The organism is Paenibacillus xylanexedens, from assembly GCF_007676705.1.
Lineage (GTDB): Bacteria > Bacillota > Bacilli > Paenibacillales > Paenibacillaceae > Paenibacillus > Paenibacillus xylanexedens_C.
This window is the reverse complement of record NZ_VEBF01000001.1, coordinates 461,371-576,713: the sequence shown is the minus strand read 5'-3', so window position 1 is coordinate 576,713 and position 115,343 is coordinate 461,371. Positions and strand designations below refer to the sequence as shown.

The 115,343-nt window shown below is 47.1% G+C and carries 102 protein-coding genes (2 of these 102 only partly in view); 82 read left to right on the top strand and 20 right to left on the bottom strand.

Translation table 11 applies throughout. The features are described from left to right. The 11 genes from FS628_RS02320 to FS628_RS02270 all read left to right on the top strand — a co-directional run. A protein-coding gene (locus FS628_RS02320; protein WP_145318438.1) for a response regulator transcription factor crosses the window boundary here: on the top strand, positions 1-628 show its 3' portion. Its footprint begins 224 nt before the window's first position; only the last 628 of its 852 coding nucleotides appear in the window; the start codon falls outside the window, past its left edge; the stop codon is at positions 626-628. 168 nt (positions 629-796) lie between these two features. Then, a complete protein-coding gene (locus tag FS628_RS02315; RefSeq protein ID WP_145318435.1) occupies positions 797-2,113 on the top strand; it encodes an ABC transporter substrate-binding protein in 1,317 nt (438 codons plus the stop codon). Positions 2,114-2,328: 215 nt separating this feature from the next. After that, complete coding sequence (locus tag FS628_RS02310) at positions 2,329-3,210, top strand: carbohydrate ABC transporter permease (protein WP_145318432.1); 882 nt, start codon at positions 2,329-2,331, stop codon at positions 3,208-3,210. A gap of 77 nt (positions 3,211-3,287) precedes the next feature. Beyond that, positions 3,288-4,118: a carbohydrate ABC transporter permease gene (locus FS628_RS02305; RefSeq protein WP_076249967.1), complete on the top strand. Its 831-nt coding sequence runs from the start codon at positions 3,288-3,290 to the stop codon at positions 4,116-4,118. Positions 4,119-4,241: 123 nt separating this feature from the next. Continuing rightward, positions 4,242-4,721: a GyrI-like domain-containing protein gene (locus tag FS628_RS02300; protein ID WP_145318430.1), complete on the top strand. Its 480-nt coding sequence runs from the start codon at positions 4,242-4,244 to the stop codon at positions 4,719-4,721. A gap of 102 nt (positions 4,722-4,823) precedes the next feature. Then, positions 4,824-5,372: a glutathione peroxidase gene (locus tag FS628_RS02295; RefSeq protein WP_145318427.1), complete on the top strand. Its 549-nt coding sequence runs from the start codon at positions 4,824-4,826 to the stop codon at positions 5,370-5,372. Between the two features lie 80 nt (positions 5,373-5,452). Continuing rightward, on the top strand, positions 5,453-6,301 hold the full coding sequence (locus tag FS628_RS02290; protein ID WP_260870974.1) for an AraC family transcriptional regulator: 849 nt from the start codon (positions 5,453-5,455) through the stop codon (positions 6,299-6,301). A gap of 136 nt (positions 6,302-6,437) precedes the next feature. Then, entirely contained in the window at positions 6,438-6,692 is a 255-nt protein-coding gene (locus tag FS628_RS02285; protein WP_145318421.1) for a hypothetical protein, read from the top strand. 150 nt (positions 6,693-6,842) lie between these two features. Then, complete coding sequence (locus FS628_RS02280; protein WP_076330783.1) at positions 6,843-7,442, top strand: nitroreductase family protein; 600 nt, start codon at positions 6,843-6,845, stop codon at positions 7,440-7,442. Positions 7,443-7,596: 154 nt separating this feature from the next. Continuing rightward, complete coding sequence (locus tag FS628_RS02275; protein WP_260870907.1) at positions 7,597-9,168, top strand: S-layer homology domain-containing protein; 1,572 nt, start codon at positions 7,597-7,599, stop codon at positions 9,166-9,168. Between the two features lie 351 nt (positions 9,169-9,519). Then, positions 9,520-10,437 (top strand): NAD(P)/FAD-dependent oxidoreductase, encoded by a 918-nt coding sequence (locus FS628_RS02270; protein WP_145318418.1) that lies wholly within the window; start codon positions 9,520-9,522, stop codon positions 10,435-10,437. A gap of 117 nt (positions 10,438-10,554) precedes the next feature. Here FS628_RS02270 and FS628_RS02265 read toward each other — a convergent pair whose 3' ends face one another. Beyond that, positions 10,555-10,764: a hypothetical protein gene (locus FS628_RS02265; RefSeq protein WP_145318416.1), complete on the bottom strand. Its 210-nt coding sequence runs from the start codon at positions 10,762-10,764 to the stop codon at positions 10,555-10,557. Between the two features lie 242 nt (positions 10,765-11,006). On the opposite strand from FS628_RS02265, the gene FS628_RS02260 reads away from it, so the two are divergent. The 5 genes from FS628_RS02260 to FS628_RS02240 all read left to right on the top strand — a co-directional run bounded on the left by FS628_RS02260 (position 11,007) and on the right by FS628_RS02240 (position 14,144). Beyond that, positions 11,007-11,360 carry a DUF3243 domain-containing protein gene (locus tag FS628_RS02260; protein WP_145318413.1) on the top strand — a complete coding sequence of 118 codons (354 nt, stop codon included), beginning with the start codon at positions 11,007-11,009 and terminating at the stop codon, positions 11,358-11,360. A 289-nt stretch (positions 11,361-11,649) separates the two neighbouring features. Further along, the gene (locus FS628_RS02255) at positions 11,650-12,216 is read left to right on the top strand and encodes a hypothetical protein (protein ID WP_145318410.1); all 567 of its coding nucleotides are present in this window, start codon (positions 11,650-11,652) and stop codon (positions 12,214-12,216) included. Positions 12,217-12,374: 158 nt separating this feature from the next. Next, complete coding sequence (cyoE, locus tag FS628_RS02250; RefSeq protein WP_145318407.1) at positions 12,375-13,232, top strand: heme o synthase; 858 nt, start codon at positions 12,375-12,377, stop codon at positions 13,230-13,232. 195 nt (positions 13,233-13,427) lie between these two features. Then, positions 13,428-13,910 carry a tetratricopeptide repeat protein gene (locus FS628_RS02245; RefSeq protein ID WP_145318404.1) on the top strand — a complete coding sequence of 161 codons (483 nt, stop codon included), beginning with the start codon at positions 13,428-13,430 and terminating at the stop codon, positions 13,908-13,910. Positions 13,911-13,940: 30 nt separating this feature from the next. After that, on the top strand, positions 13,941-14,144 hold the full coding sequence (locus FS628_RS02240; protein ID WP_145318383.1) for a hypothetical protein: 204 nt from the start codon (positions 13,941-13,943) through the stop codon (positions 14,142-14,144). Positions 14,145-14,187: 43 nt separating this feature from the next. Here FS628_RS02240 and FS628_RS02235 read toward each other — a convergent pair whose 3' ends face one another. Next, positions 14,188-15,063, bottom strand: a complete 876-nt coding sequence (locus tag FS628_RS02235) for a LysR family transcriptional regulator (RefSeq protein ID WP_145318380.1) — start codon at positions 15,061-15,063, stop codon at positions 14,188-14,190. A gap of 165 nt (positions 15,064-15,228) precedes the next feature. On the opposite strand from FS628_RS02235, the gene FS628_RS02230 reads away from it, so the two are divergent. The 9 genes from FS628_RS02230 (at position 15,229) to FS628_RS02190 (ending at position 26,570) form a co-directional block, all read left to right on the top strand. Continuing rightward, positions 15,229-16,176 (top strand): DMT family transporter, encoded by a 948-nt coding sequence (locus tag FS628_RS02230; RefSeq protein WP_145318377.1) that lies wholly within the window; start codon positions 15,229-15,231, stop codon positions 16,174-16,176. Between the two features lie 186 nt (positions 16,177-16,362). Further along, complete coding sequence (locus FS628_RS02225) at positions 16,363-17,394, top strand: LacI family DNA-binding transcriptional regulator (RefSeq protein WP_145318374.1); 1,032 nt, start codon at positions 16,363-16,365, stop codon at positions 17,392-17,394. Positions 17,395-17,651: 257 nt separating this feature from the next. Then, positions 17,652-20,198 (top strand): beta-mannosidase, encoded by a 2,547-nt coding sequence (locus FS628_RS02220; RefSeq protein WP_145318372.1) that lies wholly within the window; start codon positions 17,652-17,654, stop codon positions 20,196-20,198. Positions 20,199-20,410: 212 nt separating this feature from the next. Further along, positions 20,411-22,321, top strand: a complete 1,911-nt coding sequence (locus tag FS628_RS02215) for an AraC family transcriptional regulator (protein WP_186327693.1) — start codon at positions 20,411-20,413, stop codon at positions 22,319-22,321. A gap of 220 nt (positions 22,322-22,541) precedes the next feature. Continuing rightward, positions 22,542-23,219: an SOS response-associated peptidase gene (locus FS628_RS02210; protein WP_145318366.1), complete on the top strand. Its 678-nt coding sequence runs from the start codon at positions 22,542-22,544 to the stop codon at positions 23,217-23,219. 187 nt (positions 23,220-23,406) lie between these two features. Next, on the top strand, positions 23,407-24,537 hold the full coding sequence (locus tag FS628_RS02205) for an NADH-dependent flavin oxidoreductase (RefSeq protein WP_145318362.1): 1,131 nt from the start codon (positions 23,407-23,409) through the stop codon (positions 24,535-24,537). Positions 24,538-24,675: 138 nt separating this feature from the next. Next, the gene (locus FS628_RS02200; protein WP_145318359.1) at positions 24,676-25,443 is read left to right on the top strand and encodes a DeoR/GlpR family DNA-binding transcription regulator; all 768 of its coding nucleotides are present in this window, start codon (positions 24,676-24,678) and stop codon (positions 25,441-25,443) included. A gap of 19 nt (positions 25,444-25,462) precedes the next feature. Continuing rightward, positions 25,463-25,921, top strand: coding sequence for an OsmC family protein (locus FS628_RS02195; RefSeq protein ID WP_145318356.1), 459 nt, complete (start codon positions 25,463-25,465; stop codon positions 25,919-25,921). Positions 25,922-25,979: 58 nt separating this feature from the next. Then, positions 25,980-26,570, top strand: coding sequence for a DUF2062 domain-containing protein (locus FS628_RS02190; RefSeq protein WP_145318353.1), 591 nt, complete (start codon positions 25,980-25,982; stop codon positions 26,568-26,570). On the opposite strand, the gene FS628_RS02185 is transcribed toward FS628_RS02190, so the two are convergent. After that, the gene (locus FS628_RS02185; RefSeq protein WP_145318349.1) at positions 26,548-27,477 is read right to left on the bottom strand and encodes an AEC family transporter; all 930 of its coding nucleotides are present in this window, start codon (positions 27,475-27,477) and stop codon (positions 26,548-26,550) included. The genes FS628_RS02190 and FS628_RS02185 overlap by 23 nt on opposite strands. A 215-nt stretch (positions 27,478-27,692) precedes the next feature. Between FS628_RS02185 and FS628_RS02180 the strand changes: the two genes are divergently transcribed. From FS628_RS02180 to FS628_RS02120, 13 genes are all read left to right on the top strand, one after another. Then, positions 27,693-28,775 (top strand): lactonase family protein, encoded by a 1,083-nt coding sequence (locus tag FS628_RS02180; RefSeq protein ID WP_145318347.1) that lies wholly within the window; start codon positions 27,693-27,695, stop codon positions 28,773-28,775. A 368-nt stretch (positions 28,776-29,143) separates the two neighbouring features. Then, a complete protein-coding gene (gene hxlA / locus FS628_RS02175; protein WP_145318344.1) occupies positions 29,144-29,776 on the top strand; it encodes a 3-hexulose-6-phosphate synthase in 633 nt (210 codons plus the stop codon). 4 nt (positions 29,777-29,780) lie between these two features. Continuing rightward, positions 29,781-30,344 carry a 6-phospho-3-hexuloisomerase gene (hxlB, locus tag FS628_RS02170; protein ID WP_145318341.1) on the top strand — a complete coding sequence of 188 codons (564 nt, stop codon included), beginning with the start codon at positions 29,781-29,783 and terminating at the stop codon, positions 30,342-30,344. A 267-nt stretch (positions 30,345-30,611) separates the two neighbouring features. Further along, positions 30,612-30,971, top strand: a complete 360-nt coding sequence (locus FS628_RS02165) for a winged helix-turn-helix transcriptional regulator (protein ID WP_036608849.1) — start codon at positions 30,612-30,614, stop codon at positions 30,969-30,971. A 367-nt stretch (positions 30,972-31,338) separates the two neighbouring features. After that, positions 31,339-33,141, top strand: a complete 1,803-nt coding sequence (gene pepF / locus FS628_RS02160; RefSeq protein WP_145318337.1) for an oligoendopeptidase F — start codon at positions 31,339-31,341, stop codon at positions 33,139-33,141. Between the two features lie 110 nt (positions 33,142-33,251). Further along, positions 33,252-33,767, top strand: coding sequence for a DUF2500 domain-containing protein (locus FS628_RS02155; protein ID WP_260870906.1), 516 nt, complete (start codon positions 33,252-33,254; stop codon positions 33,765-33,767). A 235-nt stretch (positions 33,768-34,002) separates the two neighbouring features. Next, a complete protein-coding gene (locus tag FS628_RS02150) occupies positions 34,003-35,496 on the top strand; it encodes a rhamnulokinase (RefSeq protein WP_145318334.1) in 1,494 nt (497 codons plus the stop codon). 1 nt (position 35,497) lies between these two features. Beyond that, on the top strand, positions 35,498-36,259 hold the full coding sequence (locus tag FS628_RS02145) for a DeoR/GlpR family DNA-binding transcription regulator (protein ID WP_145318330.1): 762 nt from the start codon (positions 35,498-35,500) through the stop codon (positions 36,257-36,259). An 88-nt stretch (positions 36,260-36,347) separates the two neighbouring features. After that, positions 36,348-37,076, top strand: coding sequence for a (Fe-S)-binding protein (locus FS628_RS02140; RefSeq protein WP_145318327.1), 729 nt, complete (start codon positions 36,348-36,350; stop codon positions 37,074-37,076). Then, entirely contained in the window at positions 37,073-38,590 is a 1,518-nt protein-coding gene (locus tag FS628_RS02135) for a LutB/LldF family L-lactate oxidation iron-sulfur protein (protein WP_145318324.1), read from the top strand. Before FS628_RS02140 ends, FS628_RS02135 begins: the two co-directional genes overlap by 4 nt. After that, positions 38,580-39,305, top strand: a complete 726-nt coding sequence (locus tag FS628_RS02130; protein WP_145318322.1) for a LutC/YkgG family protein — start codon at positions 38,580-38,582, stop codon at positions 39,303-39,305. Before FS628_RS02135 ends, FS628_RS02130 begins: the two co-directional genes overlap by 11 nt. A gap of 214 nt (positions 39,306-39,519) precedes the next feature. Beyond that, positions 39,520-40,074, top strand: a complete 555-nt coding sequence (locus FS628_RS02125) for a glutathione peroxidase (RefSeq protein WP_145318319.1) — start codon at positions 39,520-39,522, stop codon at positions 40,072-40,074. A gap of 300 nt (positions 40,075-40,374) precedes the next feature. Continuing rightward, on the top strand, positions 40,375-43,548 hold the full coding sequence (locus tag FS628_RS02120; RefSeq protein WP_145318317.1) for a bifunctional cytochrome P450/NADPH--P450 reductase: 3,174 nt from the start codon (positions 40,375-40,377) through the stop codon (positions 43,546-43,548). Between the two features lie 200 nt (positions 43,549-43,748). Here FS628_RS02120 and FS628_RS02115 read toward each other — a convergent pair whose 3' ends face one another. After that, positions 43,749-44,171, bottom strand: coding sequence for a hypothetical protein (locus tag FS628_RS02115; protein WP_145318314.1), 423 nt, complete (start codon positions 44,169-44,171; stop codon positions 43,749-43,751). A gap of 124 nt (positions 44,172-44,295) precedes the next feature. On the opposite strand from FS628_RS02115, the gene FS628_RS02110 reads away from it, so the two are divergent. Continuing rightward, the gene (locus FS628_RS02110; protein ID WP_145318311.1) at positions 44,296-44,640 is read left to right on the top strand and encodes a hypothetical protein; all 345 of its coding nucleotides are present in this window, start codon (positions 44,296-44,298) and stop codon (positions 44,638-44,640) included. 170 nt (positions 44,641-44,810) lie between these two features. On the opposite strand, the gene FS628_RS02105 is transcribed toward FS628_RS02110, so the two are convergent. After that, on the bottom strand, positions 44,811-46,100 hold the full coding sequence (locus tag FS628_RS02105) for a Gfo/Idh/MocA family oxidoreductase (protein WP_145318308.1): 1,290 nt from the start codon (positions 46,098-46,100) through the stop codon (positions 44,811-44,813). Positions 46,101-46,227: 127 nt separating this feature from the next. Here FS628_RS02105 and FS628_RS02100 point away from each other — a divergent pair, with 127 nt between their 5' ends. From FS628_RS02100 to infC, 18 genes are all read left to right on the top strand, one after another. Continuing rightward, positions 46,228-47,112 carry an AraC family transcriptional regulator gene (locus FS628_RS02100; protein WP_145318305.1) on the top strand — a complete coding sequence of 295 codons (885 nt, stop codon included), beginning with the start codon at positions 46,228-46,230 and terminating at the stop codon, positions 47,110-47,112. Between the two features lie 14 nt (positions 47,113-47,126). After that, positions 47,127-47,573 carry a RidA family protein gene (locus FS628_RS02095; protein ID WP_145318302.1) on the top strand — a complete coding sequence of 149 codons (447 nt, stop codon included), beginning with the start codon at positions 47,127-47,129 and terminating at the stop codon, positions 47,571-47,573. 8 nt (positions 47,574-47,581) lie between these two features. Beyond that, positions 47,582-48,172, top strand: a complete 591-nt coding sequence (locus FS628_RS02090) for a GNAT family N-acetyltransferase (protein WP_145318299.1) — start codon at positions 47,582-47,584, stop codon at positions 48,170-48,172. A gap of 42 nt (positions 48,173-48,214) precedes the next feature. After that, a complete protein-coding gene (locus FS628_RS02085) occupies positions 48,215-49,027 on the top strand; it encodes a phosphotransferase family protein (protein ID WP_145318296.1) in 813 nt (270 codons plus the stop codon). 110 nt (positions 49,028-49,137) lie between these two features. Further along, the gene (locus FS628_RS02080) at positions 49,138-51,330 is read left to right on the top strand and encodes a class I SAM-dependent methyltransferase (protein WP_145318293.1); all 2,193 of its coding nucleotides are present in this window, start codon (positions 49,138-49,140) and stop codon (positions 51,328-51,330) included. Further along, complete coding sequence (locus FS628_RS02075) at positions 51,330-51,905, top strand: histidine phosphatase family protein (RefSeq protein ID WP_145318290.1); 576 nt, start codon at positions 51,330-51,332, stop codon at positions 51,903-51,905. The genes FS628_RS02080 and FS628_RS02075 overlap by 1 nt, the downstream gene beginning before the upstream one ends. 54 nt (positions 51,906-51,959) lie before the next feature. Beyond that, the gene (locus tag FS628_RS02070; protein ID WP_145318287.1) at positions 51,960-52,334 is read left to right on the top strand and encodes a hypothetical protein; all 375 of its coding nucleotides are present in this window, start codon (positions 51,960-51,962) and stop codon (positions 52,332-52,334) included. A 178-nt stretch (positions 52,335-52,512) separates the two neighbouring features. Next, on the top strand, positions 52,513-53,511 hold the full coding sequence (locus tag FS628_RS02065; protein WP_145318284.1) for an ABC transporter substrate-binding protein: 999 nt from the start codon (positions 52,513-52,515) through the stop codon (positions 53,509-53,511). 120 nt (positions 53,512-53,631) lie between these two features. Continuing rightward, positions 53,632-55,281: a helix-turn-helix domain-containing protein gene (locus FS628_RS02060; protein ID WP_260870905.1), complete on the top strand. Its 1,650-nt coding sequence runs from the start codon at positions 53,632-53,634 to the stop codon at positions 55,279-55,281. Between the two features lie 612 nt (positions 55,282-55,893). Then, positions 55,894-56,211 carry a hypothetical protein gene (locus FS628_RS02055; protein ID WP_145318281.1) on the top strand — a complete coding sequence of 106 codons (318 nt, stop codon included), beginning with the start codon at positions 55,894-55,896 and terminating at the stop codon, positions 56,209-56,211. 45 nt (positions 56,212-56,256) lie between these two features. Continuing rightward, positions 56,257-56,940: an amidohydrolase family protein gene (locus FS628_RS02050; protein ID WP_369008892.1), complete on the top strand. Its 684-nt coding sequence runs from the start codon at positions 56,257-56,259 to the stop codon at positions 56,938-56,940. Positions 56,941-57,182: 242 nt separating this feature from the next. After that, complete coding sequence (locus FS628_RS02045; protein WP_186327692.1) at positions 57,183-59,453, top strand: putative PEP-binding protein; 2,271 nt, start codon at positions 57,183-57,185, stop codon at positions 59,451-59,453. A gap of 115 nt (positions 59,454-59,568) precedes the next feature. Next, the gene (locus tag FS628_RS02040) at positions 59,569-61,506 is read left to right on the top strand and encodes an LTA synthase family protein (RefSeq protein ID WP_145318272.1); all 1,938 of its coding nucleotides are present in this window, start codon (positions 59,569-59,571) and stop codon (positions 61,504-61,506) included. A gap of 221 nt (positions 61,507-61,727) precedes the next feature. Continuing rightward, on the top strand, positions 61,728-62,735 hold the full coding sequence (locus FS628_RS02035; protein ID WP_145318269.1) for an LLM class flavin-dependent oxidoreductase: 1,008 nt from the start codon (positions 61,728-61,730) through the stop codon (positions 62,733-62,735). 99 nt (positions 62,736-62,834) lie between these two features. After that, the gene (locus tag FS628_RS02030) at positions 62,835-63,581 is read left to right on the top strand and encodes a metallophosphoesterase family protein (protein ID WP_145318266.1); all 747 of its coding nucleotides are present in this window, start codon (positions 62,835-62,837) and stop codon (positions 63,579-63,581) included. A 101-nt stretch (positions 63,582-63,682) separates the two neighbouring features. Continuing rightward, positions 63,683-64,006, top strand: a complete 324-nt coding sequence (locus FS628_RS02025) for a (2Fe-2S) ferredoxin domain-containing protein (protein ID WP_145318263.1) — start codon at positions 63,683-63,685, stop codon at positions 64,004-64,006. A 168-nt stretch (positions 64,007-64,174) separates the two neighbouring features. After that, the gene (locus FS628_RS02020; RefSeq protein ID WP_145318260.1) at positions 64,175-65,107 is read left to right on the top strand and encodes a manganese-dependent inorganic pyrophosphatase; all 933 of its coding nucleotides are present in this window, start codon (positions 64,175-64,177) and stop codon (positions 65,105-65,107) included. A gap of 119 nt (positions 65,108-65,226) precedes the next feature. Then, a complete protein-coding gene (infC, locus tag FS628_RS02015) occupies positions 65,227-65,718 on the top strand; it encodes a translation initiation factor IF-3 (protein WP_145318257.1) in 492 nt (163 codons plus the stop codon). 130 nt (positions 65,719-65,848) lie between these two features. Here the strand turns inward: infC and FS628_RS02010 are convergent, their stop codons facing one another. Further along, positions 65,849-66,673 carry a protein-glutamine gamma-glutamyltransferase gene (locus FS628_RS02010; RefSeq protein WP_145318254.1) on the bottom strand — a complete coding sequence of 275 codons (825 nt, stop codon included), beginning with the start codon at positions 66,671-66,673 and terminating at the stop codon, positions 65,849-65,851. A gap of 274 nt (positions 66,674-66,947) precedes the next feature. Between FS628_RS02010 and FS628_RS02005 the strand changes: the two genes are divergently transcribed. Continuing rightward, the gene (locus tag FS628_RS02005) at positions 66,948-69,695 is read left to right on the top strand and encodes a PAS domain S-box protein (protein ID WP_186327691.1); all 2,748 of its coding nucleotides are present in this window, start codon (positions 66,948-66,950) and stop codon (positions 69,693-69,695) included. Between the two features lie 85 nt (positions 69,696-69,780). Here FS628_RS02005 and FS628_RS02000 read toward each other — a convergent pair whose 3' ends face one another. After that, complete coding sequence (locus FS628_RS02000) at positions 69,781-69,993, bottom strand: hypothetical protein (RefSeq protein WP_062834023.1); 213 nt, start codon at positions 69,991-69,993, stop codon at positions 69,781-69,783. 120 nt (positions 69,994-70,113) lie between these two features. Beyond that, positions 70,114-70,869, bottom strand: coding sequence for a DUF3153 domain-containing protein (locus tag FS628_RS01995; RefSeq protein ID WP_145318249.1), 756 nt, complete (start codon positions 70,867-70,869; stop codon positions 70,114-70,116). Between the two features lie 605 nt (positions 70,870-71,474). Between FS628_RS01995 and FS628_RS01990 the strand changes: the two genes are divergently transcribed. The 15 genes from FS628_RS01990 to FS628_RS01920 all read left to right on the top strand — a co-directional run bounded on the left by FS628_RS01990 (position 71,475) and on the right by FS628_RS01920 (position 92,484). Then, the gene (locus FS628_RS01990; protein ID WP_145318246.1) at positions 71,475-73,169 is read left to right on the top strand and encodes a M3 family oligoendopeptidase; all 1,695 of its coding nucleotides are present in this window, start codon (positions 71,475-71,477) and stop codon (positions 73,167-73,169) included. A 246-nt stretch (positions 73,170-73,415) separates the two neighbouring features. Continuing rightward, positions 73,416-74,567 carry an iron-containing alcohol dehydrogenase gene (locus tag FS628_RS01985; protein ID WP_145318243.1) on the top strand — a complete coding sequence of 384 codons (1,152 nt, stop codon included), beginning with the start codon at positions 73,416-73,418 and terminating at the stop codon, positions 74,565-74,567. Between the two features lie 581 nt (positions 74,568-75,148). Further along, positions 75,149-76,318, top strand: a complete 1,170-nt coding sequence (locus tag FS628_RS01980; RefSeq protein ID WP_076217121.1) for a glucose-1-phosphate adenylyltransferase — start codon at positions 75,149-75,151, stop codon at positions 76,316-76,318. A 26-nt stretch (positions 76,319-76,344) separates the two neighbouring features. Beyond that, positions 76,345-77,448 (top strand): glucose-1-phosphate adenylyltransferase subunit GlgD, encoded by a 1,104-nt coding sequence (gene glgD / locus FS628_RS01975; RefSeq protein WP_145318240.1) that lies wholly within the window; start codon positions 76,345-76,347, stop codon positions 77,446-77,448. A 544-nt stretch (positions 77,449-77,992) separates the two neighbouring features. Then, the gene (locus FS628_RS01970; RefSeq protein ID WP_145318237.1) at positions 77,993-80,425 is read left to right on the top strand and encodes a glycogen/starch/alpha-glucan phosphorylase; all 2,433 of its coding nucleotides are present in this window, start codon (positions 77,993-77,995) and stop codon (positions 80,423-80,425) included. 262 nt (positions 80,426-80,687) lie between these two features. After that, positions 80,688-81,557 carry an effector binding domain-containing protein gene (locus FS628_RS01965; protein WP_145318234.1) on the top strand — a complete coding sequence of 290 codons (870 nt, stop codon included), beginning with the start codon at positions 80,688-80,690 and terminating at the stop codon, positions 81,555-81,557. Between the two features lie 41 nt (positions 81,558-81,598). Continuing rightward, complete coding sequence (locus FS628_RS01960; protein ID WP_145318232.1) at positions 81,599-82,057, top strand: VanZ family protein; 459 nt, start codon at positions 81,599-81,601, stop codon at positions 82,055-82,057. Positions 82,058-82,386: 329 nt separating this feature from the next. Next, positions 82,387-84,078, top strand: a complete 1,692-nt coding sequence (locus FS628_RS01955; protein ID WP_145318229.1) for a glycoside hydrolase family 13 protein — start codon at positions 82,387-82,389, stop codon at positions 84,076-84,078. A 98-nt stretch (positions 84,079-84,176) separates the two neighbouring features. Beyond that, the gene (locus tag FS628_RS01950) at positions 84,177-84,869 is read left to right on the top strand and encodes a metal-dependent hydrolase (protein WP_145318226.1); all 693 of its coding nucleotides are present in this window, start codon (positions 84,177-84,179) and stop codon (positions 84,867-84,869) included. A 239-nt stretch (positions 84,870-85,108) separates the two neighbouring features. Then, positions 85,109-86,464: a C4-dicarboxylate transporter DctA gene (gene dctA, locus FS628_RS01945; protein WP_145318223.1), complete on the top strand. Its 1,356-nt coding sequence runs from the start codon at positions 85,109-85,111 to the stop codon at positions 86,462-86,464. Positions 86,465-86,832: 368 nt separating this feature from the next. Further along, positions 86,833-88,554: an alpha,alpha-phosphotrehalase gene (gene treC, locus FS628_RS01940; RefSeq protein WP_145318221.1), complete on the top strand. Its 1,722-nt coding sequence runs from the start codon at positions 86,833-86,835 to the stop codon at positions 88,552-88,554. A gap of 28 nt (positions 88,555-88,582) precedes the next feature. Further along, a complete protein-coding gene (gene treP, locus FS628_RS01935; RefSeq protein ID WP_145318218.1) occupies positions 88,583-90,604 on the top strand; it encodes a PTS system trehalose-specific EIIBC component in 2,022 nt (673 codons plus the stop codon). Positions 90,605-90,833: 229 nt separating this feature from the next. Beyond that, complete coding sequence (locus tag FS628_RS01930; protein ID WP_145318215.1) at positions 90,834-91,682, top strand: chemotaxis protein; 849 nt, start codon at positions 90,834-90,836, stop codon at positions 91,680-91,682. Between the two features lie 260 nt (positions 91,683-91,942). Next, the gene (locus FS628_RS01925; protein WP_145318212.1) at positions 91,943-92,206 is read left to right on the top strand and encodes a YkgJ family cysteine cluster protein; all 264 of its coding nucleotides are present in this window, start codon (positions 91,943-91,945) and stop codon (positions 92,204-92,206) included. Between the two features lie 74 nt (positions 92,207-92,280). Further along, entirely contained in the window at positions 92,281-92,484 is a 204-nt protein-coding gene (locus FS628_RS01920) for a hypothetical protein (protein ID WP_145318209.1), read from the top strand. Between the two features lie 108 nt (positions 92,485-92,592). On the opposite strand, the gene FS628_RS01915 is transcribed toward FS628_RS01920, so the two are convergent. The 3 genes from FS628_RS01915 to FS628_RS01905 all read right to left on the bottom strand — a co-directional run bounded on the left by FS628_RS01915 (position 92,593) and on the right by FS628_RS01905 (position 95,952). Further along, complete coding sequence (locus FS628_RS01915) at positions 92,593-93,711, bottom strand: AbrB family transcriptional regulator (protein ID WP_260870904.1); 1,119 nt, start codon at positions 93,709-93,711, stop codon at positions 92,593-92,595. Positions 93,712-93,856: 145 nt separating this feature from the next. After that, positions 93,857-95,170, bottom strand: a complete 1,314-nt coding sequence (locus FS628_RS01910) for an MFS transporter (protein ID WP_145318206.1) — start codon at positions 95,168-95,170, stop codon at positions 93,857-93,859. 77 nt (positions 95,171-95,247) lie between these two features. Next, positions 95,248-95,952, bottom strand: a complete 705-nt coding sequence (locus FS628_RS01905; RefSeq protein WP_145318204.1) for an O-methyltransferase — start codon at positions 95,950-95,952, stop codon at positions 95,248-95,250. Positions 95,953-96,091: 139 nt separating this feature from the next. Here FS628_RS01905 and FS628_RS01900 point away from each other — a divergent pair, with 139 nt between their 5' ends. Then, complete coding sequence (locus tag FS628_RS01900) at positions 96,092-96,988, top strand: LysR family transcriptional regulator (protein WP_145318201.1); 897 nt, start codon at positions 96,092-96,094, stop codon at positions 96,986-96,988. Between the two features lie 91 nt (positions 96,989-97,079). On the opposite strand, the gene FS628_RS01895 is transcribed toward FS628_RS01900, so the two are convergent. Both FS628_RS01895 and FS628_RS01890 read right to left on the bottom strand, forming a co-directional pair. After that, the gene (locus FS628_RS01895; RefSeq protein ID WP_186327690.1) at positions 97,080-97,796 is read right to left on the bottom strand and encodes a YoaK family protein; all 717 of its coding nucleotides are present in this window, start codon (positions 97,794-97,796) and stop codon (positions 97,080-97,082) included. Between the two features lie 84 nt (positions 97,797-97,880). Continuing rightward, positions 97,881-98,780: an alpha/beta hydrolase family protein gene (locus FS628_RS01890; RefSeq protein WP_260870903.1), complete on the bottom strand. Its 900-nt coding sequence runs from the start codon at positions 98,778-98,780 to the stop codon at positions 97,881-97,883. 224 nt (positions 98,781-99,004) lie between these two features. Here FS628_RS01890 and FS628_RS01885 point away from each other — a divergent pair, with 224 nt between their 5' ends. Continuing rightward, positions 99,005-99,748 (top strand): GTP pyrophosphokinase, encoded by a 744-nt coding sequence (locus tag FS628_RS01885; RefSeq protein ID WP_062834047.1) that lies wholly within the window; start codon positions 99,005-99,007, stop codon positions 99,746-99,748. A gap of 6 nt (positions 99,749-99,754) precedes the next feature. Then, positions 99,755-100,990, top strand: a complete 1,236-nt coding sequence (locus FS628_RS01880) for a multidrug effflux MFS transporter (protein WP_145318195.1) — start codon at positions 99,755-99,757, stop codon at positions 100,988-100,990. A 133-nt stretch (positions 100,991-101,123) separates the two neighbouring features. Here FS628_RS01880 and FS628_RS01875 read toward each other — a convergent pair whose 3' ends face one another. Continuing rightward, positions 101,124-101,720, bottom strand: coding sequence for a hypothetical protein (locus tag FS628_RS01875; protein WP_222125165.1), 597 nt, complete (start codon positions 101,718-101,720; stop codon positions 101,124-101,126). Positions 101,721-101,990: 270 nt separating this feature from the next. Here FS628_RS01875 and FS628_RS01870 point away from each other — a divergent pair, with 270 nt between their 5' ends. From FS628_RS01870 to FS628_RS01845, 6 genes are all read left to right on the top strand, one after another. Then, complete coding sequence (locus FS628_RS01870) at positions 101,991-102,983, top strand: iron-hydroxamate ABC transporter substrate-binding protein (RefSeq protein WP_145318190.1); 993 nt, start codon at positions 101,991-101,993, stop codon at positions 102,981-102,983. Between the two features lie 161 nt (positions 102,984-103,144). After that, positions 103,145-103,765: a flavin reductase family protein gene (locus FS628_RS01865; protein ID WP_145318187.1), complete on the top strand. Its 621-nt coding sequence runs from the start codon at positions 103,145-103,147 to the stop codon at positions 103,763-103,765. 231 nt (positions 103,766-103,996) lie between these two features. Then, positions 103,997-105,151, top strand: coding sequence for a type III polyketide synthase (locus tag FS628_RS01860; protein ID WP_145318184.1), 1,155 nt, complete (start codon positions 103,997-103,999; stop codon positions 105,149-105,151). 51 nt (positions 105,152-105,202) lie between these two features. Then, positions 105,203-107,428 carry an MMPL family transporter gene (locus tag FS628_RS01855; protein ID WP_145318181.1) on the top strand — a complete coding sequence of 742 codons (2,226 nt, stop codon included), beginning with the start codon at positions 105,203-105,205 and terminating at the stop codon, positions 107,426-107,428. Positions 107,429-107,624: 196 nt separating this feature from the next. Beyond that, complete coding sequence (locus FS628_RS01850; protein ID WP_145318178.1) at positions 107,625-108,644, top strand: dienelactone hydrolase family protein; 1,020 nt, start codon at positions 107,625-107,627, stop codon at positions 108,642-108,644. A 51-nt stretch (positions 108,645-108,695) separates the two neighbouring features. Beyond that, complete coding sequence (locus FS628_RS01845; RefSeq protein WP_145318175.1) at positions 108,696-109,868, top strand: rhamnogalacturonan acetylesterase; 1,173 nt, start codon at positions 108,696-108,698, stop codon at positions 109,866-109,868. A 133-nt stretch (positions 109,869-110,001) separates the two neighbouring features. Here the strand turns inward: FS628_RS01845 and mnhG are convergent, their stop codons facing one another. The 6 genes in view from mnhG to FS628_RS01815 are tightly spaced (at most 6 nt apart) and all read right to left on the bottom strand, a layout consistent with a single transcriptional unit that may run on beyond the window. After that, positions 110,002-110,394: a monovalent cation/H(+) antiporter subunit G gene (gene mnhG, locus FS628_RS01840; RefSeq protein WP_017688856.1), complete on the bottom strand. Its 393-nt coding sequence runs from the start codon at positions 110,392-110,394 to the stop codon at positions 110,002-110,004. After that, positions 110,378-110,662 carry a Na(+)/H(+) antiporter subunit F1 gene (locus FS628_RS01835; RefSeq protein ID WP_017688855.1) on the bottom strand — a complete coding sequence of 95 codons (285 nt, stop codon included), beginning with the start codon at positions 110,660-110,662 and terminating at the stop codon, positions 110,378-110,380. The genes mnhG and FS628_RS01835 overlap by 17 nt, the downstream gene beginning before the upstream one ends. Then, positions 110,662-111,138: a Na+/H+ antiporter subunit E gene (locus FS628_RS01830; protein WP_047842677.1), complete on the bottom strand. Its 477-nt coding sequence runs from the start codon at positions 111,136-111,138 to the stop codon at positions 110,662-110,664. Before FS628_RS01830 ends, FS628_RS01835 begins: the two co-directional genes overlap by 1 nt. Before the next feature lie 6 nt (positions 111,139-111,144). Then, complete coding sequence (locus tag FS628_RS01825; RefSeq protein WP_145318171.1) at positions 111,145-112,623, bottom strand: Na+/H+ antiporter subunit D; 1,479 nt, start codon at positions 112,621-112,623, stop codon at positions 111,145-111,147. Next, positions 112,616-112,954 (bottom strand): Na(+)/H(+) antiporter subunit C, encoded by a 339-nt coding sequence (locus tag FS628_RS01820; protein ID WP_036608715.1) that lies wholly within the window; start codon positions 112,952-112,954, stop codon positions 112,616-112,618. The genes FS628_RS01825 and FS628_RS01820 overlap by 8 nt, the downstream gene beginning before the upstream one ends. 1 nt (position 112,955) lies before the next feature. Next, a protein-coding gene (locus FS628_RS01815) for a Na+/H+ antiporter subunit A (RefSeq protein ID WP_145318168.1) crosses the window boundary here: on the bottom strand, positions 112,956-115,343 show its 3' portion. It continues 567 nt past the right edge of the window; 2,388 of the gene's 2,955 nt are visible here — the last part of the coding sequence; its start codon lies beyond the right edge, outside the window — the gene reads right to left on this strand; its stop codon occupies positions 112,956-112,958.

The following is a 115,343-nucleotide window of genomic DNA, read 5'->3' as shown; positions in this document are numbered from 1 at the left end:
GAAAACCAAGTTTGTCATGCTCACCTGTATGGGGGAGTTCGAATATGTACGTCGTGCGATGGAATATGGAGCTTCAAATTATATTCTGAAGCTGTCGATGAGTGTGAATTCACTGCGTGATACACTTCGTAAAGTAAGTGCGGAACTTGGTGCTTCGGCGGAAGTCCGAACGGAGGCAGACCATCATGAAGTACCATCTCCACCTCCGCTAATCACATCAACGCCGATTTCGGCTACTTCTCTTACGGTCTCTTCCGCGACAGCGTCTGAGACTGATCTTCCGTTCACGCCTGTTCGTGAGCCGGTTGTGAAGCACCCGGAGATTAGCAAAATTATTGAGTACATCGGGCAGCATTACGATCAGGACATTACCGTCAAATCCATGTCACGATATGTGATGATGGGCGAGAATTATGTGAGTGCTCTGTTCAAAAAGAAAACCGGCCATACCCTGATTCATTACCTGCATGGGGTACGGATGGAGAAAGCGGCTGAATACTTGCGTGAGACGGATCTTCCTGTACAGGAGATTGGTTACCGCGTGGGATTCGGAAGTGATAATTATTTCATTAAAATATTCAAGCGTTGGACCGGTTGCACGCCCAGCCAGTATCGCCACCGCTCGTGATTCACTGGATGAGTAGAAGGAATATGTGTACCGAGTGCTCAGGCAAGCACAAGTAAATCCGTATTTTTGTTCAATCCGAATCATGGATATGTATCTTATGAACCCAGCAAGGTCCCTGCTACGATGTAACGGAAGGTACACTTCAATTCAGGGAGGTCATGTGACCAGATGAGAATCAAAAAAGGATTAACGGGGTTAATCGTAGGTGCGCTGATGCTGGGCTTGCTTGCCGGCTGTGTAGGTAAAAATGAGACGAACGGTGGAGATAACGGAGGTGGAGCGGCAGGGGGAAAAGTGAAGCTCACCATGTGGGGCGCGGTGCCGCCTGAGAATGGTCCACAGGAAGTGGTGGATACCTGGAATGCGGAACATCCTGATATTCAGGTGGAATATGTGCGGTTTGTGAATGACGATGATGGCAACCTGAAGCTGGATACGGCGCTGTCCACCGGGCAGAACGTTGACCTGTATGTCAACTATACCCTCACGAATCTGGATAAACGTATCAAGGGCGGTACAGCACTGGATCTGGGCGAGTTCACTGATTACAACATTGATGAGAAAATGGGTGAAGACGCGGCTTCCTGGAAAGTGGACGGCAAATATTACGGGATGCCAACCAAGAAAAACGCTGCCTTTTTCGCACTAAATATGAAAGCGCTTGATCAGGCCGGACTGAGTGTACCAACAGCCTGGACATGGGATGAAGCCCGTGAATATGCACTCAAACTGAAGACGGCTGGCTTCAAGTACGGATTGGTGCAGCATACCGCTTCCTATGTAGACCCGCTCGATTCCGTTCTGGTGAAGAACGGCTATGTTAAGGCAGACGGCACTTCAAACCTCGATGATCCGCTCGTTACCAAATGGCTGGAGACGTTGAACGGGATGATGAAGGAGGATGCAACCACGCCTCCACTTGGCGAGCAGCTGACTTCCAAAATGCCGGTGGAGAACATGTTCCTTGGCGGTGAGTCTGCCATGATCAACATAGGCGAATGGCTGATCCGCACATCAAACAACATGACCGAGTTCCCTCGGGATTGGAAAATCGCCTTTGCCCCTGTACCGAGACTGGCTGCAGAGGAAGCGGATATGGTGAAGAGCGGGGGACTGGGAGACTTTATTGCTATCAATTCCAAGTCGAAAAACAAAGAAGCCGCATGGGAGTTCCTGAAATGGTACGCCGATGGAGGAATGATGCCGATGGCTGCTGGTGGACGTTTGCCTTCCTCCAATGCGGTCGATCAACAGACTGCCATCGATCATTTGCTGGGTGATTATGCCGATTCCTATGACAAGGAGTCTCTGGAATTCGTGTTGTATGGTGATGAGACACCTACGTTTGTCCGCAGCATTGCGCAAGAGGTGGTCGACTTGCGTGCACAGGAGTATGAAAAGTTCTTCCTTGGTAACCAGACTGCCGAAGTTACGGTTCAGAACATGGTCAAACGCCACAATGATTGGCTGAAGCAGAATCAATAGAATGTAATGTAAATGCACCGAGAACAAAGGCCGTCCCCAATGGGGCGGTTTTTTCTATTATAAGCAATAGAACAATTCCATGTTGTTTTCCTCCCGAAAGGCAATGCCGAAATACATATATCTGTGATATCAGGTACAGGGTTATGTTCCTTAAATGTTAGAGGACATCTTGTTATGCTTAATTCCAGAACAGATGTTAAGGAGTGGGGGAGCATATGCATAAATCCTGGATGAAACGGCAGAGCAGGCTCGGGTATCTGTTTATTGGGCCCAATATGATTGGCGTGCTGTTGTTTTTTATTATACCAGCTGTCTATTCGTTCTATCTCATGTTCACCGATTACAAATTCATGAGCCCGGAGACGAATTTCGTAGGGCTGGATAACATTCGCCGAATGATGAATGATGATCTGTTTGGGGTGGCGCTGCGAAATACATTTGTATTTCTGTTAGCGGTTCCGGTATCGATGGGGTTGGCATTTATCGTGGCGGTGGCGCTGAACAAGTCGGTGTACTGTCAAAAAACGCTGCGTGCCCTCTATTTTATGCCCTATATCACCAGCGGCGTTGCCATCGCCTTTGTCTGGATGCTGTTATTCCAGCCAACGTCGGGGCCGATTAACGGTTTCTTGCGCGGGATCGGTATAACGAACCCACCGGGCTGGTTATCGACAACGGAATGGTCCATGTATGCGATTGATATCATCTGGATCTGGTTCATGCTGGGTTACAACATGATTATTTATCTGGCCGCCTTGCAGGAAATCCCGGAGGAATTGGTTGAGGCTGCACGGATTGATGGAGCCCGTCCTTGGCAGACGATACGCCAAGTGATCTGGCCGCTTGTGAGCCCGACTACCTTTTTGCTGCTGATTACCGGGCTGATTATGACCATCAAGAACTTTGGTATCATTCAAGCGATTACCCAGGGTGGGCCGGGGAACAGTACAACCGTCCTGTCGCTGTTTATCTACCAGAATGCCTTCCGCTACTACGAGATGGGATACGCTGCTGCCATTAGCTGGGCGCTCTTTGCCATCATTATGGTCTTCACCGTTCTGCAGTGGCTTGGTCAGAAACGTTGGGTTCACTACTAAGGAGGGGAGGGATCGTTATGGAAAAACGAAATGCCACGACCGCGAAGCCCACAGCTCCACATTCACCTATAGTTCGCATGGAGTCCTTGACCCAGATTCGAAAAATCATATTGACACTTCTGATGTCCGGTTTTGCCTTGCTGATGATTATGCCGTTCATCTGGATGATCAGCACATCGTTCAAATCTCCTGCGGACGTATTCACCTATCCCATCCAGTGGATACCCTCCAGCCTGAACTGGGAGCATCATATTAAGGTCTGGAGCGGAGCGGATACTTTTGCGACATATTATCTGAACTCGTTGAAAATATCACTAATTAGCACGGTCGGAGCTGTATTTCTCTCAGCTTTTGCAGCCTATGGCTTCGCACGGATTCAATTCAAAGGTCGGGAGACGCTGTTCCTGATCTATCTCTCGATGATGATGGTGCCTCCGCAGGTGCTCTTTGTACCGAAGTTTCTGATGTTTGAATGGGTCGGCATATATAATACGCATTGGGCATTGATCCTGCCTGGAATGTTCACGATCTTTGGGGTGTTTATGCTGCGACAATTCTTCCTGTCGGTGCCTTCAGAGATTTCGGAAGCGGCGTTCATCGACGGTGCCGGTCACCTACGCATATTCTTCAGGCTGATTCTGCCCTTGGCGAAGCCAGCGCTGGCTACACTGGCGATCATTGATTTCTCCTGGCATTGGAATGATTATGAGAATGCGCTTGTGTTCCTGATCGACAAAGACTTGTACACCGTGCCGCTCGGACTGCAGAACTTTATTCTGGAGAATAATGTGGATTACAACGGCATGATGGCCGCTGCCACGGCAGGCATTATTCCAATGATCATCGTCTTCCTGGTGGGTCAGCATTATATCATCCAGGGCGTGGCTGGAAGCGCCGTGAAGGGTTAAAATTACTGAGACCACATAATATAACCCTTTTGCTGAACGAAGAGATTTTCGCGGCAGAAGGGTTTTCTGTAAAAAGGGAGAATTAATCCATGATCTGAGTTTTTATCATTGGAGGAGATTCTCATGGAAATGAAAGTTATCACATTGCCCGCTTTTCGCGTTGTAGGATATTCAATCGTAGCTACGGTAGAAGAGTTCGAATCAGGTTTGGGCAAGAGCCACTATCATAAGCTTGTTGAGAGAAAGATGGAAATTCAACATCGAAAAAATGACAACGTCATGTTGATGCAGATGTATCCGATGAACGAGGATTTCAACGCAAAGGTTGATAAGTTCACACATCTACTAGGATATGAAGTGATTAGTTCGGAGAATGTTCCTTCAGAAATGATAAGTCATGAGGTCCCTGACAGTCAGTATGTGACGTGCACGCATCGAGGGATTGAGTCAGAGATTGGTGATACATACGGTTATATATACGGACAGTGTCTTGGTGAGACGGGACATGAACCGAAGTGTTATGATTTTGAAATTTGGGATGAGCGTTATCAACCGGAAAGTCCTAATAATGAAATAGATATATATGTCGCTTTGCAATCATAGTTTATAGCATCTTTCCGCAATACAATAGTTCAAACTTCGTATATAATATAAAATCATATGATTCTGTATGACTACATAACTATCGCGAGGTGCACTAGACTTATGCCAACTATCTACGACTTTACCGTAACCAGAACCAGTGGAGAGCGTTTCCCACTCTATCAATATGAAGGAAAGCCTGTGCTAATCGTAAACACGGCAAGTAAATGTAAGTATACGCATCAGTTCGATGACATGCAGAAGCTGTACGATCAGTACAAGGATCAAGGGCTTCAGGTTATTGGTTTCCCGTGCAACCAGTTTGCGGAGCAGGAGCCTGGAAGCAGTTCGGAAGCGGAGTCCTTCTGTCAGATTAATTATGGTGTGAAATTTCCGATGTTCTCTAAGCTGGATGTGAATGGAGAAGCGGCGCACCCGCTCTACGACTTTTTGAAAAGATCAGGGCCTTTTACTGGCTTTGATGAAACAGATATACAGGCCAAATTATTGAAATTAATGGTGGCTGAGAAGGCACCGGAATGGTTACATGGCGATGCAATCAAATGGAATTTCACAAAATTCCTGATTGATGCAGAGGGTCGTGTGGTCAGACGCTTCGAACCTATCGACTCCATCGACGAGATTCAAGAGAGTATTAAACAGCTTCTATAATTTCACTTTCATAGATCCTACAGGGGCATGACACAAATCGTTTCCCTCTTCCGAACAGGAGGTGCATGAATGTGCCGAGCATGATGCAATTTAGTGCTTCACTGGAGTATAGTTACCGATCCACCAGCACGTATAACCCAGGCAAGTCAGATGGATTCCATTCACATCCACATTATGAGATTTATTATTTTCATGATGGAGAATGTACCTATATCATAGGAGACCGGGTATATAACCTGGAGCCGGGTGATCTGGTGCTGATGCATGGCTTGACTCTTCATCGACCGCATCCGAAACCCGGCAGTGCTTATGAGCGAAGCACATTGCATTTTGATCCGTCTGCCATTCGCAGCAGCCTGCATCCGGATCGCATGGTTGAGGTGCTGAAGCCGTTTGAAGAACTCAGAAATTGCAGGGTCAATCTGACGGGCGATACCCGCTCTGAATTCGAAGCGCTATTACACGATCTTTATCGTCTATCTAAGAGTCAGACCAGTTTCAGGCAGGAGCGCATGAATGTCCGGCTGTGTGACCTGTTGTATTTTGTAGCAGAGATCTGCCAGGGCGATGTCGAAGAACACCTTCCATCATCGGAGAGGGAGCGGCATGTGCAGCACATTATCCGTTATGTCGATACCCACTATATGAAAGACATTGGTCTGGATGATTTGGCACGGGAATTGCATTTGTCCAAACCATATTTGGCAGGTATGTTTAAGGAAATGACAGGTCTGACGATATTCAAATATCTGTATGACCGCCGTATCAATCAGGCGAAGCTTTTGTTTCAGTTCCAGCCTGAGATCACCGTGACAGAAGCAAGTCGATTGTCCGGTTTCAAACGTCTTTCGCATTTTAGTCGGATGTTCAAACAAAGTGTGGGATGTTCGCCTGATCTGTACCGTACCCAATTGCATCGCCAATCATAGAAGCCCTCTGTGAGCTGACCAGCTTGTCTGGTTGGCTTTTTTTGTTGATTTTCGTTTGAGGAGTGCATACCACTGTGTTTAGAGGACACGCAGAACAGGTAAAGAAAGGTAATGAACCCAGAGGAGGCGAATATGAATGAAACAGCGCACACCGGATCAGAATAACAACGATAACCATACAAAACGTTTCCAGGACAATCCCGAGCAGTATCAAACGGAGAAGAAAAGTTTGCTGGACATGCATGAGGAAGAACAGACTGTAGACCCGATTCCAATGGAAGACCTGAACATGGAAGCACAGGAAGAGAAGAATAAGGATCAGACGAAGAGTAACTCGTCTACGGAAGAAAAATACCGGGCTGATTATCGCAAGAAGACGAACGAAGGATAGTCTCATTGCAGTTTTGAACAATAAAGGTTCAAGTGTTTTCGGTGAATGTATATTTAGTGAAAATAAATTAGTTTGTTGACTAATGTATGTTACTATATTATAGTTACTATGTTGGCAAATGAAAAAGACTATTTTGGGAGGCGAATAAGAATGACTACTTTTTTTGATGCGTTGAAAAACAGAAGATCTTATTACGGAATCAGCAAGGAATCTACAATTTCGGATGCTAAAATCCAGGAAATCGTAGAAGAAGCGGTGAAATATACACCAACTTCCTTCAACTCACAAACATCCCGTGCGGTTGTATTGCTCGGTGAACAACATGATAAATTGTGGAATCACACAGAAGAAATTTTGCGTGAAGTGGTAGGCAATGAAGAAGCCTTCAAATCCACAGCAGAGAAAATGACTGGATTCCGCAGCGGATATGGTACGGTTCTCTTCTTCGAAGACAACAATGTGATCGCACAGCTTCAACAGAATTTTGCAGCTTATGCGGATAACTTCCCGATCTGGGCTAACCAATCCAACGGTATGTTGCAATTGGTGATCTGGACTGCTCTGGAACAAGAAGGTCTGGGTGCATCTTTGCAGCACTATAATCCGTTGATTGACGAGAAAGTGAAGCAAGAATGGAACATTCCTGAGAACTGGAGATTGATCGCTCAGATGCCATTTGGTAAACCAACGGCAGCACCGGGTGAGAAAGAATTCCAACCGATTGAAGAGCGCGTAAAAGTACACAAGTAAGCTTCGCATTTCCCAACATTTAACCACATACGGCCTCGCTTCAATTTGATACGATGATAGTTGATCGTAATCCAATGAAGCGAGGCTTTTTGATGTGAATAATAGATTAAAAGACATAACGAACCAACGCATATGGAAAATGGCTTTATGCGGAATGTTAGCACTTGGATCGGTGGTTAGATACAGCAATACCATTCAAGCTGCAACCGTACAGCAACAGTTTCAGGATACTCGTACGAGTTATGCGAAGGATGCCATTACACATCTGGTGGACAAAGGTATTGCTGCCGGTACGTCAGAGACTACCTTTGAACCAAAGAAGGCTGTTACTCGTGCAGAGTTTGCGACGTTTGCGGTGAGATTGTTAGGTTTAAAGCCCGTTAAAAATAACATTAATCCTTATCAGGATATAAGCATGAATGCTTGGTATTACGGCAACGTTGCCGCCATGACGAATCTTTTTATTCTGGAGGGTAAGGGTCAGGGAACGTTCCAGCCTAATGCTTCCATTACGCGCGAAGAAGCGGCTGCCCTTCTTGTTCGCATGTTAAAACAACAACCCGTAGAGACCTCGCTCTTATCTTCAACGTATTTCGACGCAGCGGATATCTCGGACTGGGCACGTCCTTATGTGCAGACGGTATATCAACTTGGACTGATGCGAGGAAGTGGAGGTGTGTTCAGACCGCATGACCAGGTAACGCGGGAAGAAGCAGCCGTCATGCTCGATGCCATTTTACAAAAGAAAACATGGTCTGAACAGTTACAACGTGGGGATGAACTCGGTGTTCAGCTGGGTTGGCAATATAATTCCACCACAGCTGAATTCAAGAAGCAAGTGGAACAGTCTGAAGTGAATACGCTCGTCCCACGCTGGTTTTTCTTGAACAGCAGTATGAAAGTAACAGATCACGCGGACCCGGCATTAATCTCCTGGGCATCCGCTACCAACAGACAACTATGGCCATTGCTTGGCAATCGTTCAGATTCGGCACTTACCCATCAGATGTTATCGAGTTCAGTCAACCGAGCAGCAGTGATTTCACAGGTAGCCGCCTATGTCAAAACCTATAAACTGGACGGCATTAACGTGGACTTCGAGAATGTCGATCCTGTGGATCGTGAAGGGTTAACGGCATTTGTCACCTCTTTGACGGCAACGTTGCACGCACTGGGTGCAGTTGTGTCTGTGGATGTATCGCCAGACCTCGGTACAGATTGGACAGATGCATTTGATTATGCCAAACTGGGCGCTGTATCGGATTATATGGTGCTGATGGGATATGAGGAACACTGGAATGGTGATCCAAAAGCAGGGTCAGTGGCCTCTCTTCCATGGGTGAAAAAGGCTTTGGACACCATGCTCTCCGAAGTAGTACGTGCCAAAACAATTTTGGCCCTTCCATTATATACACGAGACTGGTCCTCACTGAATCCGGCAACCAGTTCTTGGGACATTACACTGGCAGAACAGGGAACGCGTGCGCATGCCACGGGATCTGTAAGACGATGGGATGCGAGTCTGGTTCAATATATTATTGGTTACAGCAGCAACGGTACACCAAGATATATATGGGCAGAGGATAGTCGTTCTTTATCGGCCAAAGTGTTAATGAGTGAGCAGCGGCAAATTGCTGGACTGGCTTACTGGTACATGGGCGGCGAAACAGCTGATGTATGGAACGCCATTTCGAATGCATCGCGATTTGAATCGTATAACTTCTAAGCAATCATGAATCTTATAGGCCCAAACTCACCGTGATTCAGGCGGATGGTTTGGGTCTTTTTATTTTGGTATAAGATAAGGAGGACGAGAAACAGTTTAAGCTTGACTGAACGGTTTAATGTATATAAGGACAAAATATATATATATATTGAGCTAAACATTTACACAATAACGGAGAGGACAGAAAGAGCCTGAAGAAGCGAAGTGTTCGCCTTTATCCCCGGATTTACCCTTTGTAAAAGGTATTAAAAAAATCTGGGGATAACAGCGATCGGAAGGTTGTTCTGTCATCGGAGTGATCAGTGTAAATATTCTTTAGTTCAATGTATATAGTTCAGGAGGAGAAGGAGCATGCGAGAGGTTGATTGCATAATAGTAGGTGGAGGGCTCGCAGGGCTTCAGGCAGCCATTCAGCTTGGGCGTTATTCGGCCCATCAGGTCTTGGTGATTGATGCGGGAGAGGGCAGATCGACATTGTGTCGGACGTATCATAATATTCTCGGTTTCCCCGATGGGGTGTCCGGCGAGGAACTCCGTGCCCGAGGCAGGATGCAGGCAGAGCAGACAGGTGTAGCTTTTGAGAAAGACCGTATCGTTAAAGCAGGACGTCAGGGTGAGAAGATTCAATTATTCGGTACTTCCGGATCTGAATATAGAAGCAAAACGGTGCTTCTGGCAACGGGTCTTACGGATCGAGTGCCGGATATTCCGGGACTAACCCCAACGTTGGGTCGCACAGTCTATGTCTGCCCTGATTGCGATGGCTATGAAATTCAAAATCAGCGGACAGTTCTGTTGGGATCTGGTGAAGCAGGAGCCAATATGGCGATGATTTTAATCCAGCGTACCAACGACTTGTTATACATCAATCATGAGCAGACCGCCATATCTGCAGAGCTTCATCGCAGTATGAAAGAGGCGGGCGTTCGTTATCTGGAAGCAGCTGTCCAGGAAGTGCAACAGATTGAGGATGGCCATATCACCGGTGTTCTGACCGAAGATGGACAGATTTTTGAGTCAGAACGAGGGTTTATCGCTTTTGGAGGAAATAAGGTGCACTATGAATTGGCAGAGCAGCTTGGGGCTGTGATCGCAGATAATAAACATGTAGAAGCCAACCCGCGCAGCTTGCAGGCAGCAACGAATGTGTGGATTGCCGGGGATCTGGGTTTACATGCAGAGCAAGCAACCGTTGCGATGGGTGAAGGTTCCATTGCCGCGATCTGGATTCATAAGGCGTTACAGCAGATGACAAAGGATTCACTTTGAAATGTACCTCCGGATAAGAGGCTGATTATTCAATCATTATCAAAAAGTCCTCCCAAGCCATGCGTATGGCAGGAGGACTTTTTAAGCTAACTTTTGCTATGGAGAAAAGGATCTCGCTTATTTACTCGATGAATCCGTTGACTTGGAAGAAGACGTCTCGTCCTTCGAGTCATGTGAGAAATCTTTGCGAATATTATCCACGATATCGCCTACCACACCTTCAATCATATCGGTTGGCCCAGGATTTTGCTTGTCTGGATGGATCACGGTGTTCACGCCTGGTTCAAGTTCATCGTTTGTTTTCTCATGTTTGGCTTTGTCGCTCATGGGAAATCCCTCCTTTGTTCCGTAAAGTACAGGTGTTTCTTAAGATATCCAAACACCATTACGTATATGTAAACGATTAACCGCTGGAGTTCATTTGAAACGTGATGTTCAAAGATCAATACGCATACAGGATAGAAATTTACTGATTAATCTTGGGCGAGCAGTTTATATTATAGATAACCGGTTAATGTTAAGCATGCTGTATGTTCCAATGAACAACTATTCTCAAGGAGGTTATTCAGATGAATGAACAAAATCACGTAATCCATAAAGATGGCCAAGTTTCTACTGACAAAGTGGACAATGCAATTGAGAAGATTGCACCGGAAGAAAGAGAACAGATTTTACAGAACTTTGACGCATTCAAAGAGTACCTGGGTAAGCGAATTGCGATGGGAGAATCCATTGGACTAAGCGAGGAGCAGATGGCTAAAATCGCTGAGAAAGTAGCGGATTATCTCGCAGCTCGGGAGGAACCTCGCAATCGTGAAGAGAAGTTGCTTCAGGAGCTGTGGAATGTAGGTAAGGAAGATGAACGTCATATGCTGGCTCATATGCTCGTTCGTTTGGCGCAAAGCGCTACAACCAATCATTAAGATGAGCTTCTAAGCATAAGATACATTTACAAGCATAAGAATCGTATATATGTATTGAACCCCTGAATGGCGATGCCTTCAAGGGTTCTTTTGCCGCTTACGAAGACTACAAACTGGAGTGGTGACGCGCATTGTAACTATTTTTAATCTGGCTGATACTTTTATAGTCCCTATTGCAAGTATGATAAGAAAAGAAAGAACGTTGGAATTAATAGTTCAGATGAGCGTTTGAGATGGAAGACTTCCGGTTAAGGAATAATAACGTTCATATTAAGGAGAGATGTTACCTATGAAGAACGCGGCAAAACAATGGAAACTACGAATGATCGGTGCAGTTGTTGCTTTACTTGGCATCATTGTGCTGACTACATATTTACTTACCCCTGCGAATGCTCAAGGTAGTTCGGAGGCTCAACAACCTTCTGCCAAAGAAGCTCAGGTCGCCAACTCTGAGATGTTTACAGCCTATGTGGAAGGTATGCACCAAGAGAATGGCAAGTTGTATATGACAGTGGACAAGATTGGCTGGTACCAAGGTGAAGAAGCTGATGCGATTTTTGCACTGCGCAACCCGGAAGCAGGTATAGATGGTGCTCCAGATGGCTACTATATTGTCAATGACAGCAAAGAGCAGGAACAGGTTGAAGTTAGTGCCAATGCTGAAGTATTGATGCAGTTGTATGATCGGGATGGTACGATGCAGGGCGCAGACATTCAGTGGAATGAACCTGTGACATTATCCAAGTTTGAATCGTTGTATGAGAATACCCGTATTCTCGATCTGTCCGTATTCCCGTATCATCTGACAGTGCAGGACGGAAAAGTTACCAAAATTGTGCAACAATACATCCCATAAAAGTGAGATGGGATTCATCAGTCAAGCATTCCTCCCGTTCAATAGAACGGTGAGGGATGCTTTTTGGTTATGACAAATTCATGAAAGCGATTGTAATTAATGGGAGGTACATGTATCATTATTGGAATGGCGTTTTTACATAGTTCAGGAGGAGCCTCATGCTTAAAGACATGATTGCATTAACCAAACCCGGACTTCTAAGGCTGAATGTGTTTGCGGTGGCGGTAGGATTCTGGGTAGCTTCAAAATGGGATATCCATTGGTTATCTCTGCTCATGGTTGTGATTGGATCAACATTGGTTATTGCTTCAGCTTGTGTAATCAACAATTATTGGGATCGTGAATTGGACCAAAAGATGGAGCGTACCAAAAAAAGGATGGAGTACATTAACCATCTGAAACCAGGTTTTGTTCTTGGCTATGGCATTATCCTTGGTGTTGTGGGACTAGCAGTACTGTATCTCCTGGTGAATCCATTATCGGGCTGGATGGCACTGCTCGGATGGTTCGCGTACATCGTGATCTACACGATGTGGTTGAAGCGCAGTTCGACCTGGAGCACGTCGCTGGGTGGAATTGCAGGAGCGATGCCGCCGGTCATCGGTTATACGGCTGTAACGAATGAAATTGATGCAGGTGCCTGGTTGCTGTTTGCATTATTGTTCTTGTGGCAGCCACCACACTTCTGGTCATTGGGTATTCGCCGGGTGGAGGAGTATCGCGCTGCCGGTTTCCCGTTGTTGCCTGTCGTAAAAGGGGTAAAACGTACCAAGCTTCAGATGATTCCTTACGTTTTCCTACTGCTTCCTGCTGTATTCCTGTTGTATTACTACAACTATGTTGGTCTTGTATTCCTGATTGTATCTGTGATTGGTGGACTAATCTGGTTCGTGCATACACTTAGCGGACTGAAGACACAGGATGATGAGAAGTGGGCAAAAGTGAACTTTCTGATCTCGGTTAACTATCTCATGCTCGTATTTATTGTTATGGTCGCGAACACGACATGGTCTTAATCAAGTGATGAACAGATTACTTTGAGAGAAAAGCACCTTAAGCGAGTTGGCTGCATCGAATGAAAAAGCACACTGCTGAATAGAGTTTGGACAACCTTGTGTTGTTACAACATATTCTCTGGAGTGCTTTTTTGGTATAATAAAACAATTGAATAATATATGTGGAAATTATAATGCAAGATGGGAAGTGACAGCATGAGTAATTTGGAACAGGCCGTGCGGTGGAGACAAGAAGGCAAGGTGCAGGAAGCGATTGAACTTCTGCAAGAGATTACAGGGCAAGAACCCGAGAATGCGCAGGTCTGGTATCAGCTCGCTTGGGCGCATGATTCGCTTGGGGTAGAGCGAGAAGCTGTCCCGCATTATGAGCAGGCACTGGATCTGGGTCTCTCAGGAGAAGACAGGGCAGGCGCAATACTCGGACTGGGCAGTACATATCGAACGCTTGGAGAGTACGAGCAGGCGAAAGCTTGGTTTGAAACGGGGATGAAAGAATTCCCGGCGTACCGGGAATTTGAGGTTTTCTATGCCATGGTGCTCTATAATCTGGGTGAACATGCAGAAGCGATGCAACGACTGCTCGTTCAACTCGCGGATACATCAAGTGACAAGAGAATAAACGACTATAACAGAGCAATTCGTTTCTACGCAGATCAGCTGGATCGGGTGTGGGAATAGACGGAATACGCCAAAAAAGGAGATGGACGAATGAACTCCAATCAAGATCTGAAACAGGTAAATGAAAGGTTGGATGAAATTGAGAAAAAGTTGGATAACCTGGGGGGTAGCCAGCAGAACAAACGCTCACCTGGCGTGCGCTTCCTGATTGGTTTTGGCATCACGATTGCGGTTATATTTGTACTGCTGCTGACCCTCGGTGTTATACAATTTGTGAGTAACGTGAGTAATTGATAGAAAAAGTCGATCATGACGACAGGTAGTGAGTTCTCCAAACTTACATAGCCTGGCCGAGCCACTGTTGCACCTCTTCAATGAAACGCCGCGTAGCTGGCGATAGATTAACCAAAGACGGGCAGGCCATGCCAATCGTACGATAAGGATCTCCAGTTAGTGGCACGAGGGCGAGCGAATCAGTATGATTTTGAAGTACCATTTCCGGCAGCAAACTGATGCCGAGGCCATTACGGACCATCGCCATGATGGCTTGATCTTCTGCAACTTCATAGACGACATTGAGCTTGGCTGCATGCTCCCGAATCAGTCGTTCTATCTCGTTATCTCCGCCCCACTTGGGCAGAATAAAGGGTTGCTCCAGCAGAATATCAAACGAAACAGACTCCTCTGAGGCGAGAGGATGATCCAGAGGCAGGATGCACATCATCCTGTCTTTTTGCAATGGGATCGTCTCAAAAGGTGATGAATCGCCGAGGGACAGAAATCCGAGATCGATGGCGCCTCCAGCCAGCCAGGCCTCAATCTCAGCATAATCGCCTTCCCAGAGCTTGATCTCAATTCCTGGATGACGCAGACGAAATTGTTTCAGTATGCCAGGCAGCCACTGTGTGGATACACTGGCGAAAGTACCGATACGCACAGTTCCAATCTCGGCACCGCGAATCAGGGAGATCTCCTGGTTCATCAGTTCCGTCCAGCGCAGAATCTCACGTGTGTATCCCAGAATACGTTCCCCTTCAGCGGTTACCCGCACACCGGAGCGGCCACGATGGAGAAGTGAAAAACCACATTCCGTCTCCAGACTGGCGATGGCATGACTTACCGCGGATTGGGTGATGTTTAGTGCTTCTGCTGCTTTGGTCAGACTGCCGTATTCCACAACAGTATTCAATATTTCGTACTTGATCAATGACATGAATGGTTCCGTTCCTTCCCATTTTGGATGCATGAGTTTATTTCATATAATCCATTATAAATATTCATTTTTATAATGCAAAGAGATCGTTTATACTTGCCAAGGCGAGTTAGTTTGACGCGCGATCACACAGATCAGAATACATAGAATGAAGGTTGAAGCAAGATGAATGGTGTACAGGTTAATCAAGGTCAGGCAACGAGAAGAGCAGACATACAGATGCTGCTCGCAACGGTCATATGGGGATCATCCTATCTGTTTATGAAATCGGGCCTAGAGTCCATGCAAGAATTGAATCTGGTCGCATTTCGTTTTGGAATTGCCTTTATTGCGGCAGGGCTTCTTTTTCATCGGCGGTTGTTTAAGATGGATCGCAGAACACTTGTGGCAGGCGCTATTATGGGGACAGCTTTATTTGCTGCATTTGTATTCATCACCTATGGTGTGCAACGAACAACGACATCCCAAGCGGGATTCCTGATCAGTTTGGCTGTTATTTTTGTGCCCATTCTGACGACAATCCAGCATCGTCGTATGCCTGATAAACGATTGACTCTAAGTATACTGGTAGCAGTAACCGGGCTGGGTTTGTTAACGCTTCAACATGAACTGAGTCTGCATACGGGAGATATTCTGTGCATCCTTGCAGCGCTAGTGTATGCCATCTACATTATGATAGCTGGCAAGTACACGCCGAAGCATGATCCGCTAACACTGGGGACGGTGCAATTAGGTGTTGCGGCGATGTGGGGAATAGCAGCTACATTCATGCTGGAAACGCCACGTATGCCCGATACGGCTGAATCCTGGGCAGCAATTCTCGGGTTAGGTGTACTGTGTAGCGGATTGGGATATATTCTGCAGACACTCGCACAGCGCCATGCCTCTCCCACAAGAACGAGTCTGATCTTCTCACTCGAACCTCTATTTGCAGCGGCCTTTGCTTTTACCTTTCAAGGGGAGTCATTAACGTTGCAAGGATATGCAGGAGCAGCTTTGATGTTGATGGGTGTGTTGATTACAGAGATCAAACTTCCACAGCCGATCTTCTGGCGCAGAAAACGTCAAGCACTCCAGCCGGAACTCAGCGATCAGGGAGCACCGGGTATATAACCAGAGAACAATGGTCCTTTCGTCATCTTCTATGGAAGGTGGAGAGAGGGCCTTTTTTGTTATGTTGAATATGCCTGTAAAAGACAGAATCCAGCCTAACAAAACGAGTTGAAACATAACTTGTTTTGTTGATTTTTGTTTTTTATGCTACACTGAATGGAAAATCAGGAAAAACGGGTGAATGGCATGACTAAAAGAGTAACAATGCAGCAAATTGCGGATGCTGCGGGGGTGTCCAAATTCGCAGTCTCCCGTGCGCTGACGGGGAAGCCTGGTGTGAGTGAGCATACACGCGAGATGATTGTCAGAACGGCGGGGCAGCTCGGGTACTTTAGAACCGAGCCAAAGCGGTATCCGGTGGACACACAGGCGTCAATAGAGTTGAAGCCAGAAGCGGAGCGCCAAGGCACCATATTAATTTTGTTTCCTAACGTTCGTTCTCAGAATAGATCTTCCTTGTACTGGGGGCCTGTGTTCGATGGCATCTCTGAGAGGCTGAATGAGAAGGGGATGGACATTTTAACGCTGACAGAACCCTCTTCAGATCGAATGTTCTCGGTCCTTAATCCGGAAGCGATCAGCGGAGTCATTACTGTAGGCACCATCTCGACATCGGTATTGCTGGAGATTTACAGGCTCCGTATTCCGCTCGTGATGGTGGACCATGAAGACCCGGCCATATACGCAGATACGGTTTTTACAGACAATATGAAATGTATGAAAGAACTGGTTCTCATGCTCGTCGGGAAAGGATACAGAAGGTTCCAGTTTGCTGGGCAACTGCCTGATGCAACAAGCTTTAGAGAACGTTGGCTTGGATATCGAACGGTGCTGGAAGAGAAACAGCTCGAGGGGGAACAGCAAGCAGACTTGCTGGGACCTGAGTATGAACAGATACGGAGATCCATTGCCGAAATGAAGCTGGAGGATATCCCTGAAGTCATCGTGTGTGCGAATGATCATACAGCTGTCATTGTCATTCAGGCACTCCAAAGTCGAGGCATTCAGGTGCCTGAACGCTGTGCCGTAACCGGGTTTGACAATACGCAGACGGATGAACCCATTCTTGCTTCGGTACATATTAACAAAGGTAATCTGGGCACGAGAGCGGTGGATCAGCTGTTGTGGCGGATCAAACACTTGGATGAACCATATGAACGCAAGCTGATCTATTCGGAATTAATTATTCGCGATGAATATAACGCCAATATAGACTAATGTGGTATGTGTGTGATATGAACTTATTGGATCATTTTAACGACAAAAATGCTGGTAAATGAGCTCGGGTGAGAGACATGGAGAGATTAAGTCTTCATGTCTTTTTGATATGCAGTGATTGTTTAACAAATTAAATTACAAAACAGATTGACTATGAGAAGCATATCATGTTAATTTTGTTTTGTAAGTTATTTATTTTTATACTAACAAAACCTAACAAAAAATGATTACCAACTCTAACAACAATGGAGGCTGTCATGAGCACAATACAATCACATGTTTTTCAGAATTGGACGTTCAAGGCTTGCGAAGATCAAGAGTGGATGCCGGCCCAGGTGCCTGGCTGTGTGCATACAGATTTGCTGAAACTGGGCAAGATTCCAGATCCTTTTTATGGAACGAATGAGAAGGAAGTACAATGGATTGATAAGAAAGATTGGGAATATCAGACTGAATTTGACGTTGCCGAAGCCTTGTTCTCCCAAGAACATCTGGAACTGGTGTTTGATGGTCTGGATACATATGCTGATGTGTATGTGAATGATGTGCATGTGTTATCAGCAGATAATATGTTCCGGGTATGGAAAGCGGATGTGAAGGCCGTATTGAAGGAAAAAGGCAATATTCTCCGAATACGTTTTCGGTCTCCGATTCAGGAAGACCTGCCTAAGCTGGAGAAGCTCGGATATGCATTACCTGCATCCAATGATCAGTCCGATGTTGGCGGACTTGGCGACAAGAGAGTAAGTATTTTTGCACGTAAAGCCCCGTATCACTATGGTTGGGACTGGGGTCCGCGTTTTGTAACCAGTGGGATCTGGCGTGAAGCACGTCTTGAAGGTTGGACACAGGTGCGAATTAATGATGTGTATATCCAGCAAAATGAAGTAAGCGCTACCTCAGCTTCATTAACTGCTGTTGTGGAAGTCGAGACTTCACAATCGGTGGATACGGTCATTCGTATTGGCGCAGATGGTCAGAGATGGGAAAGATCAGTATCGCTGCAACCCGGAACTCAGACTGTGGAGATTCCAATCTCCATTGATGAACCGAAACTGTGGTGGAGCCGCGGGCTTGGTGATCCGCATATGTACACCTTCCTTGCCGAAGTGCTTCAAGGTGAGCGAGCTGTGGCTGAATCTACAGTGAAGACGGGGCTTCGTTCCATTCGGCTGGTACGTGACAAAGATGAAGCGGGAGCATCCTTTTATTTTGAATTAAACGGGGTTGCGGTCTTTGCCAAAGGGGCCAATCACATTCCGAATGATAGCTTCATCACTGAAATTACTCATGAACGTTATCGTCATGAGATCGTATCCGCAGCCGAGTCCAATATGAATATGCTGCGCGTGTGGGGTGGCGGAATCTATGAGCAGGATGTGTTCTACGAACTGTGTGATGAATACGGAATCCTGGTATGGCAAGACTTCATGTTTGCTTGCAGCATGTATCCAGGAGATGAAGCGTTCCTGAACAGTGTAAGACATGAAGCGATTGATAATGTGAAACGTCTGCGTAATCATCCAAGTATTGCACTATGGTGCGGTAACAATGAGATTGATTCGGCTTGGGCTCAATATGTTGAGAATGGTGGCTGGGGTTGGAAGAAAGATTTTACTGCCGAGCAACGTGAACGCATCTGGGCCGATTACGAAGCCATTTTCCATGATCTGCTGCCAGAAGTGGTTGAAGCGTATGCTCCAGGTGTGGATTACTGGCCTTCTTCACCTCTTGTATCACTGACAGGGGATGAGAAGCAGCATGCGCACCCGTCTACATCTGAGGGCGATATTCACTACTGGGGCGTGTGGCACAATGTAGAACCGTTCGAAAACTACAACGTACATGTGGGTCGTTTCATGAGCGAATACGGATTCCAGTCTTTCCCGGAATACAAATCAGTTCGGACTTATGCGGAAGAAGAGGACTTGGCTCTGGAATCGGAAGTGATGCTCGCACATCAGAAGAATGGGGCAGGCAATCGTCTGATCAAACAGTACATGGATATGTACATGCATGAATCGAAGGACTTCCCATCGTTTCTGTATATGAGCCAGGTGCTTCAGGCGGAAGCGATGAAGACAGCCATTGAAGCGCACCGTCGCCGTAAACCATTCTGTATGGGAACACTTTACTGGCAAATGAATGACTGTTGGCCGGTGGCTTCATGGGCAGGCATGGACTACCTTGGGCGTTGGAAAGCATTGCAGTATTACGCGAAACGAAGCTTCAGCGATGTGCTCGTCTCCGTAGACGGGACCAAGGAAGATACTACAGATATTTATGTCATCTCGGATCAGCTTGAGCCAGTGAAGGGTCAACTGCAGATTCGATTGATTGGATTCGATGGCACAGTATATCGTGAAGAAGAGCATGAGGTAACATTGGCATCGAACTCGGGTCAACTGGTGTTGTCTCTGAGTCAGACTGAATGGCTGCAAGGCCGTGATGTTGCAACAACGCTGTTGCGCCTGGATCTGAAGCAGAATGGAGTAGCTGACATTGTGCAGGAGCATTATTTTGCACCATCCAAAGATATTGCATTGCAGCCTGCACAAATTAAAGTAACTGAGGTTACTGAAAATGATGGCAAATATCTTCAACTCGAAAGTGATGTGCTTGCCAAACAGGTATGGATTTCCTCCGAAGCAGAAGGCGTATTCTCTGACAACTTCTTCGATCTCATTCCTGGCATTCCGGTGAAGGTGCAGTTCACTACCAGAGAAGGGCTGCAATCTTCCGATGCGGTCTCCAATACAGGACTCATTGAAGTTCGTTCCATGGCTGACTTTATCAAACTATAATAAGGCTTGCATCAGAACGGTTGAAATCTCTCTATGAGGGATTTCGACCATTTTTATTTTGGGGCACCCAAACAAACTAAGCCAAAACAGAAGTGCACTTCAAAGATAGCTTCATCATTGCTATAATTGATAATCATTGTCAACTATAGGTGGGTTTTAAGTCACAATGCTATGCATTGTGCATGTTTGGACCCTTAGGAAAGGGAGTCTATATGTGGATTCAGAATGATATCAAGCTATGGGACCAGGTTCAGGTTCGTGTGCTTGATGTCCGTCTTATATCACTGGCAACACATGAGTTCATGCGCAATTATGTGTTACCGACCAGTGCATTTGTGTATGTTCAAGGCAGGGGGCAGGTGTGGCTGGATGAAGAGGTATGGTCTACTGGCCAGTTCTTGCTGCTGCACGGGGGAAAAGGAAGACGTCTGACATTTGAAGCGACCGGGGGGATGGAGGTACATCTGATCTTGTACAAATCAACGCTGCCATCCAACGTGCTTGTGGAGTACCGAATGATGCTAAACCAGCGAAATCCGTTTGAAGAGTCTTGGGCAACAGCGCCGGATCATGCCCTTGAACTGCGTGAGCTTGTGCGGAATATACATGAATGCTGGTCAGGACAGGAGCAATTGGGGAAAATTCAGGTCAAAGTGCACTTCTTTCAATTGGTACAGCTTGTATTGTTACAGCGGAGTCGCATGCTTAACGAAGTTCAGCAGCCTTCGCTTACCGATCAGGTATTGCGATATATCAAAGCTCATTTCCGGGAATCGATCTCACTTGATTCACTTGCCCAGTCCTTGAATTATAGCCCGCAGTATTTATCACGCAAATTCAAGGAACAGACGGGATGCACACCGACAGAATATGTGATTCGATTACGAATGGGTGAGGCAAGGAATTTGCTTGCGTCCACGGAAGCTTCATTACAGGAAATTGCTGCATATGTGGGCTACATGGACCCATTCTATTTTAATCGAATTTTCAAAAAAGAGACTGGCATCACACCTGGACAATATCGGTTGAAACAGCAGGAAAACTCAAAAAAAGTTTCAAAAAGTACATTAAATGCAACAAATGACTCCATTGTAACAGCAGGAGAGGAACGTTATCCTTTAATTGATGATGATAATCATTATCAATATACGGGAGATGAGGAAATCAACATGTTTAATCATTTTAAATCAGCGATCATGTCGCTTGCGCTTGTACTCACATTGAGTGCTTGTGGAACAGCCCAGCAGGGGGCAGAAACATCCGAAGTTGCGGCTGAACCTGAACAACCGGCAGTAGTGGAAACCCAAATGGTAAATACGACCTTTGGTGAGGTAGAGATTCCTGCACATCCGGAGCGAGTTGCTGCCATTGATTATCTGGGCACGGTGCTTGCTCTTGGTGTCAAACCGATTGGTGGAGGACAATTTCTGATGAACAGCCCTTATCTGGAAGGTCACTTGGATGGTCTTGAAACAATAGGTGATTCCGTTGAACAATTGATGGAGCTGGAACCTGATCTCATTATTACATTGAATCCGGACAAGGCCGCTTATGAGAAATACAGTAAGATTGCTCCAACTGTTTCGATCGCATCCATCACTTTCCCGACACTGAAGGACGAAGTAAACTATTTCGGTAAAGTTCTTGGCAAAGAAGCGGAAGCAGAGAAGTGGCTGGCTGATTTTGATGAGGAGATTGCCAAAATCAAGCAGGAGGTGCAGAGTGTTGTTCCAGCTGACGCTACATTCTCGGTGATGCAGGAATATGATCGACAAGTCTTCATTTTTGGCAATCAGTCGGGCCGGGGAGGACGTAATATCTACGAATTGCTTGGTTTGCAAGCACCAAAGAACATTCCATCCGAGTTGATGCAAGGCGCCTATCATGAATTCTCCATAGAACTGCTCGCCAAATACGCCGGAGATTACATTGTTCTGACCAGTAACTCTCAGCTGAAGGACCTGCAGGCAGATCCGATCTGGGGTTCATTGCCTGCTATCAAAAATGGAAAAGTGTACATATGGACGGAAGAACAATCCTGGTTCCGTGACCCTATCGCCTTGTTGAAACAGACACAGGATCTGGCTGAATGGATTATTGGACTTAATACACCGTCTAAGTAAGGAACTTCAAAAAACCGTGCCGCCCAGTTTGCTGAGCAGCACGGTTTTCCTGTTTCTATAGGACTGAACAGCTAGAAGGGGATTAGCTGCTGGTTCGACATATCTTAATCTGACCCTAATCGTGTCAAAATAAGTCATTTTTTGTTCGATGTGCATGCATAATTTCCCTAAAGTTACAAACAATACATCCAACTTACACAGGGAAAGGTCGTGCTTGAGCATGTGCAATCGTTTTTCATTGGCAGCCGATTTGGACGAAGTCAGAGATCATTTCAAGATTCAGCGAGTGATGTATTATTACAAAAACCGATACAATATCAGCCCAACCCAGCATACGCCGATTATTTTGCATCAGGATGGTGAGCGTGTATTGGATGAATTCCGTTGGGGGTTCATTCCATTCTGGGGTCGCGATGCCGTTAACGCGAATCTCATGACGGTGCATGAGAATCCTTCCTACTACAAACTGGTAGAAACCAAGCGCTGCGTCATTCCCTGCAACGGATTGTATTACTGGCGGCAAGAGGGCAAGAAAAGTTATGCGGTCCGCGTTGTCATGCCGGATCGCGGTCTGTTCGGCATTGCTGGATTATACGAGGTGTGGAGAGATACACGGAAAGAGCCGCTTCGGACCTGCACAATGCTTATGACTGGCGCGAACATGATTACACGCGAATTTGGCAGTAAAATGCCAGCGATCCTCTCCGAAGAAGAGATCAACACTTGGCTTGACCCGGCTAATACACGGGTGACTCAGTTGCTACCGTTATTGAAATCGTACAACAGTACAGAGATGAATCTGTATCCGGTCACGCCAATGGTCGCCAACGATGAACACGACTGTTACGAATGCGTAGAAGAGATGGACCAGAAGCTGGCCTACGTTCGGAGTTTCTGAGTCCCCTTTGGATCGAACGAAGAAGATGAAGAGGGCTGAGAGTCTGATGACACTCTGCTCTTTTTTTCCTTTCTGAAAATGAAGAGTTGCAATTGCAGTGAAACGTAACTATAATCATTACAGTAAGTGAACGCATATATTCATATATCTATTAAAAGAGATATTCATAACCAGGAGGGAACCACGAATGAACCCAAAGTTTAACCAGATGTTTGAACAAGTTTCACTACCGACTGGCATTACATTGAAAAACCGTATCGTGCTCGCTCCCATGACTCATATGTCCTCGAATGCTGACGGTACCATATCCGACGCTGAACTTGCTTATTATGCACGTCGCACCGGTGGTGCTGGCATGTCGATTACGGCTGTAGGGCATGTAACAGAAAATGGCATTGGTTTCCCTGCTCAGTTCGGCGTATATAATGACAGCTTCATTCCCGGTCTGAAACGATTGGCTGATACGATTAAACAGCAGGGCTCTGTAGCCATATTGCAAATTTTCCATGCAGGCCGTCTGACGCCTGAACAAGCCGTACCCGCGGGTCAAGTGGTGGCTCCTAGTGCGGTTGCGAGTGAGCGTCCGGGATCTCCTGAACCAAGAGAGTTGACTGATGCCGAGATTACTTCCATTATCAAAGACTTTGGTGAAGCGACACGTCGTGCAATCGAAGCTGGATTTGATGGTGTTGAAATTCACGGAGCTAACGGTTATCTGATCCAGCAATTCTTCTCCCCGCATTCCAACCGACGTGAAGATCGTTGGGGCGGAAGTGTAGAGAAACGTCTGGCATTCCCACTTGCTGTAGTGGATGAGATTCAGAAAGTTGTTGCCGAACATACGAAATTGCCATTCATCATTGGTTATCGCTTCTCCCCGGAAGAACCGGAAACACCGGGACTCACGATGGAAGATACGTATGCACTGGTGGATGCACTGAAAGATAAAAACCTGGATTACCTGCACGTGTCCCTGAACGAATTCTGGTCCAAACCAAGACGCGGCGAAGCAGATACACGTTCAAGAATGGAATTCATCCTCGATCGTGTGAACGGTAAATTGCCTGTTATCGGTGTAGGTTCGATTCATACGGCTGATCAGGCCGCTGAGGCGCTCCAAACGGGAGTACCACTGCTTGCCATTGGACGTGAGCTGATTATCGAACCGGATTGGGTTGAGAAAATCGAGAGCGGACGGGAAGAAGATATCGAGACGATTCTGACCAAATCGGATCAGGAGCGTCTGGTTATCCCTGACGGGCTGTGGAATGCAATCATCCATACACCGGGCTGGTTCCCTATGGCAGAAGATAAATAAGATACACTTCAGGACTGGAATGGAGGGGGCGAGAGCTCCCTCTTTTTGCACGTGGTCCAAATTCTCCTGGTGATCGCACTGTGGTATGATGGGATGAACAGGATCAACTGGATAATCAACGGTTTGGAGTGAAGAAATATGCTCGTTGCTGAACGGTATGAAAAAATAGTGGAATGGGTGGATACGCAAGGCAGCATGCGTGTGACCGAACTTAGTGAGCGCTGCGGAGTGACGGAAGAGACGATTCGTCGTGATCTGGACAAGCTCGAACAGGCAGGCAGGCTCAGGCGCTCTCATGGCGGGGCAGTAAGCGTAAAATACAAAGAGGATTCACAGTCGGAGATTCCGTATCCGGAACGAGCTGTAGCCCATGCAGAAGAGAAGCGCAGGATTGCAGGCGAAGCGGTGAAAATGGTGGAATCTGGGGACCGGATCGCCCTGGATGCAAGTACAACGGCGTGGTATATGGCTGCAGGATTGCCAAACATTCCACTGACGGTTTTAACCAACTCGATTAAGGTGGCCGCAGAGCTGAGCAACAAGGAGCAGATTCGCGTGATTGCCACAGGTGGGCAACTGGCTTCGAAATCCCTGTCTTTTGTAGGGCCGCTGGCGGAACGTTCGCTGGATGCTTACCATGTCGATAAAGTATTTCTGTCTTGCAAAGGGGTGCATCTGACCAAAGGCATTAGTGAGTCCAATGAATTACAGGCTTTGGTGAAGCAGAAGATGATCCATATTGCGGATGAGGTCATTTTACTTGCAGATTCCAGCAAGTTTAACATACAGGCTTTTACGAGAGTTGCTGAGATGAGCAGTGTGGGGAAAGTGATTACGGATCAAGGCGTAGACGAAGAGCAAGTAAGTGCACTAACTGAGCAGAATATTACGTGTATACGTGTGTAAATAGAAAGGAATGAATGTCATGAAACATCCTTTTCATCTGAAAGCGGTATGGAATGGTGGACGTAACAGTGAGGGAACCATTGATGCAGGTGGATTAAAAACGGTCATATCGATTCCGCAGGAGATGGGCGGACCTGGTACGGGAACCAACCCCGATGAGATGCTGCTGGGTGCAGCCTCTACCTGTTACTTGATCACGCTGGCAGCAATGCTGGAGCGTTCAGATATTACGCCAGATGAGCTGACGCTGGAGTCGGAAGCAACGGTAGATGTTACGAATAACGTGTTTACGTACGAACGGATCGTACATAGACCCCGGATTGTGCTTAGCACAGATGCTTCTGATGCGGATCTGGTCAAAGCCGAGCGCTTAGCGCACAAGGCTGAATCATCCTGTATGATCTCCCGAGCGGTGGCAGGCAATGTTGCGATCGAAACACAGCCAGTCGTTGTAACTACAGGAGCCAACGCAGTGTGATATACTTAAGAATAGGCGACGCAAGTCGTCATTCGTGTAAAATAAGGAGAAATTCGGCATGAACACACAGAAGCGCAAGATCAACCGATGGGTACGTTTAACACGTGCTATGAAGCTGAATTTTCTCAAATTGTTACGTGCTCCCGGAGGTGCCCATAAAGTATCTACCGGATTTGCCATAGGGTTCGGACTGGAACTAATCGTGATCTCGACCGCATCCCTGATATATCTCATATTCTACCCGATTGTGCGACTCTCTGGGGGTTCGATGCCTGCAGCGATTGTTGGTAACGTGATCGGGAAACTTACGTTTTTGCCTATCATTCTGATGCCACTCGCCAAGCAAATTGGTTCCTGGATTCTGCCTGCTCACAGCATGGGACAGGGATTGGTACACGAGAGTGCATTCATGGAGCTGTTTCGCGGGAACTGGTCGGCAGTGAGCGAATTGTTGCTTGGTGGACTGGATATCCTGGCAGGCATGTCCGTGTTCGGTATCATTCTGGGTGTAATTTCGTACTTTATCGTAAAATTCTTTTACGTCAGAGCTCTCAACCAGCGTTATGAACGCCGGCTGGAGAAGCATCGACAAGCAGATATGGCTTCGATATCGCCTCCGGTGTTAATCAGGAAGCCATCACAATCATAATCGGCAGCATCAACATGGATGCAGCGGTTGTCCACAGAATGCAGCGGGATACGAACTGTGGAGAAGCATTGAACTGTTCAGCCAAAATAACAGCGTTCACTGCGGTCGGCATCGATGCGAGGATCAGCAGCACACTGAACAACGTACCCTCGACCTGAAGCGCGGTCAGAATCAGCCAAGAGAGGATCGGCGCAGCTGCGAGACGGACCACAAGCCCGGTCCAGAAGGCTCGGCGTACATTGGGTAGCCAAGGCGCTGTAGCACCTTTTGGTCTGAGCATCTGTGCTCCCAGAATGGCGAGAACGACAGGGGAGTAGCCCGTAGCCAGCATGGAGATGCCTCCATCCAGCGCGTCAGGCAGGCTCAGATTGGATGCGCGCAGCGCAATGGCGATACCGGCAGCATAGATGGATGGCATGCGGAAAACGGACAGGATGGCATCTTTTACCGTGAATTCAGATCGCGCTGCAAAAAAGATACCTACTGTATTGACAATGATCATCTGTCCAATGACATAGACGGAAGCCTTGTCCAGTCCAAGCTGACCAAAGGCTAGCAGTACAAGCGGGAGCCCGTAATTCACGCAGTTCGTAAACGTGGAGACGAGGGTGAGGCCCGCTTTTTCGCTTGCACCCAGACGAAAAATCCGGCTTAACAACTCGGCAAGTGCCCACAGGGCAATCAGATTAATGATAGAGAACCAGAACGTGCTGGTGACGTCCGTCCAGGTAATCTCTGCGTGCAGCAATGTATTGAAGATGAGCGCAGGGCTCAAAATATAAAGGGAAAAGGTCGAGAGCGACCGGGTATCCCAATTCTTGAAGCGTTTTAACAGAATACCTCCGATCACGGGAAGTGATATCGGCAGGAATACATGGTATAACGTGAGTAAAAATGAGTGAAGCAATGCAATTCAGTCCCTTCTGGATGAAAAACCTATCTTATCATAGCAGAAGATGCACTTCATATGAATGGATTTCAGTATGATTGTGTGTAGTCAGCCCCGTTGTTTAACGGATGATTTCACGGATGTGCAGCGACAGCGGATTGCTATTTTGATATGGCAGATTTATTATAGAAGAGGTGCAACAAGATTACATACACATAGAGGAGGAAACTGTAATGAGTGAATCAAAACGCTTGCTCGTACTGGCCGGCTCATATGCCGAAGCGGAAAATGAGGGCATTTATGCATATGAATTGAATGAGGATACAGGCAGCTTGTCCAAGCTTGACGGCATTGCGGGTGTCAAAAACCCAACGTTTGTCAACGTGGATGCTGAGGGTAACAAACTGTATGCGATTGGTGAAACAGCGTCAGCTGAAGGCAACAAAATGTCTGAAGCGGTAGCTCTGAGCATTGATCCTTCTACAGGAAAATTAACGTTGCTGAACCGGAATAACTCCATTTCAGCTCCACCATGTCATATCCAGCGTGATCCTTCCGGCAAATACTTGATCCTGTCCAGCTACCACGGTGGTCTGGTAGGATTGCAAGCCTTGACGGATAACGGTGAAGTTGGAGCGCTTCTGGACGAGAAGAAACATGAAGGCCAAGGTGCGCATCCTGAACGTCAGGACAAGCCACATGTGCACTCCGCATTCTTCAGTCCAGATGGCAAATACATGATGGTACAGGATCTGGGCGCGGATAACATCGCGATCTATTCCATTGATGCAGACAAAAATGAACTTGTGCTGCACAGTGAAACCAAAACGCATCCGGGAGCTGGCCCGCGTCACTTGGCGTTCCACCCGAATGGTCAATTCGCTTATGTCATCAATGAAGTGGATTCTTCCATTACTTCGTTCCAATATGATGCAGCAGCGGGCACGTTGACTGAATTGTCTACGGTATCGACATTGCCTGATGGTTATGATGGCAAAGAGAATACAACAGCCGAGATCACAGTTTCCAATGATGGACGTTATGTATATGGTTCTAACCGTGGACATGATAGCATCGTTGTATTTGCAGTAGACGCAGACATGGGTCATCTGACACTGGTTGAGCATGTATCTGCTGAAGGGGAGCACCCGCGTCATTTTGCTCTGACACCTAATGGCAAACTGCTGATCGCAGCCAACCGCGATACCAACAACCTCGTGACATTCACGGTGGATCAGGAAAGCGGACGTCTGAAATACACAGGTCATAGCACAGGTGTATCCAAGCCGGTATGCGTGAAACCTGTATATTTGTAAGATTATAAATGCTAAAACCAGCTCTGGCTGGATTGAAAATTAAAAAGGACCCTGCCTATATGGCGGGGTCTATTTATTTGAATATCCAATGAGATGACTAGGAATTTTTAGTATGCAAATTCGATTCAAATGAAGGGTTTCGCCTAAAATAAATTCATATAACAACCAATTGGTTTCATTAGTTTCGCCCAAGTAACTACCCCACTTCAAAGTGCGTACTTCCTGAATGGATAGTCAGGGTCTACAATGAATGAGTAGCCAAAACAAACACTGCATGCATCTGAACAGACCAATTGGTGCAGGCTAAATATCTGATTATTATTTTTACAGGAACGAATCATACTTGAACAACAAAGGAGAAATAAATGATGAAATTGCAATTGGCGCTCGACTTGGTAAATATCCCTGAAGGTATCGCACTGGTTAAAGAGGTTGAACAATATATTGATATCGTTGAGATTGGTACACCGATCGTTATTAATGAAGGTTTGCACGCGGTTAAAGCGATGAAAGAAGCATTCCCTAATCTGCAAGTTCTTGCAGACCTCAAAATTATGGACGCTGGCGGTTATGAAATCATGAAAGCTGCTGAAGCTGGTGCCGATCTGATCACTGTGCTTGGGGCAACCAATGACAGTACGATCAAAGGTGCAGTAGCAGAAGCGAAGAAACAAAACAAACAAGTTCTTGTGGACATGATCAACGTGCCTAACCTTGAACAGCGTGCTCGTGAAATTGATTCGCTTGGCGTAGATTACATCTGTGTACACACAGGTTATGACCTGCAAGCTGAAGGACAAAGCCCATTCGAAGATCTGCAAACGATCAAAGCAGCTGTGAAACACGCTAAAACGGCTGTCGCTGGTGGAATCAAGCTGGAAACATTGCCAGAAGTGATCAAAGCACAACCGGATCTGGTTATTGTAGGCGGCGGTATCACAGGACAAGCAGACAAAGCGGCAGTTGCAGCTGAAATGCAACGTCTCGTTAAACAAGGGTAAGCGAATGACCAAAACACAATACGCAGCTGACATCTTGAAGGAGCTGGAACGCACGTTAAGCCAGATCGATGATGCAGAGATGCAAGCAATGGCTGAACATATTCTGGCTGCAGAACAGATTTTTGTAGCAGGAGCAGGCCGGTCAGGACTTATGGGAAAGGCATTTGCCATGAGACTGATGCAGATGGGGCTTCGTGTATATGTGGTGGGCGAGACCGTAACACCTGGGATCAGCTCGAAGGACTTCCTCTTACTGTGCTCTGGCTCAGGAGAGACAGGCAGTCTGGCGGCCATGGCTCAGAAGGCTAGTCAAGCAGGTGCGCCTGTAGGTCTCATTACAATTAAGCCAGAGTCCACGATTGGCAAATTGGCGACTACGGTAGTGCGTCTCCCGGCTTCAGCCAAAGAGGATACAGCAACTTCCGGAGCAGCAGTAACCATTCAGCCGATGGGCTCGTTGTTCGAACAAGGACTGTTAATCGGCATGGATGCTCTCATCCTTACCATGATGGAAATGAAGGGTATGACCGGGGCGGATATGTTTGGCCGCCACGCAAACCTGGAATAGTGAATAGATGCAAGACCGAAATCCTTTGCTTGTGAAGGGTTTCGGTCTTTTTCTGCGATGCACAGCCTTTCAAGCTTATAGGTTTTATTCGAGGTTGTTAGTTAAACTTTGCATCCCGTGCAGGCTGTAGTAGAATTAATAGAAAGCTGTATCGAATGAATGTACTTATTACATCATGTATGGAGCGGATAGTTAACTTCTTATGGAGTGTCCCCGTAACATGCGTATGATACCGATATAAGATTGAAGATGAGGGGGCTCGGAGCCATGGCATCCGAAGTGAAGGAACGGATTAATCTGAAAGAAATCAACTGTGAGAAGGAATTGACTCTTGCGGTGATCGGGGGAAAGTGGAAACTGATTATTTTGTGGCATTTGGGTCTGGAAGGCACCAAACGATTCAGTGAGCTGAAACGCCTAATCCCTCATATTACCCAGAAGATGCTGACCAACCAGCTACGTGAGCTGGAGGAAGACAAACTGATTGAGCGCAAGGTGTATGCAGAAGTACCTCCTCGGGTGGAATATACGTTAACGGATCACGGCCAGAGCCTGATGCCCGTCCTGCATGCGATGTATAACTGGGGTAAAAACTATGGTGAAAATGTAATCTGGAAAGAAAGCTAAATAAGTTATATTCAATTAATCGCTCGGTGTATGGGGTTTTTCCATCACCGGCGTTTTTTTAGTTACTTTCAAACCATGGTCACATGAGCAAAAGTTTATACGAAACGTAGAGGACAGAAATAGCTTGAAGAAGCGGAGCGTTCGCCTTTATCACCGGATTTTCACCTTTGAAAAAGGGAATCAAAAAATCTGGGGATAACAGCGATCGGAAGGTTGTTCTGTCATCGGAGTGGCAAGTGTGAATAATCTTTAGTCCAATCTATACTCTCCTGAATCAAAAGTCTTATTTTGGCAGATGTCATGTATAGATGAGCGGAATATGATACGATGAGAGATATTGGAAATGCAAGGAGGATGACAACTAAAGATGGAAAAAATACGTACACGCGCTGAGGTAAATCAGGAAGCAACTTGGGATCTGAGAGACTTGTTTGCAACCGATGTGGAGTGGGAGCAGGAGCTTCGATCACTTCCTGAGGCTGCTGCCGAGATTGAAACGTTCAAAGGACGTCTGGGCGAAGGCGCTGGACAATTGCTGGCTTGTCTGGATGCTCGTGAAGCTTTGCAGGAGCGTATCGGCAAGACGGCTTCTTATGCCCGCCTGAAGCAGTCAGAGGACAGCACCAACCCGGTGAATATAGAGAACTCTGCCAAAGCAGGAGATATCCTATCAAATCTGTCGTCGTCCTTGTCTTTTATAAATTCAGAGATCGTCGAACTTCCGGATGGAACTGTAGAGCGTTATATTCAAGAGCTTCCGGATCTGGAACCATATGCGCGCAGTTTGGAGCGTTTGATTCGAGAAAAAGCACATCGGCTCACACCGGAGACCGAGAAGGTACTCGCCTCACTCGGAGAGGTGTTGGATTCACCATACCGTATCTATCTGCGCGGTAAACTGGCAGACATGACGTTTGACGATGCGCTTGATGGAGAGGATAATACTCGTCCACTGTCCTGGTCATTCTACGAAAACAATTATGAGATGTCATCCGATACAAAGCTGCGCCGCTCTGCTTATGCTGCGTTCAGCTCCACATTGAATGAGTACAAAAATACGTTCGCAGAAGGTTATGCAACCGAAGTGAAAAAACAGGTTGTCTTATCCAGACTGCGTGGTTACGACGATGTCACAGATATGCTCCTCAGCCCACAGCAAGTGAGCAAAGAGATGTACAATAACATTCTGGATATTATCCAGCAGGAACTTGCACCTCATATGCGCAGACTGGCCGCTCTCAAGAAACGTGAACTGGGCTTGGACAAGCTGATGTTCTGTGATCTGAAGGCGCCGCTTGATCCTGAATTTAGCCCTGCCATTACATATGATGAGGCATGTACGCTCATTCGCGAGGCACTGGATGTGCTCGGTCCGGAGTATGGCGAGATCGTAGAGCGCGCATTTCGTGATCGCTGGGTGGATTACGCAGATAACGCAGGCAAATCCACAGGGGCATTTTGTTCTTCCATATATGGTTCGCACTCCTATATCCTGATTTCATGGGCGAACAACATGCGCGGAGCCTTTACGCTTGCCCATGAAGTGGGACATGCAGGCCATTTCATGCTCGCGGGTCGTTACCAACGACTCACGAATACACGCCCATCTCTCTATTTCATTGAGGCACCATCGACGATGAATGAAATGCTGCTGGCCGATCATCTATTGAAGCGTTCCGATAATCCGAGAATGCGTCGTTGGGTCATTTTACAACTGTTGAATACGTATTACCATAACTTCGTTACACATCTGCTGGAAGGTGAATTGCAGCGCAGGGTGTATGCACGCGCAACCAATGATGAGCCAATTACGGCGAAGACGCTAAGTCAGCTCAAAGGAGACATCCTCTCCGAATTCTGGGGACCTGATCTGGTTATTGATGAAGGCGCCAAGCTCACGTGGATGAGACAACCTCATTATTATATGGGACTATATCCATATACCTATGCGGCAGGCTTGACGGCTTCCACCGCGGCAGCACAGCAGATTCGGAAAGAAGGACAGCCTGCGGTAGATCGCTGGCTTGATGCACTCAAAGCTGGTGGAAGTCTCACACCACAGGAGTTAATGAAGCTTGCGGGTGTGGATATGTCCGGACCTGAGCCGATTCGCTCTGCGGTTGCTTATGTCGGCAGTCTGGTCGACGAACTTGAACGTCTGTATTCCTGATCTGGTTCATATAGTATACGGACAAGGCAGAACGGGTTGTCTGCATGCACCGCCTTCCTTGCGTGGGGGCGGTGCATCTTATTTTTGCAAGGGGAAAGGAACGATGATGAATGGCGTTAACGAGCGTGTCCTCATCGATGGGCCGATTAAGCGTAGACGGCTTTGGTGTGTTTGACGACATGAATGGAGTACCAGGTTTTGAAGGCAATCAGGGTGGTTTTTTTTCGAGATTCAATGAGTTTGCTACAATGAATGCATTTGCTTCGATTTTCATTGGCGGCATATTTCTCATCATTGCGGGAGTTATTGTTTTTGTTATTATTTCAGGGGTACGCACGTGGTCATCAAATAACGCGGCGGCCTTGTTAACCCTGCACTCAACGGTGGTGGCCAAACGAACGGAAGTCTCAGGCGGAAGCGGCGATAGCAGTGCGACTACCCGATATTATGCTACATTTGAATTCGACAATGGGGAGCGCATTGAACTAATTGTTGGCGGAAACCATTATGGCATGCTGGTGGAAAATGATCGAGGGATGCTGACGTATCAGGGGACACGCTTCAAGCATTTTGAGAGAGATGTACAGCCCCAGTCGGGGGTAAGCAAAGGCCAGTTTTATACGTAAAAAAAGAACTGCGGCTCCTCCCAAGTGGGAGAGAGTCGTTTTTGGTATGCAGAAAAGAAAGAAAAATCGGAGGGTATTCAAACGCTTACAATGGTGATATACTCGTAAAATAAAGTTAAACAGTATTAAACAAAAACAAACAAACAATAAATACAGAATAAAGTGCAGGGTTGCGGACTGAATCAAGAGCTACCGTTTGGAAAATAGGATTGGTTCGAAAGGTTGGTGAAGCGCGGTGAGTGTGCTGGCTTATGATTTGGGCGCTGGGAGCGGGAGAGCGCTACTGGGACATCTGAATGATCGAGGGATCGAAACGAGCGAAATTCACCGGTTCAAAAATGAACCAGTGAAGGTTGGCGAGCGGATGCACTGGGATATTCTGCGATTGCATCATGAATTGTTGCAAGGGCTTACCCTTGTGAAACAGCAGGGGGAACAGCCGGAGAGCCTGGGGATCGATTCCTGGGGCGTTGATTTTGGTCTGCTTGGCAGTAATGGTGAGTTGCTGGGTAACCCGTATCATTACCGTGATACACAGTTTAACGGCATGATGGATCAGGTACGCCAAGAGCTGAGCTCTCAGCGAATCTTCGAACGTACAGGGATTCAGTTTCTTAGCTTTAATACCCTGTATCAATTGGCGACGCTTCAACGCAGTGGTTCCCCGTTACTTCATGAAGCAGAGCGTTTTCTCATGATTCCGGATTTGCTACGTTATTTCCTGACAGGGGAAGCGGCGAATGAGTTCACCAATGCAACCACAACCCAATTATACAATCCATCAGCGGGGCAGTGGGATAGTGAATTGCTGGCGCATATTCGTATTTCGGAGAAACTGTTTGGTGAAGCCGTGCTGCCAGGTACCCGTGTTGGACAATTGCGAAGCAGTATCTGTAACGATCTGGGATTGTCCCCGATTCCCGTGATCGCTGTTGCGGAGCATGATACGGGTTCAGCCGTTGTGGCTGTTCCTGCAACGGAACGTTCTTTTGCTTATCTGAGCTGTGGAACCTGGTCCCTGATGGGTACGGAGATAGATCATCCTGCGATTAGTGCCGAGAGCCTGGCCTTGAATTTCACGAATGAAGGCGGGGCGGGCGGAACATTCCGTCTGCTGAAGAACATTATGGGCCTGTGGATTTTGCAGGAAAGCATGCGGGAGTGGGACCGTCAGGGCCAGGGAATTAGCTACGATGCGTTGTTGGCAAAGGTGGAACAGGCACCTCCATTTGCCAGTGTGTTTGATCCGGATGATGAACTGTTTATGGCAGCCGGAGATATGACGACGCGTATACGGCAGTATTGTCGTGCTACAGGGCAAGTGGTACCAGAAGATCAGGGGGCTATTGCCCGGGCAATTCTGGAGAGTTTGGCATTGAAGTATAGAAGAGTTCTGGAATGGACGGAGCAATTGTCGGGTCAGACGTTCAACGGATTGCATATGGTCGGTGGAGGCATCCAGAACCGCCTGTTATGTCAGTGGACTGCAAATTCCATTGGCAAGCCGGTATGGGCAGGTCCGGCAGAGGGAAGTGCCATCGGAAATATGGCTGTGCAATGGATGGCGAGCGGAGCCTTTAAAGATATCTGGGAGGCACGTAAGGCCATTCGAGATTCATTTCCGGTAACTGCTTATGAGCCGCAGGACAGGTCAATCTGGGAAGAAGCTTACGGCAGATTGCTGCGTGTGACGGCTTCAGCTAATTCGCAAGCGGGGAGTGAGGTGTAACATGCTGGCAGCCGAGCGGTATGACCGGATTGTGGAGATGGTGAATGTAAAAGGTAGTATGCGTGTATCCGAGCTTAGTGAACGCTGCCGGGTGACGGAGGAAACCATCAGGCGGGATCTGGATCGGCTGGAACAGGCAGGACGACTGCGTCGTTCTCACGGTGGTGCAGTGAGTGTGAAGGAAGATCAGCCGGAGATCCCTTACCGGATCAGGGAGACAACCCATGCGGAAGAGAAGAAAAGGATTGCACAAGCGGCTCTGGCGATGATTAATCCGGGTGATCGCATTCTGTTGGATGCGAGCACAACAGCAGGCTATATGGCAGCGAACATGCCGGATTTTCCGCTGACGGTATTAACCAATTCCATTCAAGTAGCTACGGAACTCAGCAGCCGTGACAAGATTGAGGTCATCTCAACAGGGGGCCAACTGGCATCTCGCTCGTTGTCTTTTGTCGGGCCGCTCGCGGAGCGTTCGCTGGAGACGTATCATGTGGATAAATTGTTCTTGTCTTGTAAAGGTGTACATCTCGAAGGCGGCGGAATCAGTGAATCCAATGAACTCCAAGCAAGGCTGAAGCAGAAGATGGTTGGCATAGCCGATCAGGTCATCTTACTTGCAGATGCCAGTAAATTTGGTGTTCGTGCCTTTGCCAGGGTATCCGAGTTAAATGCGGTCCATACAATCGTTACCGATCAGCCATTGGAGGCTGAACAGGCAGACCGTTTGAGCGGATACGACATAGGGATCATCACGGTTTAATCTTTTATATTTTATCTATATAAATTGAACTAAATCAAATATTCTTTATTCAATTCATCTACTAAACAGTTAATAGGAGCGTGTAATTATGAAGGTCTCCTTATTCATTACCTGCCTCAGCGATGCCATCTATCCCCGAGTTGGGGAGGCCATGGTCAGATTGCTCGCCGCTCATGGCGTTCGGCTGGATTTCCCGCGGGTTCAGACCTGCTGCGGTCAGCCTTCCTACAATAGCGGGTACTGGGATGAGACTCGGGTAGCAGCCAAGACGATTCTGGAAGCGTTCGACGACAGTGATTTTGTGGTCTGTCCTTCGGGATCGTGTACGTATATGATTCATCATTATCCCGAACTGTTCGCAGATGAACCGGTATGGTTGGAGAAGGCAAAACGACTGGAAGCCAAAGCCTATGAATTCACTCAATTCCTCGTTCAGGTACTCGGGATTACCGATCTGGGCGCACATTTTCCACACAAAGTAACCTATCATCCATCCTGCCATGGCAGCCGTCTGCTTGGTGTGAAGGATGAGCCGATGGCGCTGCTCTCTCAGGTAAAGGGACTGGAATTGGTTCCACTTCCATTCGCTGAAGATTGCTGCGGGTTCGGGGGTACGTTTGCCATCAAAATGTCCGATATTTCAGGAGCGATGGTTACGGAGAAGGTTGATCATGTCAAAGAGACACAAGCCGAAGTACTGGTTGGGCTGGACATGGCCTGTCTGATGAATATCGCAGGTAATCTGCGTTATCGGAATGAACCTGTGCGTGTGATGCATCTGGCGGAACTACTGTATGAGGGGGTGCGAACAGGATGAGCCAACCGGGAGTAATGGATACGACGGTCAAAGAACGTGCCGGACTGGCCTTGAATGATGATTTTCTGCGTAAAGCGGTCAAATTCACGACAGAACGATTGCGTAACGGGAAGAAGTCTGCCTCAGAAGAACATGGAAACTGGGATGAATGGCGGGAGCGTGGACGTCAGATTCGTCTGCATACCATTGCGTATCTTGATTATTATCTGAATGAGTTTGTAAATAACGCCCGTGCGAATGGGGTTCATATTCATTTTGCAGATACCTCGGTGGAAGCAGCGGCGATTGCACTGGATATTGCGGCGCACAAACAAGCTTCTACGGTGGTGAAATCCAAATCAATGGTATCGGAGGAAGTACATCTGAATCATGTGCTGGAGTCGGCAGGCATTGAAGCCATTGAGACCGATCTGGGTGAGTATATCATTCAGCTGGCAGGTGAAGCTCCTTCTCATATTGTCATTCCAGCGATTCATAAGAACCGATACCAGATCGCAGAACTGTTATCGAAGGAAGCAGGCGAGATTCTGGAACCGGATACAACAGTACTCGCTGGATTTGTACGTAAAAAGCTGCGCGAGAAATTCCTGGAAGCGGATATTGGCATGACGGGTTGTAATTTTGCGATTGCAGAGACTGGTTCTATGGTCTTGTTCGAAAATGAAGGTAATGCCCGTATGGTATCCACTGTTCCGAAAACGCAGATTACACTCATGGGTATGGAGCGGATTATTCCGTCGTGGACGGATCTGGAGGTTATGGCAACCTTATTGCCGCGCTCCGCAACTGGTCAGAAATTAACGATGTATATGTCAGGCATCACAGGTCCTCGCCGCACAGCGGATGGAGATGGGCCGGATGAAATGCACATTATTATCGTGGACAACGGTCGATCCTTACAGCTCGGTGATCCCGAATTCCAAGAATTGCTGAATTGTATCCGCTGCGGTGCCTGTCTGAATGCTTGCCCGGTATATCGTCATATTGGAGGTCATGCCTACGGCGGGACATACAGTGGTCCCATTGGTGCGGTACTGACGCCTGCACTCAATGGCAACATTGATGAATGGAATGACATTGCGGGTGCTTCGAGTCTGTGTGGAGCCTGTTATGAAGCATGTCCTGTTAAAATTCCACTGCATGATATGCTTGTTTATTTACGCAGGCGTAAAGTGGAAGACGGCCATGGAAACAAAATGGAAAGTATGGGCATGAAGGGTTTCGCCGCCGTTGTTTCCAACTCCAAACGCTTCAGTGCAGCCATACGTCTGGGACAGATCGGGCAGAAGGCAGTTGTACGCAACAATGGCATTTCACTCAAGCTGGGTCCACTTAAAGGCTGGAACAATTATCGGGTTGCCCCAAGTCTCGCCAAGAAATCCTTCCGGCAGCAATGGAACAAGCTGGATCAGGAATTGAACCAAGAGCATCAAGCCATGGATTCTTCCGTCCGCAACCGCATGGAGCAGATTATTCGTGAACGAGAGGAAACGGGGGATAAGCATGGTCACTGAACATCAGCAATGGCTTGCGGAATTGGAGAGGAAATCCATTGAGAAACAGGAGCAGTTCATGAATGATATTGCTTCGAAATTGAGAAGACCAAGGCAACGACATGCGCCGACCCAACCCTTTCGGGGAGCACCCGACTTTTGGACTGAACTGGAATGGGATGAAGAGAAACGTTTTCAAGCATTTACCGATAACTTTGTGAGTGTAGGCGCCCACATTGCCCGGGTTCAGAACATGGAAGAAGTGTCCCGATTTATTGCCAACAAATCTCATGAGTTGAGTGCCAAATATATCATTCGCCAAAATGAACAGGCGCTAAAGGATCTCGGTTTGGAAGAGCAGCTTCCGGATGTACAGATCTCAGTCTGGAATAGTCAAGCAGATGAGAACTGGAAGGCGCGTGCAGCCGAGGCTGATATCGGTGTGGTCATGGCGGATTACGCTACAGCATACACTGGATCCGTCACTGTACTTTCTTCACCAGAAAAGGGACGGTCAGTTAGTCTACTGCCTACGGTACTCATCATCATTATTCCATTGGACCGACTGTACACCAGACTGGGTGAGACGCTGGATCGATTTGACGAAGCGGGTAGAGAGAATCTTCCGGCAGGCATCCACTTTATTTCAGGGCCAAGCCGCTCTTCTGATATTGAAAATGATTTAACCATTGGTGTACACGGACCAGGCATTGTATATGGTCTGATTATGGGTTAGATGTGTGTTATGTGTGATTACAAAACCTGATTCTGAGAACTGTCCGAGAAGCCGCTTTTGGCTGCTAAGGGCAGTTTTTTTGTTTGTCTATTATAGGTTAAAGTTATTAAATTAATATTTATTATATATTTCACCTATCAATGATAACGGTGTATAATCCATCTCATCAGAGAATTCATATGTGATTACGAATGAAAAAAAAGGAGGCTTTACGATGAGTAGATTTTCATATCAGGTTCCATTCATGGATGGACACAAGGGTGATTTTTCAGCTTTAAAAGGGAAAGTCCTGCTTATTGTGAATACAGCAAGTCAGTGTAGCTACTCCCGCCAATTCAATGAACTTCAGCAGATGTATGAGAAATATGGTGAGCAGGGGCTGGAGATTCTGGCCTTTCCTTGCAACCAGTTTAACGACAAAGAACCAGGCAGTAGCAATGAAATAGTCGAGTATTGCAGGAAACATTTTCAGATATCCTTTCCGATCCTGGAGAAGGTTGAGGTCGTTGGGCAGTCGATGCATCCGTTGTTCCGTTATCTGATTGAAGAAGCGCCGTTTGAAGGTTATGATCTGAACACGAAGGAAGGACAGTGGATGGACACCTTTGTGAAGGAGAAGCATCCAGAATTGTACCAAGGAGACGGGATCAAATGGAATTTCACCAAATTCCTGATCGACCGCAGTGGGGACGTCCATGGCCGTTATGAAACGACAGTTGCTCCATTAGAGATGGAGTCAGCTATTCACAATCTGTTGAAGAATTCCTAAGTATGCTGCAATTACTGTCCTGAAGTCCTATGACTTTGGGACTGTTGAAGATTGGAACTGGAAATGTTAGGGTAAAAGAAGATAACGAGGTCATCCATTTTTTTTAATCTAAAATGACCAATATACCATTTCGGTCAGTTAGTTCTTTTGTGGATTTTATGGTTATCTGGATGAAATGTGAAAATGTGCAAAAAATAACTTGAATCTGTTGATCTGAAGAGTATGTGTAATCGAGTCTGTAAATCAAGTCATTATTTTTTAGTTGTAGAACTCTTAACTTGGAAAGAAGGAGTGAGCGTCATGCCACCAATTTCAGTGCCTCAACCGAAAACATTTGGCCCACTGGGCAATTTGCCGCAATTGAACTTTGAAGAGCCGGTGCAATCCTTGGTGAAACTGGCTGAGGAATATGGACCGATCTTTCGAATGGAGTACCCTGGGCGAAGTGAATTGTATATTTCGGGTCACGAACTGGTTGCCGAGGTAACGGATGAATCCAAATTCGACAAACGTGTGTGGGCACCCCTTGCGAAGGTTCGTGCATTTGCAGGAGATGGACTATTTACGAGTTGGACCGATGAGCCGAATTGGAAAAAAGCGCATAATGTACTGCTGCCAAGTTTCAGTCAACGTGCCATGCAGGGATACCACAACAAAATGATTGACCTGGCTGTACAGCTGGTGCAGAAATGGTCACGATTGAACCCGGATGAGACAGTTAACGTTCCGGATGATATGACACGTCTTACGCTCGACACGATTGGCCTGTGTGGGTTCAACTACCGGTTTAACAGCTTCTACCGGGAAGAACCACATCCATTCATTACGAGTATGGTTCGTGCGTTGGATGAATCCATGAGTTCATTGCAGCGACTCCGTCTGCAAGACAAGCTGATGATCACCAAAAAGAAACAGTTTGAACAAGATATCCGTTCGATGTTCTCGTTGGTGGATCACATCATTGCCGAGCGCAAAGAGAAACCGCAGGAAGGGGCAGACGATCTGTTGTCCCACATGCTCAGCGGCAAGGACCCGGAGACAGGAGAAACACTGGATGATGAGAACATCCGCTATCAGATTATTACATTCCTGATTGCAGGACATGAGACCACAAGTGGTCTGTTATCCTTCGCCATCTATTATCTGATGAAGAATCCCGATACACTGGCTAAAGCCCAAGCTGAAGTGGATCAGGTTCTGAAAGATCCGGTTCCAACGTACAATCAGGTCCGCAATCTGAAGTACGTTCGCATGGTTTTAAACGAAGCACTACGGTTATGGCCTACAGCTCCGGCCTTTTCTCTGTATGCCAAGGAAGATACGGTACTTTCGGGTCAATATCCTTTGCAAAAAGGTGACAGCGTCAGTGTACTTATTCCCAAGCTTCATCGGGACCGTACAGCGTGGGGAGATGATGTGGAAGCATTCCGACCGGAACGCTTCGAAGACCCGAGCAAAGTGCCGCATGATGCCTACAAGCCTTTCGGTAACGGTCAACGGGCATGTATTGGTCAGCAATTTGCACTTCAGGAAGCAACGCTGGTGCTGGGCATGGTGCTCAAGCATTTTGACTTCATAGATCATGCGGATTATCAGTTAAAGGTCAAAGAAACCCTGACGCTCAAACCGGATAACTTTACGATTCGCGTACGTGCTCGTGGGGGTCAACCGGTCATGGCGGTTCCGGGAGTAGCGGTCGAAGAACCGACTCCAGTTGCCAAAAGAACAGAGCCAGATGCAGCGAATGCCCACCACACACCGATGCTAGTTCTGTACGGTTCCAATCTGGGTACAGCGGAAGGCATTGCGCGTGAAATTGCCGATACCGCCAGATATCAGGGGTTCCGCAGTGAGGTTGCTGCGCTGGATGATCGCGTGGGCAAACTGCCGAAGGATGGTGCCGTTATTATTGTCAGCGCATCTTATAATGGTCAGCCGCCAAGTAATGCCAAGATGTTCGTCGAGTGGATTGAACATGCGGACGCCAATGAATTCAAAGGTGTGCGTTTCGCTGTTCTCGGATGCGGTGACCACAACTGGGCCAGCACCTATCAGCGTATTCCGCGTTTAATAGATGAACAGTTATCTTCCAGAGGAGCAGAGCGGTTATCGCCGCTGGGTGAGTCAGATGCCAGCGGAGATTTCGAGAAACAGGTGGGGGATTGGACGGAGCAACTATGGCCGGATCTCGCACGAACGATGGGGCTGAAACTGAACACAAGCTCCAATAGCGAACGCAGCTCATTATCTGTACAATTCGTCAGCGGACTCGCCGTGACCCCGCTTGCAGATACGTATGATGCACATGTAGCGGAAGTACTGGAGAACAGAGAGCTTCACGACACAGGCAGTGAACGCAGTACACGTCACCTGGAGATCAAACTGCCTGAAGGCATAACCTACAAGGAAGGTGATCATCTGGGTATTCTGCCACAGAATCCACCGGAACTTGTAGAGCGTGTACTTCGTCGATACGGGTTTACCGGAACGGAGCATCTGGTTCTGGATGCATCCGGTCGGAGTGCCGCACATCTACCATTGCATCAACCAGTTAACCTGTATGACCTGCTTAGTCATAGCGTTGAGCTTCAAGAAGCAGCAACTCGTGCACAGCTTAGAGAGATGGCAGCATACACAGTATGTCCACCGCATAAAAAGGAGCTTGAAGCACTGCTTGATGAATCCGTGTATATGGATGAAGTGCGGAATAAACGGATATCCATGCTGGATTATCTGGTGAAATATGAGGCATGTGAATTACCATTCGAGCGGTTCCTCGAATTGTTGCCTTCACTGAAAGCCAGATATTATTCGATCTCCAGTTCACCACGTGTTCAGCCTGATCAAGCGAGTATTACGGTCAGTGTTGTGCGTGCCCCGGCATGGAGTGGGCAGGGAGAATACAAAGGTATTGCGTCGAACTATCTGGCCAATCTGAAGTCGGGCGATGAGATTGTCATGTTCACCCGGACACCAGAGTCCGGGTTCCAATTGCCGGAGGATGCACAGGTTCCCGTTATCATGGTAGGTCCGGGTACAGGTGTGGCCCCATTCCGAGGTTTCTTGCAGGCGAGACATGTATTGAAGCAGCAGGGTCAAGAGCTTGGTGAAGCGCATCTGTACTTTGGGTGCCGGAATCCTGAACATGATTATCTGTACAAAAATGAACTGGAAGCAGCCCAGCAAGAAGGGCTTGTGAAGCTTCATACGGCCTTCTCCCGTGTAGACGGGGAGGAGAAATGTTATGTACAGCATCTGATGAGAGACGATGCACGTCATCTGATTCCTTTGCTTGAAGAGGGTGCGCATCTGTATATCTGCGGTGATGGCAGCAAGATGGCACCCGATGTGGAAGCCACACTCCAGCATGCATACACTGATATTCATGGCAAGTCTGCGAAGGAAGCAGAGGATTGGCTGGGTCAGCTTCAGCAGCAAGGTCGTTATGCCAAGGATGTATGGACAGGCATCTAATGTAAACAAGTGAAGGATCATAGTGATCCCTAACTGACTAAGCGGTGAGACACAGAAGCAGTTCTGTTCTCACCGCTTTTTGACATAAACTGATTCTTCAGCAGATGAGTGGGAGTATGAGTTATAATTATAAATTGGAGGGGAGCACCCGTAGGCAGACATTGGGGAACCCGTGCAACGCTTGTTATTATGAATCAGCTTTACTTCCGGGTACACGGACGTTTCAGGCTCTTTCTTCGGACGGTTGGCCGATAGATCGACTCGACGCTGGAGAGAGGAAATAGAATACGGGAAGGGACTCTGCCTTTTCCCTGAAGTTCAAGATAATCCAGTCCCACGCCCACAAGTCTGATATTGTTAAATGCATTCCAGGAAGGGAACGTCGTGCGGATTCCCACTCGGGTGCCTCGCCGTGTTCGAGGAATATCGAACACCCGAATGGAATTCAGACTGAGAGGGATGAATAATTGACGGTTTACTTTGATAAACTGCCTTGAATAGACACGACGAATGCGTCCCGGTTCCAACCCGGAGAGTGGAGTATTCAGTTCTGCAAGATGCCCCTGGAGTTCTGCCAGACGCTGCTGAAGTGTTTTTCCAGTATGGAGATGCTGCCAGCTCATAAGTATTCCTCCGTTCGCCATTTGTACCTAGTATATGAAGGAACGGGGTCGGAAGGTGTACGTTTGATAGCCCATGTTCGTTACGGCTAACAGGGTTTTATTTGATAATAGGGGAGTGATCCAAATGATCGTAGAAATGTATAAAGACCTCATTCAGGATGAGCGTGGCAATTATTATATGGCGGTGCAGATCGAGGGCAATGAGCTTACGCTCGTTAATGCATTCGTCGAAGCGGCATTCACACCTGACCTGATCTACAATGAAGAGTTTCGTGCCAAGCACAAGGAGATGGAAGGTGGGTTTGTAGGCAAAATAGCGATGGATCTGCTAAGGCACGATGTGGTCATGGGGATGAAGCAAATCGACCGCAAGCTGTTGAACCTGTCGGATGTGGAGCAGCAGTTCACAGTAAATTATATTGATACCATTGAATTTTATCGTCATCCTGCGTGGAAACGGAAGGTATAAAAGGAAAGACATTTCCTCTGTAACCAGAGAGAGGGTTCTTCTCCAATCCAATTGGCCATGATCTTACTTATACCAGCAAAAGAATATATTGAGATGTAAAAGCGCAAGTGCAGGGCAGTAAGCCTTCGCAACTTGCGCTTTTTGGCGTATATGGTAACGACGTGTGAGACCTAGAAGCGAACCAGGGTATTGACATGGACAGGCAAACCTGTGGCAATGGCGCGATTGGCCGCAATACCGGTCAGAATGGATCTGGCACCGTCCACGTGGTTAGCTGCACGATGGAACGGATCTTCTACAGGCTCTCCAAACAGATCATTCAGAAGAACCGGGTCACCTCCGCCATGTCCACCTGCTTTCTCTTCCACTTCAACCTCATATGGCGCATCGAACATCGGGAGAACCCGCAACGTTTTGCCGATCAATGCACCTTCCTTACTTTTGTCACCCAATGAATTGACATAGGATTGTTCCACGATATTCATCTCAATCCGACCTTTGGTGCCATTAATGGCAATTCGGTAACCTTCCCATGGCTGGTAGGCAACGAGGGAGTATGTCAAAATGGCTTTGTTCCGATACTTCACAAGAACCCCCATCGTGTCCTCAATGTTAATGCCATCCCCAAATACGCTCTGATCGCGCTGATAACCATCTTCCGACTCGGCATCCAGATACATGGACTTCAGATGAGCATCCGAATCCAAATGCAGTGCAAAAGGATCTTCCTTCGCGAGCGGGTTGCCGGTTGCCCGATTGTAGAATTGTGTTACACCGCGTTCCTCAGCATTTTCTCTGCCATAATACATGAGATCTCCGAATGCGAACACGGTATCCGGCTGTGAACCAATCCAGAAATTCACCAAGTCGAAGTGATGGGTGGATTTGTGCACGAGCAGTCCGCCGCTATTACGCTTGTCCCGATGCCAACGGCGGAAATAATCTGCCCCGTGGCGGGTATTCAGCAGCCATTCAAAGTGAACGGAAGTGACTTTCCCGATGGTATCATTCAGAATAAGTTCCCGAATTTTAGTGTGGTGCGGCGCGTAACGGTAGTTAAAGGTAACTCTTACGTTCTGTCCGGTCCGCTTGACGGCATCCAGGATGTCCTGACATTTCTCCTCATCGATGGTCATCGGTTTCTCGGTGACAACGTCACAACCAAGTTCCATCGAACGGATGATATACTTGTGATGGGTACGGTCAACGCTCGTTACGATGACATAGTCAGGCTTCTCGTTCTCAATCATCTGATCAAATTGATCTGCAGGATAAGTAGGTACCTCTGGATAGTTGTACTTTTCCTTCAACAGTTGATTCGCGTAATTCATACGGACTTGATTTATATCACAAAAGCCGACAAGCTCGGATGTATCCCTAAAATCCCGTGTCAAAGCACCATAAAAAAATTCAGCACGGCCACCGGTCCCAACTAATACATAACGTTTCTTGTTACTCATGTCTATCGCCTCCTTGAATATAGCTTTAGACTATAACAAGGGAGTACTTCTTTCGCCGCATTTTATGCGTAACCGCTTTCAAATGCCGCATATTTTGCTATAATTTATGGAAAGGAGAGAGGGAGACATGACTGAACCTTTTCGTGCGGATTTTCATGATCCCACAGACCTACTGCACATCGAATATGATCGACGTATCGGATATTTCTCGATGACGGATGACCATCTGCATGATCATTATGAGTTATATTACCTGTTGTCTGGTGAGCGTATTTATTTCATCAAGGACCGAACCTATCGGGTAAAGGCTGGCGATCTGGTGTTTGTAGACCGGAATACGGTTCACAAGACATTGGAGAGCGGCATGCCCGACCATGAGCGGATGGTACTCTATATGAATCCTGAACTTTTTGCAGCCATGGCTATTTCAACAGAGATAGTTGAAGGCTTGAAGGAACCCTTTTGCTGGGAGATTCCAATTGTAAGGTTTCCTTCTCAAGTCACTGAGGTTCTGGAACGGATGGTTAGCGAAATGGTTGATGAAATGCTGCATCCCCAACCTGGAAGCAATCTGTTACTGCGTCACCGAGCTATTGAATTGTTGCTGCATGCCTATCGTAATCAACATCTGGGCCGGTTATACTCCGATGATCGTGAGCCGGTTCTTCATCCCAAGACACAGGCAGTCGTGCGTTACCTGAATGAAAACTATCAGAAACCACTGACATTACCGGAGGTGGCGGACGCATTTCGCATTAGTCCGCATTATCTGAGTCGATTGTTCAAACAAACGACGGGGTTTACCTTCAGTGACTATCTGAATCTGTTACGGGTAAAGGAAGCACAGCGTTTACTCCGGGAAAGTGAGGAGTCCATTACGAGCATCGCCTGGCTTGCCGGATTCAGTAACTTCTCTCATTTTGGCAAGATGTTCAAGCGTACTGTTCAGGCATCACCGAGAGCCTACAGGCAGGAGTACAGGGAAACCGGTTCAATGAGAACCATAAAATAGGAGGAGAACAAACGATGATAGAAGCGAGATTGAATGAACTGGGGATCATTTTGCCGGAGCCAAGCGCCCCCGCAGCGAAATATGCCAATGCCGTTATTGTTAATGGAATCATGTATGTATCCGGGAAAGGACCTGATACCTCCGAACGCGGCAAAGTTGGAGCAGATTTCACAACAGAACAGGGATATGAATTTGCCCGTAACGCCGGACTGGAGGTGCTCGCTGTCGTTCGAGATGTGCTGGGTTCGCTGGATCGGGTGAAGAGAGTGGTTAAAATGCAGGGCTTCATCAATGCATCGGCTTCATATCAGGAGCATCATAAAGTACTGAACGGATTCTCGGATCTGATGATGGAGGTATTCGGGGATCAGGGTATACACGCCCGTTCGGTATTCGGAGCCGTATCTGTGAGGGATAATCTGCCGTTGATCATTGATTCCATATTTCAGGTGGAGGAGTAGATGTATATATGACTGATTCATCTTCATTTAATCCCATAATGCTAACGATTCCCGAGAGCTTCCACACGGAACGCCTCACGATTCGAGCACCGCAGTGGGGGGACGGCGCGGCCGTTAATGAAGCGGTCCGTGAGAGTGCGAAGCAGCTGCGGTTGTGGTTGCCTTTTGCCGAGAAGATCCCTTCATTGGAAGAGTCTGAAGTGACTGTTCGCCAAGCAAGACTGCAATACCTGGAACGTACCGACCTGATGCTACATTTGCGTGACAGACATACGGATGAATTGGTAGGCAGCAGCGGGTTACATCGGATCGACTGGAATGCACGCTGTTTCGAGATCGGTTACTGGATTCGAACATCGCGAGCTGGCGAGGGTTTAATGACGGAAGCGGTGAAAGGGATAGAGCAATTCGCCATTACTCATCTGGAGGCCAATCGGCTGGAGATCCGCTGTGATGCCCGTAATGTGCGGAGTGCCAACGTAGCTAAACGAGCGGGTTATACGCTAGAAGGTATACTACGTAAGATGCGGCGGGACAGTACAGGCACGCTGGTCGATTGTATGGTTTTCTCTAAAGTCAGGGGAAGTGAGTTTGAGTAGTGGGTTAACTACTTTTGGATAAGATGACGATCGGAGGCAGGTATGGAGCAAATCGGTCAAGGAAGAACTGCGGAAATCTATGCGTATTCGAACGACCTCATTATGAAATTATACAGAATTGATTTTCCTCACGAAGCGGTTCAAAATGAATTTAGAATAAGTGAGCTGGCATACAAAAAAGGACTACCCGTCCCGCGGGCAGTATCCTTGATAGAACATACTACATCGCAAGCAGGTATCGTTTTTGAACGAATTGAGGGTACCACGCTGTTGTCACTTATGATTCAGAAATTAGAAGTAGTCGAGCAGCTCTCATTCAAAATGGCTGACTGCCACTACAAACTTCATTGCGAGCGGGATGATGAAGCAACACTTCCCTCTCAGAAGCAGATTTTATCGGGAGCGATCCGCAATGTCCAATTATTGTCGGAGAATGATAAAGCACGAATACTTTCCTACTTAACAACATTGCCTGATCGGCAGCAGATCTGTCATGGCGATTTTCACCCCGATAACGTGATGCTGAGTGAGGCGGGCGAGCAATACTGGGTTATCGATTGGATGACTGGAATGTCTGGGGATCCTGCGGGTGATGTGGCTCGAAGCTGGGTAATATTAATGAGCGGTACAATGTCGGAAGATACTCCGCCTGCTATTCGCACCGGTTTTGAAAAGGCTCGTGAGTTAATTCTCGAACATTATATCCATCACTACATACATCTTTCCGGGATTTCCCGTGAAGCGATTGAATCCTGGATGCTGCCAGTTGCTGCTGCGCGTCTTGATGAAAATCTACCTGATCAAGAGGCGGGGCAGTTGCTCAAGTTTGTTCAGGAACGACTTCGTCTTTTATAAAAGTTAAATTAAAGATGATTTAGACTGACACATGTTAATGAGTAGTTCAACTTCTACAGACGAATCTAATCATTTATATAAAAGGGTAGAGAAAGAGAGGGGACAAATTCATGCTGCATTCATTAAAGGCCATACAATCTTACAAGTCAGGCAACACGCCGGAAGCCCAGCAGCATTGGCTGCAACTGCTGGCAGCAGCGGAGAAACCCCATATTAACCTCGAACGCATTCATTCCATCGCCGAACTTGAGGGCACGAATCCGGTGCTGGATTACACGGAGCGTACACTTCAAGTGCTGGATAAGCTTCAGGTTTCTTTTTGGGTGCGAGAAATTCTGGAGGAAGTATTAATGTGGTCAGAGACGGCGAAGGCCGGATCACGGGAGCAGCGGCGGGCATGGCAAAAGCAAGGCGTTAACCTGTTTGTGCACAATGTGGGGTCCGCTCAGTTGTATGACCTCTATGTGGCGGCAGGCCAACTGGATAACAACATCGATAAGAACAAGGAGACGAGAAATAGTCAACCCAGTTCTATAAGCGAACACACTATACCGATTTCATCCACACCGAGACATGAGGTTATTCGTACCCTTATTGCTACGCATGGACTAATTGGACAGTACATACGCGGGGAAATTCCATTTGCCGAGAATACACCGCTTCACTCCATAATCGGTAAAGGATGGCTGTCTACAGAAGAATTGCACTCCTTACTTATGGTATTGAATGAGTGCATTATTGCAGGCGTTGATCCAGCGCTATGGCAACAGGTTCAGACTGAGGTGGAGCGGATTGTAGGCTGGATTATCACCGGACCGGATCATGAAGACTGGAGCGTGAAAGAACGGTTATCCCGTTTGAGAAGTTCATCCATCCAGCAAGGAGAAGCTATGGACACGGCTTATGCCAAACTTCAAACGGAACTGAATGTGGAATCAATTCTGGCTCCGCTGGCTCATCGTACGCTGTGGTATGTGGAGTCGGCTATGCAGGATTTCTCGTTGCAGGAGATGGTGAAAGTGTTCCTGTTGACGCTTTACAGTGAGAGTATAAATTCTACACTCATGGAAGGTCAGTCCACTATCGTTCGTCACATCAGCTTCGAACCATTGATGAATACGATGTATTACGACTATAAAGGCGTCAAGAAGCTGAATATTTACAAAAAACGAATGATTGAAAAGTATTTGGAACAGTATTCGTGGGAACAGTTAGCTGCAGGAGAGCAGATCGTGTACCCCCATCTAACACATCGAATTGAGCGCCATACAGATTTACCAGATACCCTGTTCGTGACCTTTGAATTTTCCCCGGCTGCAGAGAAGTTGATTGCATTCTGTATTGAAGCGGAAAAGTCTCCATTGTATGAGAAGGCTGTGCTGCTTTTATTCGATCTGTTCGGGTTGCGCCGGGATGCCTATGACCGGTTCCACAACGAAGAGACGTACTTGTCCGACATGAACAGTTCCGGTGATTACAAAAAAGTGCTGCTGGACTACATCGTGGGTAAACGGGTACTTGATATTGGTCCGGGTGGAGGTATTCTACTCGATCTGATTGAGCAGGAAAAACCGGAAGTGGAGCCGATCGGTATCGATATCTCAGCCAATGTGATTGAAGCGCTGGAACGCAAGAAGCAGCGTGAGGGACATCGCTGGCAAGTCATGAAGGGGGATGCCCTGCAACTGGAGCAATATGTGCAACCAGGCACAGTGGATACAGTAATTTTTTCATCCATTTTGCATGAATTGTATTCATATATTGAACTTGACGGCCGAAGATTTAATTCCGACACGGTTGTGGCAGCGCTGAAAAGTTCATTCCATGTGTTGTCACCTGGAGGAAGAATTCTGATTCGGGATGGCATCATGAGTGAACCGGAAACACAGAAACGCCGGATTCGTTTCTTGGAACCGGATGGGATGCGCTCTCTGGAGCGGTACACAGAGGATTTTCAGGGGCGAGCGATTGAATATGAGCGTATCTCAGACAACGAGGTCGTGATGCCGATCAACGATGCGATGGAATTTCTCTACACCTATACGTGGGGCGAAGAGGCATATGTGCATGAGATTCAGGAACAGTTCGGTATATTTACACCGACGGCCTATGACCATTGCATTCGAGAAGCGCTGGGCGAGCAAGCCGAGATCATTACGTTCCGACATTTCCTTCAGGAAGGGTACACGGAAGCACTCGGAGAACGAATGATCTTCATGAACGAAGATGGCGAGCCTGCGCCTTTGCCAGACAGTACCTGCCTGATTGTCATTGAGAAGAAGAATGGGTTGGCGGACAGATGATGAGCGAAGCCAGCACAGTTTTGTATTTTGTTAGACATGCGGAGTCACGGTATGTTGAAGGACAGGAACGCGAGCGTGGGCTAACAGAGCAAGGACATCAAGATGCGGGAACGGTTGCCAATCTGCTCCATGGGGAGCAGATTCAACGGTTCTATTCAAGTCCTTACAGGCGAGCGGTGGATACGATTCGGATTCTGGCAGATCGGTCAGGTGGAATTGTGGTGACAGATGAAGATCTGCGTGAACGTCTGTTGTCGAGTTCGGATGTGAAGCATGAGAGTTTTCGTGAAGCCAAGCAACGATTGTACCGAGATCCCACGTATGCATACCCTGGAGGAGAGTCTGGTGAACAGGCTCGCTTAAGGGCAGTAGCGGTGATCGAGAAGATTCTGAGTAAACATGCTGGTCAGAAGGTAGTCATCGGAACACATGGAGACGTGATGACGCTTATCTTTCAACACTATGATGCTTCCTACGGTTACGATTTCTGGGAGAGTACTACGATGCCGGATATCTATAAGTTGGAGTTTGATGGGACGCACAAGTTGGTGCAGGTAACCCGATTGTGGGAGTGACAAAGTTTTATATGAGAAATGCATTAGCCAGAATGAGAACTGGAGGGGAGGTCAATGAGCAGAACGGATGTGGAGAAGCTGCTGGCTGATCTGAATGAGGGACGGATTCTGACCCAACAGACATTTGAAGAGTTGGATGTGGAAGTTTATTTGGATGAAAGGGATGCCACAGCATTTGCCGACGACTGGATGCAATCTTTTGAACGTTGGGCTCAAGCTTCCAATGTGGCTGAAGAAGAGGTGCTGCGCGCATGCAGGGAACAGGCGTTCAAACAAACCTTAGCATTTACAAGAGAACCTGAGTTGGCGGGGTATGTGAGTGATGATATGGGTTTAATTGGTGCTGCTTTGTTACAGGGTACAGCGAATGATTCCTTTGTGGATCAGCTGTTGGAAAGTTATCGTCAAGGCAGGTTGCCCCTGCGATAAGCGGGGGAGGACCAACAGGGTTGTTTTCGTTTGTATAAAAAAACAGCATCAAATGTACATTGTGGGTCGGCTGAGGCATAAGGTACAATTCACCTAAGCAATCGATGAGAATGATAATCATTATATGTGAAACATTCTCACGGTTACATCAACAGATCACATAGGGGTGAAGGGGAACATGGTAGGTTTAGTTAAAGGTTTCAAAGGGTGGACGATTACATTACTGCTCATGGGTCTAGTTATATCGGGATGTAATTCAAATACCGCTACAAATGCGGAACAGACTCCTGCAACTGAGAGTGCAGCTTCTGGAGAAAATACTTCTGGAACAGAGACAGAGCCTGCGACACGAGTTGTACAGGATGAATTTGGAGATGTGACGATTCCGGTTCAACCGCAGCGGATTGCTGGAATATATGTGGAAGATTATCTGAAGGCGCTCGATATTACACCTGTAGTGCAGTGGTATAACCCGATGTGGGGTGTACAGGATTATTTAGAACTGGATGCTCCACAATTTGATATTACAGGGAGTATTGAGGCTTTGTTGGAATATGATCCGGATCTTATCATTGTAGATGGTGGAGCGGATATGGAGAAATATGAGATGTACTCCAAGGTGGCACCGACGTATCGTCTGCCTGAGAGCGTACTGCAGGATTCCAATCAAATTTTGAAAACCATTGCCGATGTAGTAGGTAAACCGGAGAAGGGTGAAGAAGTTGCTGCGGCATTTGAGACCAAAATTGCAGATGCGAAGACGAAGCTGCAGGAAGCGGTCGGGGACGAGACCGTTGCAGTTGTCCGATTGAATGTTAACGATGATACACTGGCACTGTTCGGTGTGAAAAATCGGTTCACCGGATTTATTTATTCGGAGCTTGGTCTAACACCTCATCCGCTGGTTAGCAAGATGGAAGAATACCAGGAAATTCTGTCTGAAGAGGCCGTGCCGCAACTTGATGCAGATCATCTTATTGTGTTCCCTTCCAATGGTGAATGGTCTTCCCCCGAGAACAAGGAAGCCTTGAAGGTACTTGACAGCACATTGTGGCAATCTCTTCCGGCGGTTAAGAATAATCAAGTTTACATTATGGAGAGATCACATTGGCAATCAGGTGCGATTACAGCAAATTCCATGAAAATTGATGATCTCTTGGAAAAAATGACTCCATAAGTAGAACGCCATAACAAAGAAAGTTCTTCAATCAGGGTTGAAGAGCTTTCTTTTTTCGTATACACTGTTTTAAATGATAACAATTCTCAGTTAAGGACGATGAACATGTGCCACACGATAATGCAACGGATTCCAAAACCCTGGTTATGCGCACTTCAGCATATGGAGTACGTAGATCATCATAAATCTCATATCGATAAACGTTTGCTATACAGAATGTCGTCTTCTCACTCCATATTTGTTGTAACGTCTGGCAAGGGCTCAATGGTGTGCTCAGATCGGGAATCTCATCTGGAAAAAGGAATGATTATGTTTGTTCCGGCTGGAACATCCGTTAAAATAGAAAGTTCTCCTTGGACAGAAAGTCAATTGCAGTACTATAAGCTTGATCTGATGGTGGCTGAGTTAAAAGAAGAGACTTCGAATGCTTTGCATACCAAAGACACACTGGGACAGTGTGCACTTCACAAATGTACAGATTCTTCGACAGTACGACCTCTTATTCAACTGAATTACAGTCCGTGGAGTTCCTGCCTTGAATCTTTGGATCAAATGTTGCGTCAACAGATCACCAGCGATTGGCTGGAGCAATGGGACGTACAGCTTCGTTTCCAGGAGTGGTTCCGTGTCTTGCTTCGCCAGAGTGATCCCGAAACCGAAGCACCAGATGACCGTGCCCGTCTTCAAAGTTCCATTCGTTATATTGGTGATCACTATGATCAGACGATAACCGTTGATGAGCTCGCAGCAGATATTGGTCTAACAAGAGCCAGCTACACTCGGCAATTCAAAAAAATTACGGGCAAGCTTCCACTTGAATATGTAAATGCGGTTCGGCTGGAACGCTCGAAGCAACTCTTGCAGCTGACGGATGATCGGATCCACGAAATTGCTCAGAATGTGGGATTTAGCAGCGAGTATTATTTTGGTCGCCGTTTCAAGCAATATGCTGGTATTTCACCTGGACTATACCGCCGTCATCACCGTCAAGAGGTTCGTGTATTTGCTCCGTATCTGGAGGATTTCGTGTTGGCTCTTGGCGTAAAACCTGTACTGCAATGCTCCCATCATTCTTGGGGGAGACAGCATTATTTGGGATTGGATGATGTACCCGAATTCGATGTAAGCCAGCAGGATGCTCAATTTAATGTGGGCAATATACCGGACTTTATCATGCTGAACAAGGGACATGATCGATGGAATCTGGACCGTTTTGAGCAGGTAGCACCTACATTTTACGTAGATCATTTGGGAGAAGATTGGCGCTCCATTCTGAGATCGACCGCCGATGTATTGGGAAAGGTGAATCGGGTTCAAGATGTAATTGGTGCGTATGAGGACAAGGCAATAGAAGCCAAAGGACGGTTAGCACGATCTTTACGTGGTCAGACAGTGGCTTTTTTGCGTATATCCGCATCGGATATTACTCTTTATGGGGATCAGCAGGGTTACGTTGGGCCTGTAATTTATCAGGATCTTGGATTGACTCCGCATTCCCGTGTGCAGCAATGGACAAGTCGTGAGCGCAGAATCTTCATTGGATTGGAGCAGTTAAGTCAGCTTGAAGCGGATCACTTGTTGATTACATTTGATACTGGGAATTCTGCCAAACCTGGAGATGAGCGCGAACTGCTCGAAAGGGAAGAATGGAAATGCCTGCCTGCGGTGAAGAATGGTAATGTGTATGAAGTAGATTTCATGAGCTGGATGAACTACGGTGTGATTTCTCATGGGAAGAAGATTGAGGATGTACTGAGGTTCATGGCTTGAAGAATTTATAATCTGCTTGTTTATTAGACCAAATAAAGGAATTTTAATTAGATTGAGGAATATCTTATAACAGATAGGATATAACCTAAAGGAGCAGATTAATGATAAAGGATAAAATTCCAATATGGTTCTGGTGTACCTCGATAGTAGTTGCCATTATGTTGGTATTCAACTTGTTTCAAGTAGATTCTCGTATTAGCATGCTTGCACTAGGCATTCTAAATATGGCTAATGCCATTCGGATGTGGAATAAATATCGGAACTCAGCAATTATATTTTTGATAATAGGTGTTCTGTGTACAGTTTTATTTTTCAAATATCTATTTCAATAATTAGCCTGAAGCCTGACCGTCATTTATATGGCGGTCTTTTACGTTTTCAAAATTAAAAAAATGTAGGAATCACAATGAGCGGAACTTTCAGAAAACTAAGGACGCGCTTTTATGTCTCATGGGAAGAAGATTGAGGATATACTGTGGCTTATGGCTTGATGAATGGGAGTTGAAATAACAAACACGCTGGATTCAACTTCAAAGAAAATGAGAAAATATTATAATAATCTATTTTTATGTATGATATAGGAAAAATTGATTTGAAAGAAAGGGATAACTTATGCGGAAAAAAATCGGGATATTACTTTTAGTAGTAGCTGCTATTGGAATAATTCCAGTTACAGCAATATCGACGACTACAGTTGCCGAATCACATGAAATTTCAAGTGAAGATCTTCCTGAAAGCTTAAGATATGATTCTAACCATCCAGATGTAATTTATGTAAAGGATTATGGAGTTATTGAGAAATCGGATACTAGTTTAATAGATTATGTTGAAGAAGAAGTTGTGGTCGCTGATTTACAAAAGGTAACTGATAAAACGAATGTAATTGTTGCTTATGATGCAACTTACATCAAAAAAGGTGAATGGGAATAGCAAATTCATTAAACAAATTAGGAGCGCAGTTATTATGTGAAATTGATGCAAGGGCTCATTCGTTCATCATCTGAACTGATCGTGAAGGAGGCGCTGGCACTTGGTGCCGATCTGGTTGGTGGTGTTGACCCGGCAGGTCTGGATGGGGATATGGAGCGCAGTTTGCAGATGATGTTCGACATCGCTACGGCAGCAGACAAGGGGATCGACCTTCATCTTCATGATGGAGGTGAACCCGGTTTAGCTACCTTACGGCGATTTGCTGAATTGACAATGGAGTCAGGACTTCAACATCGAACAGCAGTTAGTCATGCCTATTGCTTGGGGGAGCAAACTGAATCTGACGTACAGCCAACTCTTGATATGTTAAAACATGCCGGAGTAACACTCGTATCTAGTGTACCTATTGATCGTCCGATGCCGCGGGGAAGCCAGGTTCTCAATACAGGTGTTAACTTTATGCTTGGTTCCGATAACATCCGTGACGCCTGGTCACCATTCGGCAATGGGGACATGTTGCAGCGAGCTTCCCGAATGGCTGAACGCGAAAATTGGGTCAGTGATGATAGGTTGCTAGGCACCTATGCGTGGGTGAGTAATGGCAAGTTAACCCCAAGCATCGGTGATCCGGCTGACTTCATGTTGGTACGGGCATTGAATGCCCAGCACGCCATAGCTTCTGTACCCGCGCGCGCGGCGGTATTCAAAAAGGGAAAACGTATACGTTAAGATAGAAAATATGTACACATATGAAACTACCACCAAAGCCCGTTCGTTGATGAACGGGCTACATGTGTTTCAATTTAGTTAACATTGATTACACTCCGCAATACGTTTTACATTCCGAACACAAATTGCTCAAGCAAATGTCCTTGACTGCCTCATTGCAACATACCATTAACTAAAGGACAATTCGAAAGGTTGGGTTGCCTTTTAAGCATAGCCATGTAATGGCAGATGGGAGCGCTGTAATGACGAAACGGGTAGTTCTGTTGGAAGAAGGTACGGCAGAGATGAAAGGGCTGATTGGTAATAAAGGGGCTGGACTTGCAGTGTTGCTTCAGGCAGGTTGGCCCGTTCCGGCCGGGTTCATTGTAACAAGGGAAGGCTGTCGCGCGTTCTGTACCCGTCTTGGACATCTTTCCACAGAAGGAGTTCAAGAGATTGGCAGCGCAGTTCGGCACTTGGAGGAGCAAACGGGCAAATTTTTCGGCGATTCTTTAGCACCGCTGCTGCTTGCCGTGAGGTCAAGTGAAGCGAGTTCCCATGATATGGAATCTCATGCTTTGCTTCGTGTGGGACTAAATGATGTGACGGTTGAGGGGCTCGCCAGACAAACAAATGATCGACAGTATGCGCTTAATTGTTATCGAATTTTATTGCAGGATTATGGTCAGCTAGTACACGGCATCCCGTATTCCCTATTTGAAGAGAAATTGGGAGACCTCTCGATACTCAATGAATCGAAGCTGGAATTCGCCATCGCAGAATATAAGCAATTAATAGAAGATATAGGGCTTCATCCATTCCCTCAAGATGTTCAATTACAATTAAAAGAGGCGATGTGTGCGGTTTCTAATATACAACGTGCACCTCGGCTCAACTCCCAACAAGAACTTCTTCTCCAATCCACTCCATTCTCAGGGGATCATCAAGGAAATGCTGTTCTTATTCAGGTGATGGTCAATGGTGAGCAAGGTGAGCGCAGCGGTATTGGCACGTTATATTCCCATCATCCAGCTACGGGGGAAAGAGGCATGACGGGCGAGTATATTGCATCTGTTGTTTCCCAATCTCAGGATGAAGAACTGGGTCAGTTGCGGAGAGAAGAACCTGAATTATATGGTCTTCTGTTGGATGCTTGCAGCTATCTGGAGAATTGTATGGGGGAAGTTCAAAAAATCCAATTCATTATCGATTCAGGGGAGCTGTACCTTCTGCATGTCAGTCCAGCGTGCTTGAGTGCTAAGGCCGCCTTGCGGAGTACGATTGATTTCGTGCATGAGGGGGTAATCACCAAAGCGGATGCGCTATTACGTATCGAGCCGTGGCATGTGACGGAGATGTTGAAAGGGTTCTCGAGTTGTACACCGGAGTTAGAGCTTCTGCTCGAATGGGCGGATGAAATAAAGGAATTGATGATACTGTCCAATGTAAATCACCCACAAGACGCGATTACAGCTAGGGCCCTTGGTTCGGAAGGTATCGGTTTGTGCCGTACAGAACACATGTTGTTGTCACCGGCGCGGTTACCTTTTGTACAAAAAATGATTCTGGCTGATAATGAATCCGAACGCAGGCGTGGGTTGGAGCGTCTGTTACCGATGCAGCAGTCTGACTTTGAACAAATATTCGAAGCGATGGATGGGTACCCGGTAACCATTCGCTTGCTGGATTCACCGTTACATGAACTGCTCCCGGATCTGGGAGTATTGGAGAAACGGCGCGAGTGGCTACAAGCAGAGGAGCGGCAGGAAGTAGACCATCAGAATGAACTGGAGGAACTGGAGCGTGTAATTCGTAGAGTCAGTGAATTGCACGAACACAATCCGACACTGGGGCAACAGACTTGCCGTCTGAGTACAGTGTTCCCGGAAATCGTTGATATGCAGCTTGAAGCGATATTCCGCGCAGCGGTGAAAGGCGTTCGTCAAGGTTGGTGGGTACGTCCGGAGATTATGATCCCACAGATCGGTCATGTGCATGAACTTCAGGCGATGAGAGATCTGGTGGATCATGTGGCTGACCAAGTACTTGGGGAGGAGAAGCGGCATTGTCTCTATAGAGTGGGGGCAATGATTGAAGCTCCAAGAGCCGCGCTGACGGCGACTCACATTGCTCGTCAAGCAGACTTTTTCTCGTTTGGCACGGAGGAGCTGACAGAGATGACGTTCGGATATAGTCGCGAACAAGCTGAGATGCGATTCTTTCAGCTGGATAAGGACTCACGTACGGTAACGAATAACCCATTCCATGTGCTGGACGTTGAAGGAGTCGGACAACTGGTGGAGATGGCGGTTGTTCAGGGTCGAATTCGAAAACCTCATCTGAAGACAGGGATATGTGGAGAGAATGCAGTGGATCTGGAGTCCATTACATTCTGTCATCGCATTGGACTGGATTACGTAAGCTGCTTGCCTGAACAGATCCCTTATGCACGAATTGCGGCTGCACAAGCTGCCATTAAGGGGCAGAGAGACAGCGCGAACGTACAGAACGCAGATATATCCACCATTGCGTAACGTGCACCTTGTCCTACACGGAACTTCCATGGAATAGCAACCAGAAAACTGTTATACTGAAATATGCGTTTTGTAAAATGAACGTAAAATTTCAGGGTAAGGGTTGAAAGCGACCATGTATAATTCCAAAAATGAACGGACTTCATCACGGACCTTATTCGCCGTGTTATTCATCCTGATGCTGTTGAAGTTGTCACTTCTGCGGTATTTCTTTTTCCAGGGTCTATCCGGTATCGGTCTGTTAACTGACGCATTGGGTGCGCTAACGGTGGTATGCCTGCTTGATCTGATCGTACCCAAAGCCTGGAAGCGAGCGGTCTACGGAGGATTCAATGTTCTGTTTTCCCTGATTCTGTTCGCCGCTACGCTGTATAATGTTCATTTCAGTTCGGTACCCACCTATACTGTGCTTAGTGAACTGGGGCAAGTTGCTCAAGTGCGGGGCAGTATAGGGCCTCTTGTACGACCGACGCACTTTCTGTTTTTCGTAGACATTATCCTGGCGTTGCCGATATGGCTAATTATGCGCAGACGTTCCGCCGGGCGTAACCGCAACAGTTATCACGATAGCGGGTTGACGTTTGGCAGAATCCGGAGACGTTACTGGGGCAAACTCGGCGTCGCGCTTACCGCCGCATTTTGCATCGTGCTGTCTGGCAGTTTTATTGTCAAAGGTGAAACGATTGATAACGAGTTGGTGCGAGCCGAGAATCTCGGTTTCCTGAACTATCAGGTTTCGTCTGCCATTCTAACGAGTAAAGAAAATGAGGCCATTGCGAATGGCAACATTACCGAAACGATTGCGAAGATCAATGATTTGGTTAGCCAGTATCCGTATCAGGATAAACCAAGTGACGGTACAGCCGTGAAAGCCAAATACTTTGGTCAGGCCAAAGGTAGTAATCTGATTGTACTGCAACTGGAGTCCTTTCAGAATTTCCCGATTAATGCTTCATTGGACGGTCAGGAGTTAACGCCGGTACTGAATGATCTGGCCGAAGAAAGCTATTATTTCTCTCATTTTTTCCAACAGATCGGACAGGGAAACACATCAGACGCTGAGTTCATGTCGAACACATCTATCTATCCAACTGGCGTTGTTCCCATGTCAGCCGGGTATAGCGATCGTGATCTTCCAAGTCTACCCAAGGTACTGGCGGAAAAGGGATATGAGTCAGAGACGTTCCATGGGAATGACGTTACTTTCTGGAACCGGAACAAAATGTATCCGGCACTCGGATTCACTCGTTACTTCGACAAGCCCAGCTTCGAGAACGACAGATTCAATGACTTTGGACCGTCGGATGAAGAGTTATATCGTGTAGGTGTGGAAAAAATGACTGCGCATCAGGCTGCGAATCAGCCGTTCTATGCTCAGTTCATTACGGCATCAAGTCACTCGCCGTTTACCGTTCCTGCTGATCGGGCACGAATTACGATTCCCTCAACGATCACGAACAAACTGCTTCACGATTATCTGCAAGCCATCAACTATACGGACTACGCGGTCGGTCAACTCATTAATGAGTTGAAGGAGAACGGTTTGTGGGATAACACAACGCTGGTGCTCTACGGAGACCACTTCGGTCTGCCTGCTGACGAAGAGATCACACAGCAGATTCAGGCCAATCTGGGCGTCCCTTATGACGGCAAGGTAAGTCGTTTCAACATCCCGTTAATGATTCATACTCCGAAACAGACCAAAGGGCAATTGATCGAGCAGCCTGGCGGACAGCTGGATATGCTGCCAACGATCATGAATCTGATGGGAGTTTCGCTCCAGGATGAGAAGTTCACTGCTTTCGGGCATGATCTGCTCAATATGGATCACAATGCATTCGGTATTCGTTATTACTTGCCAACAGGTTCATTCGTCAACAATGACATCATGTTTATTCCGGGTGCTGGCTTTGATGATGGAACAGCGTACTCGCTGAAAACATATGAACCCATAACGGATTTGGAACCTTATCGTTCCGATTATGAACATGTGCTCAGCCTGATGAAACTGTCTGACGAGTATGTGAAGTTGTTACCGAAGCGTGCACCATAAGCCATAAGTTAAGATTTTTCCAATAAGATATAGTAAAAACGTCACTGGTCTAAGAACTGGTGGCGTTTTTTGCATGTTTATTAGACAAGTGTGGTAATAAAGAAGATAACTAAAGTTTGAAACTGTAATAATTAATGTTACAATGGGGGAAGTAATGAAGTGAACAAAAGAGCGTAATTCACAGTACTCATGAACCAAACAGACGAGAGGATTGAATATATATGAAATTGAGTGTACTTGAACATGGACATATCAATGAAGGCCGGAGTGTACAGGATACGTTACAGGAAACGGTGAAACTCGCTCAACATGCGGATCAATTAGGGTATTCCCGGTTCTGGATGTCCGAGCATCACGGTAGCGGTGCGCTGTCATTCTCTAGTCCTGAGGTTATGATTGCACATGTGGCCGCACATACAGATCGAATTCGGATAGGTTCCGGCGGTGTGATGTTGCCTCATTATAGTGCCTACAAGGTTGCAGAGAATTTCCGTCTGCTGGAAGCTCTTCATCCGGGACGGATTGACCTTGGGATTGGTAGAGCGCCAGGAGGCATGCCGATTGCCAGCAGAGCGCTGAATGAGGGGAAATCTTCGAATGTACACTTCTTCCCCCAACAGATTGCCGATCTGGGCGGATACTTCCATGAAGAATTGCCTGAGGATCATCGATTCGCATCCCTTGTGGCGGGACCATCGGTTCCCACTGTTCCGGAAGTATGGCTGCTGGGTTCCAGCTTTGAAGGTGCGAGAATTGCTGCAGCGCAAGGAACCTCGTATGCGTTTGCCCAATTCTTCGGAACTCCAGGAGGCGAAGAAGCGATGAAGCATTACCGCAGACATTTCAAGCCATCTATCCTCAATGACAAACCACATTCGATGATTGCTGTCTCAGCATTCTGCGCGGAGACAGAGGAAGAAGCAGCTGAACTTGCACGCAGTAATGAACTTTTCTTCCTGCGCCTGGGACGAGGTCTTGAACAGAGCTCATTCCCATCCCTGGAGACGGTGAACAACTATCCATTCACAGCGATGGAGATGGAACAGATTCGTCAGCGCCGTTCTTTTTCCATTGTGGGTACACCGGATCAAGTGAAAGACAAAATCACTGCAATGGCTGAACGTCATGAAGCGGACGAAGTGATTATCGCGTCAGCGGTTCATTCGTTTGAAGCACGTCTGCGCTCATTCGGTCTGATTGCAGAAGCCTTCGGACTCAAGCAGGACTAATGGTGAGCAAGCGGGAATAACTACTCTGAACAGACCGGAATCTTGCTCTTGCAAGGTTCCGGTTATACTCTTGCGTGATCAGGGAGAGGAGAGATTCACATGCGCAGATGTGTGATTAGTGACATTCATGGCTGTTACGATGAATTTAATGCGCTGCTTAAGCGTGTAGACTATAATCCGATGCAGGATGAATTGATTTTGCTGGGGGATTATGTGGATCGAGGTCCGAGCAGCAAACAGGTCATTGAACAGATTATGCAGCTTCAGCAAGAGCATCATATTATTGTGATCAAAGGAAATCACGATGCCATGATGGTCAAAGCATTGACTCATGATGTTGAGGATTATGACCAACACTGGATTCGTAATGGCGGGTTACAGACGATAGCAAGTTATCTGGATCTTACTTTTGATGAGCAGCAGATGGACTGGAATGCTTACACTGAAGCCAAACAGTGGATACGTACACACTATGAACACCATCTTCGTTTTCTGGAACAGCTTCCGCTGGTATACGAAATTCAGGGTTATATTTTTGTGCATGCCGGGATTAACCCCGATATTGAGGATTGGAGAAGCCAGTCCGAGCGGGACTTTATATGGATTCGTGAATCATTCTATTCCAGACCTACCAGGGTTACAGAGACGGTTGTATTTGGACACACACCCGTGAAGCATTTGCATGATCAGACAGGCATTTGGTTTGACCCGAGCGGAGACAAAATTGGCATTGACGGTGGTTGTGCCTACGGAGCGCAGCTGAACCTGCTGGAGATTAGTGAGGATGGCAGTTTACAGACCTTTTTTGTGCAGCGAGAGCAGAACCCAGAAGAGCCTGAGATTTAATATTTTCGTTGCGTATGAGGGTTTCATATGCTAATTTATAAGGTTGTAGCATGGAATAATTAGGATACATATCATATCGACTTGAGGGGAATGAACCAAGTTTGGCTATCTACAATCTGGATCAACTGCAACATCACATTTTACTCTGCAACGGTGGAACGTGCATGCGTAATGGGGGAGAAGAAGTAACTCAGGCGGTGCGGGACGAGATTCTTAAGCAGCAGGCTGGGGGATTCATCCATACGACGCGTACCAAATGTAATGGTCGTTGTGATGATGCATGTGTAACCATTGTCTATCCACAGGGTGACTGGTATGGCCAAATGACACCGGACTCAGGCAGAGCGCTCGTACAGGCCTTGTGTGAAGGGGAGAAATTGGAGAAGCACCTCATTGCTAATGTGGCCAAGACCTCTGTGAATTAGAATTACAGGGCGTATATTATTTTTCAAAATAACTGACCTGAGAATGATTTGCAATTAATTCGCTGTAAAGGGATTGGAATTAAGCCTTATAAGCGCTATAATCAGTAGGGTATGATTAAAAATAGGACATGTATTATTCTAAATCAGAATTGACGGAGGGCTATGAATATGGAAAAAGCGTTAATCTTCGGTCACAAAAATCCCGACACGGACACGATCTGTTCGGCAATCGCCTATGCGGATCTGAAAACAAAATTGGGTCAGGACGTTGAAGCTGTGCGTCTCGGCGAAGTCAATGGTGAAACCCAGTTCGCACTGGATCAATTCAAAATCGCAGCACCGCGTCTGATTAAAACAGCTGCCAATGAAGTAAACAAGGTTATCCTGGTTGACCACAACGAGCGTCAGCAAAGTGTAAGCGATATTGAGGAAGTGACTGTCGTTGAAGTTATCGACCATCACCGTATTGCTAACTTTGAGACAAGCGGACCTCTGTATTTCCGTGCAGAACCTGTAGGTTGTACAGCAACCATTTTGAATAAAATGTACAAAGAAAATGGTATCGAAGTGAGTGCACCGATTGCTGGTCTGATGCTGTCTGCCATTATCTCCGATTCCCTGTTGTTCAAATCCCCGACTTGCACAGAACAGGATGTAGCTGCTGCGCGTGAACTGGCTGCTATTGCTGGTGTAGATGCAGACAGCTATGGTCTGGATATGTTGAAAGCCGGCGCGGATCTGAGCAAAAAAACGATTGCTGAGCTGATCTCTCTGGATGCCAAAGAATTCGTGATGGGTCAGTCCAAAGTGGAAATTGCACAGGTTAATGCTGTTGACGTGAATGATGTTCTCGTGAAGCAACCTGAGCTTGAAGCAGCTATTGAAGCCATTATTTCGAGTAAAGGTCTCGACCTGTTCGTATTCGTCGTAACAGACATTTTGAACAACGATTCCGTTGCCCTGGCATATGGTACATCCACTAAAGCGGTGGAGAAAGCCTACAATGTGACGCTGTCCGACAGCAGAGCAATCTTGAAAGGCGTAGTATCACGCAAATCACAAATTGTACCGGTTCTGACTGAAGCATTCAACACGCTGTAAATCAAGCCGATTGGCGTACTCGTACGCTGATATGTATTGCAAATAGTAGCAACACCATCCTAGCCTGCTCTGATCCGTAAATGGTCAGGACAGGCTTTTGATGTAGAGGAGGAAGAATCATGATCAAAAATGAAAAGATCAAAGCAGCCGAAGTGCAGCTTACGGGTCTGAACGGTGAAGATTTGGGTGTCATGTCTACGCAGGAAGCACTTCTACTTGCGAAGCAGCATAAAGTAGATCTGGTGTGCTTGTCCTTGATGACCAGTCCGCCACCATGCAAGCTGATTGGAGCTGGAGCAGCCAAAGCGGAAGCGCAACAGGCGAAGAAAAAAGTGAGTAAATCTCCCGATAAACGTAAAGTAAAGGAAATCCGGTTGAACCTTGCGATGGAAGATCATGACCGGGATACGAAGCAGTCTCAGGCAGAGCGCATTCTGAAGAAGGGGGATTCGGTAAAACTCGTTATTCAGGTGCATGGAGCCAAAGAGGGAGTTGCTGGCAAGGAGTGGGCAGAGCAACTGAGCAAATCACTTGCTGAATTCGGCAGCAAAACGACAGGGGTTCAGGTAAGTGGTAAACAGGTTGTTGTGCAACTGGACCCGATTGCCTAAACTGCCGGAAGCGATGTAGGGAAAGCCCAATGAGGTGGCAGGGGAACTGCTGCTCCATTGGGCTTTTATGTCATCATCGGGATTGATATACCAAGTGATTCAATGTGTGAGCGGTGAACGTTCCCGTCGTTTAGCTTCGTAAATAACGACTGCCTCCAAGACGGACATATAACTGTCCGGGTAATACAGGCGTAGATCCGGCGGGAATGTTGGATGGGCTGTTCTTGGCGAATCGGGATAAATAGTAGGAATCAGGATAGATAACCATATCCATTAAATAAGCGGAGACTTGGCTGCCAGGAAAACGAAACTGATTCAGGGTACGAATGATATCTTCGCCGCGTGCAATGCCGATGCCATGTCCGTAATACCAGTTTTCACGCAACATAATCGTATTTTCCCCCTGCCATTCGGGGGTTTCCGGAGAGACATCCGGGTTTTTGAAATAAAGCACATCTCCTGGAAGGGCGGTTTCCCAACCGTTTTTTTCGGTCAATCGCAGATCACTGTCATAATGCCAGTCAAACAGTAACAGATTACGGAACAAGGCATTAAAGACATCTTCGCGAATGCTGCCCAGTACCCCGCCATATAACACAATGACTGTCGCGGTTGCACATTCAAAGGCATACAAATGTCCATTCCGCCAGATATCCCGGATGCCATCGGCAGGGGTCACGTTCGACTTTAGTTCGAATCCACCCTCCGCATTACGATTCCAGTAGGCAGGATTACATCTGGATTTTTCAAAGGATGCAAAACTGACCCCGCTACGATCCAATCCTTCCGCTGCATCGACGAGAGAGCTCCTCAGATCCCATTCAAAATGAAGATGATCCATGGACTGGTAAACGTACCTTGTTGGACCATTCTGGAGTTGTTGTAACCAACCCCATTCAAAAGCAGACCATTCCGAGTGGTTCAATTCGAGGGGTTGATTGGCGACAATGATCATGATCCATAACCTCCGTTCATGTTCATATTTTCAACATTGTATAATCGGGAGTGCAAGGGTATTGTGTAGTATATGACGTCATGTGTTCGAATTGGTATGTCTGCAATGAAAGTCGTCAGTAGCAATAATTAAGAAATGTGAATTCATGCGCGGATTTTAACCGATTTCGTTTAAAAATCATGGCATTTGGGGTAGTACTCTTATAGATGAAGTTATGTTCAGGTGGATCTGTTCATACGGAATACATTCAGATTCTCATAAAGGAGGACATGTGGTGTCGAAATCCATTACAGAGAGCCGGTCTCTGTTCGAACAATTATACACGCACGCACCAATAGGCATTGCTGTCGCTTCGCATGTGAATGGACGTTGGTTGCAGCTTAATCCGGCATTTTGTGAGATGCTCGCATATAGTGAAGAAGAACTGATGGATACTTCGGTCATACATATGATCTATGAAGAAGATCTGCACATGGAAGAATTCCGCAGCAAGTTCTGGGAAATGACCGATGAAGCACGTCCGATGTACGAGACAGAGGTTCGTCTGAAACGAAAGGATGGCTCGTTATTGTGGGCTACGATTAGAGCCTGCATTGTGAGGGATGAAACGAATGGTGATCCGTTATACCTGTTGGTACAAGCTGCTGACATTACAAAACAAAAGGATGCAGAGGAACGGCTTTTAGTGAAAAGCAAACAACTAGAGGAAAGCAGCCGTGTTTCTCGTCTCCTGGCAGAATCTTCTCTAGATTTAATTGCCATACATCATGCTGATCCTCAGCGTACATTCCAGTATGTATCGGATGCATGTAGAAGCATGTTAGGTTATGAACCGGAAGAAGTTATTGGTCAGCCGGGAACGTTTGTTATTTATCCCGAGGACGCGCCATTGGTTGAAACCTACGTGGAAGAGCAGAGGCAGGGACTGGCACCTAAACGAATCAGTTACCGTCTTCAGCATAAGGATGGATCTACGGTATGGGCAGATACCATTACCCATTATGTGTATGACGATTCAGGTAACCTAAAAGAGATGGTCGCCGTAACCCGTGATATCACAGTCAGCCAGCAACAAAAGCTAAGCCTGCAGGAGTACAGATCATTATTCGACTGTAATCCGCTGGGCGTGGCCTCTCTGGATCTGGATGGCAATCTGCTGAAGGCCAATGTGGGTCAGGAACAATTGACAGGACACACTAAGGAAGAGTTACTGAGTCGACCTTTTGATCATCTCATCGATCCTGTCGATTTGGAGAAGACCCGGTATCATTTTGAGCAGACAGTAAAGGGGACTGCCCAGAGCTACGAGATAGGTTTGATTCACAAAAACGGTCAGCGAATTGAGGCTAGTGTCATCAATGTTCCCATTTTACTGGAGGACCAAGTCGTTGGCATCTATGGAATCACAAGTGACATTACAGAGTCGAAGCGTTACGTTGAGGAAATTGAGAATCTGAGCTATGAAAGGGCGCTGATTCTGAATGGGATGTCTGAGGGTGTTATTGGACTGGACCTGGAAGGGAATATGAACTTTGCCAATCCAGCTGCTGCAGAGATGATGAGCATCTGTCCAAGTGAGATGAATGGTAAACCGCTCGAACAGATGATGATCCAAATGCAGAGCGAAGGCATTCCTTATGCATCCAAGGATACACCGATTCTGCAGGCTGTACGTGAGGGACGAAGTCTGCCGCGTACCGAATCCGTATTCTGGAGACCGGATGGCTCCAGTTTCCTGGCTGAGTTTCAATTGAAGCCGATTATGGATCAAGGGAGAACCCGTGGAGCCGTTTTGGTTTTCCGTGATATGACATCGGTGAAGGACATCATACGTGCCAAGGAAGCAGCAGAACATGCAGACCGTGCGAAGTCCGAGTTTCTCGCCATCATGAGTCATGAGCTTCGTACGCCATTGAACGGCATCATGGGCATGGCCCATCTGTTAATGGAAACGGAGCTGGATGATGAACAGAAGGGTTTTGCGGAAATCATGATTGACAGCGGTGAATCCCTTTTGTACATTTTGAATGAAATTCTGGATTTCAGCAAAATTGAAGCAGGCAAAATGGATCTGGAGCGTGCGCCTGTAGATATTAAGACCATGCTGGGTGGCGTGATCGAACTGTTTGCACTTAAGGCGTCAGAAAAAAATATTGAACTCTACTGTGAAATGTCGGATCAGATTCCTGAACGTGTTCGAGGGGATGAGACTCGAATACGGCAGATTCTAATTAATCTGGTGGGGAACGCCGTTAAATTCACAGAGAAAGGCCGTATTACAGTGAAGGTAGGGGCTGATTTCTCAGAGGAGCATGGTCGAGATCACCTGATGTTGACCTTCTCGGTTCAAGATACAGGGATTGGTATTCCAATGGAGAAGCAGCATCAACTGTTCCAATCCTTCTCACAGATAGATCCGGCCATCAATCGCAAGTTTGGCGGGACAGGTCTGGGGCTTGCGATCAGCAAAAAGCTTGTGGAGTTAATGGGCGGAGCGATTGGCGTACAGAGTGAGATTGGTGAGGGTGCAGAATTTCAGTTCACTCTGGTGCTTGAGCGGTGGCAAGATGAAAGTAGTGAATCGATCGAAGTAGCTCCGAATAATGAATTGCAATTGGATCGAGCCAGTCTTGGTCATGACATCAAAATTTTGATTGCTGAAGATCAAGCGATCAATAGTCATCTGCTGGAGGAAATGCTGCGTAAATTCGGTGGGGTGTGTGATATTGTTGAAAATGGTGCGCAGGCCGTCGAGTCATTGAACAAGGTGCAATATGACCTGGTGTTTATGGATATTCAAATGCCGATTATGGATGGGATTGAAGCGACCTGCAAAATCAGGCAAACTCATCCGGAAATCCCGGTTATTGCTGCGATTACAGCTTTTGCAGGCGCAAGTGACCGTGAGGAATGCCTGAAATGTGGAATGCAGGACTTTATCAGCAAACCGTTCCATTCCACGGAGATCAGCCGTGTACTGAATACATGGGTTCCATACATCCGCTCTCAGAAGGTAACGTAACAGAAAAATAACCTGTACCTTGAAACTCAAGGTACAGGTTATTCTGTCATTCATTCAAATGAATATGGCTCCTGATAACAAAGAATCAGGACCATCCTCCGATTAACCCGGAGAGGGTTACGCATTCGTCATCTTCCAATTCTGCAATCAGAGTGAGTTCTTCGTTGTCTTGTGGATCAACGGAGAATAATTCACGGCGTCCGTCTTCGTGTACAATAATGACTAACTGATTGCCGCCCTTTGTATCAAACTGGTACTTAACTCCGATACCAGGTAGTGGGCATTCCCGGATATTCATGAAACCTGTCACCTCTTTAGCTTTTACATAATTAAAAATCTAACCGTTCACACAGTACGGATGTATTCTACTATCCATAACACCGTTTGGCAAGTCACAAATAAAATTGTAGTGATGGAATTAACGTTTACCACGATGTGGTCTTGCACTTTGGCGCTGTCTTGCGCGTCTTCGGCGAACGAAAATCCAAATGAGCAGTGCAACGATTAACAATAAACCAAGGACTGCAATAATGATGATGTTCCGGATATTGGGAACCTGTACAGTCAGATCTAGCTTATTCATCTGGAGTGGTGAAACGTGCCAAATGAGCGTTTTTCCGCTATCTTCCACTTGGTCCGCATTGGAATCTGCTGCTTTGATGGGCAGAGACAACTTAAAGTCAAAATTTACATCTTTCAACAAGAGGTTCTTTAGAAATCCGGGCACCTTGTTAATCTGATTTTTGATCTCACCATCCGGCATGGACTCCATCAGATCGGCTTCTGCTGTAATGTGCATTTTGGAGTTGAAGAAGCCGGGTGTAGTGGATTGTTCGACCTTGATGCCTTGTGGTAACTTGGACGTATCAAAGCTGGTCGTATTGCTTTTTTCATAATGGGTTGTTGCGGTGAGTTGCTTCTGATCCCCTTGTTCCGATACCTCTGCCTGAAAGTTATTTCGATTCAATGCATCTGCGATCAGAGGCATGAGATTGTCTTGTCCGATCTTTCCAAGTGCAGAGTTGGTTACCTTGAGATCTAGATCCAGATCCGTTGAACCATCCATATTAACCGTTAGATGGGCTTCTCCATCCGCACAGGCGGATAAAATAGATAACATAAGGGTTAGTAGAACAGTAAGCATTAGCTGACGTAAGGGAATGCGAGTCGACATGTCTTTCAACCTTTCTACGTAAAATCCATTTCCAATTCATAGAAGTATAGTATACACCGTAAGGTTGGCGGATGAAACTTTAAACAGTGTAGCAAGATGAGAATGATACAGTATGATTGTGGAAATAATTGATTTATTAAAATTAAAGATTTCGTATTTTTGTCAATGTTCGGTCAATTCAAACGGAGCTTCACAGTGTACACTAGTAGTAGTGTGATGAATATACGGAAGCAGGGAGGTTACATTCATGACATATATCATTATTATGGCTGTTATTATGGTCGTAGGCATGGTCGGAATGGGCTGGTTCTATCGGATTATGGACAAAGACCAAAGCTAGTATTCCTTAAAATGTGGAACAGAAGAGACAAGCCTATAAGCTGGCTTCGCTAACGCGAGGCGGGCTTATTTGTGTTGAAAAACATCTTGAGTACGTAACCTTACATTGGCGCGTAATATATATAACCAATGATGTTGCGCAATTTGACCGATGGACAAATATTTTTCGTAAAGATGGGATTTTTTAGCTACTCTTTTGTATAATAGGGGGTAGTTTAACTCGGGATATTCCCGAGATTCTGCCAAACAGGAAAGGGTGTACATAAATGAAATTTGGTGAGTATACGTATACACGTCCCGATCTGGAACACATCAAGACATCTTTCCGTGAGCTGCTGAGCGGTTTCGAAGCTGCTGCAACGGTTGAAGAACAGAGCGGATTCATGGATCAGATTAACGCGCTGCGCAGTGATTTTGAGACGCAAGCCCAATTGGTCTACATCCGTCATTCCATTGATACCAATGATGCGTTTTACAAGGCGGAGAACGAATTTCTGGATGAGAACGCACCAATTGTGCAGGAGTATATCACGGATTTTTACCGCGCACTGGTTAACTCCAAATTCCGCAACGAGTTAGAGCAAAAATGGGGTTCACAGTTGTTCCAGCTGGCGGATCTTTCTCTGAAAACATTCAGCCCGGAAATTATCGAAGAACTCCAGAAGGAGAACAAACTTTCCACAGAATACAACCAGTTGATCGCTTCGGCCAAGATTCCGTTTGAAGGTGAAGAGCGTACGTTGCCTCAGCTTCATCCATTTGAACTGTCTACGGACCGCTCCATGCGCGAGCGTGCGTCGGAAGCAAGATACACTTTCATGGCTGAGCATGAAGCTGAATTTGATCGCATTTACGATGAACTGGTTAAAGTGCGTACACAAATCGCGAAGAAACTGGGTTATCCAAGCTATGTAGAACTCGGTTATGATCGTATGAACCGTACGGATTACAACGCCGAGATGGTTGCCAACTTCCGTGCACAAGTTCGTGATTATATCGTGCCTGTGGCGACCAAGCTCAGAGAGCGTCAGCGTAATCGGATCGATGTGGATACGCTGTATTATTACGATCAGGGCTTCAGCTTCAAGACGGGTAACCCGACACCTAAGGGTGACGCGGACTGGATTATCGATAATGGTAAAAAAATGTACGCTGAATTATCACCAGAGACGGATGCATTTTTCCAGATGATGACCGAAAACGAGCTTATGGATCTGGTAAGCAAAAAAGGTAAACAGGGCGGCGGATATTGTACGTTCCTGAACGATTACAAAGTGCCGTTTATCTTCTCCAACTTCAATGGTACATCCGGTGATATTGATGTATTGACGCATGAAGCAGGTCATGCTTTCCAAGTGTATGAGAGCCGTGATTTTGCAGTGCCTGAGTACAACTGGCCGACATATGAATCGGCTGAGATTCATTCCATGAGTATGGAGTTCTTCACATGGCCGTGGATGCAGTTGTTCTTCAAAGAAGATACGGACAAGTACAAGTTTGATCACCTGTCTTCCGGTCTGTTGTTCATTCCGTATGGTGTAGCTGTGGATGAATTCCAGCATTTTGTGTATGCGAACCCGGATGCAACTCCAACGGAGCGCAAGCAGGCTTGGCGCAACATTGAGAAGACCTATCTGCCACACATCAATTACAAAGATAATGCGTATCTGGAGCAGGGTGGTTTCTGGCATAAGCAAGGTCACATTTTCTCATCGCCATTCTATTACATTGACTATACGTTGGCACAAATCTGTGCATTCCAGTTCTGGAAACGCAGCAATGAGGACATGAAGTCCGCATGGGCCGACTATCTGACATTGTGCAAAGCGGGAGGAAGCCTGTCCTTCACCGGATTGGTTGAACTGGCTGGATTGAACTCTCCATTCGAGGATGGCTGTGTATCCTCCGTAATTGGTGAGATTGAGGCATGGCTTGACGGCGTGAACGATAAGGCGCTGTAAGCCTTCGTAAGGATGCTTTTAGTGTAAGTACCTGCGGTAAGGTATAAGTAGTGGATAAAGCTTTAAGATAGATAAGTAAGACGGCTTGGAGACCTTCGGGTGTCTGGGTCGTTTTTTTCATTACGGGGAAAAATCAACCTCAAGTGTAACATTTATCGGACTCATTGTGATTTATTTCACTATATCTGTAAACGGATTCAGTTACAATGTAGATAGTAAATCAGGGGTTACAGGAGGCTGGTTCAAATGGCAACACATGCATATTATGTTCCGCCCGTGAACTTGATGGGTAGAGGATGTTTACAAGAAGCAGGTCAGATGATTGAACAGATGGGTATTCGCAAAGCGCTGGTCGTAAGTGATCGTGCATTGATTACTTCAGGTGTTGCTGAACAGGTACTGTCTATATTAAGAAAATCAGGGTTAGACTATGTAGTATATGATGAGGTTCAGCCTAATCCAACGTGTCAGAATGTACATGACGGACTTCACGTATTCCAGGATCATGGCTGTGACGCCATTATATCGATAGGCGGAGGTTCACCACAGGATGCTGCCAAAGGCATTGGCATTGTAGCTACCAATGGTGGACATATCCGTGAATATGAAGGATTGCATCAATCGAAACATAAGTCCGTGCCACTTGTGGCCTTTAATACAACGGCTGGCACATCGAGCGAGGTGACAATTAACTACGTGATTACAGATGAGGAACGCAAAGTGAAGATGGTGATGGTGGACCGCAACAGTCTAGTCTCCCTGTCGGTTAATGATCCGGAGCTGATGCTCAGCAAACCTGCAAGTCTTACAGCGGCCACAGGAATGGATGCGTTGACCCATGCCATGGAAGCGATGGTTACGCCGGGTGGATTTACAGTGACAAGTGCTACAGCTGCAGCAGCTGTTGAATTGATCTTTGAATATTTGCCAAGAGCCGTGAGAGACGGCAGCGATCTGGAAGCTCGGGAACATATGACGTACGCGTGTTTTCTTGGCGGGATTGCTTTTAATAATGCGGGCCTTGGTTATGTGCATGCGATGGCGCATCAACTGGGTGGCGTGTATGATCTGCCGCATGGTGTATGTAACGCAATGTTACTCCCCTATGTGGAAGAGTTGAACGCGAAGCATGTCCCCGGCAAATTCCGTCATATTGCCAAAGCCATTGGTATGGATGTGAAGGGAAGAAGCGATGAGGAGTGTTCGGAGTACGTCATTGAGGCCATTCGACAGCTATCGAAGGAAGTAGGCATCCCCGAGAAACTGTCCGAACTGGGCGTGAAGGATCCTGATGTTGAACTGCTTGCGGATAACGCGATGAAAGATGCCTGTGCACCAGGCAATCCATATCAACCATCGAAGGATGAAGTGATGGAGTTATTCCGCAAAATTATATAGACCATTTCAGAACGGACATACCAAAGTACAGTATGATCCTGCTAAAGCTAGAGGAGAATGGACTAAGCAGGATCCATAAAATCGACAGACAAAATGAGCCGGGATCGAAAGTCGGCTTTTTTGTCGTGTTCGCAATCCATATTTTTACTTATTTTCCCACTTAATGATTGCACAAAAACTAAAGGAGTTTCGTTCCCTATTATCGAATACATTATGAATAGCAGCGACACGAGAAAGGGTAATTTGAACCTTAATTTGATGTCGATGTTTTCCAGCAAGATTCCCCAGTCCGTTTCGTGTTTAATGTTAAATAGGAGTAGAGTAGTCTATTACATTGTTCACGAGCTACACCTTAAGCACTACATCCAACATTCACCTCAGTAAGACAGTCAAGACAATTCTACACCGCATCATCTCAATTTCAGGCTTCACAATCCAAGAGTTCAACTGCAATAAGAATAACACCAGTTACACATCTGTACAGCATGCTCCTAATCATGACAACAGTGTCCACACAACAGAATATCGATTATGGGCTCTGAAATGAATCAGAACGAATGCACGTGGAGGAGGCTGTAATGATGGCGAAAAAAGAAGTTGTAGCGATGCTACTTGCCGGAGGGCAAGGGAAGAGGTTAAAAGGATTGACCAAATCACTGGCGAAGCCAGCTGTATATTTTGGAGGAACATACCGAATCATTGATTTTCCACTGAGTAACTGCTCCAATTCGGGTATTGATACGGTTGGTGTGTTGACCCAGTATGAACCACTTGTCCTGCATTCTTACATAGGCATTGGCAGTGACTGGGATCTGGACCGTAAAAACGGCGGGGTATACGTACTTCCTCCTCATGAACGTGAAGACGGAAGCAACTGGTACCGGGGCACAGCGGATGCAATCTTCCGCAACCTGAACTTTATTGAACAATTCGATCCCGAGCATGTGCTCATTCTGTCAGGGGATCATATCTATAAAATGGATTACGAAAAGATGCTTCAGTACCATAAAGAAAAAGACGCGGACTGCACCATATCCGTTATTGATGTCTCATTGGAAGAAGCCAGCCGGTTCGGGGTGCTGAACACCAACGATGACTATAGCATTTATGAATTCGAAGAAAAGCCTCCTGAGCCCAAGAGCACACTTGCTTCCATGGGTATCTATCTCTTCAAGTGGGATGTACTGAAACGTTTCCTGATTCAGGATGAACAACAGGCGTCCACCTCTTATGATTTTGGTAAAGATATCATTCCGTTGTTGCTTGAAAATGAAAAATCCTTATATGCGTATCCGTTCGAAGGGTATTGGAAAGATGTAGGTACCATTCGCAGTCTGTGGGAGTCCAATATGGATTTGTTGGACGAAGATACCCCGTTTAACCTAAATGATCCGGACTGGCGTATTTTTACACGTAATCCGAACCAACCCGCACAATACATCTCGCCTTCGGCCAAGGTGCGGAATTGTATTATTAGTGAAGGCAGTGTGGTGCATGGAGAAGTCAATCATTCAGTCCTGTTCTATGGAATTGAGGTTGGGGAGAACAGCGCCGTTATAGATTCTGTCATCATGCCAAGGGTGAAGATCGGGCAAAATGTGCGTATTCACCGAGCAATCATTGCAGAAGGATTGGTTATTCCGGATGGAACACAGATTTCGCCCGCACCGGGAGATGAGAGTGATATATTACTCGTCGATCAGGAAGAACTGGAGCGTCAGCTTCGCCAAGGAATAACCAGTAAGGCCTAATTGAAGCCAAAAGGACGGTGCATGCGATGAAATCATTGATCGGAGTTATTAACCTTGACCATGAACTTGAGGAATTGAAGGAATTGACGTACTTTCGCTGCGGAGCCGCGGTGCCTTATGCCGGGCGTTACCGTCTGATCGATTTTGTTCTATCTAATATGATGAATGCCGGAATTGAGAGTATAGGGGTGTTTGTCCGTCGTAAGTATCGCTCGCTGATGGACCATCTCGGTGACGGCAAGCCTTGGGATTTGGATCGTAAGCATGGGGGCATGTTTATTTTGCCGCCCGACTGGAACGATCCAACAGATACATCACAGGGGGACTTGCAGCACTTCCATAACAATCTGGACTTCTTCCGCAGAGGTGCAGGGCAATATGTAGTGCATGCGGGCAGTCGCCATGTGACCAAAGCAGACCTCCAGGATGTCTACAGATATCACATCAACAAAGGAGCGGACGTTACACTGGTCTGCAAAAAAGTGGATCAGCTGCTGCCTGAGCATGACGCCTGTGTCAAGGTTGACCATGACGGGGACGGTAACGTGGTGGACATTCACCAAAGCGCTAACCACCCGAATATATATACAGAAATTTTCATCATGGAAAAGGAATTGTTCCTGCGCCAGGTGCAGCGCTGCATTGATCATGGCGAGAGCCATTTCTTCCGGGATGTTATCCAAAAAAATCCAGATGGATTGAATATCGCTGCGTATGCATATGATGGCTATCACGCGGTCATCAATTCCATTGACAGTTATTATCGCAACAGTATGGATCTGCTGAACACAGGTCAATATGAACAACTGTTTAAGGAAGATCCGATCCAGACGAAAATTAAATACGAAGCGCCTGCCAAATACCTGGATACCGCCGATGTTAAACATTCACTTCTCGCGAATGGCTGCATTGTAGCTGGAGAGGTGGAAGACAGCATTTTATTCCGGGGCGTACAGGTGGCTAAAGGTGCCAAAATTAAGGGTTCAATCATCATGCAGAAATGCTACATTGGAGAAGGAACCGTACTTGAGAACGTCATTCTGGATAAAGACGTGAAGCTCACCGGAGGACAGACACTGATCGGTGACCCGTCGAATCCATACATCTTGGCGAAAAGCACTATTATCTAAAGCCCACACGTAACCGATATCTTCTATAAATATATATAAAATAAAAATCCTGTAGGATGGATTTAAGGTTCGTAGACATTCGATGCATGAATTGCATCTTCGAAAGTTCTCACCAACGTGCAAACGCAGTGAAGGGGATGGAATCGATTCTGAAGGAGCCTATGCTTTCTTCAAATTTTAACCTTGTCTTATATAAATTCAACTTAAACATTTACACAAAACGGAGAGGACAGAAATGACCTGAAGAAGCGCAGCGCTCGCCTTTATCCCCGGATTTTCCCTTTTTAAAAAGGAATCAAAAAATCTGGGGATAACAGCGATCGGAAGGTTATTCTGTCATCGAAGTGTCCAGTGTAAATATTAGTCAGTTCAATTTGTATAAGTAAATCGAGAAAATTTGGAGACAACAGCGATCATAAGAACGATTCGTCACCGGAACGGGCTTTTAGCCGAAAGTGTAGCCCTTAATGGTGTTGCAGGCTTGCGTATCAAATGTGTATGAACCGCCACCGTCCTACAGGATTTCCCCGGGAGGAACCTACTTTTGTTTGACAATAAAGAAACGTTCAAGAGTATCTTTACACGGAATCTGGTCAGCAAATTGGGCAAACCGATTGAAGAAGCAACAGAGGAAGACGTGTACCACGTACTGGGAAGCATGATTCGTGAATATGCAGGCCAGGATTGGGCAGCGTCGAATCAGGGGTTTAAGCAGCGCCAGGATAAACAGGTCTATTACTTCTCGCTGGAATTCCTGATTGGACGTCTGCTCGGCAACAATCTGCTGCATGTGAATGAATTGGAATTGGTCCGTGACAGTTTGGCTGAGCTGGGCTTTTCTTTGGAAGAGGTGGAAGAACAGGAGGCGGATGCAGGACTGGGTAACGGAGGTCTGGGACGACTCGCTGCCTGTTTCCTGGATTCACTCGCATCCCTCGGATATGCAGGACATGGCTGCGGTATACGGTACAAATATGGGCTGTTTGAACAAAAAATCATTAATGGCAATCAGGTGGAGCTACCTGACAACTGGCTGGATAAAGGCAACGAATGGGAAGTACGCCGTCCGGACAAAAAGGTGGAAGTGCAATTCTGGGGCCGTGTAGAAGCTCATGAACAGGATGGACATTATCAGTTTGTTACAAAAGATGCTGAATCGGTTGTAGCCATTCCTTATGACGTGCCTGTCATCGGTTATGGTCAGACCCATGTAAATACATTGCGGCTATGGAGTGCCGAGCCGAAGCGGGAGACTTCACTCGACACCCCTTCGAACTATTACGGCTATCTGGATTATAGCCGTTCGGTCGAATCAATCTCGGAATTCCTGTATCCGGATGATTCCCAGTACGAAGGAAAGCTGCTGCGATTGAAGCAGCAATACTTCATGTGTTCGGCAGGCGTGCAAAGTGCGTTGCGTACATTCAACAAGCTGGAGCTGTCGTATGATCGTTTGCCGGATAAAGTGGCTTTCCACATCAACGACACGCATCCAACCTTGGTTATTCCGGAACTGATGCGCATCCTGATTGACGTGAAGGGTTATGGCTGGGATGAAGCATGGGATATCACGACTAGAACCGTATCGTATACCAATCATACGACGCTGAGTGAGGCACTTGAGAAATGGCCTGTATCCATGATCAGCAAGCTGCTGCCGCGGATCTATTTGATCATCGAAGAGATCAACAAACGCTTCTGTGGCATGCTGCTGGATCGGTATCCGGGAGATCAGGATCGCATAGGGCATCTGGCGATCGTTGCGAATGATCAGGTGCGGATGGCGCATCTGGCGATTGTAGGCAGTCATAGCGTGAATGGTGTCGCTGCATTGCATACTGAGATTTTGAAAGAGCGCGAGATGGCTCCGTTCTATGCACTGTATCCAGAACGTTTCAATAATAAAACGAATGGCATTACCCATCGTCGCTGGCTGATGCATGCCAATCCGAAACTGTCGGATCTGATTACAGATACGATAGGAAACGAATGGATAACAGAGCCGGGCAAACTGGACCAACTGGCAGGTTTTGCGGATAATACATCATTCCAGGAGCAGTTCCGTTCGATTAAGCGGGATAACAAAGAGCGGCTTGCTGCGTACATTCTGGATCATACCGGAACCGCAGTGAATCCGGACTCCATCTTTGATGTACAGGTGAAGAGGCTGCATGGCTACAAACGACAACTGTTGAACATTCTGCATGTGATGCATCTGTATAATCGGCTTAAGCATGATGCTTCGTTTGATATGGTGCCACGTACGTTTATATTCGGCGCGAAGGCAGCGCCGAGTTACTATTTTGCCAAGAAAATCATCAAGCTGATCAACACTGTGGCTGACACGGTGAATCGGGATGCGGCCGTGAATGACCGCTTGAAGGTGTTTTTCCTTGAGAACTACTCCGTCTCTCTTGCAGAGAAAATCATTCCGGCTGCGGATGTTAGTGAACAGATCTCAACCGCAGGCAAGGAAGCTTCAGGTACGGGCAACATGAAGTTTATGATGAACGGCGCCTTAACAATTGGCACGATGGATGGAGCCAACGTGGAGATGGCAGAGCAGGTTGGAGAAGAGAATATGTTCATCTATGGTCTGCGTGCGGACGAAGTGCTTGAGTATTATCGTTCCGGCAGCTACCGTCCGAATGAAATTGTGCAGCACGATGAACGGATTCGCGAGGTCGTGGAGCAATTGGTGCATCCAGGTGCATTCTGTTATCGAGACGGGGAATTCTGGGATATCTATGACTCACTGCTGGCTCATGGTGACGAATACTTTGTATTGCGTGATTTTGCTGCTTATGCAGACGCGCATGCTGCCATTGACAAGGCGTATCGGGATATTCCGGGCTGGACTCGGAAAGCGATATTGAACACGGCGCATTCCGGCATATTCTCCAGTGATCGTACGATTAGTGAGTATGCTACGGATATCTGGGGAATTCATCCGGTGTCCGGGAACTGGAAAGGTTAAGAAAAGATTTTTAGACAAACTGGTCCCCTTGTTCACAAGAGTCATCTCTGCTGGTTAATCAATCAGAGCAGAGAGCATCTCCTTGTGGAACAAGGGGATTTTGGCATACAGTGAATTATAGGGACACTCCGAATGAATAGAAGCGGATTTCACATGTTCCTCATGACAAGTTCGCACACAAAATCAAAAAAAGGTTCAGGTTCTCAGTCATACTACATATGAAATCGTTTGATATTTCGAATTAGATAGGAGACCTGTCACGATGGATCATTACACACGAATTCAGCTTGCTATTGAGTATCTGGAGCAGCATTTGCAAGATGATTTTAATATCAGAGAGACGTCCACTGCTGCGAGCTTTTCGGCGTTTCATTTTCAACGTTTATTCCAGGCAATCACCGGGTTCACAGTACTCGAATATGTGCGTAGACGTAGATTAACGGAAGCTGCAGGGGTGCTGAGGGACACATCGCAAGGCATATTGGACATTGCAATACGCTTCGGTTATCAATCCCAAGAGGCTTTTATCCGTGCATTTTCAGCCTACTTTGGGATGACACCGGCGAAGCTACGTAAGCTGGAAGCGGATCAGTGGTCACTTTTGAATATGCAGCGGAGCATTGATTTTAACGATTATCGAACCCGGCTTGGTGGAACATTCCACATGAACACACCCCGCATAGTCACATTGGCTCCGAACTGGATCATCGGCTATGAATATAAGACCAACCTGAATGACAACCACCATTACACTGAAATACCCGGATTTTATCACGATTTTGGTGTGGAACAGAGATTCATGGCGATCCCGGAGAGAACACGCCCTGATATGGCCTACGGTGTAGCCTGTCGTTTTGAAGAGAATGGAGCATTTTCTTTTATTGTGGGTGAAGAGAGCAGTGGAACATCTCAGGTACTTGAACCTGGTTTTACATCGATTGAGATTCCGGGCGGCTTGTATGCAGAGTTCACCGTGGAAGGCTCCGGGCAGGATATCCGTAAAATGATCTATGGCAGCTGGCTGCCTCAGTCCAACTATGAGCGGAGGGAAGGACCGGACTTTGAAGTGACGGATGTCTGGAAATCGACGCCTGAACAACTGGACATGAAGATCTATATCCCGTTAAAATAGACCTTACCGCTTCGCGGAATTCAAGGTCGGAGGACGGATGAATGAGCGAAAAGTCATGGCTTCACTCCAAATGGATGCTCACCATTGTTGCCTGCACGGCATTGCTGTACATACTGATTATGGGCATTTTACTGTTTGTCAGTGGACGAACGCCAGGCATGTATTATCAATATAATCTCTTACCCTTCGAGACGATTCGGCCACTTCTTATGGAGAGAGAGAGGTACAATACAGACACCTGGGTCAAGAATCTGTTTGGCAATATCGTTTTGTTCATGCCGCTGGGTATCTGGATTCCATGGTTGTTTCGGAGGTGCCGTACATTCCTGACTTTTACAGCAACAGTTGTTTTGCTTCTGCTTGGTGTTGAATTCATACAATTGATTACACGCGTGGGTTCGTTCGATGTGGATGACATTATTCTGAACACAATTGGTGCTTGGATAGGTTACGCTGGATTGAAGTTACTCTTTTTATCACAAAGAAGGACTCGGAATTGAGCCGCAGATCGCGGTCCAAGACCGGGTCTTTTTTTGCCTGAGATATCTTTTAAATGTTTACAAGGGAATCTTTTCGGATAAAACATATTAACGGCTTAATACAGTGAGCAGAGATTATATATAAATTGAACTAAACATTTACACGAAACGGAGAGGACAGAAATAACCTGAAGAAGCGAAAGCGTTCGCCTTTATCACCGGATTTTCCCCTTATAAGGGGATTCATAAAATCTGGGGATAACAGCGATCGGAAGGTTGTTCTGTCATCGGAGTGTCCAGTGTAAATATTCTTTAGTTCAATTTATATAGTACACAAAGATGAGAGCGAGGTGGACGATATCGTTTGGTGGAAAGAGAGTGTCGTATACCAGATCTACCCGAGCAGCTTCAAGGATTCGGACGGGGATGGACAGGGTGATTTACAGGGGATCTATGAGAAGCTTGATTATTTGGAGAATTTGGGCGTGGATGTGATCTGGCTCTGTCCCATCTACGATTCACCAGGACATGATAACGGATATGATATCCGGGATTATTACGCCATTCTGCGCAAATACGGCACGATGGAGGATTTTGATCGGTTATTGGCAGAGGCCCACAAGCGTGGTCTCAAGATCATGATGGACCTGGTGCTGAATCATACGTCGGATGAACATGCGTGGTTTGCTGAGTCTCGTTCATCGAAGATGAATCCGAAGCGGGATTATTATATTTGGCGTTCAGGCAAAAATGGGCAGGTGCCGAATAATTGGGAGTCCTATTTTGGAGGTTCGGTGTGGAAACATGATCCCGAGACGAATGAATATTATTTGCATCTGTATTCGGAACAACAACCTGATCTCAATTGGAATAATGCACAGATGGCAGAAGAGATGTATGAGATGGTGCATTGGTGGCTGGAAAAAGGGGTAGACGGCTTTCGTTTCGATGCAGTAGCGCATATCGCCAAGGCAGAAGGTCTGCCCAGTGCCCATAATCCGGATAATCTGCCGGTGGTTCCAGCGTATCAGCTCTTTTCCAACCTGGAACAAGTGCACTCGATCCTGAAGAAACTGAATAATATGATCCTGAAACCTTACGGACCCATGACGGTTGGCGAAACTTCGGGACTTGGGCCTGAGCAGGCCTTGGCTTATGTGGGCACGGATCGTGACGAGCTTAATATGGTATTCCAGTTTGAACATATGTTCATTGATGCTAAATCTTCAGGAATTGGGAAATGGAACTATAAGGAATGGAAACTGAGCGAACTCAAAGAAATCATGAGTCGGTGGCAAACGGTTTTGCATGGTAGAGGCTGGAACGCCAATTACATGGGCAATCACGATCAGCCACGCCCGGTTTCCCGGTTTGGAGATGACGGTAAATATCGGGTGCGTTCTGCTCAGATGCTGGCGACCTGGATGCTTACACTTGAAGGAACACCTTATATCTATCAAGGGGAAGAGATCGGCATGACCAATGTCGCTTTCCCGGATATCGAGCAATACCGGGATATTGAGACGAAAAATTATTATAATCATTACATTGGTCAAGGTAAGTCGAAGCATGAAGTCATGCAGGCGATCTGGCTGAAGAGTCGCGATAACGCCCGCACCCCGATGCAATGGGATGATACGGAACACGCTGGGTTTACCCAAGGTCAGCCTTGGATTCAGGTGAATGAAAATTATCCTGAGATTAATGTAGCTGATGCCGAAAGTGATCCGCAATCCATTTTGCATTATTATCGTAAGCTAATTGCCCTTCGCAAACAGCATAAAGTGCTTATCTATGGCGCGTATGAACTGCTACTACCGGATGATCCGGATATCTATGCCTATACCCGAACGTTGGAAGATGAGCAGATGCTGGTCATTCTGAATTTCCGTGGGCACGAGCCTGAGATGTACTGGCCAGAAGGCTGGACTTCCGAGCATGCCAAGCTGATGATCAGCAATGTAAGCAGACGTTACTCTACGGATGAAGGTGCCATTCAGCTGCAGCCGTATGAAGCAAGGGTGTATCGTAAGCAGCCGTAAGACGGAGGAAGGCGTAATTTTGCGTTGGTGAAGAGCTATGATTTATAATCATAAGATGGTCTCAAAATAATTAAAGTATAGGTCAGGAGGAACCCAAGTTGTTGAATATTACGTTCCATGGTCACTCCAGTGTGCAGCTGGGCACAGAAGAAAAGTCTCTGATCATTGATCCTTTCCTGTGTGGCAACGAACTTGCTGTCACGAAGCCTGAAGATATCAAGACCGATGTTGTGTTGCTAACACATGCACATATGGATCACATTCTCGATGCTGAACCGATTGCCAAAGCGAATAACGCCAAGGTTGTGGCTATTGTGGAGCTCGCTACATATATGTCTTGGAAAGGTCTGGACACGCTCGGAATGAATATGGGCGGCACGGTAGATCTTGGCTTTGCTCAAGCCAAAATGATTCAGGCATTCCATACATCCGGGATTGTGCTGGAAGAAGAACAACGGATCATGTACGCAGGTTTGCCTGCTGGATATATCATCACCATTGGTGGCAAAACCATTTTGCATGCCGGAGACACCAGTCTCTTCGGAGATATGAAAATGATCGGTGATCGTCACGATATTGATGTTGCCTTCCTGCCTATTGGTGGACATTTCACCATGGGACCTGAGGACGCGCTGCAAGCAGCCGAATGGTTTAATGCCAAGCTGACGATTCCGGTTCATTATGATACATTCCCGGTGATTCGTCAGGATGCGGAACATTTCGTGCAGCAGCTGGCTGCAAAAGGTTTGGAAGGCCGCGTGCTGGCCCCGGGAGAATCGATTAGACTGTGATAGTACATTTAACCCCTGTTCAATAATAAATGGATTAATGGATAAAGACGAATACCACGTCAAGATAACTGACGCGATATTCGTCTTTTTTCGGTTTCAGGTTCAATTTTCACAGGTAGTGTTGGTACAAATGACAAAAACATTGAAATTCCATTGTTGAACTCCGTTTCAGAATGATATAAAAAGTTACACGGAAACCAACGGGAAATCCGAATCGACCGCAAACAGGGGGAGCGTTCATGTCATTTGTAAAATCATTATTTTTTCAAATTATCGTAGCGGTAATCATCGGGATTGGCGTAGGCATCCTGTGGCCTGATCTGGGCAGTATGCTGCAACCACTGGGTACAGGCTTCATCAAATTAATCAAGATGATTATTGCACCACTGATATTCATGGTCATTGTGACAGGTATTGCCAAGATCGGTGATCTAAAGTCCGTAGGTCGCATTGGACTGAAAGCCATTGTGTGGTTCGAGATTGCAACTACAGTAGCACTGGTTCTGGGATTGGGAACAGCCAATCTGCTTCGTCCAGGTGCGGGAATGAACGTGGACCCTTCAACCATAGACGCAAGTGGCATTGAAGCGAAAACGAATGGTTCCGAGTTGCCACATACGGTAGACTTTATTATGAATATTATTCCGACAAGTGTGGTGGACGCCTTTGCACAGAATGCCCTGCTGCAAGTGTTGCTCGTGGCCTGTCTGTTCGGGGTTGCGCTGGCAGCAACGGAGAGTAAGGCAAAAGAAAATGTACTGACGCTGATTGAGAATTTGCTTGGTATCGTGTTCCGCATCATCGGTTATATCATGAAACTCGCACCCATTGGTGCCTTTGGAGCCATGGCCTATACGGTAGGAGCTTATGGGGCTTCCACATTGTCGTCCTTCGGACTGCTTATTCTGGCATGTTACGGCGCAGCGCTGCTGTTTCTCGTTATGTTGGCACTCGCTGCCTGGTGGATCACCGGGCTGAATTTCCTGCAATTTGTGAAATATACCCGTTCTGAAGTGATGCTGGCAATTGGAACCGGCTCATCAGAAGTGGTGATGCCACGCATGATGGACAAACTTACTAAGGCGGGTTGTGATCGTGCAGTTGTAGGACTTGTGGTGCCGACAGGGTACTCGTTTAATCTGGATGGTGCTTCGATCTATTTATCGCTGGCAACGGTTTTTGTGGCCCAGGCTGTAGGGATTGAACTAACATTTATGCAGCAAATCACGATTCTGCTAGTGTTGATGTTGAGTTCCAAAGGCATGGCAGGTGTACCTGGCTCCGCATTTCTGGCCCTGTCCGCCACGGCAGTAGCCGTCAATGCTTTTCCGGTAGCAGCGGTTGCTCTCCTGCTTGGTGCAGATCGCTTCATGGATACAATGCGTGTCTTCACAAACCTGATGGGTAACTGTGTCGCAGCGTTCGTGGTGGCAAAATGGGAAGGTCTGCTGGATCAGAAGCGAATGCGTGCCGTACTTTCAGGTGAGATCAGTGCAGCTGAACTGGAACGGGAAGAACAAGCTGCGCTAGCCTTATTAAAGCTAAATATGCAGGAAAAACAGGGTAAAACAGTAGTTTCACCTGAGATGTCGTAAGAAACATGTCCCCGGTGTCGTGACTTAGTCAAGTGACAGTAACTGTATCATTTAAAATCAACACAATGATTGACTGACAACGCTCAATACAATTAACAAGTTAAACCAAATTGGACCGTCTGTTGCCCACATCCATCGTGGGAAGAACAGACGGTTTCTTGTTATACCAATACAGATATCATGGAGTTCACGAACGCCGGTTCCAAAAAAAATGTTACAGAGGAAAGATTTATGGGGAATGTGTAGAAGAGACGAAGAATATACATAATATAGTTTCAACTTGTATATACATGTTTACTTATGTAATATAGATATGAAGTTAGTTGAGAACATGGAATGAAGCATTACAATTTATTGGAGGCGTTAACATGAGTTCTAATCATACAACTCCGTCATCTTGGTGGAAGACATCAACGGTGTATCAGGTATATCCGAAGAGCTTCAATGATACTACCGGATCGGGCACTGGAGACATTCGCGGTTTAACCGAGAAGCTTGATTATTTGCAGCATCTGGGTATCGATATTGTGTGGTTGCAGCCGGTATATGTATCCCCGCAGCATGATAATGGGTATGACGTAGCGGACTATTATCGGATTAATCCGGATTATGGGACGATGGAGGATTTTGACGAACTGTTGAAAGGTCTGAAGGCCCGTGATATGAAACTGATGATTGATATCGTGGTGAATCACTCCTCGACAGAACATGAATGGTTCCAGCAATCCCGTTCATCCAAGGATAATCCGTATCGGGATTATTATATTTGGAAAGATCCTGCCCCGGATGGCGGTGTGCCGAACAACTGGCAATCGAAGTTCGGTGGACCTGCTTGGCAGTTCGATGAACAGACGGGACAATATTTCCTGACTTTATTTGATAAAACGCAGGCAGACCTGAATTGGGAGAATGAAGAAGTACGAAAAGCTGTGCGCGATATGATCAAGTTCTGGGCGGAAAAAGGTGTGGATGGTTTCCGCATGGACGTGATCAACCTGATCTCCAAAGATCAGCGTTTCCCGGATGATGATGGTAGCGTTTCACCGGGTGATGGACGCAAATACTACACGGATGGACCGCGTGTGCATGAGTACATTACCGAGATGTATGAAGAAGTATTCGGGCCTTACAACATGGTGACTGTAGGGGAAATGTCTTCCACAACACTGGAGCAATGTATCCAATATTCGAACCCTGCTTCCCGTGAGTTTTCAATGACGTTCAACTTCCACCACCTGAAAGTGGATTATCCGAATGGTCAGAAATGGGAACTGATGCCGTATGATTTTGAAGCGATGAAGCAGCTCTTCAGTGAGTGGCAGACAGGTATGCAGGCTGGTGGAGGCTGGAACGCGCTGTTCCTTAACAACCATGATCAGCCGCGAGCACTGTCCCGATTTGCCGATGATGGTGACTATCGTGCCGAGAGTGCCAAGATGCTTGCAACAACGATACACGGAATGCAAGGTACGCCTTATGTCTACCAGGGTGAAGAGATCGGCATGCCGAATCCGGTCTGGAATGACGTTAGCGAATTCCGCGATATCGAATCCACGAACATGTACCGCTTGCTTCAGGAAGAACGAGGCAAATCCGCTGAAGAAGCTTTCAACATTGTAAAAGAGCGTTCCCGAGACAACTCCCGGACACCGATGCAGTGGAATGGGAGTAAGAATGCCGGCTTCACTACGGGGACACCTTGGCTGAAAGTGGATGAGAGATACCCATCCATTCATGTGGAACAGCAGTTGGCTGATCCGGATTCGATCTACTACCACTACCGCAAATTGATTGCCCTTCGTAAACAGGTTAACGTACTGACCGACGGTCTGTATGAACGCCTGGACGATGCACACCCAGACGTGTTTGCTTACGCACGGACCAATGGAAGCGAAACTCTGATTGTCGTATCAAACTTCAGTAAACGTGACGTCACATTCTCGCTTCCGGAAGCGGTCTGGAATGATCATATTGCAGGCAAATCAGCAGAGTTGCTCATCGGAAATACGAAGGCAGCGCCTGCGCTGACGGAGGAAATTTCCCTCAGTCCGTATGCATCCTATATGTGGCTTGTGCCACAACAGGACTAATCATATTTTATAAATAGGAAGTGACACTATGGCAATCGATAAAAAACAGGTTGAGGAGATCGTCCGGGCAGTTGGCGGTAAAGAGAATATTGAGGCTGCTACGCACTGTGTTACACGACTCCGGTTTGCCTTATACGATGAGAGTAAAGTGGATACCGAAAGTCTGGATCAGAATGATCTAGTCAAAGGACAGTTCTCTTCTCAAGGACAATTCCAGGTCGTTATCGGGCCTGGTCTGGTGGATAAGGTCTATGATGAGATGATTCAGATTACCGGGGGAGATCGTTCTTCCAAGGATGATGTGAAGGCCGTTGCTGGTAAAAAGCAAAATCCAATCCAGCGAGCCATCAAAACACTCTCGGATATATTCATCCCCATCTTGCCAGCGATCATCACGGCAGGTCTGTTGCTGGGTATTAACAATATTCTGACAGGTCCAGGCATTTTCTTTGACGGAAAATCACTGGTCGATGTCTATCCAGCATGGAAGGACCTTGCTTCCATTATTAATACGATCGCAAGTACAGCCTTTACGTTCCTGCCGGCTCTAATCGGTTGGGCAGCTGTAAAAAGGTTCGGCGGCAGTCCGCTGCTCGGGATCGTGCTCGGTCTCATTCTGGTACATCCCGATCTGCTGAGTGCATATGGTTATGCTGATGCTGTGAATAATGGCACGGTGCCAACATGGAATCTGTTCGGTTGGGAGATTGAGAAGATCGGTTATCAAGGGCAGGTTCTGCCGGTACTGGTATCGGCCTATCTGCTTGCGAAGATGGAGATTTTCCTCAATAAAAGGGTACATGATTCGATTAAACTGCTGGTCGTTGCACCAGTCACGTTGCTGATTACCGGATTCTTGGCCTTTACGATCATTGGTCCAGTGACATTCGCCATTGCGAATGCGATCACATCCGGCTTGATCTATGTTTATGATTCATACGCGGCTCTGGGTGGTCTGATCTACGGTGGTTTGTACGCTTTGCTGGTTATCACCGGTATGCATCACACCTTCCTCGCGGTAGATGTGCAGCTCATTGGTAGTCAGGGCGGTACATTCCTGTGGCCGATGCTGGCATTGTCCAATATCGCACAGGGTTCAGCGGCACTTGCCATGATGCTTGTCCTGCGTGAGAAGAAAATGAGAGGACTTGCGGCAACGTCCTCGGTGTCGGCCTTCCTCGGGGTAACCGAGCCGGCGATCTTCGGCGTGAATATCCGTTATCGTTATCCGTTTATCTTCGGTATGGTTGGTTCCGCTATTGGTGGTGTGCTGCTGACGATGAACAATGTTCAGGCAACCTCCATTGGTGTAGGTGGCGTGCCGGGCTTCCTGTCGATTTTCCCTAACAAGTGGGGCGTCTTCTTCATCGGCATGGCGATTGTTCTGGTTGTACCATTTGTACTGACCGTCCTTTTTGGCAGAGCCAAAATGAAAAAAGAAGATCGCAGTGAAAGCAATGGTACGGGTACGGAGTCCAAAGCGGTTACATCACAATCTGCTTCAGGAGGAGTAAGTACTTCGACTACAAATACAGACTCGAACCAGCGCACACGTAGTGCGGCTCAAGTAGGGAATGAAGCCGTGAATACACTGGAAATCATGGCACCTTTAACAGGGCAGGCCGTATCACTGGAGCAAGTGCCTGATCCGGCTTTTGCCGAAAAACAAATGGGTGAGGGCGTAGCGATTGAGCCTTCCGGCAACGTGGTTGTTGCCCCGTTTGATGCTCAGGTAGCTCATGTGATCAAAAGCAAACATGCGGTAATTCTTGAACATGCGAGTGGTTTACAGGTGCTGATCCATGTGGGGATCAATACGGTATCACTCAAGGGTGAAGGTTTCAATATGCATGTCGAAGCTGGCGAGCATGTAAAAGCTGGACAAAAGCTGTTGGAATTCGATCGTAAGGTAATTGAAGATGCGGGATATCCGTTGATTACACCGATTATTATTCCAGATGGCCAAGATATGGTTGAACGGGTGGAAGTCACAACAGGTGATGTTACATCCAATCAGAATGGTGTGTTGAAGGTTCATCTGAAAGGTTAATTGAATATCACAACATGACGGGGGCTGCGTGATGCGCAGCTCCTTTTTTGTTGTAAGATCGTTATTTTCATGACGATCATGGTAAACTGTATATAAACTGGAAGAATCACATTTTTAAAATAATGGTGATAGAATGTATCGTCTGACTAAGCATGCTACAGGCATGTTCGAGTAGTGGCGTTCATATGGTGGAGAAAGAGTTCCTAGTCAATTGATGAGGAGGAGAGCCATGACACGTATTGCGGTGATGGTCATTCATGGGCTGGGTATGCGGAAGGATGGGTACGCGGACAAGCTGATCGCTTGTTTGCATAAGGAACTGGACAAGGTGATGGTCTTGCCTGGAGCCTCCAAACAGATGCTGGATATCGAACCTGTATATTGGGCGGATGTATTTGAGGAGCGGGAAGAGGCGCTCTTTCAACAGCTCGTCAGCTCTCCGGGATTGAACTTTCAGGCGTTGCGCCGATTTGTCATCCATTACCTGGCTGATGCGGTTGCTTATCAACCGGTGGAGAATCAAGGCCATAACTATGATGCTGTACATCGAACGTTGAATCATGCGCTGCATACCCTTGCACAGCGTAACGGACCGGAAGCCCCGCTCTGTGTGGTTGCTCATAGTTTGGGTGCTGTAATCGCAAGTAACTTCTTCTACGATCTGCAATATCCGTCCAGTCGTATTCCTGAGATTGTGGATGTGAACTCGGCATTGGAGCGGGGAGACACCCTGACCAATTTTTACTCGTTTGGTACAACCCTGCCCTTGTGGAGTTTACGCTATCATGACTTTAGCTGCCCGATTCAGGTGCCCTCTTCCCATGTGAATCAATATTTTGCAGGCTTGGAAGGCGAATGGGTGAACTTCTATGATCGGGACGATATTCTGGGTTATCCGCTGCGTCCCATTGATCCGGCTTATGAGAAAGCGGTGAAAGAAGACATTGAAGTGAACTCTGGCGGCTTGGCCTTGAGCTGGAATCCGCTAAGTCATGGAGGTTATTTCTCGAATGCAAGCATGAATCGGAGAATCGCGCAGGGACTCGCTCGAACCTGGACCTGGATAAATCGCTCATAATTAAGAGGTAGTTCAAAAAGTCCGCTTTTGATTACGAAGGATGCCAATGGCATCATCAGCATCGAATATGGAATTCAGCCGAAATAAGCGGGAGGCTTACGAAGAATGTTTCCTTTGGAAACATTGTAGTTGCTCACGTAGTTTTCCCTACGCTCCGCTACTCCATTTCTAGCTTTATCCCATCTTCTTGGTACTGAAAACCGATCTTTTTGAACACGTATTGTAAGTACTATAAGTTTTAAAATTAGGAGGAAATAAATATGGAATGCAGGACAGGCTGCGCCGCATGTTGTATCGCGATTTCGATATCATCACCGATACCGGGCATGGCTCATGGCAAGCCGGCAGGTGTACGCTGCGTGCAGCTTACGGATGATAATCGTTGCGGAATTTTTGGACAAAAGGATCGTCCTGCTGTATGCAGTGGATTGCAGGCTGAGGAAGAGATGTGTGGTAGCACTGATCAGGAAGCCTTTGATATTCTTACCTGGTTGGAGCAAGAAACCACACCGAAGTTAGTGTGAATGGCTTGTTTTAATTAAATAGGATAATTATACTTAATATGGGAGAAGGTTGATTAGAGAGGGGACTTAATACAATGGGGCTCGTTAAACGTTTTGTATTGGTAGTTGTGAATATGATCGGAGAGTTATGGATGGGGTTTTACCGACGTAACTCGGACTATTATGACCATCAGACTTCGGAGCCCAAGAGCAAGATTGGGTATTATGCATTTATTATTGGGGCAGCGGTAGTTACGGTGGGTATTGTGGGCTGGATGTACAACCGAATCTATTCATAAGTAATCATTTGACTTAAAATTGAATGAGTCTGTACAAGTAAAAGAGAGTATCCGCAGGATGTGATATCAAGTGGATACTCTATTTGTCATGGAATGGACGAAATAAGATCATTGAAGTGAAGGCTCTGCTTTCTTTTCTTTCAACATATGTACGAGAATCATCTTCAATACGGAAGAGACGATGAAGAAAATAAACAGAATGCGAAACAATTGATACCCGGATACAACCGAAAGGTCAGCATTGACTTCATGTGCCATGATACTCATCTGATCCATCCCACCAGGGGCCATACTGAGTAGGGAGGTAGCCGCCGAAAGGGAGAACACATTCATTAATAGATAACTCAAACCAAGCGCACCTGCAATGAGCAGTATACTGCTTATCACTGCTAGGGTCACCGTCTGCGTTTTACGTTGCAACTGTTCCGGCTTGAGCATCAGTCCAACGTAACTGCCAATCATTAATTGCGATACGTTTAACAGAGAGGTTGGCAGATTGGACGTGTCCATCGTTGTGCTTAATTGAATGATACACATAACAATCATGGGACCCAACATAAAGGCTGTCGGAAACCGGAGTTTGCGTGCAACCCACGCTCCCGCTACACAGAGCGGAGCATAGAGGAGAATCTCGGGGAAAAGGGCACCCCATGTCGCTACGTCATGGAACGGCTGATCCGACCCAGCACCTACGGTACCTCCAATCCATGGACTGAACAGCAAGAACGGAACACAGAAGACAATCATGATCAGCCGAGTCACCTGTAAAAAGGTAACCAGCGTCAGATTGATGGATTTCATCTCTTCTGCAAGGGAAACCATCTGGGATAGTCCTCCGGGAATGCTGCCAACCAGCAACGAAGGAAAGTCAAAGTCAGTCACTTTCGATGCGATGTAGGCCGTAAGCACACACAATCCGATTAACAGCAAGGTCATCAGCAGCATCATGGGAAGTTGTTGCAGGATGCCTTGCAGTGCCTCTTCTGTTAAGGTGAGCCCGATTGAGTAGCCAACAATAAGAATGCCATAATCCCGAATGGAGGCAGGCCACATGAGCGGCCATTTGGCGACTTGGGAACCAAGCAACATGAATACCATCGGACCGAGCAACCAAGGAATGGGCATATGAATGGCTGTGAACAGCAATCCGCCAAGAACTGAGACAACCAGACTAAGAAAAAACCGAAAGACAACGGCGCGGGAACCGAGCTTGCGCATCAGTTCCATCCGTTTAGCCTACCGGTTGAATGAGGTGGTATGTGATTCAGGTATGCATTCAGGTTCAATGAAAGATTCAAGTTCATGTATGATCACTCCTGATGATGAGATACAATGCGTTATCCACGGAACAACCAGACTACTTCTGTCCAGCTCATGATTCTTGTGCGAGAGCGGTAGCGGAAGGTTTGGGTTCTTTGAACATGACAAAGTACATCAACGATGAAATAACGTATAGACAGCCTGTGATGCTGAATGTGATCGCGTAACCCCAGTACGTTCCGTATGTAGTGACCAGATAGGATTGAACAGGTCCCATGGTAGCCCAACCAATCATGAACGAGGTCTGCATCAGTGAATTGGCAATCCCGCGGCGTTTGTCAGAGATTCGATCCACGAGTATGGCGGAGTGAATGGGATTGGCTGCATTCATCAATGCTTGCCTGAATAAAAAGCTCACTGAAGCGATAAACAACAGATTGGTGAAACCTGTTAATAGAAGGAAGGGTAGCGACATGACCTGGAAAATAACAACGGCTCGTACGCTCCCGACTTTTGCCGCCAGGGTAGGGCCAATCAGCATGGATACAATCGTCATAATCTGGCCGAGTGCAATTAGCAAGCTCATGCCGCTTAGAGAAACCGAGAATCGATTGGTGAAATACAGATTCAGATAAGGTACTACCAGTCCTGAACCTAATCCGATTAATAACTGGGTTACTACAAACTGACCAATCAGTCGGGAATCCTTTTTCTTCGTGATTAAATCATTCGTGCTTGGCGTATTCGTTGAATTCTCCTTTGGATCCGCTTCGGGTTGAAGAACGGGTTGCGCCGGAGTTGTGGTCTGCGGAGCAGCCTTGCCTTCGGTTACAAATAACAGTGGAATAAACGCAGCAAGCGTTGCTGCACCACCGACAAATAAAACGGTTTGTAATCCGGTCACTTTGGCGAGTCCTGCCGTATGTAGCAAATCTGCGAATACGCCGCCACCCAGGCTACCAAGAACCTGGGAAGCCAGCACAAGGGATGAATAATAACTGAACATCTTCAGCCGCTGGCTTTTCTTGACGTTTTCCGCCAGATAAGGAATGGCTAGTACCTGGAATACACCAGCGAAAAGGCCAGAGAACACCGCGAACCAGATCAGTCCGGTAGCCGAATAATCGAAGGAGCGTCCGATTAGAAAGATTCCGCTGAATAACGCTCCGGTAATGAGAAGCCTTTTGCGGCTGAACAGATCACCGCATAGACCGATAGGAACAAACATAATGGCTGTTGCGAGTGATTGAATACTTACAATCTGGCCGTTCATTGTATCATTATAGCCCAGACCCTGAATGTACAGATTGTACAAGACAGAGAACATGCCATTTCCGATCTGATACAGAATGCTAGCCAGGAAAAACAGTTGAATATTGCGGGACCAGCCGCGAATTTCATCATTAATATGTTGTAAAACTCTCAAGTGGTTCCCCCCAGTCTGCCTGTGCAGTGATTCCAGTTTAACAGGAAAGGGGAATTTGCGGAAGAATTGACCACTGTTTATTTTGGTTCAGGGACATCCATTACACGAGCGATGACGAACCCATCGTAACCTTTGCTACCGACCGTTTGCAGTGCTGTAGCTTCAAGCCGGGGGTGATCACCGATCAATTGAAGGAATGATCGAACGCCTTGAACTCTCGGGTCTGTGCTGTCTGTGCGGATCACTTCACCGTCCCTGACGATATTATCACCAATAATCAGACTCCCCGGCCGAGTCAGGCGAAGGGCCCATCTCAGATAATCGGGATTACTGGGTTTGTCAGCATCGATAAAGATCATATCAAACGGCTCCCTGTATTCTTCCTGAACATCAGGAAGGGTGGTCAGGGCAGGACCAACTCTCAGGTCAACCTTATGCAGAAGTCCTGCACGTGCAAGATTGGCTCGTGCCAAGTCCGCATGGCGTGGTTCGGATTCCAGTGAGACGATGTGTCCTTGTTCAGGCAGGGCTCTTGCCATCCAGATGGTACTGTATCCACCCAATGTGCCGATTTCAAGCACTCGGGTTGCTCCTTGGATTTGAAGTAAAAGTTGAAGTAGCTTCCCTTGATTCGGTGTTACGTCATGAGCGGGTAATCCAGCATCGGCATTGGCTTGCAGTGTAAGTTCAAGCAGGGCATCCGAGGGGATTAGTAGATCATTCATGTAGTCGTCGACTTGAAACCAGGTATGCTGCAGGTCGGTTGTATTTGTATTTTTCATCTTCACATGTTCCTTTCCTTGTATCTTGTATTGGATTTCATAATTCAACTATAGATGGAATGAACATATAAATAAAATATATAATATGTATGTTAATATAACTGTAGATTATATATCAGACATGGATGAGGTGTAGCGCATGAATCTGCATGGATTGCGATTATTTCATGCAATTGTGAGATATGGCGGGGTCACTCGTGCCGCAGAAGAACTTAATATTAGTCAACCGGCGGTATCTTCCCAGGTGAAGAAGTTTGAGCGTGAACTGGGAATCCAGCTTTTTGCTGCAGAGGGAAGGAGGTTGGTGCTCACGGATGCCGGGATGCAGTTAACAGGTTATGCCGAGCGTCTGTTCATGCTGGAGCAGGATGTCGAGAATTTTGTGCAGGATTTTCGGGAGGGCAAGAAAGGGCTTATACGACTTACAGCAACCTACTTACCTTCGAATTTTCTGCTGCCAGCCTGGATTGCGCGGTTCAAGCAAATGCATGAGGATGTGGAGCTCGTTGTGAGCACAACAAACACCCAGATGGCTTTTGACCAATTGCTTCGCTACGAGGCAGAGATTGCAGTATATGGTGGAAGTGGAATCACATATGCGGGTGTCCAATGGGACGAATTGTTTGAGGATGAGATGTGGTTTGTAGTTCATCCCGACCATCCTTATGCAGGCAAAGAAATTGAGCTGCATGAGATGGTGGCAGAACCGTTCATCATGCGTGAAGAAGGCAGTGCCACGCGTGAGCGACTGGTTTCCCTTTGCACAACAAATAACCTGGCTGCTCCCCGCATTGCGCTTCAGTTCAACGGGCTGAACGAAACGATCAGTGCAGTGAAGGCAGGTTATGGAGCCAACTTTATATCTTCTTTGGTTGTGAAGGAAGATGTACAGCAAGGCAGGCTGGCCCGTGTGTACGTTCGAGGTGTACAGCTGAGAAATACGGTTGCCGTATGTACACGAGCCGGGGAAGTATTGTCACCTGCTGCACAGCATCTCGTCAAGCTAATCCGCCAAGAGGCGGCTTTGATGAAATAAAAAGTGCGATTGTACTTATAGTATGTGTTCAAAAAGTCCGGTTTTCAGTACCGAAAAACCTCTTAAAAATGAAAAGGTTGCTTTTTGGCTATTAGCCTTCGCTTTGTTGTGATGTTCCCCATGCGTGTAATCGGGCGTACAGGGTTACACCGCCAATGATCAGGACCGGAATCCAGACTGCGATTATGGGCACACGGTGGAACAGCAATGCGGCAACAATGACGCCGACCAGATAGATAACAACAGCACCTGCGCGAAGGTAGGAGTCTGAAGACAGGGCTTTGGCCAGTGTTCGAATATTGGCATGTCGCAGCCTTCTAAGAATGCTTACGGTATCTTCTACCACAGCGGCCAGATTATTGGTAAGCACGGTTGTTGAGATACCAGCAATTCCAATGCGGCGCGCCGCAGTCGTTTGCATCCCCATTGCAATGGCTAGTATGACAATTAACAGATAGGACAGTTGTTCTGAGTATGGACTAATCATGGCGATCGCGAACAGTAGTAGCAATATGCTTTCAACAGTGAATACAGAAGTGACTCGAGAAGACCAGCCATTTTTGGTGTGCACATGCCCGATCATGTGTGCGGCAATGGCATTGCCAGCAATAAAGCCGATGAGGGCTAGGAGCGAACGCAGCACGACAAATTCCTGAGCACGGGCGATGGCAATACCGAGCAGTACAATATTCCCCGTCATATTGGCTGTGAGTACGTGTCCCAGTCCCAAATATCCAATCAGATCGACCATCCCTGCAGACATACATAGAAGGAGCATCGAGTACTTTTGGAGGGTGTTTTGATTCATCATATCCGTCCTTTCAAAAAAACGTAACCCCTCCAGTATACAGCCATATCGCATGATTCTTCAAAATGAAATTCATGCTTAGGACTACGGCGCCGCAAGCCAGTCAAACATATTATTCACCGCTGACTCATGTATTCTCTGGTGAAAATGATGATCCTGCCCGCCATAGGCGTGAAACGTAACGTTAGCGCCCCGGCGCTTCAGCCAGTGGTACATCCGGGTGCCATGACTGTAATTCACCTGCGTATCCGATGTGCCGTGCATGATCAGCACGGGGCAGGATAGTTTGTTTGCATTCGACAAAGGGGAACGGGCAAGATATGCTTCCGGAACCGTACGGGGGGAACCACCGAGCACCCTTTTCAATGTACGTCTCAGGTCGGTTCGTTCATGATACGTGCGTTCCACATCGGCGACACCGCTCCATAGGACTAACTTATGTACTTTGTCTGGCCCATCATTATAGGTAGTTGCTGTATGTACCGCATTAATAGCTCCACGGGAGAACCCCATCAGCGATATCCGAGTCGGGTCGGCAAAAGGCAAACGTTGCACCAACCGGTAAGCGGCATGCACGTCTTCTGCATCTCTTCCGCCATACTCGTCACGCCCCTCACCGCCTTCGTTGCCACGATAGGATGGAGCGAACACAATATAACCTTTCTGTACAAATTGCTCAAGCCAAACGGTATTCACCCCGCCATAGCTGCCAAGTCCGCCGCGACAATAGATTAGCACCGGCCACTGTTCCAGTGTGTTACCCGTAGCGAGCATTCTTACAGCAGGGTAGTGGCTGGCGAGTGGTTGTAGATGTAGAGACTTTTCATTGGAAACGAAGTCCGGTAAGGTAGAGGAGCCAGTGAAGGGATGAGAAGTTCCGTATGCTGTTAGAGCAGATAACGAACAGCCATGTGGCAGGAATAAATAGGCTTTAACCCGAAGCATGTCGGACGAGTACGTCACTTGATAGAGCAGGGAAATCAACCTCCTTTATCGATTATGGCGAGCCAAATGATAGGGATGCTTCTATATGATGCACGTAAAATAAGTTCCCATACCTTCCAGGGGCGAATCACCAGCCCGAATGTGAGAAATTCGTTTATTGGCTCCATATGATTTATAATGGTTCAGGAGACATGTGGATTGCCCGCTGTCCTCCTATTTATAAAACTAACTTTAGTATGCAGAAAGAAAGGAAGAAAACCATAATGAACGCCCCACATCCAATCGATCAATTCAAGAAATTCAAATATGAAATTACGAGATTTATGATGATCTATAAATTTGCTCTGGATCAAATGGAGACCAAGATTGAAGTACTGAAGGAAGAATTCCAGTCGCTGCATGATTACAGTCCAATTGAGCATACGAAGTCCAGACTGAAGTCACCTGAAAGTATTATGAACAAAATGTTCCGCAAAAATCATGAGTTAACGTTTGAGAGTATCAAGCAAAATATCAAGGATATCGCCGGAGTACGGATTACATGTTCCTTTATCTCGGATATCTATCGCATTAAGGATATGCTGTGCAACCAGAGTGACCTGCGTGTACTGGAGGTCAAAGACTACATCGAGAATCCGAAGCCAAACGGCTACCAAAGTCTTCACCTTCTGGTGGAAGTGCCAGTGTACATGTCCAATGGTGAGGAACGAGCTTGTGTGGAGATTCAGATCCGTACAATCGCGATGGATTTCTGGGCGAGTCTGGAGCATAAGATTTTTTATAAATACAATAAGGATGTTCCCGAGCACTTGACCAGGGAACTCAAAAGTGCGGCAGATTCTGCGAACGCACTGGATCAACAGATGGAGCGACTTCACCGGGAAATTCAGGAGATCAAGGATGCTGAGAACGAGCGGGATGAAGAAGAGCTGCGCCGTATTATTATTAACAATCAACAGTTCACACTGCCTTCCAACTTGCTCAAGCTGCTGGGTAGCGGGGAGTAGCACTCGATGAATAGTAAAACAGCTTCATTGAACACGAACTCCACATCTCGTGTGCGGATGGCTTTAATTCTGGGGACGCTGTCGGCCTTCGGGCCCTTGTCCCTGGATATGTATCTGCCCGCATTGCCTACGCTGGCCGATGAGTTCGGATCATCTACTTCGTATGCTCAGCTCAGCCTGACGGCGTGTATGATTGGACTTGCGGTGGGACAGTTGCTTGCCGGACCTCTAAGTGATGTACGTGGTCGTCGAACACCGCTTATTGCAGGGCTTGTGCTCTATACCATCGCTTCCATACTCTGCCTGGTCAGCCCTACGATGGGCTCTTTTGTTGTGCTGCGATTCATTCAGGGGGTGGCCGGAGCAGCCGGGATTGTAATCTCGCGTGCGATTGTCAGAGACGTATACTCGGGTCCCGAACTGACACGATTCTTCTCCCTGTTAATGCTGATTAACGGCGTAGCCCCGATTGCTGCACCGATCATTGGTGGACAATTGTTGACGTATACCTCTTGGCGCGGGGTATTTATTTTGCTCAGCCTCATAGGCATATTGACGCTGTTTGCTGTCATTTTCGGTCTAGGGGAGACACTGCCTTCCAGCCGCAGATCAAGCGGGGGACTGAAGCAGACTTTGATAACGTTTCGCAAAATCGCAGGGGATCGTCAGTTTATGGGTTATGCGTTAACCCAAGGGTTTGTAGCTGCTGGCATGTTTGCATACATATCAGGTTCGCCGTTTGTGCTTCAGAAGATATACGGGGTATCCCCGCAAATGTTCAGTGTCTGCTTCGCCATTAACGGGCTAGGCATTATACTGGCCAGTCAGATTGCCGGCAGACTTGCAGGAAAGGTATCGGAGACTCGCCTGTTAATCGCAGGGCTTCTAACCGCAGCGGTGGGAGGAACCTCACTGCTCATCGCCATTCTGGCTGGAGGTAATCTGATCTCTGTGCTGATTCCGTTATTTCTGGTGGTATCCAGTGTCGGGCTGGTCAATACCGCTTCCTTCGCCCTGGCTATGGCCAATCAGGAGAAGTCGGCAGGCAGTGCGTCTGCACTTATCGGAGTGATGACGTTCCTGTTCGGAGGTATTGTCGCTCCGCTTGTAGGTCTTGGAGGAGAAGGTACAGCTGTGCCGATGGGAATCGTTATCGCGTGTGCTGATCTAGGTGCCTTGGTGATCTACTTCCTAATGGTCAGTAAAGGCAGGAAGCGCCAGAACGATCAAGCATTGAGTTAAATGTACCGATCTTGTACGTCTTGCTTTTGTGGAGTTTAGATATGTAAAGGCTACTTCAGGTTAAAAGAATAAGAGCCCCGCCTGGAAGGAATCATGCTTCCACGTGGGGCTCTTGCTGTAAGTAAGGACAGGATCAGCAGAGCGCGAACAAAATTTGTGTATTCAACAAAATACCTGGCGTAAGGAATGGATAGAAGTATCCAACCACAAAACCAAACAGATTAATGGCAGGCCACATCAAGTAGACATCATTGTAAGTGAATACAAGAGACCATCGGTTGTAGCAAAAGTTGGGCAGAGCACGTGCTTCGGTATCCCGAGGTGCGGCTGCACCAGTCTGTGCAAATTGTACAGCTTGAGTCAGACTTTGTGGCTGTTGCTGGAGGAAGAGTGGAAGCAGACCTGGGCTGCTTTTGATCAGGTTATACAGAAAAAGCATCTCTGCCGGAGGCTGACCTACCGGACGAGGATAGGCACTAAGTAGGGTGGGCAGATTGCCTTGTGCCAGTTGTGCAGGTAAGCCCGGTGCTGTCCCCGGAATGCCTCCGGGGAAATATGGACCTGTTCCGCCGCCTGGAATGAATGGAGGATAGGAACCTTGGCCGCCTGGTACACCAGGAAACGTCGGACCACCCGGTGTGCCGCCACCTCCACCCCCTGGAAACAGTGGGGGCAGTTGAAATGAACGGTCTTCTCCATAACTTAGATAAGGGTTATATACGTAACTCATGTACAGAACATCCTTCCTGTCATCGTATTCTGCATTCAGCATATGGCGGCATCCGCCTATATGTGAGTGCCGTCAAGAAGATTTTATATGATCCGCTCAGAATATAATCGAATTGACAACTGAACTGATAACAATTATCATTGTCAATGGAATCGGACAAATGCACATACGGATATTATATGTATCAATAATAGTGTCAATATTTTTGAGCGCTGATATCTGTCACAATAACGCCCGATAAGGCGTCCATATTGAAAGGGGATAAATCACGTGTTTAAGAGAAATAGCAAGATGATCATGCTTCTAATTACGGTGATGGTCATGTCCATCTGGTTGGCAGCGTGTGGAACGAAGCCAGCAGAGAATGGAGCAGCAGGAGAGAACGGCACAGCAACAGAAACCGAGACACAGACTGAAGCTCCAACAGAACGCAAATTAACTGACGCAATGGGACACGAAGTAACAATTCCGGCTAATCCGGAGCGCGTTATCGCATCGTATCTGGAAGACCATCTCGTTACACTCGGTGTTAAGCCAGTTGCCCAATGGTCTGTAGCCAACGGAATTCAGGAATATCTACAAAAAGATCTGAATGGCATACCAGGTATTGCAAGTGATCTACCCTTTGAAGCGATGGCCAGCTTCTCACCAGACCTGATTATTATGGGTTCTGAAAGTACAGTTGAAGGGGAGAAATACGAACAGTACAACAAAATTGCCCCTACCTATGTACTCGGGGATGAGGTCAACAAGGATTCGCGTCAGGCTCTGCTCAAGATCGGCGAGATCCTGAACAAATCGGATGTAGCACAGAAGGCTCTTGACGATTATGATGCCAAGGCAAAGGAAATCAAAGAAAAAGTATCTGCTGTCACAGGTGGAACAAAATCCGCAGCAGCTTTGTGGTTATTCAATAACAAGTTTTATGTGGTAAGCAACAATGTTTCCAGTGGTGAAGTGATGTACAATGAACTTGGACTCGCAGAACCTAATGTCGTGAAGGAAGCATCCGCGAAGGCAACGGGTAACTGGTCTGAGATTTCACTGGAGAAAATCGCAGAAATGGATGCTGACTATCTATTCCTGGTGAACAGTGATAAGGGAGCGGGTTCAGAAGCCCTGCAAGACGCCGTATGGCAAAGCATTCCGGCTGTGAAAAATGGTAATCTGTTCGAATTTACCCGTTCCAGCAGCTGGTTGTATAGTGGAGTTCAAGCGAATCTTCAAATTATGGAGGATATTCAAAGCAGTATTGTGAAGTAACGCAAAAAAACAACCCATGCGAAACAGTAGATTAAACGCTTTGATGCATGAGCATCAAAGCGTTTTTTGTTTTTTGAACAGATATGGATATATAATAACGGAGAAGTAACGTAAGTAAACCACGTTTAACGTTACACGAGCAGGGAGGGGGATATTTACATATGTATACATTGGATCCGCGTGAAATAACGGGAAGAGACAACTATAAACTAATGAGTGGTTCGGTGGTGCCACGTCCAATTGCTTTTGTGACGACACGTTCAGATGAGAATGGTGTAATTAATGCAGCGCCTTTCAGCTTCTTCAATGTAGTTAGCTCGGACCCGCCGCTTTTATCCATATCCATTGCACGTAAGGACGGCGTTATGAAAGATACTGCACGCAATGTGCTCGCTCATAAGGAACTGGTCGTGCATATATGTGATGAAGCAATCATAGCCGAAGTGAATGAGACAGCAGCCATACTTGAACCCCATGAAAGTGAGCTCGAGCGGACAAAACTGACTACCGTGCCAAGTACAAAAGTCTCGGTTCCGGGAATACAGCAAGCACTTATTCGAATGGAATGCGAACTGTATCAGCATATTCCCATCACGAACGATGATGGCAAACCCGCGAGTGACTTGCTGCTGGTACGCATTGTGCAGTATCATTTCAGCGAACAAGTCTATAATCCTGATAAGGGCTATATCCTGATGGATCATTTGAAACCGGTCAGTCGACTGGCGGGTAATGATTATGCCAAGCTTGGCGAACGATTCACTGTAATTCGGCCTGAATAGTACTAACCGATCATATATGTTACACATGAATGGGTTTAACCCTATAGAAAAGGCGGACAGCACGTGCGTAACTCGCATATGCTGTCCGCCTTTGCTTGTTCATATGAACATAAAGAGGACAGGGAGTGAATAGACTTGTACTATATCTGCACATTTCATATGAACCTATTTTATATATAGGTTGTTTAAAAAGCCTACTTTTGAACACGTACGATATAGAGGGGGAAGCCGATGAACCAGTTTGAGGGAACTACAGGGGCAAGTATTATGGGAATAGGAACGGCGTGGCCAGCTCACCGCATTGAGCAAAAGGATGTATCTTCCCGTCTCGCACAAGCGCTGGAACATGAGCCGGATGCGAGACGATGGGCCAAGCGAATCTTTAATCAGTGCGGTGTAGAGACTCGTTATACATGTGAACCAAATCTGCTTGAACCTGTGGATGCTTGCCGATATTTACCCTTTACCGCTGCCGAGGAAGTACCGACAACAGCCGAGCGTATGGCCAAATATAAAGCAGCTGCTGTTCCGCTTGGTCTGGAAGCGGCAGGACAGGCTCTTCAGGATGCAGACGTATCCTCGGCAGAAGTTACGCATCTCATTAGCGTGAGCTGCACGGGACAATTTTTGCCTGGGCTGGATGTTCGGTTGATCCAGCAGCTTGAACTTCCACCACATATCAACCGGATTCCGCTGGTATTTCAGGGGTGTGCAGCTGGTCTGAAGGCGATACAACTGGCCAATTCCATCGTAGCGACAGATCAGGAAGCGACAGTTCTTATCGTGTGTGTGGAGCTGTGCACGCTTCACTTCCAGCCATCTGACAAACGAGACGACCTGTATGCTGCATCTTTCTTCGGAGACGGCGCCTCTGCCTGCGTAATTGGTGCGTCTGGAACAGGCGGTAATGAATGTTTTCGACTGGGCCGTGGATACTCGACGCTGCTCCCGGACTGTGCAGAAGAGATGATCTGGGAAGTGGGCAATACAGGCTTTGATCTCTATCTGTCACCACAGATTCCGAAGCTGCTCGGCTTGCACCTCGGACCTGAGGTAGAGCGGTTACTGGAGGGCAGTGCTTTACCGGAGATATGGGCGATCCATCCGGGGGGCAGAGGCATTGTGGATGCCGTACAGAAGCTGTATCAGTTGACGGATGAGCAGGTCTCTTACAGTCGTAACATCCTGAGGGATTATGGCAACCTGTCGTCCGTGACGATTCTGTTTGTCCTTCAAGCCATCCGCGAGGATTACAGGCAGAAAGAAGATCATTCCAGTGGGATAGCACTGGCCTTTGGCCCGGGACTGACAGCAGAGTTACTTCCTTTTACATACATTCCTGCACCCATTGCGAACAGAACACCTGTGAATCATGGCATCCAATAGATCACGAACCAAGTAACTGAATGGCCAATCTGATCGCAGAGGAGCTTAGGTATGGGTTATCGCAGACTTGCTGTCCTCATTAGCCGATATCCGCGGTTCATTATTCTCTGCTGGGTGTTTATCATCGGGATGTCAGCCGTTTGGGCGTGGAAGTTGCCTGACATTGTTCAAGATCACGGATTGAAACGGATTCACGGTGATGCGCAAGCGGTTGAGCTTGTTCTGAAGGACGAGTTCGGTTCTCCTGCGGATCCGGTTATTCTGGTTTTTGAGAAAAAGGAAGCTACCTCACCAGCAGAGTTCCGGCAGTGGATCAGGGATTGTCTGAGACAGGTCCAAGTGTTGCCTGCAGTAACCTCTATTACATCCCCTCTTGATGCCAGGGAAGGGATGATGCTGAAAGACAATATGGCTTATGCCCTTGTGAACATGGAAGTACCTGCGCATCAGATGGGTCATCCACTGGAGCAGTTGCGCGCGGTGCTGACAATAGACGGTCCAGGTACGATTCAGTTAACGGGAAAGGCGGTCGTGCAGCAGGACGTGAATCGTCTGAGCTTTCGTGACCTGGAACGGGCAGAGATGGTGGGAATTCCGATTGCCCTGATCGTTTTATGTTTTGCATTCAGGGGTCTATATGCCGCATTGATCGCCGTCATGATGGGAATCAGTGCTGTCATTACAGCGATGGGAGTCACGTCTCTCCTTGGCTATCATCTGGAACTGTCCAACTTTATCATTAACGTAATTCCTATGGTGGGCATGGCACTTAGTATAGACTTTGCCCTGATCATCCTGAGCCGGTACAGGGAAGAGCTTCAGCGGGCCTATGAAGAAGAAGGCGAAACTAACAATCTGGGCAGCAGTATGGTTCTGCAGAGCGAGGTTCTTCAGCGAACACTGCGTACAGCTGGCAGAGCGGTGTTGTTCTCGGCAGCTTGCGTGCTCCTCGGACTGCTGGGTCTGCTCTGGATCAGACTGCCGATGTTTCTGAGCGTATCCTTGGGGGCCATTATCGTGCTGCTTCTATCGCTACTGTTGAACGTAACGCTGCTGCCAGCTCTGCTTTCTCTGTCTGCGGTTCGGGTCTTCAAGCGGAAGTCAGTCCATTCGATACCCAGACGCTCGATCTGGTATACCTGGTCAGCGATGGTCATGAAACGACCCGTCAGAATGGCGATTGGTGGGACGGTTGCGCTGCTCCTGTGTGTCTATCCAGTGACCCGGCTGGAACTGTCCATCCCGGATGCCTCGTCACTGCCAGAGAGAATGGAGTCCCGCCAGGCAGCAGAGCAGTTACAGCATGATTTTGGACAAAAGAATACTTCCACCATCGAGGTGGTGATTGGCGGACAGCAGCAAGCTTTAACTGCTTCTCACTGGCAGATGGCCCATAACAAAGTACTTCAACTTCTACAGGACTCCAATGTGGTGAGCATTGGTTCACCATGGGGCCTGTTCCAAACGAATCAAAAGGGTTCACCAAGACATTTCCGAATACCTTCGTCATTGACTTCTTCTACAGCAGGCAGTGAATTGCATCCGACGCCACGGATGCGTTCGACTGTCTCTGATCATTCGATTCGATTAATAACCACCGTACATGGAGAGCCTGGTTCGGAACAAGTTAAAGACTGGCTGGAACGAATGAGTAACAGCGATTACGCGCTGGGTTCCAAAGACGTAAAACTTCGTTATGGCGGTGAAGCAGCCAAGCAACATGAAATTATGCAGGAAGTCACGCAGCAACTGCCAAAAGTACTGGTATTTGTAGTGGTATCCAATTATCTTGTACTGTTGGCAGCATTTCGATCTTTGCTCATTCCAATCAAAGCGATTCTGATGAATCTGCTCAGCTTAGCCGCTTCTTTTGGCATATTGGTGTGGGTATTTAATGAGGGCCATCTGGGGATGGAACCGTCAGCCATTGCCATTATGATTCCTGTATTCATTGCGGGATTGGTGTTCGGCATATCCATGGATTATGGGGTATTTATGCTGAGTCGTATTCAGGAAGTCTATAGACGAACCGGAGACAGTGACATGGCAGTTCAACAGGGATTGGCCTCTACAGGCCGTCTAATTACCTCCGCCGCAGCCATACTGCTTGCGGTGACCGTACCGTTTGCTTTTGCTGAAGTTGCAGGGGTAAGACAGTTGGGGATCGGAATCACGGCAGCAGTACTGATTGACGTTACGCTGATCCGCCTAATATTGGTCCCTGCCCTGATGAAGTTAATGGGCAGATGGAACTGGTGGTTACCAGGTCAGTTATAATGAAGGGTATTTCCGAAACCTGTCACCAGGTTGGAGATATCCTTTTTTGGCTAGCAATCGTGTGATTCCATTCAAAACAGGCAAACATGTTCAATTCATAAGTGACATAGATGTTCTATAATGGACTGGATTAATCGAATATTTCGCTCGGTCGATCATCTACGTTATCCTACGAAAACAGGAGGGACACAGGCCCATGTCGGATATTGAAGCCTACCTGCAACAACAAACCAATCTTCGTGGCCGTTCCGCTTATCATGCTGATCAACCCCTAGAGTTATGGCGCAGTCAGTTGCGTACACGCGTAAAAGAACGACTGGGTGGTTTTCCAACGATGGCGGCAGCACTTCATCCTGTATTACTGGAACGCAACACATGTGATGGATATATACGGGAGCGGATTGAAATCACGACCTATGCAGGACTTCGCATGCCTATATTTGTGTTGATTCCAAGTGATATAAGCGTTACCGATGGGAAGAGACCTGCTATCGTAGCATGTCACGGGCACGGGTATGGCAGCCGGGAGATCTCTGGAATGGAACCGGATGGTTCGCCACGGACAGGAGAGCCTGGATTACACAAGGATTTTGCAGTTGCTCTTGTGAAGCGGGGCTACGTGGTTGCGGCTCCAGAGCTGCTCGGATTTGGTGATCGCAGACTGGAGGAAGATCGTGAAGCGCCACCAGGTGCAAGCTCCTGTACGAAAATTGCTTCGCATCTGCTCATGGTGGGGCAGACCCTTGCCGGGCATCGGGTATATGAAACAACGCGAGTACTGGATTATTTATCGACTCGGCCTGATGTGGATTCGCAGCGAGTCGGAAGTATGGGGATTTCTAGCGGTGGACTCGTTACGGCATTTACAGCTGCGCTGGATGAACGTTTCCGTGCAGTTGTAGTGAGTGGCTATGCAAGTACATTCCATGGCAGCATACTGGATCGGAACCATTGTCTGGACAACTATGTGCCAGGTATTCTGCGTGAAGCGGATTTGCCGGACATCATCGGTCTGATTGTCCCTAGGCCCCTTTTTATTGAAGCAGGAAGTGATGACCAGGTATTTCCGCTCCATGCAGCAAGAGAGGCCTATAAGCGATTGACACACATCTACGAACAGGCGGGAGCAGAGGAATCGCTGGATGCAGATTTCTTTACAGGTGGACATGAGATTAGCGGAGCAAAAGCATATGACTGGCTTGATCAAGTGCTTTGAAGTTGTGGATCATGCACCAAATTAATTCTGATTCGAGAGGAGAATTCAGTAATGAAATGGTCAACATCCGTAAAATATCTACTGTGTCTTATTCTGTTTGCAAGTACGATCGGGGGAGGTCTGGGAAGCAGCGGGGGGCAGGTTGCTGAGGCTGCAACGGACACCTACAGATTTGATTTTGGCTCGGGTCCAGTTGAGAGCGGTTACACAGGTGTGTCTGCAGGAGATGCTTATACGCCTACGAAAGGCTATGGCTTCAACACACCTGCACAGATGAGGAATGTGTCTGCCTCGGGAAGCGGGGTTAAGAGTGACGCTGTGCAGTTTCTGACTTACGGCACCAAGAGCACCAATACCTTCAATGTGAATCTGTCCAATGGCCTATATGAAGTTAAAGTGGTCCTGGGCAATACTGCCAGAGCCAGCGTGGCTGCAGAAGGTGTCTACCAGATCATCAATATGACGGGCAACGGAGCAGTGGATCAGTTCCAGATTCCGGTGACTGATGGACAATTAAACCTGCTGGTTACGGAAGGGAAGACAGGTACCGCGTTCACACTTAGTGCTCTCGAAATCCGGAAGTTATCCAATCAGACTGTAACCAACCGCACGATCTACATTGGTGGCGATTCAACAGTCTGCAATTACTATCCGCTTGGCAGCAGTGTACAAGGAGGTTGGGGGCAACTGTTTTCGTCCTATGTGAACAATGCTACGTTCCAGGTTCGCAATATGGCGGCGAGTGGTCAGTTTGCGAGAGGGTTCCGTGATGATGGTCAGATGGAGGCAATTCTGAAGTATATCAAACCAGGAGATTATTTTATTTTGCAATTCGGAATTAATGATACCAATGCCAAGAACAATACAACGGAGGCTCAGTTCAAGGAGATTATGCGGGATATGGTTCGCCAGGCGAAGAACAAAGGAGCGACGGTTATCCTTTCCACGCCTCAGGGTCGGGCAACAGACTTTAATTCAGCCATCGTACATCAAGCGGAGAACCGCTGGTACAATCCATCCACTCGTGCTCTTGCTCAGGAAGAGGGGGTTACCCTTGTTGAACTGAACAAGCTGAGTTCTGCCTATTTCACGTCCATTGGTCCTGCGGCAACACTTGCTCTGTATATGACAGGGGATAGTCTGCATCCGAATCGTCAAGGGGCTGCCGAGCTTGCACGTATTGTGGCTGCGGATCTGAGAAGACAGGGACTGAATGGATTCTGACTTTACTACTTAATCAGTCTGCATAATCATGGCTGATATGATCCGTGTATGAAAAATAAAAAAATACCCCCGGGAACATGCCGCGAAAAGGGCGGCTGATCCTCGGGGGTATTTGTTATGCCTAGGCTGGGGATTACTCCATCATATCCTTGGCTTCATGGTTCACTTTTTTCCCTTTTAACAAGGGTTCCAGTTCATCTTGCACGCTCTGCTCCCACAGTGGTACATCTGTGCGATAGGCGGCCCGACCATTCAGATGTCCGGCGACCGGAGCTGTAATGAATACAAACAGGATACCTAACAACAAGCGGGCACTGATATAGTTATCGAAATACCAGAAGTAGAAAAATGTAGCGCTTAATACACAGAACACTCCAAGTGTCATACTTTTGGTTGCGGCATGGGCACGTAGATATACATCAGGCAGACGAATAAGTCCGAATGCACTGAGTGCACTGAGTAGTGCACCGAGCAGTACGAGTAGACCTATAGCTGTTTCAGCGGCTACTTTAACGATCTCCATCATTTTTGAATACCGCCCCCCGTTCAATATAACGTGCAAATGCAACCGTACTAAGAAAAGCCAGAATGCCAATCAGCAAGATAATATCCAGATAGGCCTGGGTTTGCAGCATCATCGACAGAACGGCAACGATGGCAATTACATTGATGCCGATGGTATCCAACGCAGTGATCCGATCAGCCATGGATGGTCCCCGGAGCACTCTGTACAAGCAACCCAGAATGGCTAAGGAGAGAATGAGCAGCGAGATGAACAACAGTGAGGATAACATTAACGCGTCACCTCCATAATTGCTTTTTCGAATGTATTTTGGATATCATCTCTCATTTTCTGTTCATCCTTGATATCCAGTGCGTGAATAAACAGTTTGCGTTGATTACCCGAGATCTCAAGCGGCAGAGAACCTGGTGTCAATGAGATAAGCAGACAGAGCAGGGTGACCTCCCAATCCGAGGACAATTGAGTTTTATACGTAAAAATACCGGGCCTTATATCGAGCTTGGGCTTGATAATTTGGCGTATAACCTCAATGCTGGCTCGCACCAGTTCCTTGAACAGCAGTGTAATCAGTTTGAAGATGGCCCAGACTCGCACAACATAGAAGCGCTGGGGGAAGAATCTGCGCATCCCCCCGATGAGAAGCAATCCGAGCAGGTAACCTATGAGAAAACCAACACCATTCCAGGCGTTGTTCAGAAACATCCATACAAAGGCAATGATAAGATTCAGTACAATCTGAAAGGCCATAGACATCTACTCCTTCAATACGGCATCAATATAAATATTGGGATGCAGTAGAATATCGCCTGCGCGGGAGGTCAATTGGAACATGCCTTCAGCCCCCACACCCATTACGATGATGAATACAAACAGAATTCCGGCAGGAATCAGCAAGCCGTTCACCGCGTAAGGACGTCTAGCAACCCCGGCAGGCGGTTCGCCCCAGAAAGCCTGTATGAAGATTCGCAGTACCGAATATAACATTAGCAAGCTGGACAGTACGGCAATGCCGGTCAGGCCATACAAGCCTGCTTGCAAACCGCCTTCGAAGAGAAGCAACTTGCCCGGGAACCCACTGAATGGAGGCAAGCCTGCCAAGGCAAGTGCACTAATGAAGAACATCCAGCCGAGTAACGGATAGCGGTGTATCAGGCCACCCATGTTGTCAAGTTTTGGTGTTCCGGCAACAGCGATCAAGGCGCCGCCGAGCAGGAAGAGCAATGTTTTGATCAACATATCATGCAGCATATAGAAGAGCAGACCTTCCAGTGCAGGACGACTGGCCGAGGCCATACCGAAAGCGACAAAGCCAACACCTGCGACCACGTTGTAGATGAGAATCTTGTTCACATCGCGGTATGAGATCGCACCGATGACACCAAGGACCATCGTTGCACCAGCCATCCATCCGATTAGAGCATGGAAGAAATCCGGATCATGATAGAAGATCAGTGTGAATGTTCGCACAATGGCGTACAGACCAACCTTGGTCAACAACCCTGCGAACAGCGCAGTGACGACAGCAGGTGGTGCAGCATAAGAGCCGGATAACCAGAAGAACAGGAACAGTCCGGCTTTGATGCTAAATACAATCAGGAAGAGTACGGCAATCAGGGTAATGACCCCGCTTTGTCCCACTTCAGCAATCTTTACAGACAAGTCCGCCATGTTCAGTGTGCCAGTAATGGAGTAGAGGAAGCCGATGGAAGCGACAAAGAGTGCAGAAGAAACGATGTTAATCAAGACATATTTGATCGTTTCCCGAAGCTGTCTTTCCGTACCTCCCAATACGATCAATGCATAGGAAGAGATGAGCATCAGTTCAAAGCAGACGAACAAATTGAACAAATCTCCGGTTAGGAATGAACCGTTAACGCCGGCGATCAGGAAATGAAAGAACGGATAGAAGTGATGCTCTTCCCGTTCCTGGTTCACACTGCGGAACGCATACAGCAGGCAGGCCAGCGCAATGATGGAAGCGGCAACGACAAGTAGCGCCGAGACCATGTCTGCAACAAGCACAATACCATATGGAGGTGCCCATCCTCCCATATTCAGCGTGAGAACTCCGCTTTGGGCTACTCGCGTTATGAGTATCGTTGAGACCGCTGCGGTGAACAAAAGTCCGATGACACTAATGATCCGCTGGATGTTCGTTTTCCGGAAAAACAGAAGAGCCAGAACACCTGTAATCAATGGCAAGAGAATCGGCAGAACGACGAGATTATTCATATGGGCGCCCCCTTACTTCTTCCATATCGTCTGTTCTCAGCTTCAGATAGGAGCGATAGGAGAGAACGAAGAAGAAGGCAGTGAGCCCGAAATTAATAACAATCGATGTTAATATCAACGCCTGTGGAAGAGGATCGACATAGCGTTCAGCCATCTCCCCAAGCAGCGGTGGTGCCCCGGTTTTGAGACGTGACATGGTGATCAACAACAGATGCACACCATGGGTCAGTATGGACATGCCAAGAACGATGCGGAGCAGGCTCCGCGACAAGATTAAAAAGACGGCAACCGCAAACAGAATGCCAACGGCTACACACATCAATATTTCCATATCAACGATCCTCCCCGATCTGTAGAATGATGGTCATGGTGACACCTAGGACAGCGAGATACACGCCAAGATCAAACAGCATGGCCGTGGCGAGTTCAGTCTCTCCCAGCAAAGGAAGTTCGAAATAGCCGAAGGTTTGGCTGAGGAACGGGACTCCGAATATAAATGAACCCGCACCCGTCAGTAGAGCTATACCCAAGCCGATTCCTGTTAGAATACGGAAGTCCACAGGTAACGCTTTGCGTATTGTATCCGTACTGAATGCCAGAGCAATCAATACGAGCGCTGCTGCGGTCACCAAACCGCCGATGAAGCCTCCGCCCGGATTATGGTGTCCTGCGAAGAACAGATGCATGGCGAACGTGAGAATAATGAACACAACGACCTTGGTGGTCGTTTGCAGCAATACATCATTACTTTGCAAAGGGACAGTGTCCCACGAGGATGAGCTGCGTTCGCGGTTACCATACTTTTTCGTATTGTCCGCTTCATCATCCAGATCAGGCTCGGAATCCTGAGTTTCGTCCTTCTTGCGGAATTTCAATCGGGCTCCGAGATCCTTTGCTTCGAGATTCAGATTAATCATGGAGTAGATGGACAAGGAAGCTACACCAAGCACCATAATCTCCAATAACGTATCGAAGCCACGGAAATCTACCAACAACACGTTGACGACATTTTTACCACCGGCCGAATCATAGGCTTCCTGAAGGAAGAAAGTAGATATGCTGTCGAGTGATGCGGTTCCGCTTGCAGCCAGTGCAACAAAAGTCATCACGACACCTACTGCGATCGCTACGATCATATTGACCGTGAGATAACGGCGGCTCGATTTGCCACGTTGCAGTTCAGGCAGATGGTAGAAGCAGAGCAGGAACAGTGCAACGGATACCGTCTCAACAATCATCTGCGTCAACGCCAGATCCGGCGCCCGGAAGAGTACGAACAGCAGAGTTACAAGGTAACCAACTGCTCCGGTCATAATGACTGCCGAGAGTCTGTTCTTGGCAAAAGGGATCGAAACTGCAGCACCAATGAGTGTGACTAACAGTACAACCTCATAGAATGAGTAGGGCGCATTGCCCTGCAGATTCCATGTAATATTTTCGCCTGAACGGAAGAAGGCATAGACCAGTAGCGCAACCGTGAATGAAAATATATACACAAGATAATTACGAACCGAGCCATTCATATAGGCTTCCGTCCATTTGCGTGCATAATGCTGGAGATTATCCAGTAAGACATGGTACATATTGTTAATGGTTAATCCTTGCGGATAATGCTCATAAATATTCCTCCATCGTGGCAGCAGCTTATACAGAGTGATTCCTAGAATCACGACTCCGATCGTCATAATCAGTTCCGGAGTCCATCCATGCCACAGGGAGAAATGTACATCGAAGCGTTCGTTCCCATTCAATAGGGAAGGAAGCACAGCGGCCATTGCCGGTTCGATCAGTGATCCGGCCAACAGGTTCGGAAAGAGTCCGAAGACGATGACAAGAACACCGAGTACAACGGGCGGAATGAGCATACCGGCGGGCGCTTCGTGTAATTTCTCGGCAGGGATTTCGCTTTGGCTACGACCGAGGAATGTTTTGAACACGATAATAAGTGCATAGATCAGGGTAAACACACTTGCAAGCCAAGCAAATACCGGCAATAGAACACTCCAGGATCCAAGACCAAAGATTCGCAGATGCGTGACTTCGACCATGGCTTGGAAGAATAGCTCTTTGCTCAGGAATCCGTTGAATGGTGGAATACCTGCCATGGCAAGTGAGCCGATCAATGCTACGGTGAATGTAATTGGCATGAACGAAGCAAGTCCACCGAGCTTCCGAATGTCACGTGTGCCCGTTTCATGATCGACAATGCCTACGACCATAAACAGAGCAGCTTTGAAGGTCGCATGATTAAACAGGTGAAGCAGCGCAGCGGTTATCGCTACGGTGTACATTGCAGAGGACTCGCCATATCCGAAGTAGAGAGCAGCAGATCCAACCCCTAGTAGGGACATGATCAGGCCAAGCTGAGAGATGGTGGAATAGGCGAGAATCGCTTTGAGATCGTTCTTTTTCACGGCCAGGAATGATCCGTAACACAAGGTTAGAAGACCAACGCCGGTAACGAACCAGAACCAGAGTCCCTGTCCACCGAAGATCGGTGTGAAGCGGGCTACAACATACAGTCCAGCCTTGACCATGGTGGCTGAGTGCAGATAAGCACTCACAGGTGTCGGAGCTTCCATGGCATCCGGCAACCAGATATGAAACGGGAATTGCGCTGACTTGGTGAAAGCTCCAATCAGAATCAAGACAAGTGCGGGCAGGAAGAGAATGCTCTCCTGAAACTGTCCCAATCCGGCAATGGTTCCGCGAATGCTGAA

Coding starts and splice junctions, on each gene's coding strand:
- FS628_RS02315 (WP_145318435.1), top strand. CDS start 797: ATGAGAATCAAAAAAGGATTAACGGGGTTAATCGTAGGTGCGCTGATG.
- FS628_RS02310 (WP_145318432.1), top strand. CDS start 2,329: ATGCATAAATCCTGGATGAAACGGCAGAGCAGGCTCGGGTATCTGTTT.
- FS628_RS02305 (WP_076249967.1), top strand. CDS start 3,288: ATGGAGTCCTTGACCCAGATTCGAAAAATCATATTGACACTTCTGATG.
- FS628_RS02300 (WP_145318430.1), top strand. CDS start 4,242: ATGGAAATGAAAGTTATCACATTGCCCGCTTTTCGCGTTGTAGGATAT.
- FS628_RS02295 (WP_145318427.1), top strand. CDS start 4,824: ATGCCAACTATCTACGACTTTACCGTAACCAGAACCAGTGGAGAGCGT.
- FS628_RS02290 (WP_260870974.1), top strand. CDS start 5,453: ATGATGCAATTTAGTGCTTCACTGGAGTATAGTTACCGATCCACCAGC.
- FS628_RS02285 (WP_145318421.1), top strand. CDS start 6,438: ATGAAACAGCGCACACCGGATCAGAATAACAACGATAACCATACAAAA.
- FS628_RS02280 (WP_076330783.1), top strand. CDS start 6,843: ATGACTACTTTTTTTGATGCGTTGAAAAACAGAAGATCTTATTACGGA.
- FS628_RS02275 (WP_260870907.1), top strand. CDS start 7,597: ATGTTAGCACTTGGATCGGTGGTTAGATACAGCAATACCATTCAAGCT.
- FS628_RS02270 (WP_145318418.1), top strand. CDS start 9,520: ATGCGAGAGGTTGATTGCATAATAGTAGGTGGAGGGCTCGCAGGGCTT.
- FS628_RS02265 (WP_145318416.1), bottom strand. CDS start 10,764: ATGAGCGACAAAGCCAAACATGAGAAAACAAACGATGAACTTGAACCA.
- FS628_RS02260 (WP_145318413.1), top strand. CDS start 11,007: ATGAATGAACAAAATCACGTAATCCATAAAGATGGCCAAGTTTCTACT.
- FS628_RS02255 (WP_145318410.1), top strand. CDS start 11,650: ATGAAGAACGCGGCAAAACAATGGAAACTACGAATGATCGGTGCAGTT.
- cyoE (WP_145318407.1), top strand. CDS start 12,375: ATGCTTAAAGACATGATTGCATTAACCAAACCCGGACTTCTAAGGCTG.
- FS628_RS02245 (WP_145318404.1), top strand. CDS start 13,428: ATGAGTAATTTGGAACAGGCCGTGCGGTGGAGACAAGAAGGCAAGGTG.
- FS628_RS02240 (WP_145318383.1), top strand. CDS start 13,941: ATGAACTCCAATCAAGATCTGAAACAGGTAAATGAAAGGTTGGATGAA.
- FS628_RS02235 (WP_145318380.1), bottom strand. CDS start 15,063: ATGTCATTGATCAAGTACGAAATATTGAATACTGTTGTGGAATACGGC.
- FS628_RS02230 (WP_145318377.1), top strand. CDS start 15,229: ATGAATGGTGTACAGGTTAATCAAGGTCAGGCAACGAGAAGAGCAGAC.
- FS628_RS02225 (WP_145318374.1), top strand. CDS start 16,363: ATGACTAAAAGAGTAACAATGCAGCAAATTGCGGATGCTGCGGGGGTG.
- FS628_RS02220 (WP_145318372.1), top strand. CDS start 17,652: ATGAGCACAATACAATCACATGTTTTTCAGAATTGGACGTTCAAGGCT.
- FS628_RS02215 (WP_186327693.1), top strand. CDS start 20,411: ATGTGGATTCAGAATGATATCAAGCTATGGGACCAGGTTCAGGTTCGT.
- FS628_RS02210 (WP_145318366.1), top strand. CDS start 22,542: ATGTGCAATCGTTTTTCATTGGCAGCCGATTTGGACGAAGTCAGAGAT.
- FS628_RS02205 (WP_145318362.1), top strand. CDS start 23,407: ATGAACCCAAAGTTTAACCAGATGTTTGAACAAGTTTCACTACCGACT.
- FS628_RS02200 (WP_145318359.1), top strand. CDS start 24,676: ATGCTCGTTGCTGAACGGTATGAAAAAATAGTGGAATGGGTGGATACG.
- FS628_RS02195 (WP_145318356.1), top strand. CDS start 25,463: ATGAAACATCCTTTTCATCTGAAAGCGGTATGGAATGGTGGACGTAAC.
- FS628_RS02190 (WP_145318353.1), top strand. CDS start 25,980: ATGAACACACAGAAGCGCAAGATCAACCGATGGGTACGTTTAACACGT.
- FS628_RS02180 (WP_145318347.1), top strand. CDS start 27,693: ATGAGTGAATCAAAACGCTTGCTCGTACTGGCCGGCTCATATGCCGAA.
- hxlA (WP_145318344.1), top strand. CDS start 29,144: ATGAAATTGCAATTGGCGCTCGACTTGGTAAATATCCCTGAAGGTATC.
- hxlB (WP_145318341.1), top strand. CDS start 29,781: ATGACCAAAACACAATACGCAGCTGACATCTTGAAGGAGCTGGAACGC.
- FS628_RS02165 (WP_036608849.1), top strand. CDS start 30,612: ATGGCATCCGAAGTGAAGGAACGGATTAATCTGAAAGAAATCAACTGT.
- pepF (WP_145318337.1), top strand. CDS start 31,339: ATGGAAAAAATACGTACACGCGCTGAGGTAAATCAGGAAGCAACTTGG.
- FS628_RS02155 (WP_260870906.1), top strand. CDS start 33,252: ATGGCGTTAACGAGCGTGTCCTCATCGATGGGCCGATTAAGCGTAGAC.
- FS628_RS02145 (WP_145318330.1), top strand. CDS start 35,498: ATGCTGGCAGCCGAGCGGTATGACCGGATTGTGGAGATGGTGAATGTA.
- FS628_RS02140 (WP_145318327.1), top strand. CDS start 36,348: ATGAAGGTCTCCTTATTCATTACCTGCCTCAGCGATGCCATCTATCCC.
- FS628_RS02135 (WP_145318324.1), top strand. CDS start 37,073: ATGAGCCAACCGGGAGTAATGGATACGACGGTCAAAGAACGTGCCGGA.
- FS628_RS02130 (WP_145318322.1), top strand. CDS start 38,580: ATGGTCACTGAACATCAGCAATGGCTTGCGGAATTGGAGAGGAAATCC.
- FS628_RS02125 (WP_145318319.1), top strand. CDS start 39,520: ATGAGTAGATTTTCATATCAGGTTCCATTCATGGATGGACACAAGGGT.
- FS628_RS02120 (WP_145318317.1), top strand. CDS start 40,375: ATGCCACCAATTTCAGTGCCTCAACCGAAAACATTTGGCCCACTGGGC.
- FS628_RS02115 (WP_145318314.1), bottom strand. CDS start 44,171: ATGAGCTGGCAGCATCTCCATACTGGAAAAACACTTCAGCAGCGTCTG.
- FS628_RS02110 (WP_145318311.1), top strand. CDS start 44,296: ATGATCGTAGAAATGTATAAAGACCTCATTCAGGATGAGCGTGGCAAT.
- FS628_RS02105 (WP_145318308.1), bottom strand. CDS start 46,100: ATGAGTAACAAGAAACGTTATGTATTAGTTGGGACCGGTGGCCGTGCT.
- FS628_RS02100 (WP_145318305.1), top strand. CDS start 46,228: ATGACTGAACCTTTTCGTGCGGATTTTCATGATCCCACAGACCTACTG.
- FS628_RS02095 (WP_145318302.1), top strand. CDS start 47,127: ATGATAGAAGCGAGATTGAATGAACTGGGGATCATTTTGCCGGAGCCA.
- FS628_RS02090 (WP_145318299.1), top strand. CDS start 47,582: ATGACTGATTCATCTTCATTTAATCCCATAATGCTAACGATTCCCGAG.
- FS628_RS02085 (WP_145318296.1), top strand. CDS start 48,215: ATGGAGCAAATCGGTCAAGGAAGAACTGCGGAAATCTATGCGTATTCG.
- FS628_RS02080 (WP_145318293.1), top strand. CDS start 49,138: ATGCTGCATTCATTAAAGGCCATACAATCTTACAAGTCAGGCAACACG.
- FS628_RS02075 (WP_145318290.1), top strand. CDS start 51,330: ATGAGCGAAGCCAGCACAGTTTTGTATTTTGTTAGACATGCGGAGTCA.
- FS628_RS02070 (WP_145318287.1), top strand. CDS start 51,960: ATGAGCAGAACGGATGTGGAGAAGCTGCTGGCTGATCTGAATGAGGGA.
- FS628_RS02065 (WP_145318284.1), top strand. CDS start 52,513: ATGGTAGGTTTAGTTAAAGGTTTCAAAGGGTGGACGATTACATTACTG.
- FS628_RS02060 (WP_260870905.1), top strand. CDS start 53,632: ATGCAACGGATTCCAAAACCCTGGTTATGCGCACTTCAGCATATGGAG.
- FS628_RS02055 (WP_145318281.1), top strand. CDS start 55,894: ATGCGGAAAAAAATCGGGATATTACTTTTAGTAGTAGCTGCTATTGGA.
- FS628_RS02050 (WP_369008892.1), top strand. CDS start 56,257: ATGCAAGGGCTCATTCGTTCATCATCTGAACTGATCGTGAAGGAGGCG.
- FS628_RS02045 (WP_186327692.1), top strand. CDS start 57,183: ATGACGAAACGGGTAGTTCTGTTGGAAGAAGGTACGGCAGAGATGAAA.
- FS628_RS02040 (WP_145318272.1), top strand. CDS start 59,569: ATGTATAATTCCAAAAATGAACGGACTTCATCACGGACCTTATTCGCC.
- FS628_RS02035 (WP_145318269.1), top strand. CDS start 61,728: ATGAAATTGAGTGTACTTGAACATGGACATATCAATGAAGGCCGGAGT.
- FS628_RS02030 (WP_145318266.1), top strand. CDS start 62,835: ATGCGCAGATGTGTGATTAGTGACATTCATGGCTGTTACGATGAATTT.
- FS628_RS02020 (WP_145318260.1), top strand. CDS start 64,175: ATGGAAAAAGCGTTAATCTTCGGTCACAAAAATCCCGACACGGACACG.
- infC (WP_145318257.1), top strand. CDS start 65,227: ATGATCAAAAATGAAAAGATCAAAGCAGCCGAAGTGCAGCTTACGGGT.
- FS628_RS02010 (WP_145318254.1), bottom strand. CDS start 66,673: ATGATCATTGTCGCCAATCAACCCCTCGAATTGAACCACTCGGAATGG.
- FS628_RS02000 (WP_062834023.1), bottom strand. CDS start 69,993: ATGAATATCCGGGAATGCCCACTACCTGGTATCGGAGTTAAGTACCAG.
- FS628_RS01995 (WP_145318249.1), bottom strand. CDS start 70,869: ATGTCGACTCGCATTCCCTTACGTCAGCTAATGCTTACTGTTCTACTA.
- FS628_RS01990 (WP_145318246.1), top strand. CDS start 71,475: ATGAAATTTGGTGAGTATACGTATACACGTCCCGATCTGGAACACATC.
- FS628_RS01985 (WP_145318243.1), top strand. CDS start 73,416: ATGGCAACACATGCATATTATGTTCCGCCCGTGAACTTGATGGGTAGA.
- FS628_RS01980 (WP_076217121.1), top strand. CDS start 75,149: ATGGCGAAAAAAGAAGTTGTAGCGATGCTACTTGCCGGAGGGCAAGGG.
- glgD (WP_145318240.1), top strand. CDS start 76,345: ATGAAATCATTGATCGGAGTTATTAACCTTGACCATGAACTTGAGGAA.
- FS628_RS01965 (WP_145318234.1), top strand. CDS start 80,688: ATGGATCATTACACACGAATTCAGCTTGCTATTGAGTATCTGGAGCAG.
- FS628_RS01960 (WP_145318232.1), top strand. CDS start 81,599: ATGAGCGAAAAGTCATGGCTTCACTCCAAATGGATGCTCACCATTGTT.
- dctA (WP_145318223.1), top strand. CDS start 85,109: ATGTCATTTGTAAAATCATTATTTTTTCAAATTATCGTAGCGGTAATC.
- treC (WP_145318221.1), top strand. CDS start 86,833: ATGAGTTCTAATCATACAACTCCGTCATCTTGGTGGAAGACATCAACG.
- treP (WP_145318218.1), top strand. CDS start 88,583: ATGGCAATCGATAAAAAACAGGTTGAGGAGATCGTCCGGGCAGTTGGC.
- FS628_RS01930 (WP_145318215.1), top strand. CDS start 90,834: ATGACACGTATTGCGGTGATGGTCATTCATGGGCTGGGTATGCGGAAG.
- FS628_RS01925 (WP_145318212.1), top strand. CDS start 91,943: ATGGAATGCAGGACAGGCTGCGCCGCATGTTGTATCGCGATTTCGATA.
- FS628_RS01920 (WP_145318209.1), top strand. CDS start 92,281: ATGGGGCTCGTTAAACGTTTTGTATTGGTAGTTGTGAATATGATCGGA.
- FS628_RS01915 (WP_260870904.1), bottom strand. CDS start 93,711: ATGGAACTGATGCGCAAGCTCGGTTCCCGCGCCGTTGTCTTTCGGTTT.
- FS628_RS01905 (WP_145318204.1), bottom strand. CDS start 95,952: ATGAAAAATACAAATACAACCGACCTGCAGCATACCTGGTTTCAAGTC.
- FS628_RS01900 (WP_145318201.1), top strand. CDS start 96,092: ATGAATCTGCATGGATTGCGATTATTTCATGCAATTGTGAGATATGGC.
- FS628_RS01895 (WP_186327690.1), bottom strand. CDS start 97,796: ATGAATCAAAACACCCTCCAAAAGTACTCGATGCTCCTTCTATGTATG.
- FS628_RS01885 (WP_062834047.1), top strand. CDS start 99,005: ATGAACGCCCCACATCCAATCGATCAATTCAAGAAATTCAAATATGAA.
- FS628_RS01880 (WP_145318195.1), top strand. CDS start 99,755: ATGAATAGTAAAACAGCTTCATTGAACACGAACTCCACATCTCGTGTG.
- FS628_RS01875 (WP_222125165.1), bottom strand. CDS start 101,720: ATGAGTTACGTATATAACCCTTATCTAAGTTATGGAGAAGACCGTTCA.
- FS628_RS01865 (WP_145318187.1), top strand. CDS start 103,145: ATGTATACATTGGATCCGCGTGAAATAACGGGAAGAGACAACTATAAA.
- FS628_RS01860 (WP_145318184.1), top strand. CDS start 103,997: ATGAACCAGTTTGAGGGAACTACAGGGGCAAGTATTATGGGAATAGGA.
- FS628_RS01855 (WP_145318181.1), top strand. CDS start 105,203: ATGGGTTATCGCAGACTTGCTGTCCTCATTAGCCGATATCCGCGGTTC.
- FS628_RS01850 (WP_145318178.1), top strand. CDS start 107,625: ATGTCGGATATTGAAGCCTACCTGCAACAACAAACCAATCTTCGTGGC.
- FS628_RS01845 (WP_145318175.1), top strand. CDS start 108,696: ATGAAATGGTCAACATCCGTAAAATATCTACTGTGTCTTATTCTGTTT.
- mnhG (WP_017688856.1), bottom strand. CDS start 110,394: ATGATGGAGATCGTTAAAGTAGCCGCTGAAACAGCTATAGGTCTACTC.
- FS628_RS01835 (WP_017688855.1), bottom strand. CDS start 110,662: ATGTTATCCTCACTGTTGTTCATCTCGCTGCTCATTCTCTCCTTAGCC.
- FS628_RS01830 (WP_047842677.1), bottom strand. CDS start 111,138: ATGGCCTTTCAGATTGTACTGAATCTTATCATTGCCTTTGTATGGATG.
- FS628_RS01825 (WP_145318171.1), bottom strand. CDS start 112,623: ATGAATAATCTCGTCGTTCTGCCGATTCTCTTGCCATTGATTACAGGT.
- FS628_RS01820 (WP_036608715.1), bottom strand. CDS start 112,954: ATGGAAATATTGATGTGTGTAGCCGTTGGCATTCTGTTTGCGGTTGCC.